The organism is Alistipes sp. An54, assembly GCF_002159375.1.
Lineage (GTDB): Bacteria > Bacteroidota > Bacteroidia > Bacteroidales > Rikenellaceae > Alistipes > Alistipes megaguti.
In genome coordinates this window covers 55,520-170,862 of sequence record NZ_NFIA01000002.1, presented here as the reverse complement: position 1 = coordinate 170,862, position 115,343 = coordinate 55,520, and the positions used below count along the sequence as shown (strand labels likewise).

General features: G+C 59.4%; 97 protein-coding genes, 1 tRNA gene, 1 pseudogene and 1 CRISPR repeat array (2 of these 100 running past the window's edge). Of the genes and pseudogenes, 46 read left to right on the top strand and 53 right to left on the bottom strand.

The window, feature by feature from the left end; genetic code table 11:
- Window positions 1-693, bottom strand: partial view of a chromosomal replication initiator protein DnaA gene (dnaA, locus tag B5G09_RS03095; protein WP_087403992.1) — the 5' end (the start) only. 720 nt of this gene lie to the left of the window's left edge; the window shows 693 of its 1,413 coding nt (coding positions 1-693); it begins with the start codon at window positions 691-693; its stop codon lies off the left edge, out of view.
- A 227-nt stretch (window positions 694-920) separates the two neighbouring features.
- Between dnaA and B5G09_RS03090 the strand changes: the two genes are divergently transcribed.
- Window positions 921-2,663, top strand: coding sequence for a phospho-sugar mutase (locus tag B5G09_RS03090; protein ID WP_087309240.1), 1,743 nt, complete (start codon window positions 921-923; stop codon window positions 2,661-2,663).
- Between the two features lie 353 nt (window positions 2,664-3,016).
- Here the strand turns inward: B5G09_RS03090 and B5G09_RS03085 are convergent, their stop codons facing one another.
- The 7 genes from B5G09_RS03085 to dapB all read right to left on the bottom strand — a co-directional run bounded on the left by B5G09_RS03085 (window position 3,017) and on the right by dapB (window position 10,974).
- Window positions 3,017-3,346 carry a nucleotide pyrophosphohydrolase gene (locus tag B5G09_RS03085; RefSeq protein WP_087309241.1) on the bottom strand — a complete coding sequence of 110 codons (330 nt, stop codon included), beginning with the start codon at window positions 3,344-3,346 and terminating at the stop codon, window positions 3,017-3,019.
- A 72-nt stretch (window positions 3,347-3,418) separates the two neighbouring features.
- On the bottom strand, window positions 3,419-4,066 hold the full coding sequence (locus B5G09_RS03080; protein ID WP_087309242.1) for a class I SAM-dependent methyltransferase: 648 nt from the start codon (window positions 4,064-4,066) through the stop codon (window positions 3,419-3,421).
- 2 nt (window positions 4,067-4,068) lie between these two features.
- Window positions 4,069-5,283 (bottom strand): pitrilysin family protein, encoded by a 1,215-nt coding sequence (locus B5G09_RS03075; protein ID WP_087404090.1) that lies wholly within the window; start codon window positions 5,281-5,283, stop codon window positions 4,069-4,071.
- A 75-nt stretch (window positions 5,284-5,358) separates the two neighbouring features.
- Window positions 5,359-8,148, bottom strand: coding sequence for an excinuclease ABC subunit UvrA (gene uvrA, locus B5G09_RS03070; RefSeq protein WP_087403991.1), 2,790 nt, complete (start codon window positions 8,146-8,148; stop codon window positions 5,359-5,361).
- Between the two features lie 86 nt (window positions 8,149-8,234).
- On the bottom strand, window positions 8,235-8,840 hold the full coding sequence (locus B5G09_RS03065) for a YigZ family protein (protein ID WP_087403990.1): 606 nt from the start codon (window positions 8,838-8,840) through the stop codon (window positions 8,235-8,237).
- A gap of 3 nt (window positions 8,841-8,843) precedes the next feature.
- Window positions 8,844-10,196 (bottom strand): signal peptidase I, encoded by a 1,353-nt coding sequence (gene lepB, locus B5G09_RS03060; RefSeq protein ID WP_087309246.1) that lies wholly within the window; start codon window positions 10,194-10,196, stop codon window positions 8,844-8,846.
- Between the two features lie 19 nt (window positions 10,197-10,215).
- On the bottom strand, window positions 10,216-10,974 hold the full coding sequence (gene dapB, locus B5G09_RS03055; RefSeq protein ID WP_087403989.1) for a 4-hydroxy-tetrahydrodipicolinate reductase: 759 nt from the start codon (window positions 10,972-10,974) through the stop codon (window positions 10,216-10,218).
- Window positions 10,975-11,163: 189 nt separating this feature from the next.
- On the opposite strand from dapB, the gene truA reads away from it, so the two are divergent.
- A complete protein-coding gene (truA, locus tag B5G09_RS03045) occupies window positions 11,164-11,931 on the top strand; it encodes a tRNA pseudouridine(38-40) synthase TruA (protein WP_087403987.1) in 768 nt (255 codons plus the stop codon).
- A gap of 223 nt (window positions 11,932-12,154) precedes the next feature.
- Here the strand turns inward: truA and lpdA are convergent, their stop codons facing one another.
- The gene (lpdA, locus tag B5G09_RS03040) at window positions 12,155-13,531 is read right to left on the bottom strand and encodes a dihydrolipoyl dehydrogenase (RefSeq protein WP_087403986.1); all 1,377 of its coding nucleotides are present in this window, start codon (window positions 13,529-13,531) and stop codon (window positions 12,155-12,157) included.
- 36 nt (window positions 13,532-13,567) lie between these two features.
- A complete protein-coding gene (locus B5G09_RS03035; protein WP_087403985.1) occupies window positions 13,568-15,265 on the bottom strand; it encodes a C69 family dipeptidase in 1,698 nt (565 codons plus the stop codon).
- Between the two features lie 259 nt (window positions 15,266-15,524).
- Here B5G09_RS03035 and B5G09_RS03030 point away from each other — a divergent pair, with 259 nt between their 5' ends.
- The 3 genes from B5G09_RS03030 to proC all read left to right on the top strand — a co-directional run bounded on the left by B5G09_RS03030 (window position 15,525) and on the right by proC (window position 18,561).
- A complete protein-coding gene (locus tag B5G09_RS03030) occupies window positions 15,525-16,751 on the top strand; it encodes a WD40-like domain containing protein (protein ID WP_162608234.1) in 1,227 nt (408 codons plus the stop codon).
- Window positions 16,752-16,996: 245 nt separating this feature from the next.
- Window positions 16,997-17,665: a YggS family pyridoxal phosphate-dependent enzyme gene (locus B5G09_RS03025; protein WP_087403983.1), complete on the top strand. Its 669-nt coding sequence runs from the start codon at window positions 16,997-16,999 to the stop codon at window positions 17,663-17,665.
- A 119-nt stretch (window positions 17,666-17,784) separates the two neighbouring features.
- Window positions 17,785-18,561, top strand: a complete 777-nt coding sequence (gene proC, locus B5G09_RS03020) for a pyrroline-5-carboxylate reductase (RefSeq protein WP_087403982.1) — start codon at window positions 17,785-17,787, stop codon at window positions 18,559-18,561.
- A 568-nt stretch (window positions 18,562-19,129) separates the two neighbouring features.
- Here proC and B5G09_RS03015 read toward each other — a convergent pair.
- The 6 genes from B5G09_RS03015 to B5G09_RS02990 form a co-directional block, all read right to left on the bottom strand.
- A complete protein-coding gene (locus B5G09_RS03015) occupies window positions 19,130-20,335 on the bottom strand; it encodes a peptidoglycan DD-metalloendopeptidase family protein (RefSeq protein WP_087404089.1) in 1,206 nt (401 codons plus the stop codon).
- 196 nt (window positions 20,336-20,531) lie between these two features.
- Window positions 20,532-21,104, bottom strand: a complete 573-nt coding sequence (locus B5G09_RS03010; protein WP_087403981.1) for a DUF3109 family protein — start codon at window positions 21,102-21,104, stop codon at window positions 20,532-20,534.
- A complete protein-coding gene (locus tag B5G09_RS03005) occupies window positions 21,101-22,084 on the bottom strand; it encodes a D-alanine--D-alanine ligase (protein WP_087403980.1) in 984 nt (327 codons plus the stop codon). Before B5G09_RS03005 ends, B5G09_RS03010 begins: the two co-directional genes overlap by 4 nt.
- A gap of 2 nt (window positions 22,085-22,086) precedes the next feature.
- Window positions 22,087-22,899 (bottom strand): nicotinate (nicotinamide) nucleotide adenylyltransferase, encoded by an 813-nt coding sequence (gene nadD, locus B5G09_RS03000; RefSeq protein ID WP_087403979.1) that lies wholly within the window; start codon window positions 22,897-22,899, stop codon window positions 22,087-22,089.
- Window positions 22,900-22,901: 2 nt separating this feature from the next.
- A complete protein-coding gene (gene gmk, locus B5G09_RS02995) occupies window positions 22,902-23,465 on the bottom strand; it encodes a guanylate kinase (protein ID WP_087403978.1) in 564 nt (187 codons plus the stop codon).
- A 123-nt stretch (window positions 23,466-23,588) separates the two neighbouring features.
- Entirely contained in the window at window positions 23,589-24,461 is an 873-nt protein-coding gene (locus tag B5G09_RS02990) for a YicC/YloC family endoribonuclease (protein ID WP_087309316.1), read from the bottom strand.
- Between the two features lie 194 nt (window positions 24,462-24,655).
- Here B5G09_RS02990 and serC point away from each other — a divergent pair, with 194 nt between their 5' ends.
- From serC to B5G09_RS02955, 8 genes are all read left to right on the top strand, one after another.
- Window positions 24,656-25,729, top strand: a complete 1,074-nt coding sequence (serC, locus tag B5G09_RS02985) for a 3-phosphoserine/phosphohydroxythreonine transaminase (RefSeq protein ID WP_087403977.1) — start codon at window positions 24,656-24,658, stop codon at window positions 25,727-25,729.
- A gap of 111 nt (window positions 25,730-25,840) precedes the next feature.
- Complete coding sequence (locus B5G09_RS02980) at window positions 25,841-26,764, top strand: 3-phosphoglycerate dehydrogenase (protein ID WP_087404088.1); 924 nt, start codon at window positions 25,841-25,843, stop codon at window positions 26,762-26,764.
- Between the two features lie 105 nt (window positions 26,765-26,869).
- The gene (locus tag B5G09_RS02975; protein ID WP_087403976.1) at window positions 26,870-28,126 is read left to right on the top strand and encodes a DUF1015 domain-containing protein; all 1,257 of its coding nucleotides are present in this window, start codon (window positions 26,870-26,872) and stop codon (window positions 28,124-28,126) included.
- Between the two features lie 96 nt (window positions 28,127-28,222).
- Window positions 28,223-28,375: a DUF805 domain-containing protein gene (locus B5G09_RS13825; RefSeq protein WP_143256464.1), complete on the top strand. Its 153-nt coding sequence runs from the start codon at window positions 28,223-28,225 to the stop codon at window positions 28,373-28,375.
- 158 nt (window positions 28,376-28,533) lie between these two features.
- The gene (locus B5G09_RS02970) at window positions 28,534-28,761 is read left to right on the top strand and encodes a 4Fe-4S binding protein (RefSeq protein WP_087309260.1); all 228 of its coding nucleotides are present in this window, start codon (window positions 28,534-28,536) and stop codon (window positions 28,759-28,761) included.
- A gap of 3 nt (window positions 28,762-28,764) precedes the next feature.
- Window positions 28,765-29,859 carry a 3-methyl-2-oxobutanoate dehydrogenase subunit VorB gene (locus B5G09_RS02965; RefSeq protein WP_087309261.1) on the top strand — a complete coding sequence of 365 codons (1,095 nt, stop codon included), beginning with the start codon at window positions 28,765-28,767 and terminating at the stop codon, window positions 29,857-29,859.
- 5 nt (window positions 29,860-29,864) lie between these two features.
- Window positions 29,865-30,635 carry a thiamine pyrophosphate-dependent enzyme gene (locus B5G09_RS02960; protein ID WP_087309262.1) on the top strand — a complete coding sequence of 257 codons (771 nt, stop codon included), beginning with the start codon at window positions 29,865-29,867 and terminating at the stop codon, window positions 30,633-30,635.
- Between the two features lie 3 nt (window positions 30,636-30,638).
- Entirely contained in the window at window positions 30,639-31,184 is a 546-nt protein-coding gene (locus tag B5G09_RS02955) for a 2-oxoacid:acceptor oxidoreductase family protein (RefSeq protein WP_087309263.1), read from the top strand.
- Window positions 31,185-31,292: 108 nt separating this feature from the next.
- On the opposite strand, the gene B5G09_RS02950 is transcribed toward B5G09_RS02955, so the two are convergent.
- The 5 genes from B5G09_RS02950 to B5G09_RS02930 all read right to left on the bottom strand — a co-directional run bounded on the left by B5G09_RS02950 (window position 31,293) and on the right by B5G09_RS02930 (window position 36,866).
- Complete coding sequence (locus B5G09_RS02950; RefSeq protein ID WP_087309264.1) at window positions 31,293-31,985, bottom strand: PEGA domain-containing protein; 693 nt, start codon at window positions 31,983-31,985, stop codon at window positions 31,293-31,295.
- A gap of 346 nt (window positions 31,986-32,331) precedes the next feature.
- Window positions 32,332-33,309 carry a methionyl-tRNA formyltransferase gene (gene fmt / locus B5G09_RS02945; RefSeq protein ID WP_087403975.1) on the bottom strand — a complete coding sequence of 326 codons (978 nt, stop codon included), beginning with the start codon at window positions 33,307-33,309 and terminating at the stop codon, window positions 32,332-32,334.
- Between the two features lie 3 nt (window positions 33,310-33,312).
- Window positions 33,313-34,536: a bifunctional 3,4-dihydroxy-2-butanone-4-phosphate synthase/GTP cyclohydrolase II gene (locus tag B5G09_RS02940; RefSeq protein WP_087309266.1), complete on the bottom strand. Its 1,224-nt coding sequence runs from the start codon at window positions 34,534-34,536 to the stop codon at window positions 33,313-33,315.
- Window positions 34,529-36,037, bottom strand: coding sequence for an LptF/LptG family permease (locus tag B5G09_RS02935; RefSeq protein ID WP_087403974.1), 1,509 nt, complete (start codon window positions 36,035-36,037; stop codon window positions 34,529-34,531). Before B5G09_RS02935 ends, B5G09_RS02940 begins: the two co-directional genes overlap by 8 nt.
- Complete coding sequence (locus tag B5G09_RS02930; RefSeq protein ID WP_087309268.1) at window positions 36,021-36,866, bottom strand: metal ABC transporter permease; 846 nt, start codon at window positions 36,864-36,866, stop codon at window positions 36,021-36,023. Before B5G09_RS02930 ends, B5G09_RS02935 begins: the two co-directional genes overlap by 17 nt.
- Window positions 36,867-36,963: 97 nt before the next feature.
- Between B5G09_RS02930 and mtaB the strand changes: the two genes are divergently transcribed.
- The 7 genes from mtaB to B5G09_RS02895 all read left to right on the top strand — a co-directional run bounded on the left by mtaB (window position 36,964) and on the right by B5G09_RS02895 (window position 44,586).
- Window positions 36,964-38,274 (top strand): tRNA (N(6)-L-threonylcarbamoyladenosine(37)-C(2))-methylthiotransferase MtaB, encoded by a 1,311-nt coding sequence (gene mtaB / locus B5G09_RS02925; RefSeq protein ID WP_087309269.1) that lies wholly within the window; start codon window positions 36,964-36,966, stop codon window positions 38,272-38,274.
- A 92-nt stretch (window positions 38,275-38,366) separates the two neighbouring features.
- On the top strand, window positions 38,367-39,179 hold the full coding sequence (locus tag B5G09_RS02920) for a hypothetical protein (protein ID WP_087403973.1): 813 nt from the start codon (window positions 38,367-38,369) through the stop codon (window positions 39,177-39,179).
- Between the two features lie 6 nt (window positions 39,180-39,185).
- Window positions 39,186-40,631, top strand: a complete 1,446-nt coding sequence (locus B5G09_RS02915) for a TrkH family potassium uptake protein (protein ID WP_241147549.1) — start codon at window positions 39,186-39,188, stop codon at window positions 40,629-40,631.
- Window positions 40,632-40,639: 8 nt separating this feature from the next.
- Entirely contained in the window at window positions 40,640-42,187 is a 1,548-nt protein-coding gene (locus B5G09_RS02910; protein WP_087404087.1) for an SPOR domain-containing protein, read from the top strand.
- Window positions 42,188-42,233: 46 nt separating this feature from the next.
- Window positions 42,234-42,704 carry an NfeD family protein gene (locus B5G09_RS02905; protein ID WP_087403972.1) on the top strand — a complete coding sequence of 157 codons (471 nt, stop codon included), beginning with the start codon at window positions 42,234-42,236 and terminating at the stop codon, window positions 42,702-42,704.
- Window positions 42,705-42,716: 12 nt separating this feature from the next.
- The gene (gene floA / locus B5G09_RS02900) at window positions 42,717-43,688 is read left to right on the top strand and encodes a flotillin-like protein FloA (protein WP_087403971.1); all 972 of its coding nucleotides are present in this window, start codon (window positions 42,717-42,719) and stop codon (window positions 43,686-43,688) included.
- A gap of 76 nt (window positions 43,689-43,764) precedes the next feature.
- Window positions 43,765-44,586 (top strand): alpha/beta hydrolase family protein, encoded by an 822-nt coding sequence (locus B5G09_RS02895; RefSeq protein WP_206384404.1) that lies wholly within the window; start codon window positions 43,765-43,767, stop codon window positions 44,584-44,586.
- Between the two features lie 76 nt (window positions 44,587-44,662).
- Here the strand turns inward: B5G09_RS02895 and B5G09_RS02890 are convergent, their stop codons facing one another.
- Window positions 44,663-45,448, bottom strand: a complete 786-nt coding sequence (locus B5G09_RS02890; RefSeq protein ID WP_087403970.1) for a CDGSH iron-sulfur domain-containing protein — start codon at window positions 45,446-45,448, stop codon at window positions 44,663-44,665.
- Between the two features lie 148 nt (window positions 45,449-45,596).
- Here B5G09_RS02890 and B5G09_RS02885 point away from each other — a divergent pair, with 148 nt between their 5' ends.
- Together B5G09_RS02885 and B5G09_RS02880 are read left to right on the top strand one after the other, a co-directional pair.
- Window positions 45,597-47,021, top strand: coding sequence for a hypothetical protein (locus B5G09_RS02885; RefSeq protein WP_087404084.1), 1,425 nt, complete (start codon window positions 45,597-45,599; stop codon window positions 47,019-47,021).
- A gap of 199 nt (window positions 47,022-47,220) precedes the next feature.
- Window positions 47,221-48,423 carry an MFS transporter gene (locus B5G09_RS02880; protein WP_087403969.1) on the top strand — a complete coding sequence of 401 codons (1,203 nt, stop codon included), beginning with the start codon at window positions 47,221-47,223 and terminating at the stop codon, window positions 48,421-48,423.
- Window positions 48,424-48,543: 120 nt separating this feature from the next.
- On the opposite strand, the gene B5G09_RS02875 is transcribed toward B5G09_RS02880, so the two are convergent.
- The 7 genes from B5G09_RS02875 to B5G09_RS02845 all read right to left on the bottom strand — a co-directional run bounded on the left by B5G09_RS02875 (window position 48,544) and on the right by B5G09_RS02845 (window position 58,858).
- Window positions 48,544-49,752 (bottom strand): homoserine dehydrogenase, encoded by a 1,209-nt coding sequence (locus tag B5G09_RS02875; RefSeq protein WP_087403968.1) that lies wholly within the window; start codon window positions 49,750-49,752, stop codon window positions 48,544-48,546.
- Between the two features lie 40 nt (window positions 49,753-49,792).
- The gene (metX, locus tag B5G09_RS02870) at window positions 49,793-50,809 is read right to left on the bottom strand and encodes a homoserine O-acetyltransferase (protein WP_087403967.1); all 1,017 of its coding nucleotides are present in this window, start codon (window positions 50,807-50,809) and stop codon (window positions 49,793-49,795) included.
- A gap of 22 nt (window positions 50,810-50,831) precedes the next feature.
- Window positions 50,832-52,118, bottom strand: a complete 1,287-nt coding sequence (locus B5G09_RS02865) for an aminotransferase class I/II-fold pyridoxal phosphate-dependent enzyme (protein ID WP_087403966.1) — start codon at window positions 52,116-52,118, stop codon at window positions 50,832-50,834.
- Between the two features lie 342 nt (window positions 52,119-52,460).
- On the bottom strand, window positions 52,461-53,042 hold the full coding sequence (locus B5G09_RS02860; protein WP_087309279.1) for a TetR/AcrR family transcriptional regulator: 582 nt from the start codon (window positions 53,040-53,042) through the stop codon (window positions 52,461-52,463).
- Window positions 53,042-54,415, bottom strand: coding sequence for a TolC family protein (locus B5G09_RS02855; protein WP_087403965.1), 1,374 nt, complete (start codon window positions 54,413-54,415; stop codon window positions 53,042-53,044). The genes B5G09_RS02860 and B5G09_RS02855 overlap by 1 nt, the downstream gene beginning before the upstream one ends.
- A 3-nt stretch (window positions 54,416-54,418) precedes the next feature.
- Entirely contained in the window at window positions 54,419-57,604 is a 3,186-nt protein-coding gene (locus B5G09_RS02850; protein WP_087403964.1) for an efflux RND transporter permease subunit, read from the bottom strand.
- A 3-nt stretch (window positions 57,605-57,607) separates the two neighbouring features.
- Complete coding sequence (locus tag B5G09_RS02845) at window positions 57,608-58,858, bottom strand: efflux RND transporter periplasmic adaptor subunit (RefSeq protein ID WP_087403963.1); 1,251 nt, start codon at window positions 58,856-58,858, stop codon at window positions 57,608-57,610.
- Between the two features lie 163 nt (window positions 58,859-59,021).
- On the opposite strand from B5G09_RS02845, the gene B5G09_RS02840 reads away from it, so the two are divergent.
- From B5G09_RS02840 to B5G09_RS02810, 7 genes are all read left to right on the top strand, one after another.
- The gene (locus B5G09_RS02840; protein WP_087309283.1) at window positions 59,022-59,876 is read left to right on the top strand and encodes a helix-turn-helix domain-containing protein; all 855 of its coding nucleotides are present in this window, start codon (window positions 59,022-59,024) and stop codon (window positions 59,874-59,876) included.
- A 275-nt stretch (window positions 59,877-60,151) separates the two neighbouring features.
- Window positions 60,152-61,156 (top strand): 2-hydroxyacid dehydrogenase, encoded by a 1,005-nt coding sequence (locus tag B5G09_RS02835; RefSeq protein ID WP_087403962.1) that lies wholly within the window; start codon window positions 60,152-60,154, stop codon window positions 61,154-61,156.
- A 233-nt stretch (window positions 61,157-61,389) separates the two neighbouring features.
- Window positions 61,390-62,661, top strand: coding sequence for a carboxymuconolactone decarboxylase family protein (locus B5G09_RS02830; protein WP_087404083.1), 1,272 nt, complete (start codon window positions 61,390-61,392; stop codon window positions 62,659-62,661).
- Window positions 62,662-62,762: 101 nt separating this feature from the next.
- Window positions 62,763-64,430 (top strand): 4Fe-4S binding protein, encoded by a 1,668-nt coding sequence (locus tag B5G09_RS02825; RefSeq protein WP_087403961.1) that lies wholly within the window; start codon window positions 62,763-62,765, stop codon window positions 64,428-64,430.
- A gap of 12 nt (window positions 64,431-64,442) precedes the next feature.
- Window positions 64,443-65,822: an aldo/keto reductase gene (locus B5G09_RS02820; RefSeq protein ID WP_087403960.1), complete on the top strand. Its 1,380-nt coding sequence runs from the start codon at window positions 64,443-64,445 to the stop codon at window positions 65,820-65,822.
- Between the two features lie 163 nt (window positions 65,823-65,985).
- Window positions 65,986-67,338, top strand: a complete 1,353-nt coding sequence (locus B5G09_RS02815) for an MATE family efflux transporter (protein ID WP_087403959.1) — start codon at window positions 65,986-65,988, stop codon at window positions 67,336-67,338.
- Window positions 67,339-67,434: 96 nt separating this feature from the next.
- Window positions 67,435-68,016, top strand: coding sequence for a Crp/Fnr family transcriptional regulator (locus tag B5G09_RS02810; protein WP_087403958.1), 582 nt, complete (start codon window positions 67,435-67,437; stop codon window positions 68,014-68,016).
- Between the two features lie 206 nt (window positions 68,017-68,222).
- Here B5G09_RS02810 and B5G09_RS02805 read toward each other — a convergent pair whose 3' ends face one another.
- The 9 genes from B5G09_RS02805 to B5G09_RS02760 form a co-directional block, all read right to left on the bottom strand.
- Window positions 68,223-69,680: an efflux transporter outer membrane subunit gene (locus tag B5G09_RS02805; protein WP_087403957.1), complete on the bottom strand. Its 1,458-nt coding sequence runs from the start codon at window positions 69,678-69,680 to the stop codon at window positions 68,223-68,225.
- Window positions 69,677-72,775: a multidrug efflux RND transporter permease subunit gene (locus B5G09_RS02800; protein ID WP_087403956.1), complete on the bottom strand. Its 3,099-nt coding sequence runs from the start codon at window positions 72,773-72,775 to the stop codon at window positions 69,677-69,679. The genes B5G09_RS02805 and B5G09_RS02800 overlap by 4 nt, the downstream gene beginning before the upstream one ends.
- 7 nt (window positions 72,776-72,782) lie before the next feature.
- On the bottom strand, window positions 72,783-74,048 hold the full coding sequence (locus B5G09_RS02795) for an efflux RND transporter periplasmic adaptor subunit (protein WP_087403955.1): 1,266 nt from the start codon (window positions 74,046-74,048) through the stop codon (window positions 72,783-72,785).
- A 256-nt stretch (window positions 74,049-74,304) separates the two neighbouring features.
- The gene (locus B5G09_RS14280) at window positions 74,305-75,282 is read right to left on the bottom strand and encodes a response regulator transcription factor (protein ID WP_241147548.1); all 978 of its coding nucleotides are present in this window, start codon (window positions 75,280-75,282) and stop codon (window positions 74,305-74,307) included.
- Complete coding sequence (locus tag B5G09_RS02780; RefSeq protein ID WP_087309292.1) at window positions 75,279-76,328, bottom strand: histidine kinase; 1,050 nt, start codon at window positions 76,326-76,328, stop codon at window positions 75,279-75,281. The genes B5G09_RS14280 and B5G09_RS02780 overlap by 4 nt, the downstream gene beginning before the upstream one ends.
- 281 nt (window positions 76,329-76,609) lie before the next feature.
- Window positions 76,610-77,830, bottom strand: a complete 1,221-nt coding sequence (locus B5G09_RS02775; protein WP_087309293.1) for an ABC transporter permease — start codon at window positions 77,828-77,830, stop codon at window positions 76,610-76,612.
- Window positions 77,831-77,836: 6 nt separating this feature from the next.
- On the bottom strand, window positions 77,837-78,622 hold the full coding sequence (locus B5G09_RS02770) for an ABC transporter ATP-binding protein (RefSeq protein WP_275531977.1): 786 nt from the start codon (window positions 78,620-78,622) through the stop codon (window positions 77,837-77,839).
- A gap of 15 nt (window positions 78,623-78,637) precedes the next feature.
- Window positions 78,638-79,825, bottom strand: coding sequence for an efflux RND transporter periplasmic adaptor subunit (locus B5G09_RS02765; RefSeq protein WP_087403954.1), 1,188 nt, complete (start codon window positions 79,823-79,825; stop codon window positions 78,638-78,640).
- 16 nt (window positions 79,826-79,841) lie between these two features.
- Window positions 79,842-81,296, bottom strand: a complete 1,455-nt coding sequence (locus B5G09_RS02760; RefSeq protein WP_241147547.1) for a TolC family protein — start codon at window positions 81,294-81,296, stop codon at window positions 79,842-79,844.
- A 332-nt stretch (window positions 81,297-81,628) separates the two neighbouring features.
- On the opposite strand from B5G09_RS02760, the gene B5G09_RS02755 reads away from it, so the two are divergent.
- Together B5G09_RS02755 and B5G09_RS02750 are read left to right on the top strand one after the other, a co-directional pair.
- Window positions 81,629-81,704: transfer RNA gene (locus B5G09_RS02755), tRNA-Gly, on the top strand.
- Window positions 81,669-82,127 (top strand): phage integrase SAM-like domain-containing protein, encoded by a 459-nt coding sequence (locus tag B5G09_RS02750; RefSeq protein WP_241147546.1) that lies wholly within the window; start codon window positions 81,669-81,671, stop codon window positions 82,125-82,127. The genes B5G09_RS02755 and B5G09_RS02750 overlap by 36 nt, the downstream gene beginning before the upstream one ends.
- A gap of 8 nt (window positions 82,128-82,135) precedes the next feature.
- On the opposite strand, the gene B5G09_RS02745 is transcribed toward B5G09_RS02750, so the two are convergent.
- From B5G09_RS02745 to B5G09_RS02720, 6 genes are all read right to left on the bottom strand, one after another.
- Window positions 82,136-83,773, bottom strand: a complete 1,638-nt coding sequence (locus tag B5G09_RS02745) for a DUF1735 domain-containing protein (protein ID WP_087403953.1) — start codon at window positions 83,771-83,773, stop codon at window positions 82,136-82,138.
- 2 nt (window positions 83,774-83,775) lie between these two features.
- Window positions 83,776-85,140 carry a DUF1735 and LamG domain-containing protein gene (locus B5G09_RS02740; protein WP_087403952.1) on the bottom strand — a complete coding sequence of 455 codons (1,365 nt, stop codon included), beginning with the start codon at window positions 85,138-85,140 and terminating at the stop codon, window positions 83,776-83,778.
- Between the two features lie 6 nt (window positions 85,141-85,146).
- Complete coding sequence (locus B5G09_RS02735; protein ID WP_087403951.1) at window positions 85,147-86,079, bottom strand: glycoside hydrolase family 18; 933 nt, start codon at window positions 86,077-86,079, stop codon at window positions 85,147-85,149.
- A gap of 7 nt (window positions 86,080-86,086) precedes the next feature.
- On the bottom strand, window positions 86,087-87,691 hold the full coding sequence (locus tag B5G09_RS02730; protein ID WP_087403950.1) for a RagB/SusD family nutrient uptake outer membrane protein: 1,605 nt from the start codon (window positions 87,689-87,691) through the stop codon (window positions 86,087-86,089).
- 14 nt (window positions 87,692-87,705) lie between these two features.
- Complete coding sequence (locus B5G09_RS02725; protein ID WP_241147560.1) at window positions 87,706-90,909, bottom strand: TonB-dependent receptor; 3,204 nt, start codon at window positions 90,907-90,909, stop codon at window positions 87,706-87,708.
- A gap of 334 nt (window positions 90,910-91,243) precedes the next feature.
- A complete protein-coding gene (locus tag B5G09_RS02720) occupies window positions 91,244-91,957 on the bottom strand; it encodes a FecR family protein (protein WP_162608233.1) in 714 nt (237 codons plus the stop codon).
- A 492-nt stretch (window positions 91,958-92,449) separates the two neighbouring features.
- On the opposite strand from B5G09_RS02720, the gene B5G09_RS02715 reads away from it, so the two are divergent.
- The gene (locus B5G09_RS02715) at window positions 92,450-93,019 is read left to right on the top strand and encodes an RNA polymerase sigma-70 factor (protein WP_241147545.1); all 570 of its coding nucleotides are present in this window, start codon (window positions 92,450-92,452) and stop codon (window positions 93,017-93,019) included.
- A 593-nt stretch (window positions 93,020-93,612) separates the two neighbouring features.
- On the opposite strand, the gene mobB is transcribed toward B5G09_RS02715, so the two are convergent.
- Both mobB and B5G09_RS02705 read right to left on the bottom strand, forming a co-directional pair.
- Window positions 93,613-94,848: a conjugal transfer protein MobB gene (gene mobB, locus B5G09_RS02710; RefSeq protein ID WP_087403946.1), complete on the bottom strand. Its 1,236-nt coding sequence runs from the start codon at window positions 94,846-94,848 to the stop codon at window positions 93,613-93,615.
- A complete protein-coding gene (locus B5G09_RS02705) occupies window positions 94,833-95,243 on the bottom strand; it encodes a mobilization protein (RefSeq protein ID WP_087404081.1) in 411 nt (136 codons plus the stop codon). The genes mobB and B5G09_RS02705 overlap by 16 nt, the downstream gene beginning before the upstream one ends.
- Before the next feature lie 312 nt (window positions 95,244-95,555).
- Here B5G09_RS02705 and B5G09_RS14535 point away from each other — a divergent pair, with 312 nt between their 5' ends.
- Window positions 95,556-95,954, top strand: a complete 399-nt coding sequence (locus B5G09_RS14535) for an AAA family ATPase (protein ID WP_343285472.1) — start codon at window positions 95,556-95,558, stop codon at window positions 95,952-95,954.
- Between the two features lie 443 nt (window positions 95,955-96,397).
- Window positions 96,398-97,350: direct repeats of the CRISPR family, unit length 36 nt; unit sequence GTTGTATCTTATTGAAATTCTACATCAAACCACAAC.
- A 130-nt stretch (window positions 97,351-97,480) separates the two neighbouring features.
- Here the strand turns inward: B5G09_RS14535 and cas2 are convergent.
- From cas2 to cas9, 3 genes are read right to left on the bottom strand one after another with little or no spacing between them, the layout of a single operon-like run.
- Window positions 97,481-97,819 carry a CRISPR-associated endonuclease Cas2 gene (cas2, locus tag B5G09_RS02695; RefSeq protein WP_087403945.1) on the bottom strand — a complete coding sequence of 113 codons (339 nt, stop codon included), beginning with the start codon at window positions 97,817-97,819 and terminating at the stop codon, window positions 97,481-97,483.
- A 4-nt stretch (window positions 97,820-97,823) separates the two neighbouring features.
- On the bottom strand, window positions 97,824-98,711 hold the full coding sequence (cas1, locus tag B5G09_RS02690) for a type II CRISPR-associated endonuclease Cas1 (RefSeq protein WP_087403944.1): 888 nt from the start codon (window positions 98,709-98,711) through the stop codon (window positions 97,824-97,826).
- Window positions 98,705-102,382, bottom strand: a complete 3,678-nt coding sequence (cas9, locus tag B5G09_RS02685; protein ID WP_087403943.1) for a type II CRISPR RNA-guided endonuclease Cas9 — start codon at window positions 102,380-102,382, stop codon at window positions 98,705-98,707. The genes cas1 and cas9 overlap by 7 nt, the downstream gene beginning before the upstream one ends.
- Before the next feature lie 431 nt (window positions 102,383-102,813).
- Here cas9 and B5G09_RS14475 point away from each other — a divergent pair, with 431 nt between their 5' ends.
- The 3 genes from B5G09_RS14475 to B5G09_RS02675 are packed head-to-tail and all read left to right on the top strand — an operon-like array spanning window position 102,814 to window position 103,416.
- Window positions 102,814-102,936, top strand: a complete 123-nt coding sequence (locus tag B5G09_RS14475) for a hypothetical protein (RefSeq protein WP_262481258.1) — start codon at window positions 102,814-102,816, stop codon at window positions 102,934-102,936.
- Window positions 102,887-103,102 (top strand): helix-turn-helix domain-containing protein, encoded by a 216-nt coding sequence (locus B5G09_RS02680; RefSeq protein WP_241147544.1) that lies wholly within the window; start codon window positions 102,887-102,889, stop codon window positions 103,100-103,102. Before B5G09_RS14475 ends, B5G09_RS02680 begins: the two co-directional genes overlap by 50 nt.
- 2 nt (window positions 103,103-103,104) lie before the next feature.
- Window positions 103,105-103,416 (top strand): DNA-binding protein, encoded by a 312-nt coding sequence (locus B5G09_RS02675; RefSeq protein WP_087403942.1) that lies wholly within the window; start codon window positions 103,105-103,107, stop codon window positions 103,414-103,416.
- A 127-nt stretch (window positions 103,417-103,543) separates the two neighbouring features.
- On the opposite strand, the gene B5G09_RS02670 is transcribed toward B5G09_RS02675, so the two are convergent.
- Window positions 103,544-104,449 (bottom strand): helix-turn-helix transcriptional regulator, encoded by a 906-nt coding sequence (locus B5G09_RS02670; RefSeq protein WP_087403941.1) that lies wholly within the window; start codon window positions 104,447-104,449, stop codon window positions 103,544-103,546.
- 173 nt (window positions 104,450-104,622) lie between these two features.
- Here B5G09_RS02670 and B5G09_RS02665 point away from each other — a divergent pair, with 173 nt between their 5' ends.
- The 5 genes from B5G09_RS02665 to B5G09_RS13810 all read left to right on the top strand — a co-directional run bounded on the left by B5G09_RS02665 (window position 104,623) and on the right by B5G09_RS13810 (window position 108,876).
- Window positions 104,623-105,681, top strand: coding sequence for an alpha/beta hydrolase (locus B5G09_RS02665; protein ID WP_143256462.1), 1,059 nt, complete (start codon window positions 104,623-104,625; stop codon window positions 105,679-105,681).
- Window positions 105,678-106,310 (top strand): flavodoxin, encoded by a 633-nt coding sequence (locus B5G09_RS02660; protein WP_241147543.1) that lies wholly within the window; start codon window positions 105,678-105,680, stop codon window positions 106,308-106,310. Before B5G09_RS02665 ends, B5G09_RS02660 begins: the two co-directional genes overlap by 4 nt.
- A gap of 4 nt (window positions 106,311-106,314) precedes the next feature.
- Complete coding sequence (locus B5G09_RS02655; protein ID WP_087403939.1) at window positions 106,315-107,130, top strand: SDR family oxidoreductase; 816 nt, start codon at window positions 106,315-106,317, stop codon at window positions 107,128-107,130.
- Between the two features lie 772 nt (window positions 107,131-107,902).
- Complete coding sequence (locus tag B5G09_RS02650; RefSeq protein ID WP_239403345.1) at window positions 107,903-108,454, top strand: GNAT family N-acetyltransferase; 552 nt, start codon at window positions 107,903-107,905, stop codon at window positions 108,452-108,454.
- Window positions 108,455-108,492: 38 nt separating this feature from the next.
- Window positions 108,493-108,876 (top strand): hypothetical protein, encoded by a 384-nt coding sequence (locus tag B5G09_RS13810; protein WP_143256461.1) that lies wholly within the window; start codon window positions 108,493-108,495, stop codon window positions 108,874-108,876.
- A gap of 145 nt (window positions 108,877-109,021) precedes the next feature.
- Here the strand turns inward: B5G09_RS13810 and B5G09_RS02645 are convergent, their stop codons facing one another.
- Complete coding sequence (locus B5G09_RS02645; protein WP_087403938.1) at window positions 109,022-109,792, bottom strand: CPBP family intramembrane glutamic endopeptidase; 771 nt, start codon at window positions 109,790-109,792, stop codon at window positions 109,022-109,024.
- Window positions 109,793-109,852: 60 nt separating this feature from the next.
- Between B5G09_RS02645 and B5G09_RS13805 the strand changes: the two are divergent.
- A pseudogene (locus B5G09_RS13805) lies at window positions 109,853-109,984 on the top strand (site-specific integrase); the annotation flags it as partial.
- 70 nt (window positions 109,985-110,054) lie between these two features.
- On the opposite strand, the gene B5G09_RS14045 reads toward B5G09_RS13805, so the two are convergent.
- Both B5G09_RS14045 and B5G09_RS02640 read right to left on the bottom strand, forming a co-directional pair.
- Complete coding sequence (locus B5G09_RS14045) at window positions 110,055-110,207, bottom strand: hypothetical protein (protein WP_162608232.1); 153 nt, start codon at window positions 110,205-110,207, stop codon at window positions 110,055-110,057.
- A gap of 115 nt (window positions 110,208-110,322) precedes the next feature.
- Window positions 110,323-111,612 (bottom strand): beta-mannosidase, encoded by a 1,290-nt coding sequence (locus B5G09_RS02640; RefSeq protein WP_343285471.1) that lies wholly within the window; start codon window positions 111,610-111,612, stop codon window positions 110,323-110,325.
- A gap of 281 nt (window positions 111,613-111,893) precedes the next feature.
- Between B5G09_RS02640 and B5G09_RS02635 the strand changes: the two genes are divergently transcribed.
- The 4 genes from B5G09_RS02635 to cysD form a co-directional block, all read left to right on the top strand.
- Window positions 111,894-112,409 carry a sigma factor-like helix-turn-helix DNA-binding protein gene (locus B5G09_RS02635; RefSeq protein ID WP_143256460.1) on the top strand — a complete coding sequence of 172 codons (516 nt, stop codon included), beginning with the start codon at window positions 111,894-111,896 and terminating at the stop codon, window positions 112,407-112,409.
- 535 nt (window positions 112,410-112,944) lie between these two features.
- Window positions 112,945-114,501, top strand: coding sequence for an SLC13 family permease (locus B5G09_RS02630; RefSeq protein WP_241147542.1), 1,557 nt, complete (start codon window positions 112,945-112,947; stop codon window positions 114,499-114,501).
- A gap of 11 nt (window positions 114,502-114,512) precedes the next feature.
- Window positions 114,513-115,127 carry an adenylyl-sulfate kinase gene (cysC, locus tag B5G09_RS02625; protein ID WP_087312172.1) on the top strand — a complete coding sequence of 205 codons (615 nt, stop codon included), beginning with the start codon at window positions 114,513-114,515 and terminating at the stop codon, window positions 115,125-115,127.
- A 1-nt stretch (window position 115,128) separates the two neighbouring features.
- Window positions 115,129-115,343 carry the 5' portion of a sulfate adenylyltransferase subunit CysD gene (gene cysD / locus B5G09_RS02620; protein ID WP_087312170.1) on the top strand. Its footprint extends 694 nt past the window's final position, so only the first 215 of its 909 coding nucleotides appear in the window; its start codon is at window positions 115,129-115,131; its stop codon lies off the right edge, out of view.

Genomic DNA, 115,343 nt, shown 5'->3' with positions numbered 1-115,343 from the left:
GATCATCTGGTAGAAGTGGATGAAATCGGGGATTTCACCATTCTTGTAGGCGGTCTGGAACTGGGCCTGGAACTTGTTCATCGAGACGTAGAGGACCTGCAGTTCGGGATGACGTTCGCGCACCTCGTGGCCGATGGACTGGACGATATGGGTTTTCCCGAGCCCCGAATCACCATATATATATAGGGGATTGAAGGGGTTGTTTCCGGGGTTGACGGCGACGGACATGCCGGCCGAGCGGGCCAGGCGGTTGCACTCGCCCTCGATGAAGGTGGCGAACGTCAGGTTGGGGTTCAGCTGGGGATCGATAACGATCTTCTTGAGCCCGGGAATGACGAACGGATTTTTTATATTTGCGGTGTTCGTCTGCGTATTGAACTGGGCGATGGCCGTTGTGTCGGCATCGGCGGCTACGGGGACAGACTGCGAGGCGGCGCGGGGCACGGCATAGTGGAGCCGGGTCTGCTGGCCGTAGAGCTGCGAGATGATGGGCCGCAGGAAGGGGATGTAGTTCTTCTCGATCTGGCGGACGTAGCTCTCGTTGGGCACCCTCAGACGCAGCGTCGTGCCGTCGAATTCGAGTGGCACGATGGGCTGGAACCACTTGCGAAACTCCTCTTCGGAGGTCTGGGCCTTGATTCGGTCCAGGCAGTGTTGCCACGTATCGCTGTATGTCTGCGAATTGTTAAACATGTCCAAGGGTTGCACTATTTTTGACACGACAAAGTTGTGAATAATTTTGTAAAAAGATTCTCGAAATTGGGTTGCAAATCTCCTTTTTTTATATATAGAAAAACAACGGTTTCCGGAGATCGAAATTTAACTTGTTGATATTGAATTATCGAATTTTATTTGTTATATTTGCATATAAAATTTTTGGGACAGCCAAGATCAAATTTATAAATAAAACCAATAAAACTATGGCAAACGAACTGGAACAGTTGGTTCTGAAAAAAGCGCAGTCGTGGCTTGACGGACACTACGACGACGAGACGAAGAAGCAGGTCAAGTATTTGATGGACAATAATATGAATGAGCTCATCGAGAGCTTCTACAAGGACCTGGAATTCGGAACGGGCGGTCTGCGCGGCATCATGGGCGTGGGCACGAACCGCATGAACGTCTATACGGTGGGTACCGCCACGCAGGGGCTTTCGAACTACCTGAAGAAGAACTTCGCGGGCGAGCGGATCCGCGTGGCCGTGGCTCACGACAGCCGCAACAACTCCCGTCTTTTCGCCGAGCGCGTGGCCGATATCTTCGCCTCGAACGGCTTTGATGTTTACCTCTTCGACGCCCTGCGTCCGACCCCCGAACTGAGTTTCGCCATCCGCGAGTTGAAGTGCCATTCGGGCGTGGTCATCACGGCCTCACACAACCCCAAGGAGTACAACGGCTACAAGGCCTACTGGACCGACGGTGCGCAGGTCACCCCGCCGCACGACAAGAACATCATCGCCGAGGTGGAGAAGATCACTGACATCGATATGGTCCTCATGGGCAAGAACCCCGAGAACATCCATATCCTCGACGAGAAGTTCGACGAGATCTACCTGAATCGCATCCACGAGTTGTCGCTTTCGCCCGAGAGTATCCGGAAGTACCACGACATGAAGATCGTCTACTCGCCGATGCACGGCGCGGGCGTGCGGCTGGTTCCGGCGTCGCTCAAGAAGTTCGGCTTCACGAACGTGATCATGGTCAAGGAGCAGGCCGTTATCGACGGCAACTTCCCGACCGTTGAGTCGCCGAACCCCGAGGAGCGCAAGACGATGTCGATGGCCATCGAACTGGCTGCCAAGGAAGGGGCTGATCTGGTACTGGCCACGGACCCCGATTCGGACCGTATCGGCGTGGCGCTGCGCAACAAGAAGGGCGAGTACGTGCTGCTGAACGGCAACCAGACGCTGGTTCTGCTGATGAGCTACCAGCTGACGCGCTGGGCCGAGCGTGGCGAACTGAACGGCAACCAGTATGTCGTCAAGACGATCGTGACGTCGCAGATGGCCAACGCCGTGGCCGAGCACTTCGGCGTGAAGTGCTACGACTGCCTCACGGGCTTCAAGTACATCGCCAAGATCATCCGCGAGAACGAAGGCAAGGCGAAGTACATCGGCGGCGGCGAGGAGTCGTTCGGCTACCTGGGCGGCGACTACGTGCGAGACAAGGATGCCGTATCGGCCTGCTCGCTGGCGGCCGAGGCCGCAGCCTGGGCCATGGATACGATGGGGCTGACGCTCTACGAGTGGCTGCAGGAGCTCTACGTGAAGTACGGCTTCTACCGTGAGGGGCTTGTCTCGGTGGTCCGCAAGGGCAAGGAGGGGGCCGAAGAGATCCAGCAGATGATGGTGAACTTCCGTTCGAACCCGCCGAAGACGATTCTGGGCTCGCCGGTGGTGAAGATCAACGATTTCCAGACGCTGGAGACGACCGACGTGAAGACGGGCGTGAAGACGCCGATCGAGCAGGATCGCAGCAACGTGCTGCAGTGGTTCACCGAGGACGGCACGAAGGTCTCGGTACGCCCGTCGGGTACGGAGCCGAAGATCAAGTTCTACTTCGGTGTGAAGGCTCCGCTGGCATCGGTTGCCGACTACGACAAGGTGCTTTCCGAGCTGGATGCCAGGATCGAGGGCATCAAGAAGGATCTCCATCTGGAGTAATCCGCGAGGGGGCAAGGCAGGCAAGGGAGGCCGGGGCAGACAGGGGCAGGTCTGGCACCGTGTTTCGCTCTCCCTCCGAACGTGAAATACAATCCGAAACCCCGGACATCGCGGGGCGGAGAAAAGAGAGGGGCTTTCCGTGAGGAAAGCCCCTCTCTTTTCTCTGCTGCCGGTCCTGTGTCGCCGGACCCAATCCGGACAAGCGGCAGTCGGCTCATCTTGCACCTGCACGACCCGGTACCAGCTGCCGGTCCTGCCGCCGGACTCGATCCGGGCAAGCGGCATTCGACCCATCTCGCACCTGTACGCCCTGGTACCAGCACGCCCCGGCCCGGGTCTTTGCCGCCCCTCGCCTACTGCTTTTGGAGTTTTTCGTTGTGGAGGTGACGTTCGCTGTCGCGTGCGGTTTTCTTGGCGAAGTTGGCCTCGACGGCGGCCGTAAGGTCTACACCCGTCTGGTTGGCCAGACAGACCAGCACCCACAGCACGTCGGCCATCTCGTCGGCCAGATTGGCCTTCTCGCCCGCCTTGAACGATTGGTCGCCGTAGGTGCGGGCCATGACGCGGGCCAACTCCCCCACCTCCTCCGTGAGGCAGGCCATGTTCGTGAGTTCCGAAAAGTAGCGAACGCCGTATTGTTTGATCCAGGCGTCGACCCGTTCCTGCAGTTCCTTGATTTCCATAACCGTATATCGCTTTTTTGTGTTTGTTCAGAAAGCTCCGGCAATACCGGAGAGACCAATGAGACCCGGCGGTCAGTTGACCCGGATGAGATTCAGCCCGTCACGCAGCGGGACGATGACATTCTCCACGCGGGGATCCTCGACCACCAAGCGGTTGAACTCCATGAGGGCCTGCGTGTGGCGGTCGCCGTGGGCGACGGGTTCGACGACCTTCCCCGACCAGAGGATGTTGTCGGCAATGAGGACCGAACCGCTGTGCACCAGCTTCGGGGAGCCGTTGTCGCCCATCAGCATGCGGTAGTAGTCGGGATATTCGCGCTTGTCGCCGTCGATGAAGACCAGATCGTAGACCTCGCCCAGCCGGGGAGCCACGTCGAGGGCCGATCCGATGTGGAAACGGATCTTGCGGCCGTGGGGCGAGCGGTCGAACCACGATTGGGTGAACTCTTCGAGTTCGTCGTCGACCTCGATGGTGTCCAACCGGGCTTCGTCGTCCAGACCTGCGGCCATCGAGAGGGCCGAATAGCCCGTGAAGGTGCCGATTTCGAGCACCCGCCGCGGACGGATCATCCGCACGAGCATCTCCAGCAGCCGGCCCTGAATGTGGCCCGACAGCATGCGGGGGGCCACGGCCCGCAGATTGGTTTCACGGTCCAGTTCGTGCAGCAACTCCTCCTCGGGAGCCGAATGTTCGTGTACGTATCGTTCGAGAGCCTCCATAATTATCTGTATATGAGCCGCGACATCTTTGAGAAGAGCTCCTCGGCCACCTCGGTCAACTGCGAGGCCGTCAGGGCCCGGATCTTGGCGTAGACCTGCTCCATGGTGTCGACCTCGTCGTGGCAGAGCAGGCTTTTGCCGGCGCTGAGCATGTAGCTTTCGTTGCTTTCGCTCGAGATGGCCAGCTGGGCGATGAACTGCTTCTTGGCCATCGAGAGCTGACGGGGCGAGAGGGGCGTGGTGCGCAGCTTGTGCAACTGCTCCTCGATGAGTTCGATGCACTGCGGGGCATTGGCGTGCTCCGAACTGAAGTAGATAGCCACGATCCCCGTGTCGCCGTAGGGGGTGTAGGAGGCCTCGATGTTGTACGACAACCCGTGGCGTTCGCGGATGACCATGTTGAGCAGCGAGTTGGCGCTCGGTCCGCCGAGGATGTTGACCAGCAGGGCCAGGGGCAGTCGTCGCTCGTCGGCGATGTCGTAGGCGCGGCAGCCGATGATGCAGTGGGTCTGGTGGGTGTGGCGTGCGATGCTCTTCTCGAAAGGGGTACAGGGGGCTGGGGCTACCCTTTCGCCGCGGCACAGGGTCGATGCCTCGCCGCCGAAGTAACGTGCCGCGACGGCCTCGGCCACCCGGGGCGAGAAGTTGCCGATCGACGAGAAGACCATGCGGTCGGTGGTATGCATGCGCCGCGTGAAGGCGCGGATCGCCTCTCCGTCGTAGCGGGCCAGGGCGACCTTGCGGCCCAGGATGTTGTGACCGAGCTGCGAACCCTCGAACAGCAGATCCTCGAAGGTGTCGTAGATCAGGTCGGCGGGCGAATCCTTGTAGGTGTTGATTTCGTCGACGATCACCTCCTTTTCGCGCTCCATCTCGCGGTCGGGGAAGGTCGAGTGGAAGGCGATGTCGGCGATCAGTTCGGCGGCCTTGGCGAAGTCGCCGCGGAGCGTCGTGGCGTGGATTGTCGTATCCTCCTTGGTGGTGAAGGCGTTCAGCTCGCCGCCGAGGTTTTCGAGGCGGCAGTTGACCTGCCAGGCGCGGCGGCGTTCGGTTCCCTTGAAGAAGGCGTGTTCGGTGAAGTGGGCCAGCCCGTACTCCGAGGGGAGTTCGTCGCGGCTTCCGGCGCCGATGACCAGCGCGCAGTGGGCCACCGATCCGTGGACCTGGCGGTGGATGCCGCGGATTCCGTTGGGCAGCGTGTAGGTATGGAATTCCATCATGAAAGTTCGCTATGCGTGTCATTGCGACGCGCGGCCGGGGTGGGGACTACCCTGCTCCTCCCGGTCCGGGCGTCAGTGTTCGATGTGGCGGCGGAGGAACTCGCCGGTGTGGCTTCCGGGGCAGTGGATCAGCTCGCGGGGCGTCCCCTCGAAGACGACGCGCCCGCCCGCCTCGCCAGCCTCGGGCCCCAGGTCGACGACCCAGTCGGCACACTTGATGATGTCCATGTTGTGTTCGACGATGACGATCGTGTGTCCGCGTTCGATCAGGGCGTTGAACGCCGCCAGCAGCTTCGAGATGTCGTGGAAGTGCAGGCCGGTGGTGGGTTCGTCGAAGATGAACATGACGCCGCCCTGCGCGGCATCCTTGGTCAGGAACGAAGCCAGCTTGACGCGCTGGCTCTCGCCGCCCGAGAGGGTCGACGACGACTGCCCGAGCTTGATGTAGCCCAGCCCGACATCCTGCAGCGGCTGCAGCCGCTCGACGATCCGCCGGCAGGTGGCGTTGCGCAGATCCTCGCCGAAGAAGGCGATGGCTTCGTCGACGGTCATTTCGAGCACGTCGTAGATCGACTTGTCGCGGTACTTGACCTCGAGGATTTCGTCGCGGAAACGCTTTCCGCCGCAGGCCTCGCAGACCAGCTCGACGTCGGCCATGAACTGCATCGAGACCTTGATGACCCCTTCGCCCTGACACTCCTCGCAGCGGCCTCCGGCGACATTGAACGAGAATGCCGCCGGTCCGAGGCCGTTGTGTTGGGCATAGGGCTGGTCGGCGAACAGCTTGCGGATCTCGTCGTAGGCCTTGATGTAGGTGACGGGATTCGAGCGCGAGGATTTGCCGATGGGGTTCTGGTCGACCATCTCGATCGACTTGAGGAGCCGCACGTCGCCCTCCAGCCCGTCGAAGTCGCCGGGTTTCAGCCCCGTGTCGTAGAGCATGCGCCGCAGCGCCGGGTAGAGAATCCCCTTGGCCAGCGACGACTTGCCCGAGCCGCTGACTCCGGTGATGCAGGTCATCACGCCGAGCGGGATGCGCACGTCGATGTTTTTGAGGTTGTTTTCGCGGGCGCCGCGGATGGTGATCCACTGGCTCCAGCCGCGGACGCTCTCCGGGACGGGGATCTGACGGCGTCCCGTGAGGTAGTCGGCCGTCAGGCTGCGGTCGCACTTCAGCAGGTCGGACAGCGTGCCGTTGAAGACCACCTGCCCGCCGTTGTAACCGGCCCCGGGGCCGATGTCGACGATCCAGTCGGCGGCGCGGATCACCTCCTCCTCGTGTTCGACGACGATCACCGTGTTGCCCAGATCGCGCAGCTGCTTCAGCACGCCGATCAGGCGGTTCGTGTCGCGGGGGTGCAGACCGATCGAGGGTTCGTCGAGGATGTACATCGAGCCGGTGAGGTTGCTGCCGAGCGACGTGGAGAGGTTGATGCGCTGGCTCTCGCCGCCCGAGAGGGTCGACGACAGCCGGTCGAGGGTCAGATAGCCGAGTCCCACGTCCGAGAGGTACTGCAGGCGGTTGCGGAGCTCGACCAGAATGCGCGCGGCGGTCTTCGTGTCGTGTTCGTCGAGCTGCAGCGCGGCGAAGAAGCCGATCAGTTCGTCGACGGGCATGCGCACCAGATCGGCGATCGTTCGGCCGCCGACCTTGACGTAGAGGGCCTCCTTGCGCAGGCGCGAACCGCCGCACTCGGGACAGACGGTCTTGCCCGTGTAGCGGGCCTTCATCACGCGGAACTGAATCTTCCTCCGCTCGGAGTCAATGTACTGGAAGAATTCGTCCAGGCCGTGGAAATACTGGTTTCCGCGCCACAGCAGCCGCTTTTGGGCGGGGGTCAGCTCGTGGAACGGCGTATGGATCGGGAAGTTGAATTTCGAAGCGTTGTCGATGAGCTGCTGTTTCCAGCGGCGCATCGTCTCGCCGCGCCAGCAGGCGATGGCATCCTCGTAGATGGTTTTGCTCTTGTCGGGGATGACCAGATCCTCGTCGATGCCGATCACCTTGCCGTAACCCTCGCAGCGGGGGCAGGCCCCCAGCGGGTTGTTGAAGCTGAAGAGGTGCTCGGTCGGGGGTTCGAACTCGATGCCGTCGGCCTCGAATCGCGACGAAAAGCTCTTCAGCCCCTCGTCGGTGATCGTCTCGCAGACCCCGTCGCCGTAGGAGAAGGCCCTTGCCACGGAGTCGCGCACACGGGTCGGGGTCTCCTCGTCGTTGTGCACACGCAGCCGGTCAACGATCAGATGGATTGACTCGGGCTTCGTGTCGGGGCCGATTTCGGGCAGCAGCTCCTCGATGAGTTTCGTTTCGCCCTCCACGTAGACGCGCATGAAGCCGTCCGAAAGCAGCAGCGTGAGCTTCTCGATGATCCCCTGCCCCTTCGTCAGCACCAGCGGAGCGGCGATGATGACCCGCTCTCCGTCGTGGGCCAGAAGGTATTCGGCCACGTCGTCCGTCGAGTAGCAGCGCACCTCCTGCCCCGAGACGGGCGAGAAGGTGTGGCCCGCGCGGGCGAACAACAGTTTCAGATAGTCGTAGATCTCGGTCGTCGTGCCGACGGTCGAGCGGGGGTTGCGCGTATTGACCTTCTGCTCGATGGCGATGGCCGGGGCAATCCCCTCAATGATGTCGACATCCGGCTTGTTGATCTTTCCGAGGAACTGCCGGGCATAGGCCGAGAGGCTCTCCACGTAGCGGCGCTGCCCTTCGGCAAAGATCGTGTCGAAGGCCAGGGTCGATTTTCCGGATCCCGACAGACCGGTGATGACGACCAGTTTTTCGTGCGGGATCTCGAGCGAGATGTTGCGCAGGTTGTGGACCCGCGCCCCCTTGATATATATGCAGTTTTCGTGTTTTTCCATATCGGTTCGGCCCAATGCAGCGGCCGTTTCAGCAATCTGTTTTCTGTGTGTTGTTTCATCCGGCGATGCTCCGGCCTCCGCCGTTTTCACGCCCGGTCGCGGAGTGATCCGCCGGCCTTGCGAAGCCGCTCTTCGAGACGGTCGGCCAGAGTTTCGCGGATCATGAGCCGCATGGTGCAGAGGTTGTCGAATTCCTGCGCTTCGATGCGGGGCTGCAGCTCCTTGACCACGCGCATGATGTCGTTCATCGCCACATAGGGAAAATCGACCGTCACCGTGCGGTCCACCGTCCGTTCGACGATCCGGGCGGCCTCGATGGCTGCGGCGGCCGACTCCCGGTAGGCGGCAATCAACCCCGGCACGCCGAGTTTCGTGCCGCCGAAGTAGCGAACCACAACGATCAGACAGTCCGTCAGGTCGTTCGACAGCAGCTGCCCGAGGATCGGTTTCCCGGCCGTCCCCGAGGGTTCGCCGTCGTCGTTGGCGCGGAACGCCTCGCCCCGGGGACCCAGACGCCAGGCGTAACAGTGGTGCGTGGCGTCGAAGAAGCGTTTGCGCAGCGCGTCGAGGTGGTGTCGGATCTCCTCCTCCGAGCGGACGGGGAAGATCCACGACAGGAACTTGCTGCTCCGTTCGCGGCAGGCGGCCTCGGCCTCCCGGGCCACGGTGCGGTAGAGATCGTCGGCCTCCATTGCCTATCGCACTTTCCGGAAGAGGCGCTCCCAGCGGATGTTCGACGGGAACTTTCGGTTGGCGTCGAGCGACAGCCAGACGAACGAGGCCTTGCCGACGATGTGGTCCTCGGGGACGAATCCCCAGAAGCGCGAGTCGGCCGAATTGTGGCGGTTGTCGCCCATCATCCAGTAGTAATCCATGGCGAAGGTGTACTGCGAGGCGGGGGCTCCGTCGATGCGGATCACGCTGTCGCGCACTTCGAGCTCATGCCCTTCGTAGGCCTCGATGATGCGGCGGTACAAGGGCAGGTTTTCGGTCGTAAGCTCGACCGTGGCGCCCTTCTTCGGGATCCAGATCGGACCGTAGTTGTCCTGGCTCCAGCGGGCGTCGTCCCACTGCGGGAAGACGTCGGTCGAGGGCGAGTAGATGTATTTGCGTATGGAGATGACGTTGCTCGAGGCCTCGATCTTGCGGGCGGCCTCGTCGGTCAGCGACATGTAGTAGGCCGCACCGTTTCCGCTGTACTCCGTGATGCCGAGGTTGTCCAGTGCATACTGCGTGAAGGGGGCGTTGGTCTGTACGATGTAGGAGCTTTGCAGTCCGGGTATGGGCTCCTGGGCCGTGCCGTTGACATAGACCTGTCCGTCGCGGATCACGAGCGAATCGCCGGGCAGCGCCACGCAGCGCTTGATGTAGTTTTCGCGCTTGTCCACCGGGCGGCTGATGACCGTGTACTTTTCGTTGAGGCGTTTGCGTCCCTCCTCCTTGCCGAACGACTCCTCGAATCCGCGCAGCACGTCGTAGTAGGTCACCGACTGGTTTTCGAGCAGCACGGTGTCGCCGGCCGGGAAGTTGAAGACCACCACGTCGTTGCGGCGGATGGGCTTGAGACCCTTCAGGCGGTGATAGGGCCATTTGATGGCCTCGGAAAAGGACTTTTTGGTCTGCGAGAAGGGCATCGTGTGGTGGACGAACGGGAACGACAGCGGCGTGTTGGGCATCTGGGGTCCGTAGGAGACCTTGCTCACGTAGAGGTAGTCGCCCACCAGGAGTGACTTCTCCATCGACGAGGTGGGGATCACATACATCTGGAAGATGAAGATGTGCACGAGCGAAGCGACGACCGTGGCGAAGATGATGGCGTTGACCCACTCGTAGACAGTCTTGTAGACCTTGTTTTTCTGACACAACTCCGCATTGCGGTGCCAGACGTAGCGGTAGAAGAGCTTCGAGATGTAGAGGTCGTAGATGATCGGCAGTCCGAGGAGCAGCCAGAGGTTTCCGGTCCAGACGACGAACCAGAGGGTATAAAGCAGGGCCGAAAAGGTGAATCCGACCCACTTGTTACCGAAAAAAGCCTTGATTTTTTGCATCTTGTAGCGATTGTTTCAACTATTTCAACAGGTCGTCCATGCCGTAGACGCCCCGCTTTCCGCAGAGGAATTCGGCGGCGACGACCGCACCCTGGGCCAGCGTGCGGCGGTTCTTGATTTCGTGGCGCAGTTCGAGACGATCGTCCTCCGACTCGTAGGTCACGGTGTGGATGCCCGGGACCATACCCTCGCGTACCGAACGGATCTCGATGCAGTCGGCCGGCGTATCTTTGCTGTGCTCGACGCGGTTCGTTGCGTGTTCGATGCCGGGGGCGTAGTTCACCCAGCCGGATTTGCCCGGGAGGTTCTCGATGATCCCCTCGGCCAGCGTGATGGCCGTACCGCTCGGGGCATCCTTCTTCTGGGTGTGGTGCACCTCCTCGATGCGGACGCTGTACCCGCCTCCGACACGCCCCACAAGAGCGGCCAGCTGGCGGTTGAGGCGGAACATCAGATTCACGCCCAGGCAGTAGTTCGAGGCGTAGAACATCGCTCCGCCGCGTTCGCGGCAGAGATCCTGCAATTCGGCCAGACGGTCGGTCCAGCCCGTGGTGCCGCTCACGACGGCCACGCCGCACTCCAGACAGGTGCGGATATTGTCGTAGGCCGTGGCCGGGGTGGTGAACTCCAGCGCCACGTCGACCCCTGCGAGGTGTGCGGCATCCAGTTCACCGACGTTCGCCTGATCGACGATCAGCCGGACCTCGTGTCCCCGTTCGCGGAGGATTCGTTCGATTTCGCGGCCCATCTTGCCGTATCCGATGATTGCAGCCTTCATAGTGTCTCGTTCGAAAAATTCGGTTCCGACAAAGATACGAATAAATTTGCAAACTGAACGTCGCGGGCGGTGTTTATCGTATGCCGCGGGGCGGGATCTTTTTCCGGCAGGGCGCTTTGCGTCAAAAACGCCGCCGGAGGTTTGTCGTGGTCCGCGACTTTCGCTATCTTTGTCGGAAAAATACCTCCCATGCGTTATTTCATCGAACTCCGCTATCTGGGGGCCGCCTACTGCGGGTGGCAGCGGCAACCCGACCAGCCGTCGGTGCAGCAGACCCTCGAACGGGCCCTGACGACGCTGCTGCGCGAACCGGTTGAGGTGACCGGGGCGGGCCGCACCGATACGGGGGTCAATGCCTCTTATTATGTGGCGCATTTCGACCTCGGCCGGCCGATCGACCATCCCGAACAGGTGGTCTACAAGGCGAATTTCCTGCTTCCGGGCGACATTTCGGTCTGGAGCCTTACGCCCGTGGTCGACGATGCCCACGCCCGCTTCCACGCCCGCGAGCGCGAGTACCGCTACTATATCGAACCGCACAAAAACCCCTTCACGCGCCACCTGACGTGGCAGTACTACGTGCCGCTGGACCTCGAGCGGATGAACCGTGCGGCGGCCCTGCTGCTCGAGTTCGAGGATTTCACCTCGTTTGCCAAGCTCAATTCGAACAACAAGACCAATATCTGCCACGTGCGACAGGCCCGCTGGACGGTCGACGAACGGGGTGTGCTGTGCTTCACGATCCGCGCGGACCGCTTCCTGCGCAACATGGTACGGTCGATCGTCGGGACGCTGGTCGACGTGGGCCGGGGGCGTTATACGCCGGAGGATTTTCGTGCGATTGTTGCCAGCCGCGACCTTTCGCGGTCGAGTGCCGGGGCTCCGGCGCAGGGGCTCTTCCTGAGCGACGTGCGCTACCCTGCCGAGATCTTCACCGGCTTAAGAAGCCGGTTTTAGGGGCGCCGGTCCAAGAGACCGGTTTTAAGGGCGGCCGGGCCTTACCGGGTTTCAGAAGCCAATAACCGCTCCCGCCCCTCCGGATTTCAGCACCAAACGGCTGTTCCCGAACCTCCGAATTCCAATAGCCCTCGCCCACCCCCACAAATACACAGGAGCCACCCCGACAAAGGGTGGCTCCCGTATTTATATATAGGGACAAGCGGTTTCCCGCCGGCCTTCGTCAGAGATGAATGGCAGCTCCGAGGGCCGCTTCGGCCGCCTCCATCACCCCTTCGTTCATCGTCGGATGGGCGTGGATCGTACGGGCGATCTCATGGGCCGTGGCGCCCAGACGGCGGGCCAGGGTCGGTTCGGCCAGCATCTCCGTTACGGAGGCGCCGACCAGATGGGCTCCCAGCAGGTGATCCTCCTCGTCGAAGATCAGCTTCACGAATCCGTCGCGATCCCCCGCGGCCGTAGCCTTGCCCGAGGCCGTGAAGGGAAAGCGGCCGATCTTGACTGCCAGACCGCGTTCGACGGCCTGCTGCTCGGTCATGCCGACCGACGCCACCTCGGGCTGCGTGAAGACGCACGACGGGATGGTCGAGTAGTCGACCGGTTCGGGTGCAAGGCCGCAGATGGCCTCCACGCAGCAGATGCCTTCGGCCGAGGCCACATGGGCCAGCGCCGGTCCCGGCACGATGTCGCCGATGGCGTAGATGCCCGGGACGTTGGTCCGGTAGAAGGGGTCAACCTTGATTTTGCCGCGCTCGACCTCGACCCCCAGCTCCTCGAGGCCGATCCCCTCGATGTTCGGCTGAATGCCCACGGCCGACAGCACGACATCGGCCGAGAGGGTCTCGGCACCCTTCCTGCCCTCGATCTCCACGTCGCAACGCCCCTCGGCGTTGACGCTCACCCGCTTGACGGTCGTCCCGACGAGCACTGCGGCGCGCATCTTGCGGAAGGCGCGCTCCATGGCCTTCGAAACCTCCTCGTCCTCGAGGGGCATCATCCGCGGAAGATACTCGATGACCGTTACCTTGACGCCCAGCGCGGCGTAGAACCAGGCCAGCTCGCTGCCGATGGCTCCCGAACCGACGACGATCATCGTCTCGGGCAGCCGGGTCATGGCCAGCGCCTGCCGCGAGGTGATCACCCGCTCGCCGTCGACGGGCATGAAGGGCATCTCGCGCGGACGGGCGCCGGTGGCCAGGATGATGTGGTCGGCCTCATACTCCGTGCCGTCGACGTCGACCCGGCCCGGTGCCGTGAGGCGGCCGAAGCCCGCAATCAGGTCGATGCTGTTCTTCTTGAGCAGGAACTGTACGCCGCGCGACATGGTTTCGGCCACGGTGCGTGAGCGGGCGACGATCTTTTCGAGATTCGGGCGGACCGTGCCGTCGACCTCGAGTCCGTATTGTTCGGCGTGGCTGCAGCAGCCGAAGACCTGGGCGCTTTTCAGCAGCGCCTTGGTGGGGATGCAGCCCCAGTTGAGGCAGACGCCGCCCACATCGGCCCGCTCCACGAGGGCCACCTTGCGGCCCAGTTGCGCGGCCCGGATGGCGGCCACATATCCGCCGGGGCCGCTGCCGACGATCAGAATGTCGTATTTCATCTTTGTTCGTTTAAGGTTCAAGGTCGATTTCGGAGGCTATTTGCGGACGCGCAGCACCTCGCCGTTATCGGCGGCCACGGCCCGTTTCCACTTTTCGTTGTAGCCCGGGAACTGGATCCGGTCGGGAATCTGACGGCCGTTTCCGTTGTCGACGAAGTGGGCCGCCGAGCCGTCGCCGTCGAGGAACGACAGCACGTCGCCGTGTTCGCTCTTGACGTTGCCGTCCATGTACTTGACCAGCAGATAGCCGTTCAGCCGCTGCCAGCGGTCGAACAATTCCCGGGCCGTTATGACGCTCACCTCGGTGAGGTAGTTGCGGCGGGCCTCCGCCGACATCTTGCCGATGCGGGCCGGCAGGTTCTCCATCTCCTCGAGGCGGGTATTTTCCCACTGGTCGGTGACCTTGCGGATATCGGCCGAGATCATGTCGTAGCGCATGTAGGCGAAGTTCGTGGTGCGGTTGAAGAGCCAGAAGGCCGACGTGGGCGAATATTCGAGCATCGAACCGTTGCCCTCGCGGAAGCACTCGGGCACCTCCTGCGCCGAGCAGAAGATCGGCGTCAGACACGACGTGGCGGCATCGTCGACCCCGAACCACAGAATGCCCGTATCGGCCGGACGGTCCGCACGGGCCTGGCCGACGAACCAGAAACCGGTCTGCTGCGTGGCCGTGGCGCGCTCGTTGAGATACTCCACGCCGTCGACTTCGAACGTCATCGGACGCCAGCGGTAGGGGCAGTTGTGGCCGCCGGCACCGAGGTCCTTCGTCATGTCCATCGGGGTTCCTTCGTAGTGGTCGCGCATGCAGTCGAAGAGCTGTTTGGGTGAGACCTTGTGTGCGGGTTTCACCCACAGCGGCAGCCGCTTCTGGAGGTTGTAGCCCATGGCGTAGTCCTGGTATTCGTCCATGCCCTCGGCCACCGTGCGGAAGAAGGCCCACACGCGGGCGTCACAGCTGCGTACGGTGCTGAAATCGGCCGGGCAGTAGGCGTCGGCGAAGCTGAACTCCTCGTCCGTGCCGTCGAAGTAGCCCATTTCGCGGGCGAACTCCACCACGTCGGGGGCATAGAGGCAGTTTTCGGGGTCATCCTTCGGGAAGGTGGTGATGCGGGCCTGGTTGGCGTGTCCCGAGACGTAGCCGTCGGGGATGCGGCGGGCCACCCAGACGATGCCGCGGCGGGCGTTGCCCCCCTTGCCGTCGTCCTTGTAGCCCTTGCCGATGAGCTCCATGATCCAGGCTTCGTTCGGATCGGCGATCGAGAACGACTCGCCGCTCGAGGCGTAGCCCCAGGTATTGGCCAGTTCGGCAATCACGCCGATGGCTTCGCGGGCCGTACGGGCGCGCTGCAGGGCGATGTAGATCAGCGAACCGTAGTCGATGCGGCCCGTGGTGTCGACGAGCTCTTCGCGGCCGCCGTAGGTCGTTTCGCCGATGATGAGCGAGTGTTCGTTCATGTTGCCCACGGTGGACCACGTCTGGCGGATCTGCGGGATGTCGCACAGATAGCGGCCCGTATCCCATTCATAGACGGGCAGCATGGCGCCTTTTGCGTGTTTGCCGCCGGGGGTGTGGTAGAGGGCGCCGTAGAGGGCGTGCGAATCGGCCGCATAGGTCACCATGACCGAACCGTCGGTCGAGGCGCCCCGCGTGACGATGAAGTTGGTGCAGGCCGACACCGCGCCGTAGGTGGCCACGGCGGCGAAGGCTGCAAGCATCAATCGGAATTTTTTCATGTTTTTTCGGGTTTAGCTCGGTAAAGATAGTGAAAGTCGGGCGCCGGGGCAAATCAAAACACACTTTTCGATGTGTCGGTCTTCGCGTGGCGCCGGGTGGTCAAAGATAGAAAAAAGCGGCGAAAACCTTGCACAACCCGGCTCAAAATCCGATCTTTGTGATCGTGTCATGCCGTCCGGCAGGCCGATGAAGTCCTGCCCGGCGTGTGTAAATCCCTGAAAATCCCTGAAAAAGAAGATGCGGAAAATTGCGGTATTTTTGTTGCCGATCCTGCTTGCAGGGTGCGGCCTGAAGGTGGAGCATCCGGCCGAAGAGCTGGTGACGGAGGTCGAGATGCCCGCGGGCGAACGCTTCACCCCGGGTGACGAGGTGACGGTCCGAGCCGTCGGCTTCGAGGCCGCGGACGAGATCTGGTTCGATATTGCCTGGACCGATGGCATGGAGGATTTTGCCCCGAACGGTACGGCCCGGGGCCTCCGGGGAACGGTGACCGGCCGCACCGACACGTCGATCAGCTTCCTCGTTCCGGGGCACTACCCTCCTGCAACGGTCTCCGTGCTGCTCTCCCGCAACGGGGTCTTCCAGACGCTGGGGACGATTCGCACCGACGACGGCGTCCGTCACGAAATCTCGCTCCATACCCTTTCGGAGACCCCCGGCGGCGGAACCATCGTGGCCCGTTATCCGATGTACGGATCGGCCGACCTGCGCGAAGAGGTCCTCACGACCGATCTGACGCTGGAGTGCGTCGTCGGCCGCTTCGGCCCGGGCACGGCCTGCGGCATAGCCGACGGACAACTCGTCGAATTGGATCTGGTGACCCGTCAGACGGAGATTCAGGGCGAAGGATGCCTGCTCACGGGGGCGGTCTCCGAATCGACCGTAGCCGGGCTCTTCGTCCGCGACGACAGGCTCTGCCTCTCCGGCGGTTCCCTCCCCCGCGCATGGCAGCTGCCTGAAGGGGTCACCGCCGACCGCATCGTCCGCCAGCCCTTTGCCTTTGCATTCAACGCCCTGCTGCTTGCCGTGCGCAACGACGACGGTACGCTCTCGCCGCTCGTCCTGCCGTTGTCGGGTACGCGGGCGCTGCTCGGCCCGGCCGTCGAATCGCGGACGCTGCTCCCCTACTGGATGATGAAGCCCGCTACAGACAATCCCTCGCAATGGGAGCGCGTGGGCGGCTATGCCGTGCTGCATGACGATCTCACCTGGTTCCAGCCGCTCGATCCGACGACCCTCGAATTGGCGCCGACCCTCGGGGAGGCCGACCTTCTGGTCGATGGACGGGTGTTGTCGATGACCCAGTGCATGCTTCCGGCCGAAGCGGGCGATGCCGATCCGCAACCTGCGGTCCGGATCGGCGTGCTGACCGACACCGACGGTCGGCACGAGGTCTGGGTCTACGATCCGCAACGGGCCTCGGGATCGCTCGTGCTGGGGGATGTCGACCTCTTTGCCGTCCGCGGGATCTTCTTCGCGCGTTAACGCCGGTCCGAACTCCCTTGCTGATGCGGCAGGAACGTGCCCTCCGATGCTTCCGATGCTGTCGTACGGAGATCTTGCCGCTGTCGTACGCGGTGTCTTCCGACTCTTTGCGGCAAAGCAGCCCTCGCACCCCAAAGTGGCGGGAGGTTGGACGGTGACTGAAAGTCCGAGGCGCGCTTTTTTTCGGCCGAGACGATCCTTCCTGCCGGATTTTTGCCTAATTTTACGTCGAAAATCACACTACCATGTCGGAAATCGCAACCCATCTGGCACATATCCGCGAAACCCTCCCGGCGGGGGTGACGCTCGTTGCCGTATCGAAAACCCACCCTGCGGAGATGATCCGCGAGGCCTACGAAGCCGGTCAGCGCATCTTCGGCGAAAGCCGCCCCCAGGAACTGCGCGAGAAGTACGAGACGCTGCCCCGGGATATCGAGTGGCACATGATCGGCCACCTGCAGACCAACAAGATCAAATACATCGCGCCGTTCGTGGCGATGATTCAGTCGGTGGACAGCGCACGGCTGGTTGAGGCCATCCAGAAGGAGGCGGCCAAGTGCGGCCGCGTGATCGACATCCTGCTCGAGATCCACGTCGCCGCCGAGGAGACCAAGACGGGCTGGGATCCGGCCGAACTGCACGACTACCTCGCCACGAACCCCTTTGCCGCGCTGCCCAACCTGCGCGTGCGCGGCGTGATGGGCATCGCCACCAACACCGACGACGAGGCGGTCATCCGCCGCGATTTCGACGCGCTGCGCCACTGCTTCGAGGAGCTGCGTCCGCGCTTCGGCGAGGCGTTCGACACCCTCTCGATGGGCATGTCGCACGACTACCGGCTGGCCGTTGCGTGCGGTTCGACGATGGTGCGTGTCGGCTCGTCGATCTTCGGCGAGCGCGACTACTCGAAATGATTCGTTTCAGAACCGTCCCCCAAGTGGAAAGCGGCCCGTATCGGCTGCTCGGAATCGGCGCCGAGCCGGTGTCACCGCCGTCGCCCGCCTCTCGAACAACGTAATTTAATTATATGCATATGAAGATCGGATTTATCGGATTCGGAAACATGGCCCAGGCACTGGCCCGCGGACTGGTGCGCGGCGGAGCCGTCGAGGCCGCCTGCATCGGGGCCTGCGCCCGCGATCGGGCCAAACTGCAACGCAATACGGAGCTTCAGGGCTTCCGGGCCTTCGACACGGCGGCCGAGGTGGCGGAGTTCGCCGACGTGGTCATCATCGCCGTGAAACCCTATCAGGTCGAGGGGGTTGTTACGCCGATTCGTGAGACGTTGAAGCGGAAGATCGTCGTTTCGGTGGCTGCCGGGGTGACGTTCGACGACTATGAGCAGATGCTCACCCCCGGTACGGCCCATCTGAGCACGTGTCCCAATACGCCGGTGGCCGTCTGCGAGGGGATCGTCGTCTTCGAACGCCGCCACTCGCTCTCGCCCGAACAGCTGGCTTCGCTCGAGGAGCTCTTCTCGCACGTCGGGCTGGTGCTGTCGGTCGAGACCTCGCTGCTGGGGGTGGCCGGGACGATCTGCGGCTGCAGTCCGGCCTTCGTGGCGATGTTCATCGAGGCCTTGGCCGATGCGGCGCTCAAGTACGGTATTCCGCGTGCCGATGCCTACCGGATGGTGAGCCAGATGATCGTCGGCACGGGCAAGCTGCAACTTGAGACGGGACAGCATCCCGGCGTAATGAAGGATGCCGTCTGCTCGCCGGGCGGTACGACGATCGTGGGTGTAGGGGAACTCGAACGCGAGGGCTTCCGCGGATCGGTCATCGCGGCCATCGACGCCATTCTGGGCTGACCGGCCCTCCTTCCGGCTACGGCACCGACCCGCGGCGCAACCGGAAAAGAGAGAGGAACCTTCTCCCCTCCCCGCCTTTTAGGCAGGTTTTCGGGACGATATCCCGTTATCAGGCCTCCGGAACTTGTCTCCGCTTCCATCGTTTCAGACCGGGAGCGTCCGATTGCTGCTGAACCCCGGTAAGGCCCGGCCGCCTCTAAAACCGGTCTCTTAGACCGGTACCTTTTGGTGTCAAAAGGTACCACTAAAACCATCCGCAAGTCGCTTTCGCGGGAATCGGACAAAGGCCAAGCTGGGCGGGTGCAGAAAGATCGAGCCTATTCAGCCTCCCGCTCCTGGCGCTCGTCCTTTGCCCGATTCTTTTTCCGCTGCAAGCGAAGTGCGGAAATTGCTTTTCTTCGAACGTACGGGCGTCCATTTGCTAAAGAACCCCGGTAAGGCCCGGCCGCCTCTAAAACCCACCTCTTAGGTGGGCCGCCCATAGAACCGGCTTCTTAGACCGGGAGCGTCCGATTGCTGCTGAAACCCGGTAAGGCACGGCCGTCTCTAAAACCGGTCTTTTAGACCGTTAGCGGACGCGAAGCGTGCGGCCAATGCGCAGGATGGTGGTCGACTTGATGCCGTTCAGACGGCAGATGTTCGACACCGTGGTACCGTAGCGGCGGGCTATGGCACCGAGCGTATCGCCCGAACGGATCTTGTGATAACGCATGGCGGCCTTTTCGGCAGCCTCCTTCTTGTCCTGCTCCTCGTTGGCGATCTCGTCGTCGAAATCCTGCCCGGCGTTGGAATTGATGTTGAAGAAGGACTTCTTCAGCAGGAACGTTTCGCGGCAGAGCATGCCGTTCTTGAAGTCGATCAGCCGTTCGGGGTCGAAGGCCTGTCCGTAGTAGCGGGTCTCGAAGTGGAGGTGCGGACCGGTCGAACGGCCCGTCGAACCGCCTTTGCCGATGACGTGGCCCGCCTCGACCCAGTCGCCGGGTTGGACCAGACGCTCCGAGAGGTGGCCGTAATAGGTCTCCAGTCCGTTGTCATGGCGGATGATGACCAGATTGCCGTAGCCGCGCACATATTGCGAGATGCGCACCCGTCCGCAGAAGGTCGCATAGACCGGTTCGCCCATCTTGAGCGGCAGATCGACACCCTGGTGGCGGCGTCCGCGGCGCGGTCCGTACTTGCCGCGGGGATTCACCGCACCCTTGTAGGGATAGTGGTAGCTCTTCGTCGAGTCGATCAGGTCGATGACCACCGACTGCGGCAGCGAAGCGATGCTGACATCCTTGTAGGGAAAGAGCGAGACCGTGTCCCAATACTTTTCGAAGATCGTGCTGTCCTTGGCCACGGCACGGTTGCGGACGTATTTCCAGGTGTTGTTGCCGTAGAGGATGACGTAGAGGGCGTCGTTTCCGGAGTTGAGCGTGTCGAGGACAGTCAGTCCGTTGGTGTCGAACGTCGATTCGATCTCCTTGCGGCGCAGGCGCAGCTGCAGGTTGGCCACCGAGTCGGCCGCCGACTGCTGGGGATCGACCTGGGCGGTCGGAGACGATGCCGTACGGGCCGCACGGGCCTCGAGCTGCGCCTGCATGTTGTCGAGCAGCGTCTGCAGCGAGTCGATGGCGACGCTCTGCACGTCGGAGACGTGGCGCAGCGAGTCGGCTTCGGCCATCGCTTCGACGGTCTGTTCGAGGAGTTTGACCCGTGAGGGACGGGGGGATCGGGCGTCGGCCGTTGCGGCCAGCGAGAGGGCTGCCAGCGGCAGCAGGTATTGTTTCATCTTCTTCATACGTTGCGTTTTCGGTTGGACCGCTCCGGATGGGCACAGCGGCCGTTCACTTTTCGATTGCCGGGATTCTTCCGCCCGACTTTTCAAGGGGTTTTTTCCCCGGGGACTCTCTTCGGGGAGCGCTTTGCTCTTCCCGATTGGCCACTCCCCCGGCATTTATTTTTCTTCCCCCCCCCTCCGGATTCTGTCAGCCCCGTTTGATCAACTCTTCGGCGGCCTCGAGCTGGTGGTAGAACTCCTCGCCGAAGCGGCGGATGATCGGTTCGCGCAGCGCCTTGTAGACCGGGATTCCCAGTTTGGCGCCGCACTTGCGGGCCGGGGCACAGACTGACCAGCGGTGGTAGTTCAGGCCGAGTGTGCCGTTTGAGAAGCGCATGACGCGGATTGGATAGAGGTGGCACGAGATCGGTTTGCGGAACGCGGTCTTGCCCTCCATCCAGGCCTTCTCGATGGCGCACAGCGTCACGCCGTTCTCCTGACAGGCGTAGGCGCACTGGGCGTCGTTGACGAGCGGCGTGGTCCGATCGCCCTCTTCGTCGAGGACCATGAAGCCCTGCCGTTCGACGGCCTCCACCCCTTCGCCCGTCATGTAGGGACGGTAGTTCGGGTATTCGCGGCGGAGGATCTCCTCTTCGTCCTCCTCCAGCGGGGCTCCGGCGTTGCCTTCGACGCAGCAGATCCCCTTGCACTGCGCCAGATCGCACGCAAAGCATTCGCGCAGCAGATCGACGCTCACGATCTTGTCATCAATCTCGATCATTTGCGGCACGTATCGGCGATAATCAGATCATACAGTTCACCGAGCGACATGCCCATCTGTCGGGCCTGCTTCGGGACGATGCTTCCGGCGCTCATGCCCGGAATCGAGTTCAGCTCGATGAAGTAGGGCTTGCCTTCGGGGGTGACGATGAAATCGACCCGCACGATGCCCGAGCAGCGGCATGCGCGGTAGGCTTCGCGCGTCATGCGGTTCAGTTCGGCACGCACCTCATCCGGGATCGGTGCTGGGGTGATCTCCTCGGAGCGTCCGGCCGTGTATTTGGCCTCGTAGTCGAAGAAGTCGTTCTTGGGAACGATCTCCGTGATGGGGAAGATATACTCCTTTTCACGGGTGACGAGGATGCCGCACCCCATCTCACGGCCCGTGATGCACTCCTCGATGAGAATCTCGCCGCCCTGGGCGAAGGCGGCCTCGATGGCGGCGGGAAGCTCCGCGGCCGTGTGGACCTTCGTCACGCCGAACGACGAACCGTTGGCATTGGGCTTCACGAAGAGCGGGAGTCCCAGATCGGCGACAATGGCCTCGGCATCCCACGCCTCGCCGTGGCGCAGGAAGTGTTCGCGGGCCAGGTTGACGCGTCCGGCCAGCGTGCGCTTGGTGGTGATCTTGTCGAAGGTGACGACCGTCGAGACCATCGAGCACGACGAATAGGGAATACCCATCATGTCGAGATAGCCCTGCAGACGGCCGTCCTCGCCCGGGGTGCCGTGGATGAGAATCAGCGCGTAGTCGAAAATCTTGTGTTCGCCGTCGATCGTAATCGAGAAATCGTTCTTGTCGACCTGCCACTGTCGGCCGTCGGGCGTCGTGTGGTGCCAGTCGCGGTGATGGAGGTCGATGACCGTGATATCGTATTTCGTGTGATCGAGCGCCGCTTCGATCTGTGCGGCACTTTGCAGGGCGATCTCCCGCTCGGGAGAGTCGCCGCCCGCCAGGAGGGCGATCTTCAGTCGTGTCATTTTCAGGGGTTGTAGATGTCTTTGTATCGGAATTCGAAAATCTCCTGCACCATCTGGGCAAACTGCCGGGCCTCGACGTGGTTGGCGTCGATGCGCAGCACGGCGTTGAAGTCGTTCAGCGCCGGGCCCCACTCGCTCAGGCGGTAATGGAGCTTGCCGCGTTCGAGCAGCAGTTCGATGTCGTCGGGGTGTGCGGCGAGTTGTGTGGTGAGGACCGCGATGCGGGTTGCGGGGCTCCAGAGCCCCTTCTTGCGGATGTATTCGAGGACCTTCGGGGCGAGCATCGCCGAGACATCCTCGCCGCGCGTGATACGGTCGCGGATCCCGGTCGAGGCGATGTCGAGCAGCGGAGCTTCGTCGAGCAGCGTGATGCGTCCCTCGAAGCCCGAGACGCTCTCGCCGCCGCGCCGCGGATAGACGTAGACCGGATATTCGAGGATTCGGTCGTACTCCTTCCAGCCGTCGAGGCGGGCGATCTGGTCGCTGCCCATCAGGATCGAGAACTCCATCTCCGCACCGCAGTTCTCCTGCAGATAGCGCAGCGTGTCGATCGTATAGGAGGGTTTCGGCAGCAGCATCTCCACTACCGAAGGTTTGATCCGTTCGGGATATTTCGATGCGGCGCAGGCGATCTCGGCCATCTCGAAGCGGTCGAGTTCGGGGGCCAGCGCCTCTTCCTGCTTGTAGGGGCTCTGGGGCGAGACGATCAGCGCCACCTCGTCGCACAGTCCGCGGTCCAGCACATACTCCGCCAGGGCGATGTGGCCCTTGTGGATCGGGTTGAATGACCCGAAATAGAGCATTTCGCGTTTCATGGCTATCGGGCAAAGAATTCGTCGAGAATGGCGCACGCTCCGGCCACGGCCTCGTCCAGACGGTCGTTGACCACCACATGGTCGAACTCCGGGGCCTTTGTCAGTTCGAACTCGGCCTTGGCCACACGGCGTTCGATGGCCTCGGGGGCATCCGTGCCGCGTGCGACGAGCCGCCGGCGCAGCTCCTCGACCGAGGGGGCCTTGATGAAGATCGAGCAGGCATCCCGACCGAAGATCCGCTTGAGGTTGATGCCGCCCAGGACGTCGACGTCGAAGACGATCACGTGACCCTTCTCCCAGATGCGCTCCACTTCGCTGCGCAGCGTGCCGTAGCAGGTGCCCTTGTAGACCTCCTGCCACTCGACGAAGCGCCCCTCGCTGACGGCCCGTGCGAACTCCTCGGGCGAGAGGAAGTAGTAGTCCACGCCGTTGCGCTCCTCACCGCGCGGGGCGCGGCTCGTGGCCGAGATCGAGAATTCGAGCTGCGGATAGCGGCGGAGCAGCTCCCGGACGATGGTTGTCTTGCCTGAGCCGCTCGGGGCCGAAAATATGATGACTTTTCCCATTTTGGTAACTCTTGTCGGTTAGGACGGGTATCTGATCCGGAGGGCGGATCGGCGGGATGCGCGGCCGGCCGTTGCCGCCGCCCGGGTTCCCGTCTCTTCCCCCCCCCCTCTGCTGCGGACTCCCTACAGAATGTTGAGCACCTGCTCCTTGATCTTTTCCAGTTCGTCCTTCATCTTGACGACGAGGATCTGGATGTTCGTCTCGTTGGCCTTCGAGCCCATGGTGTTGATCTCGCGGCCCATCTCCTGGGCGATGAATCCCAGTTTGCGGCCCACGGCCTCCTCCGAGGCGGCCACCTCGCGGAAATAGCGGCAGTGGTTGGTCAGACGCACCTTCTCCTCGGTGATGTCGAGCTTCTCGAGGTAGAAGATCATCTCCTGTTCGAGGCGGTTGCGGTCGACCTCGACGGGGAGTTTCGAGAGGTTGTCCAGAATGCGCGTCCGGATGGTCTCCGTACGGGCCTGTTCGAAGGGGATGACCTCGTTCTTGTACTGTTCGATCAGATCGACGCGGCGCAGCAGGTCGGCGATGAGCGTGGCCCCCTCCTGCGAGCGGAAGGCGTCGAGCCGCGCGGCGGCCTCTTCGACGGCCTTGAGCAGCACGGCGTGCTCCTCGTCGGAGATCGTCTCGGCCTCCGTCGAAACCACCTCGGGCAGCCGCATGAGTGTCTGCATCGCCGCGGCATCCCACCCTGCCGTGCTGCAGTCCAGTCCGGCACCGGCGGCCGCCTCGCGCAGCTGTCGGGCATAGGCGGCGAAGACTTCGCGGTTGATGCGGGCCGAGGTTTCGACACTCTGGCTCTCGATCGAGACGAAAAGGTCGATCTTTCCGCGCTGGAGCCGCTGCTGGATCAGATTGCGGATTTCGTATTCCGACTGCCGATAGAGGGCCGGGAGCCTCAGGGCGAGGTCCAACTGCTTGGAATTCAGCGAGCGGATCTCGACGGTGATCTTCTTATTCTGGATTTCGGCCTCGGCTTTTCCGAAGCCGGTCATGGATTTGATCATAGGTCAGCCTTGCTTGATTCAGGCAACAAAAGTAGTAAAAACAAATCAAAAAGGCGACGAATCGTCCGGCGGAATGAAATTTATTTGGCGATCTTTGGTTTTTATAAATTATTTTTATTTATATTTGTGTTAGAAAATTAACAGACCGAAATTCGAATAACCAAATCTCATAACAATTTATTATGAAAAAGCACAATTTCAATGCGGGACCGTCCATTCTTGCGGACGAAGTGATCGAAAAAGCAGCCAAGGCCGTACTCGATTTCAACGGATCGGGACTTTCGATTCTTTCGATTTCGCACCGCACGAAGGACTTCGACGCCGTGATGGCCGAGGCCGACGCGCTTTTCCGTGAACTGCTCCACATTCCGGACAACTACAAGATCATCTATCTGGGCGGAGGTGCGAGCACCTATTTTTATGAGATTCCCGCCAACTTCCTGGGCAAAAAGGCCGGCTACGTCAATACGGGCGTCTGGTCGAAGAAGGCCATCAAGGAGGCCAAACGCTACGGCGAAGTGGAGGTCGTAGCTTCGTCCGAGGACCGCAACTTCACCTATATTCCCAAGGGATTCACCATTCCCGAGGATCTGGACTACCTGCACATCACCTCGAACAATACGATCTACGGTACGGAGTACCACGAGGATCTGACCTCGCCCGTGCCCCTGATCGCCGACATGTCGTCCGACATTCTGTCGCGTCCGGTCGACGTGACGAAATACGCCATGATCTACGGCGGTGCGCAGAAGAACCTGGCTCCGGCCGGCGTGGCCTTCGGCATCATCCGCGAGGACATGCTCGACCGCATCGTGCGCGACCTGCCGACGATGATGTCCTACCGCACGCACGTCGAGAACAACTCGATGTTCAACACGCCTCCCGTCTTCCCGATCTACGTGCTGATGGAGACGCTGCGCTGGCTGAAGTCGATCGGAGGCGTTCCCGAAATCTACCGCCGCAACCGGGAGAAGGCCGCCCTGCTCTACGACGAGATCGACCGCAACCCGTTGTTCCGCGGTACGGTCGAGAAGGAGGACCGCTCGCTGATGAATATCTGCTTCGTCATGCAGGAGGGCTACGAGGATCTGGCTCCCGAATTCCTCGAGTTCACCAAGAGCCGCGACATTGTCGGCATCAAGGGTCACCGTCTGGTGGGCGGCTTCCGTGCCTCGTGCTACAACGCCCTGCCGATCGAGAGCGTCCGCGTGCTGGTGGAGTGCATGCAGGAGTTTGCCGCAAAACACGCCAAATAGCCGACGCCGATGCCTCTTGTCACACGCGTCCCGACCGGATACGACACCCTCACGGGCGAAGTGAAGGCCTGGGATTATCAGGAAATGTTGAACAACGAAATTTTGAAACCCATGAAGATACTGGTAGCTACGGAGAAGCCTTTTGCCAAGAAGGCGGTCGACGGCATCCGCGAGATCGTCGAAATGGCCGGTTATGAACTGGCGCTCCTCGAAAAATACACGGACAAGGCACAGTTGCTGGAGGCCGTGGCCACGGCCGATGCGCTGATCGTGCGCAGCGACAAGGTCACCGCCGAGGTGATCGCCGCCGCTCCCCGTCTGCAGATTGTCGTGCGGGCCGGCGCGGGCTACGACAACGTCGATCTGGCCGCCGCCACCGCACGCGGCATCGTGGTGATGAACACCCCGGGGCAGAATTCGAACGCCGTGGCTGAACTGGCCATCGCCATGATGATCTACATGGCCCGCAACCGCTTTACGCCCGGTACGGGCTCGGAGATCCAGGGCAAGACGCTCGGCATCCATGCCTACGGCCATGTCGGCCGGCTGGTGGGTCGAAAAGGCAAGGCGCTGGGAATGAACGTCGTAGCCTACGATCCGTTCCTGACCGATCCGGAGGTCTTCGCGGCCGACGGCGTCGAGCAGGTGGCTTCGGTCGAGGAGCTCTACAAGCGGGCCGACTACCTCTCGCTGCACATCCCCGCCACGGAGCAGACCAAGGGCTCGATCGGCTATGAGCTGCTGATGTCGATGCCCAAGGGGGCCACGCTGGTCAATACGGCCCGCAAGGAGGTGATCAACGAGGCCGGGCTGATGCAGGCGCTGACCGAACGCGAAGATCTGAAGTACATCACCGACATCGCCGCCGGCAACCAGGCCGAGCTGGACGAGAAGTTCGGCAAACGGGTCTTCGCCACGGCGAAGAAGATGGGTGCCGAGACGGCCGAGGCCAACATCAATGCCGGACTGGCCGCCGCAAACCAGATTGTCGATTTTCTGAAGAACGGCAACCGGAGGTTCCAGGTCAACAAATGACCGGGCCGCGCGGAACGTTGAGAAAGGCGGGTGCGACGTGTACGGACCCGCCTTTCTTACCTTGAACGATGAACAACCTGAAACAATAACCGACAAAGAGAGACTATGGTACGTATCAAACCGTTCCGGGCGGTCCGACCGCCCAAGGAGCATGCTGCCGAGGTGGCGTCGCGTCCGTACGACGTGCTGAATTCGGCCGAAGCGAAGGCCGAAGCGACGGAACGCTCGCTGCTTCATATCATCAAACCCGAGATCGATTTCGAACCCATTGCCGACGAGCATTCACAGGAGGTCTACGACAAGGCCGTGGAGAATTTCCGCGCCTGGCAGAAGAAGGGATGGCTGCAGCAGGATCCCGAGGAGTACTATTATATCTATGCGCAGACGATGGAGGGCCGCACGCAGTACGGACTGGCCATGTGCTGCCATTTCGAGGACTACCTTTCGGGCGCCATCAAGAAGCATGAGCTGACGCGCCCCGACAAGGAGGAGGACCGCATGATCCACGTGCGCAACCAGCAGGCCAACATCGAGCCGGTCTTCTTCGCCTACCCCGACAATGCGGAGATCGACGCCATCGTTGCGGACGTGGTTGCGCACAATGCCCCGGAGTACGACTTTACGGCGGCCGACGGTTTCGGCCACAAGCTGTGGGTGATCCGCGACCGCAAGACCAACGACCGCATCACGGAGATCTTTGCCGGGATTCCGGCGCTCTACGTGGCTGACGGCCACCACCGTACGGCTGCCGCCGCCCGCGTGGGCGCCGAGTGCCGCGCGAAGAATCCCAACCATACGGGCACGGAGGAGTACTGCTACTTCCTGGCCGTGACGTTCCCGGCCAGCCAGCTGCGGATCATCGACTACAACCGCGTGGTGAAGGATCTCAACGGTCTGACTCCCGCGGAGCTCATCGAGCGGCTCAAGGAGTCGTTCGAGGTCGAGGACAAGGGGACGGAGGAGTACCGCCCGACGGGGCTGCACAACTTCTCGATGTACCTCGAGGGGCACTGGTGGAGCCTGACGGCCAAGCCGGGCACGTACGACGACAACGACCCGATCGGGGTGCTGGATGTGACCGTACTGTCGAATCTGGTGCTGGACCGGATCCTCGGGATCAAGGATCTGCGCACCTCGAAGCGGATCGACTTCGTGGGCGGTATCCGGGGGCTGGGCGAGCTGAAGCGCCGGGTCGACAGCGGCGAGATGAAGGTGGCCTTTGCGCTCTACCCCGTCTCGATGCAGCAGCTGATCAACATCGCCGACACGGGCAACATCATGCCGCCGAAGACAACGTGGTTCGAGCCGAAACTGCGTTCGGGCATGGTGATCCACTCGTTCGCCGAGGAGAAGGCCAAATAGCAGCCGGCGGATCGGTTGTCCGGTCCGTAGTCGAGAGAAAAGGGGTGATACGGTTGAGGCCGGATCTCCCCTTTTTTTGCTCATGACCTTACGGACGTGGCAGCCGCAACGACGGGATTCCTCGTCGTGTTTATCGGCGGCTCGCTGGTCTTTGTGGTCTGGGCCATTTTCTTCCTGATGTGGTTTTGCTCGGCGGGAACTCCCGGCGAAAACCCCTATGGCCCCGATCCCAAACAGACGGAGGGCTGATGCGAAAAACACGATTCCGGCTCGGATCCCCGCCCACCGGCTGGGAGGATGCTGAAAGCACAATTATATTACGAATCGGCAAGAATTTATAACGAAAATAAAAGTGAGCACGGAAAATTTCGTATATTTGTAAGCAACTTAACAATACTATCGATGTTATGGCAAAGATCAAAGGAACTATCGTCGTTGACAGAGAGCGCTGTAAGGGGTGCGGAGTTTGCGCCTCGGTGTGCCCGTGCAATGTTCTTGCCCTGTCGGCGGAGGTGAACAGTAAAGGCTACCAGGTGGCCTGGATGGCGAATCCCGATGCGTGCACGGGCTGCGCTTCGTGTGCGGTGATTTGCCCTGACAGCGTCATCACGGTTTATCGTCAAAAATTCGAATAAGCGATGGCAGAGAAGGAAGTAAAACTGATGAAAGGCAACGAAGTGATCGCCTATGCGGCGATTCGCTACGGTTGCGACGGATATTTCGGCTATCCGATCACCCCGCAGTCCGAGGTGATGGAGACCCTCATGGAGCTCAAACCGTGGGAGACAACCGGTATGGTGGTGCTCCAGGCCGAATCGGAAGTCTCGTCAATCAATATGGTATATGGTGGCGCCGCCACGGGCAAACGGGTCATGACTTCGTCGTCGAGCCCCGGTATCAGCCTCATGTCCGAGGGGCTGAGCTACCTGGCCGGTGCGGAGCTGCCCTGCCTGGTGATCAACTGCCAGCGCGGCGGCCCGGGTCTGGGTACGATCCAGCCTTCGCAGGGCGACTATTTCCAGGCTGTCAAGGGTGGCGGCCACGGTGACTACCACCTGATCGTCTTCGCCCCGAACTCCGTGCAGGAGATGCACGACCACGTGGCCGAAGCTTTCGATCTGGCCTTCAAGTACCGCAACCCGGCCATGATCCTGGCCGACGGCGCCATCGGTCAGATGATGGAGAAGGTGGTGCTGGCTCCGCAGCGTCCGCGTCGTACGGACGAGGAGATCAAGGCCGAGTGCCGTTCGTGGGCAACCTACGGCAAACCGGCCGACCGTCCGCGCAACATCGCCACGTCGCTCGAACTGCAGTCGGAGAAGATGGAGATCATCAACAAGCGGCTGCAGGAGAAGTACAAGGCGCTGGAGGAGAACGAGGTGCGCTACGAAGCCATCGAGTGCGACGATGCGGAATACGTCATCGTGGCTTTCGGATCGTCGGCCCGCATTTGCTCGGCGACGGTCGAGATGGCCCGTGCCGAGGGGCTGAAGGTGGGTCTGCTGCGCCCGATCACGCTCTACCCCTTCCCGACCAAACAGCTCGCCGAACTGGCCGCACGTGGCGTGAAGGGCTTTCTGTCGGCCGAACTCAATGCCGGACAGATGGTCGAGGACGTGCGTCTGGCGGTCAACGGCAAGGCTCCCGTGGAGCACTACGGACGTCAGGGCGGCATGATGTTCACCCCCGATGAGGTGCTTCAGGCCCTGAAGGAAAAACTGATTAAAAAGTAGAAACGATGGCAGAGGTTGAAATCAAACAGGAGAATCTGGTTTACGCAAAACCGAAACTCATCACCGATAATGTCATGCACTATTGCCCGGGCTGCAGCCACGGCACGGTGCACAAACTCGTCGCCGAGGTGATCGACGAAATGGGCCTCGCAGACCGTACGGTGGGCATTTCGCCCGTAGGCTGCTCGGTCTTCGCCTACAATTACATTGATATCGACTGGATCGAGGCCGCCCACGGACGTGCACTGGCCATCGCTTCGGCCGTGAAGCGCCTGTGGCCGAACAACATGGTCTTCACCTATCAGGGCGACGGCGACTTGTCGGCCATCGGTACGGCGGAGTCGATCCATGCGGCGGCGCGCGGCGAGAATGTCGTGGCCATCTACATCAACAATGCCATCTACGGCATGACGGGCGGCCAGATGGCGCCGACGACGCTGCTGGGCATGAAGACCTCGACGACCCCCTATGGACGTGATCCCCGTCTGAACGGCTATCCGTACAAGATTGCCGAGATGATGGCCCACCTGGACGGTGCGACCTACATCACGCGTCAGAGCGTCCACACGGCGGCCAACGTGCGCAAGTGCAAGCGTGCGATCCGCAAGGCGTTCGAGAATGCGATGGCCGGGAACGGCTTCTCGCTGGTGGAGGTCGTGGCGACCTGCAACAGCGGCTGGAAACTCTCGCCCGTGGCCTCGAACCGCTGGCTGGAGGAGAACATGCTGCCCTACTATCCGCTGGGCGATATCAAGGATGTAAAAAAGGAGGAGTAGACAATGAAAGAGACATTGATCATAGCAGGATTCGGAGGACAGGGAGTCCTCTCGATGGGCAAGATTCTGGCCTATTCGGGCGTGATGCAGGACTATGAGGTTACGTGGATGCCCTCCTACGGTCCGGAGATGCGCGGCGGAACGGCCAACGTGACGGTGATTCTTTCCGACCGGAAGATCTCCTCGCCGATTGCGCACGAGTACGATACGGCGATCATTCTGAACCAGCAGTCGATGGAGAAGTTCGAACCGCTGGTCAAGCCGGGCGGTGTGCTGATCTACGATACGAACGGGATTTCGCGCCATCCGGTCCGCACGGACATTTCGGTCTATTCGATCGATGCCACGGCCGAGTGTGCGAAGATGGGTCAGGCGAAGTTGTTCAATACGATGATTCTGGGCGGCTATCTGAAGGTTCGTCCGATCGTCGAGATGGAGAACGTGATGATCGGTCTGAAGAAGTCGCTACCGGAGCGGGCATGGAAGATGCTTCCGCAGAACGAGGAGGCAATCCGCCACGGCGGCGAGATCATTCATAAGATCCGGTAATCCGGTAAACGTCAAATTGAAAATACCCGAACCGATTATAATCGGTTCGGGTATTTTTTGTAAAGAGAGGGAACGAAACGGAGATCGTTCCGGCATTCGCGGGGGATTTTATTCCTCGTCTTTGGGAACCAGCATGAAGAAACTGCTTATTTCCTGTTGATCAAGAGCCTGGCGGACATTGAACCGTTTTACCTGAGCCTCGTACCCCGATTTCATTACTTTGATTTCAATTTGTACGTTTCGGGCATTCTCGTAGGTAAGTCCCAGAATGTTGAAGGCGCGGGTCTCCTCATAAGGAGTCGTCATCAGATAAGTTTCATTTGTATTCTTTACCTCTGCCGGGACGCTTGAGAGCACACGATAGAATACTCTGGCCCCTTGGGGATCGGAATCGATTGCCCATCGGATGATGGTTTGTTCGAGAGAGGTCTGTCCCGGCGTATCACGGCTGACTCTTTCTTTGGCTGCTCCCTCGGGGATGGTAGGGTCCTGCGTATAGGGGGTCGGAGTGAGTCGGCAGGACAATTCTGAGGGGTAGGCCTTTTTGCCGTCGAACTGCTTTTGCTTGACAACGAGCAGCTTCCCGTCCTCATATCCTTTTTTCTTGAAAGTGACGGTAAATGATTTTCCGCCCGGAGTTTTGATCATGGTTGGCGTCTTCTGGTTGGTCGGCATTCCGTTGATGAAGACTTCGGCATTGGCCGGTTCCGAGTTGATAACGATTCGTTTTTGGGCGGAAGTGGACTCTGTGGCAAGAAGAAGTCCGAGGAGAGACAGTGAGGTAAGAAGAAGATTTTTCATGTTCTTTCAAGTTAAGCCGTGTCCCTGCGGCAGTTGTTGGGTCAGAAGTGAAGATATAAAAAACGTGGGACAAAACTTTTATCTGCTTTTCGAGGTTCTGGAATACCTGTGCTGCCAAATAAAGAGTAAAGCCCACGTAGAAACGTGAGCGTTTACGCCTTACTCCTGGCAGCTTGTGAAATTTTCCAGATTTCGAAAAGCAAGAGATAAAGCTAACGCTTTTTATATGTATGTACCGGCGCTTTTCGTGCGGGGACGGTACGGGATTTTTCAAAGAAAAGGGACGATTGTTTTATTTAACCATAGGCATAAACATTTTGTTTTCGACAAATATATTCATTTTTTGTCATTTCTCAAATTTGTACTGCTGTACGTCGCGCCAGCCGAGGAGCAGGTCGTGCACCGAAAGGCGCTTCTTGCCGGCGATCTGCAGCTCCCCGAGGCGGATCCAGCCGTCGGCACACGCCACGCGGATGAAGTTCCGCCCGTCGCTTTCGACCGTGCCGCAGGCGATTCCCGCATGGTCTGCCGCCTCGAACTTCGCCGCGAAGATCTTGGCCGTCAGCGCCTCTTCGCCCGAACCCTCGCGGTACATCGCCGTCCAGGCGGCCGGATAGGGCGACAAGCCGCGGATGAAGTCGACGATGCGCTTGCCGGGCTGCGTCCAGTCGATGCGGCAATCCTCCTTGAAGATCTTCGGCGCCGGATGCAACGTCGATTCGTCGATCCCCTCCTGCTCGATCGGTTGGATGTCACCGGCCGCGATGCGTTCGACGGTCTCCAGCACCAGACCGGTTCCGATCTGCATCAGCCGGTCGTACATCGTGCCGATGGTATCCTCTTCGCCGATCGGCACGCGGATCTGCCCGATGATGGCCCCCTTGTCGATCTCGTGGTTCAAGAGGAAGGTCGTGACGCCGGTTTCGCGCTCGCCGTTGATGATGGCCCAGTTGATCGGGGCTGCACCGCGGTATTGCGGCAGCAGCGAGGCGTGGAGATTGAAGGTTCCCAGCCGGGGCATGGCCCAGACCACCTCGGGCAGCATGCGGAAGGCGATGACGATCCCCAGATCGGGCTTCCAGGCCTGCAGGGCCTCGATGAACTCCGGATCGCGCAGCTTGACGGGCTGCAGTACGGGAAGTCCCAACTCACGGGCGGCGATCTTTACGTCGCTTTCGTGCAGCCGCTGACCGCGGCCGGCGGGTTTGTCGGGCGTCGTGACGACCCCCACGACGTGGTAGCCACCGGCGACCAGTGCCCGCAGCGAGGGTACGGCAAACTCGGGCGTACCCATGAAGACGATGCGCAACTCCTTGCCACTCATATACTACTCCTTTTTCAGCCCCAGCGTATGGTGCATGCGCTCCTGCTTGGTTTCGAGATAGTGTTCGTTGTAGGGGTTCGGGGCGATGACGATCGGGACGATCTCGTCGATGCAGAGTCCGTAGCCCTCCAGCCCGGCGCGTTTGAGCGGATTGTTGGTCATCAGCCGCATGTGGCGGATGCCCAGTTCGCGGATGATGCTGGCACCGACGCCGTAGTCGCGCTCATCGGCCTTGAAGCCGAGCTTGAGGTTGGCGTCGACCGTATCGAATCCCTCGTCCTGGAGTTTGTAGGCGTGGATCTTGTTGCAGAGTCCGATGCCGCGTCCCTCCTGGTTGAGGTAGATGACGGCACCCTTGCCCTCCTTCTCGATCATCTGCATGGCGCGGTGCAACTGCTCGCCGCAGTCGCAGCGGTACGATCCGAAGATGTCGCCCGTGGCGCACGACGAGTGGACGCGCACCAGCACGGGTTCGTCCTCCGTCCATTCACCCTTGGTCAGGGCGACGTGTTCCAGTCCGTTGGATTTCTGGCGGAAGGGCGTGATTTTGAAATCGCCCCATTCGGTAGGCAGCGGTACGGTAACCCCCTTTTCGATGATCGACTCCTGCTTCAACCGGTAGGCGATCAGCGAGGCGATCGAGATGATCTTCAGTCCGAACTTTCGGGCCTTCTCCTGCAACTGGGGCATGCGGGCCATCGTGCCGTCCTCGTTCATGATCTCGATCAGCGCACCGGCGGGCTGCAGCCCGGCCAGACGGGCCAGGTCGACCGCCGCCTCGGTGTGGCCCGGACGGCGCAGGACGCCCTTTTCACGGGCGCGCAGCGGGTTGATGTGTCCCGGGCGTCCCAGGTCGGTGGGTTTGGTCGAGGGGTCGGCCAGCGCACGGATCGTGGCGGCGCGGTCGTGGATCGAAACCCCCGTGGTGCAGTCGTGGCCCAGCAGGTCGACCGTCACGGTGAAGGGCGTTCCCAGCAGCGAGGTGTTGTTCTCCTCCATCATGTTGAGGCCCAGCTCCTCGCAGCGCTTCTCGGAGAGCGGGGCGCAGAGGACGCCGCGACCCTCCTTGAGCATGAAGTTGACGATTTCGGGGGTGATTTTCTCCGCGGCGATGATGAAGTCACCCTCGTTTTCGCGGTCCTCGTCATCGACAACGATGACGATTTTGCCGTTGCGGAAGTCCTCGATGACCTCCTCCACACTGTTCAGTATCGTCTCTTTAGCCATTGCGTTTATTGCGTTTTTTGATTTTTATCCGATTTTTCCATTTTCCGAATCTCGGTCCCAGCCAACCCTCCACGCGATCCTTCATGGCCTTGATCTTGCCGGCATACCAGTCGGTGTCGAGCAGTGCGGAGTCATTCGTGGCCTTGTAGGTGAGGTAGACGGCGATGGGTGTGAGGATGAACGTGGAGATCCACATGCCGTAGATGGCATCCCACGTACCCTCCTTGGCCATCTTCTCGCCCGTGAGGCTGATGACGTAGTAGATCACGAAGAAGATCACCGACACGACCACCGGAAGTCCCAGACCGCCGCGTCGGATGATGGCTCCGAGCGGTGCGCCGATCAGGAAGAAGATCAGGATCGACACCGGGAGCGAGATTTTGCGGTGCCACTCGATTTTCGAGCGGTACAACTGGTTGAGGGCCTCCTTGGCCGTCGATTCGTCGAAGGCGAACATGTTGCGGGAGTTCTTGGCCAGCGTGCGGGCCTGGTCCCAGACCTTCTCCTTCTCGCGGGTCGGGAGCCCGGGCAGAGAATCCGTGGCCAGCAGGTCGCGGAAATAGCTCTTGTCGATCTTCAGGCTGTCGGCTACGGGCAGCACCGTATTGTCGCGCACGAAGATCTGCTCCTTGAGCAGCGGTTCGTAGGAGGTTGTCGTGGCGTCGTTGACGCGGATTTCGAGCGAATCGATGTCGTGCTGCAGTTCGTGGATGTTCTTGGTCTGGGCGTTGGAGAACATGTCGGCGTCGGAGCGTCCCATGGCGAAGCCGTCCATCGGGATGACCTGCTTCTGCAAGTCGAACGTATGGTGGCGCAGGACGCTCTTGGTGAACCACTGGCTGTTGCGGGTCTGCTCGTAGGTCTGGCCGTGGAAGAGCGTCACGAGCAGGTACTTCTTGTCGTCCGACAGGCGGATGTAGCCCGAATCGGCGACGATGGTGTTCATGTTTCCGTTCGAGGCGCGGTTGTCGTAGATCAGCACGTCGGTCAGCAGATGGGTCTCGGGGTCCTGGTGTCCGACGCGGATCGACATGTTGTCGATGCCGTTGAAGAAGAGTCCGTCCTGGAATTCGAGGCTCTGCTTCTGCTGGCGGATGTCGTAGATGATGCTGAACATCTTCTTGTTGGAGTACGGCACCAGGTTGTTCGAGATGAAGAAGCTGCCCACGGCGACGATTCCCACGACGATGATCAGCGGCTGGGTGATCCGGACGAGCGACATGCCGGCCGACTTCATGGCCAGCAGTTCGTAGTTTTCGCCCAGGTTTCCCATGGTCATGATGGCGGCCAGCAGCATCGAGAGGGGCAGCCCCATGGGGATCATGTTGGCCATGGCGTAGGACATCAGTTCGATGATGATTCCGGCGCTGAGGCCCTTTCCGACCAACTCGTCGATGTATCGCCACACGAAGTTCATCATCAGCACGAACATGACGATGAAGAACGTGAGGACCATGGGGCCCAGATAGGCTTTCAGGACGAGTTTATGAATGGTCTTCATGCGCGTGAAGCGGTTTTTTCTGCGACAAAGATACGAGTTTTACCGAAACGAGTGCCACGGTGAGCACAAATATTATGGCGGCGCCGGGCGGGACCTCGAGGTGGTAGCTGAGAATCAGGCCGGCGACGTTCCCGGCGACGGCGACGATCGGGGCCGTGAGGGCGATCGTCCGGTACGAGCGGGCCAGGGTGTTGACGATCACCACGGGCATCGTGAGCAGCGAGATGAGCAGGACGATTCCCATGATGCGGATCGAGAGGACGATGGCCGTGGCCACCAGGGCGGCCATGACGTAGGAGATCACACGGGTGGGGATGTTGCGCGAGCGGGCGAAGTCGCGGTCGAAGGCGACGTACATCACGGGGCGCAGCCACAGCAGGGCCCCGATCAGGATCAGGGCCGTGAGCAGGGCCAGGGCCCGGACGTCGGTATCGGTGACGGTGATGATGCTGCCGAAGAGGTAGGCGGCCAGGTCGCCCGACGTGTATCCGGGACGCAGGCTCATGAACAGGGCGCCGACGGCCATGCCGATGGACCAGATGATGCCGATGGCGGAGTCTTCGCGGATGCGGCCGCGCGAGCCGGCCCACTCGATGCCCAGGGCCGAGAGTACGGCGAAGATCCAGGCGCCGACGATGGGGTTCGTGCCGGCCCAGAAGGCGATGCCCAGACCGCCGAACGAGGCATGGGTGATGCCTCCGGCCAGGAAGACCATGCGGCGGCAGACGACGTATGTACCGATCAGTCCGCACGTTATGCCCGAGAGGATGCAGGCCGCGAGTGCGTTCGAGAGGTAGCCGTATTGGAAGACGTCGCTGAAAAACTCCATTTTTGGTTTATATAGCGTGCAAATTTACGCTTTTTTATCGGAAAAGCCTCCTTCTTTCGGAGGGATTTCGTAATTTCGTGCCGTAAAAAAGGAATTCATGCAACCTCGAAGAGTCAATTTTCATACGTTGGGCTGCAAGCTCAACTTTTCGGAGACATCGACCCTGGCGCGGGAGTTCGAGCAGGGGGGCTTCGTGCGTGTGGCGCCGACGGCCGAGGCGGACATCTGCGTGATCAACAGCTGTTCGGTGACCGAGCATGCCGACAAGAAGTGCCGCAATCTGATCCGCAAGCTCCACCGCCGCAACCCCGATGCGATCATCGCCGTAACGGGGTGCTACGCCCAGTTGAAACCGCAGGAAATCGCCGATATAGAAGGTGTTGATATCGTGTTGAGCAACAATGATAAGGGGGATTTATATAAACGGGTGGTTGAACTGTCGGGCAAGGGCCGTGCACAGGTCTACAGCTGCGATACCGATTCGCTGACGTCGTTCTTTGCGGCCTTCTCGAGCGGCGATCGCACGCGGGCCTTCCTCAAGGTGCAGGACGGCTGCGACTACTGCTGCTCCTACTGTACGATCCACTACGCCCGCGGCGCGAGCCGCAACATGCCCATCGCCGATCTGGTCGAGGAGGCGCGGCGGATTGCCGCCGGCGGTCAGCGCGAGATCGTCCTCACGGGGGTCAATACGGGTGATTTCGGCCGTACGACGGGCGAACGCTTCATCGACCTGCTGCGGGCGCTGGTTGAGGTCGAGGGGATCGACCGTTTCCGCATCTCCTCGATCGAGCCCAACCTGCTGACCGATGAGATCATCGACTTCTGCGCTCACAATCCCAAGATGATGCACCACTTCCACATTCCGCTGCAGAGCGGTTCGGACCGCATTCTGGGGCTGATGCGCCGCCGCTACACCTCGGCACGCTTTGCCGACCGCATCGCCTCGGTGCGGCGCGTGATGCCCGACGCCTTCATCGGCATCGACGTCATCGTCGGCTTTCCCGGCGAGACGGAGGCCGATTTCCGCACGACGTACGACTTCCTGGCCGATCTGAAGCCCGCCTTTCTGCACATCTTCCCCTTCTCGGAGCGTCCCGGCACGCCGGCCGTCGATCTGCCCGGCAAGGTGCAGCCGTCGGTGGCCACGCGCCGTGTGGCCGAACTCGAGGAGCTCTGCAACCGGCTCCACGGCGAATTCTGCGCCCGGGCCGTCGGTACCGAGGACGAGGTGCTCTTCGAAAGCACGCGCCGCGGCGGCATGATGTTCGGCTTCACGGGCAACTACCGCCGCGTGAAGGCCCCCTACGACCGTTCGCGCGTCAATACGATCTGCCGCGTGGCCCTCGGCGAGATGGATGCCGCGCACGATCTCGAAGGACGGATTCTCGACCCCGCAGAGGCGTAGATGGCGGGCCCGGGGCAAAAATCTCCCGTGAGATTGGCTTTTGCGCCCGACTTTTCGTATCTTTGCCGGAAAGTTAAGATCCTGTTAAAGTTATGACCGGTTTGCGTAAACGGGTGACGGTTGGTTTTCTGAGCATCGTCTGCCTGCTGTTTTTTTCCGGGATGGTCTCGTTGCTCGAACTGGGCCATCTGAGCCGCGATACGGGCGAAATCCTCAAGGCCAATGCCCGCAACATCGAGCTGGCCAAGGAGATGCTCGATGCCGCCCACGAACAGAACATGGCCCTGATCCGCCTGTCGGTCTTCGGCGACCGGTCGCGCGACAGCGTCTGCCGCGCCTGCATGGACCGGCTGGAGAATACGCTGCTCGTGGCCCAGAACGAAGCCCTCGACAAGACGTTCCTCGATTCGCTGGCCTTCGCCACCACCGAGATGCGTATCGTCACGGACAACTACCTGGCCTTCGGCGATTTGCGACAGAGGGACTCCCTGGCGGCCGTACATAGCCCGGCTTCCGCCGCAAACCGCCCCGATTCGCTGGGTATCAAGTGGTACAACGAGGAGTACGAGGCCCTCTACGGCCGGCTGACCGATGCCATCAAGAACTACATGACCTCGACGCAGAGCTCGCTGGCGCCGCGTGCCGAGCAGATGAAGAAGAATGCCTACCGGGCCGTGACTCCGGTGCTGATCTCCGTGGCGGTGATGATCGCCATCGTGCTGATGCTCTTCTATTTCATGTTGCTCTACTGCGTCACGCCCATCGAACGCATGAACAGGAGTCTGGGCGACTGGCTCTCATTCCGCATCCCGTTCAACGTCAAGGGCGACCTGAAGGACGAGGTCCTCGAACTCAAGGAGCGCATCGAAACGCTCATCAACCAGTCGAAACAACCCAAAGCCTGATCCGCGATGCGTGTCGAAGTGGTACTGCGATATATCGGTGTCGTGATGCTGTTCATCGCGATGTTCATGCTGCTCTCGGCGGGAATCTCCTATGTGAGCGGCGTGGACTCGGCCTTCTATCCCCTGCTGCTCTCCTCGCTGCTGACGGCCCTGCTGGGGGCCTTCCCGCTGATCTTTGTCGGCCCCTGCACGCAGATCACCAACAAGGAGGGGTTCTGCATCGTCGTCGGAGCCTGGCTGGTGGCCTGCGTGGTGTCGATGTTCCCCTACCTGATCTGGGGCGGGGAGTTCACGTTGGTCAACGCCTGGTTCGAGAGTGTTTCGGGGTTGACGACCACCGGCTCGACCGTTCTGAACGACGTCGAGGCACTGCCCCGCGGACTGCAGTTCTGGCGCTTCTCGACCACGTGGATCGGCGGTATGGGCGTGGTGATGTTCGCCCTGGTCGTCCTCCCCTCGATGGGCCGCAGCAAGATGATGCTCTCCAACGTGGAGCTCTCGTCGATGGCCCGCGACAACTACCGCTACCGTTCGCAGATCATCCTCCAGATCCTGCTGGTGGTCTACGTCGGGCTGACCGTCGTGTCGACCGTGCTGCTCAAGATGGCCGGGATGAACTGGTTCGACGCCCTGTGCCACGCCATGTCGGCCTGCGCCACGAGCGGCTTCTCGACCAAGAATGCCAGCGTCGCCTACTTCAACAGTCCGGCCATCGATACGATTCTGATCTTTACGATGGCTGCGGCCGGTATCCATTTCGGGCTGATCTACGCCACGGTCACCGGGAAACGCAACAACATCTTCCGCTCGGAGGTCACGCGCTGGTATCTCGGGATGCTGTTCGTCGGGGGGCTGCTCATCGCCATCAGCCTCTATGCAGCGGATGTCTACCCCACGCTCTCGGCCTCGTTCCGCCACGGCATGTTCCAGTTCGTCTCGGTGGTCTCCACCTCGGGGTTTGCCACGGCCGATTCGAACACCTGGACGCCGTTTGCGGTCATCATCCTGATCTTCGGGTCGATCGTCTGCGCCTGTGCGGGCTCCACGGCCGGCGGCATCAAGGTCAACCGCATGGTCCTGGCCGGAAAGATGATGAGCGCGCGCCTGAAACTCCAGCAGCATCCCAACGCCGTGATCCGCATCCGGCTGGACGGCGTCATTCAGGACAACGAGGTGCTGCACTCCGTGATGATCTACATCGTGGCCTATCTGATGTTTTTGCTGTTGGGGACGGTTGTGGGGGCCTTGTTCGGCATCGACCTGACGACCAGTTTCACCGGGTCGGTCGCTTCGATGGGCAACGTGGGACCGGGATTCGGCGAGGTCGGGTCGATGGACAACTGGTCGGCGCTGCCCTCGGCCTTCAAGGTTTCGAATACGCTGCTGATGCTGCTGGGGCGTCTGGAGATTTTCGGTCTTATACAGATCTTTTTGATTAAATGGTGGAGATGATCCGAAGTATGTTTCGCAAGACTTTTACCTATATGTTTGCGGCGCTGCTGCTCTCATCGGGGGTACTGCTGGCACAGCAGCCCGCCGTCGAGGCCCGCATTGCCGGTCTGGAGAACAATGCCGAGTACATGTCGCTGCTGGGCGAGGATGCCCGGTTGCAGCAGCGCGAGGATTCGATCGTGAATGCCGTGGCGCAATTGAGGCGTCAGCTGCGCGAGGATCCGGCACGCCGCCAGGAGTATTCGCAGCAGATCCTGCAGCTCGAAAGCCGGATCTTCGAGATCCGCAATGCGAAGGGCCGGCTGATCGACCGCATCAATACGATCGAACAGGAGTGGGTGCTGGCCAATCTGAATGGCGGTGTGCCGTCGGCGAACACCGCCGCGGAGAATCCGGCCGTGACGGTGCCCGATTCGCTGAAGGTGCGCAATCTGGTTGACAACCTCTACTTCCGCGAACATCTGGCCGAGGCCGATTACACGGCGCTGCGCCGCTCCCAGCAGCTCGAACCTCGCGCCCGGGAGTATGTCGACCGTTTCATGGCCAACTACGCCACGCTCCGCGATCTGGCCGAAACCTACGCCGCGGTGCAGACCGAACAGGAGGCCATGGAGATCTACGGACGGCTGAGGACCCTGCAGGGGGTGAACCGCGTCTTGTCGGATTCGCTCTCCGAGGTGTGGAACTACATCTTCGACAACAAGAACTACGCCTACGGTTATCTGCTCGATGAACTGGGCCAGGAGGAGATCCTCTCGCGCGAGGAGAAGGCTCTTTCGCGGGCGGCCCGCCGGCTCTCGGAGCTGAGCGATTCGACCGAATCGACGGCCGTGACGGACTATCTGCTGCGCAAACGGGTGTTGACCGACTACGAGACGGCAGTGGCCGGTGTCCTGTCGCTCGATGCGGCCCGGGATTCGCTGCGGGGGGTGGCCTCCGTGCTGGCGCAGGCGGACGAACGGCTGCCGCGCATCGCCGTGGCCGAACGCTACTTCCTGGACTACGACAGCGTGGCCTTCTCGTCGACGCCCAAATACACGTACAAGAACCCGATCCCCGAGTGCAAGGTCTACGCCAACGGCACGATCTACCGCATCCTGCTCGGAACGTTCAATACGAAGCGCGCCGCCGCGACCTTCCGCGGGGCCTATCCGCTGTTCTATCTGATCAACGACGACGGCAAGTGGTGCTACTATACGGGCGGTTTCGCCACGCTGGAGGAGGCGCAGGCGGCCCAGAAGGTGTTGAAGGAGCACGGTTTCGTGCGTCCGGAGATCGTGGTCTGGACCGACGGCGCGGAGCGGAACCTCTCGCGCGACCCCGAGGCGCAGAACCTCGCCTACCGGGTCGAGATCACCGGAACGGAGGCCCTCTCGGATGCCGTCAAGCAGGCCATCGCCGAGACGGCCGCCGGGCACGAACTCTCGCGCGTGGGTCAGCAGCTGTTCGTCGTCGGCGGGTTCAACGACCGCGCCGTGGCCGATCGTCTGGCCGATGCCGTCCGTCAGTTGGACCCCGCACTCGAAATTAAAGTGGTCGAGATGCCCAATCCGTGAGAATTTTTTGCTATCTTTAACTCCATAAAATCCCTCGAAGCGCTTTATGGAACTCTTCTACATCATTCTGCTCGTCTTCTTTGGCCTGCTATTCCTGCTGGCCGAACTGGTGCTGCTGCCCGGAGTCTCGATCGGCGCCATCCTGTCGCTGGTCTGCTACGGAAGCTCGATCTATCTGGCATTCAGGGATTACGGTACGACGGGCGGCGTGGTGGTCATCGCGGTTGTTCTGCTGTTGTCGCTTCTGGTGGTCGTCGTATCGCTGCGCGCCCGGACGTGGCAGCGCTTCTCGCTGCGGCAGGAGATCCGCTCGTCGAGCATGCCCGTGCTGCCGGCCGACGAATTGCAGGTCGGTGACCGCGGGCGCACCCTCTCGCGCCTCTCGCCGATGGGCAAGGTCGAGATCGGCGGCCGCACCTACGAGGCCAAATCCACCGGAGCCTACGTCGATCCGCAGCGCGAGGTCGAGGTCGTGGGCTTCGAGAATTTCAGCGTCATTGTCAAACCCCTCCCATAAAACACGTAACGTATGAATCTTCAGCTTGGACTGATCGCCTTGATCGTCGTCGTGAGCCTCTTTGCCATCTGGCTCATCTTCTATTTTATTCCCGTGGGACTGTGGTTCTCGGCACTGGTGTCGGGCGTGCGGATCAGTCTGCTGCAACTGGTGCTGATGCGCTGGCGCAAGGTACCCCCTTCGATCATCGTCTCGTCGATGATCGAGAGCACGAAGGCCGGTCTGGCGCTCAACCCCAACGAGCTGGAGGCCCACTATCTGGCCGGCGGCAATGTCACGAACGTCGTCCATGCACTGGTCTCGGCCCAGAAGGCCAACATCCTGCTCGACTTCAAGATGGCCACGGCCATCGATCTGGCGGGACGCGACGTCTTCGAGGCGGTGCAGATGTCGGTCAATCCGAAGGTGATCAACACGCCGCCGGTGGCCGCCGTGGCCAAGGACGGCATTCAGCTCATCGCCAAGGCCCGCGTCACGGTGCGTGCGAACATCAAACAGCTGGTCGGCGGTGCCGGTGAGGAGACCGTGCTGGCGCGTGTGGGCGAAGGCATTGTCTCGTCGATCGGTTCGGCCGCCACGCACAAGATTGTCCTCGAAAATCCCGATTCGATCTCGCGCGTGGTGCTCGAGAAGGGGCTCGATGCCGGTACGGCCTTCGAAATCCTCTCGATCGACATCGCCGACATCGACGTGGGCAAGAATATCGGCGCCCAGCTGCAGATGGACCAGGCCCAGGCCGACAAGAACATCGCCCAGGCCAAGGCCGAGGAGCGGCGTGCCATGGCCGTGGCTCTGGAGCAGGAGAACCGTGCCAAGGCCCAGGAGGCCCGTGCGAAGGTGATTCTGGCCGAAGCCGAGGTGCCGCTGGCCATGGCCGAGGCGTTTCGCAACGGAAACCTCGGAATCATGGACTATTACCGCATGAAGAACATGATGGCCGATACGCAGATGCGTGAGACCATCGCCCGGCCGGAGAAGAAATAGACGGCTTTGTTGACGGAATGGTATCGGGGCGCTGCGGCGCCCCTTTTTTGAATTCGGAACCCGAACAGCAAACACAATGATGAAGCGAATTCTTTTTCTGGCGGCAGCCCTTCTGATCGGGGTGGCCGCCGAGGCTGCGCGGATTGATACCGTGGCGGTCTTCAGCACCAAAATGCAACGTGAAATTCCGACCGTGGTGGTCCTTCCCGATGCGGCCGGCGAGGGGCATCGCCTCCCGACGCTCTATCTGCTGCACGGTTACGGCGGATCGCACCTCTCGTGGCTCGGAATCACCGACCTGCCGCGTCTGGCCGACGGTTTCGGTATGATTCTGGTCTGCCCCGACGGCGAAAACAGCTGGTACTGGGACAGTCCGCTCGATCCCCGCTCGCAGTTCGAGACCTTCGTCGCGCAGGAGCTGGTCGACTGGATGGATGCCCGCTATCCGACCTTGCCCGTGCGTGAAAAACGGGCCATCACGGGATTGAGCATGGGTGGCCACGGCGCATGGTGGATTGCACTGCACCATCGGGACCGGTTCGGTGCGGCGGGTTCCACCTCGGGAGGTGTGGATATCCGCCCCTTCCCCGATTCGTGGGAGATGAAGCGGCAGCTGGGCGAAGAGAAGAAGTTCCCCGAACGCTGGCGCGACCACACGGTGATCGAACAGGTCGACAGCCTGAAAAACGGCGATCTGGCCCTGATCTTCGATTGCGGGTACGAGGATTTCTTCTATGAGGTGAATCTGAATCTGCACAAGAAGCTCCTCGATCTGGGCATCGGTCACGACTTTCAGGTGCGGCCCGGGGCGCACAATGCGGCCTATTGGGCCATTTCGCTCCCCTCGCAGATGCTCTTCTTCTACCGTTACTTCGATCCCCGGGCGCTGAAAAAGTGATCCCCGGAACGGATCCCGGGGAGCACTGAAATCCGGACGGCCCCGCTTTCGGCCGTCAAGGTGCGCTGCATACGGGCTACGGAACGGGAACGGCCTCCCGTTCGGTGAGCGGTTCGGACGCCTCCTCCGGTGCCGCATCGAGGTGATCCTGCCACTTGATGGAGGCGTGGGTGCCGTCGCAGTAGGGCTTGTTGGCCGACTGGCCGCAGCGGCACAGCACCATGCGGTTGCGGATCTCGTAGGTTTGCCCCGTCTGGCGGCGCAGTGGAATGCCGCCCCGCACCCACAGCCCGCCGCTGGAGCCGATGGCCGGATCCTCGATCAGCCCCAGACTCGGTTCGAAACGAAACTCGTAGGGACGTCCCGAATCGCGGTCCCAGGCCATCAATCGTCCGCCGGGACACATCGAGGCGGCCCGGATAGCCAGGCGGCGCGAGGTCGGATCGCCGGACCGTTCGGTCAGCGCCCAGGCATCTCCCGAGGCGTGGCAGAAGCGCGCGAAGACACAGTATTGCGCATTGTCGCTCATGGCGAGGGTCTCGCCGCGGATCTCCTCCGAATGGGCCAGCAGCGGTTCGTCGCGGGCCGTGAGTGTCGGGTCCCAGCGGGCTGACGTATGGCTTCCGTCGCAATAGGGCTTGTGCTTCGAGGCTCCGCAGCGGCACAGGGCCGTGGGTTCCGAAGCGGTCGGAAAATGACGCCCCGGCAGAAAGTACCAGCTTTCGTATTCGGCATTGAGCATGATGAACTGCGTGGCCAGCGGCGGTCGGCCGTAGACCAGATAGGGGCCCTTCTCGCTCACGGTGATCGAGTAACAGTCGTCGGCCTGACGGCTTCCGGTTTCAATTTTCGGTGTCGACATATACTATATGCTTTTGGAATTCGTTAGTCCTTCGGCGGCAATAATTGTTCCGGATGCAAAAATCGCCGCTGTCGTGTGGAATTTGTCCCGCTTTTTGGTATCTTTGCAACGGTTTTTGGAATTGAAATTCAGTAAATACACGATGAATATGAAAAGATTCGCCGGGTGGTGTTGTGTGCTGGCCGCCGCCCTCTTCATCTCGTGCGGCAAGGACGATGTGACCGGGTCGCTTGCGTTCGACGAACCCGCCATCTTCTTCTCCGAGGGGGATACCGAGCCCGTGACGGTCCACTTTACGGCCTCGAACCTCGATACCTTCTCCATCTCGAGCAAACCGACCGGGTGGGACAATGTCGTCGTCAACAGCGCGGCCATGACCGTTACGGTTACTCCGCCGTCGACCTTCGACGAGGAGGATGTCAAAACCGGTACGGTGACGCTGAGCGGTTCGGGCCGCGACGGTGCCGCCGGCAGCGCTTCGATCTTCGTCGGGGTGGTTGCCCGGCAGGATCTCTCGGCGCAGCGGGCCAACAGCTACATCGTCTCCCAGAAGGAGACGAACTACCTGCTTGACGTCATGCACCGTCCCGACGACGCTTCGCTGGCAACGGTCTCGGTGGGCGTGGTGTGGCAGAGCGCTTCGAGTCTGATCCAGTATGTGACGCTCGACAACGGCAAGGCCTCGTTCTACGTCGGTGCCGACAGCAATGACGAAACGACGATCAAGTCGGGCAATGCCGTGATCGGTGCCTATGATGCCTCCGGAGCGCTGCTCTGGAGCTGGCACATCTGGGTGACCGCGTACGATCCCTCGGCGGCAGCCGGCCAGCGGCTTTTCAACGGGTACACGATGATGGACCGCAACCTCGGAGCGCTGGCTTCGGGCAATGAATCGACGGACGATATCCGCTCTTCGTACGGACTCTATTACCAGTGGGGCCGCAAGGATCCCTTCATCGGTCCGTCGACCTACAACTTTGCCAGCGGTACGGCCGCCACGATGTATAACGGCAGCAATGTAAGCCTTTCGGCGACTCCGGTGGAGACGAGTTCCTCGAACGGAACGGTGGATTACGCACGGCTTAATCCGCAGCTCTTCCTGAAGGGGGTCGAGGCGTCGGAGTACGACTGGCTGTGGAGCCACGACGCCGCGCTGTGGACGGCTCCCGGCACGGCCAAGAGCCTCTATGATCCCTGTCCGGCCGGCTGGCGCGTAGCTCCGGCGGCTGCCTTTGCGGGACTGACGCCCGAGGCCGCCTCGCTGGAGTGGGCCAATACGAAATACAGCGTGATGCTGGCCAAAGACGGCGTTTCGTCGCTCTTCATGGGGGCCGGACAGCGCACCTATCGCGACGGCAAGTTCCAGAACTTCTATTTCACGGATGCCGATCCGAAGAGTACGCGTGCCGACGAGGCCCAGCCCTGGATCGGCCTCTACTGGACGGCCGATGCGTCGACGGCGGAGAATCTCTCCGCAGCCGTCTATTTCCACTACGGCAGTGCGGAGGCCGTTGAGGCCCCCTACGCCCTGCGGCGTGCCGGTGGACTCCCGGTCCGCTGCGTGAAGGAGTAGTTTCGGCCGCAGAGGGGCTCGCAGGTGCGGATACCCCGGCAGCCAGACCCTCAATAGAGCCGGTTCCCGTTTGAGGGGACCGGCCTCTTTTTTTCCGACGCAGAGGCGGAGGAGCGGTTGTGCAATCGGTCAGGGGAATTCCGGCGTCGACCCGGAATTTCGGTACGACACTTGCAAGGATTCTCGAAAATCTTTGCACATGGAAATCAAAACAGGGAAAGGGTCCATTCCGCTCGTCGTGCTGCTGGCCATCTGGTCCGTGTCGGCCATCGCTTCGCTGCCCGGACTGGCCATCTCGCCCATTTTGGGCGATCTGAACAAGGTATTCCCGAAAGTGACCGATCTGGAGATCCAGATGCTGACGTCGTTGCCGTCGCTGCTGATCATCCCCTTCGTGCTGCTGTCGGGCAAACTCTCCGAAGGTCGCGACAAACAGCGGATTCTCGCCGTCGGACTGTCGATCTTCTTTCTGAGCGGCGTGGCCTGCCTCTTCCTGCGCAGCATCGTCAGTCTGATTGTCGCCAGCTGCATCCTCGGCATCGGCGCCGGGATGGTCATCCCCCTTTCCACGGGGCTTGGCGTCGAGTACTTCACGGGCGACCGGCGTGTGCGGCAGCTGGGTTACAGCTCGGCGATCAACAACCTGACGCTCGTCGTAGCCACCGTGGTGACGGGTTATCTGGCCAATGTCGACTGGCACCTCCCCTTTCTGGTCTATACGCTGCCGGGGCTCTCGCTGGTCCTGTCGTTCTTTCTGCGGCGCCGTCCTCCCGAGCCCGAACCCGCCCGGAGCATCCAGCTGCGCAACAAACGCATCGATTGGCGGAAACTTGTCGGCCTGATGCTCTTCTACTTCTTCATCACCTATGCCGTGCTGGCCATCGTCTACTACGCATCGTTCCTGATCGACGATTACCGCATCCGCAGCTCCTTCTCCGGGGTGCTGATCGCATTGTTCTTTCTGGCCATCATGCTGCCGGGACTCTTTGTCGACCGCATCATCCGGCGGCTCCGATCGTGGGTCAATTTCGTCGCGCTGCTCTCGGTGGCTGCCGGACTGCTGTGTCTGGGGCTCTTCCGCAGCGAAGCGATGCTCGTCGTCGGGGCGCTGCTGGCCGGTTACGGCTACGGCATCATGCAGCCCGTCATCTATGACAAGGCCGCTACGATCGCTCCGCCGCGATCGGCTACGCTGGCCCTCTCGTGCGTCATGGCGATGAACTACCTGGCGGTGATGATCTGCCCCTTCGTCGTGGATCTCTTCCGCGATCTCTTCCACACGCACGGCGAACGGTTCCCCTTCCTGTTCAATGCCGTGCTGGTGGCGGTCATGGCCGCCGTGACGTGGATGCGCCGTGCGGACTTTACCCTCGGATTGGGCGAGGAGTACTACCGCGACTGATGCTCCCGGGGGTGGCGACCCGAAAAAGAGAGATCCGGGATGCCAATTTTCTGCCTCTGTTCTCTCTGTTCTCTCTGCTCTCTCTTTCTCTCTGCTCTTCCTGCCCCCCCCCTCTCTTGATCAGTCGCGGTTGAGGAAGAAGATCGGAATGTTGGCCAGGAAGACATCCTTGCCCGAGAGCTGCGGGCGTTTGGCGATCAATTCGCTCAGCAGGATGTCGCCGATGACGTAGTTGCTCTCCTCGCTGATGAACTGCTCGTGGATCTTCGTGAAGCGGAGGATCTGCCGGACGTCGGTTTCGCGGTAGCGGGCGTAGATCTTCAGCTGGATGTCGGTCGTGTATTCGGGCTTCTCGATGTAGTTCATCTTCTTGTACTCGTAGCGGTAGTTGTGCTGCCGGGCCATGATGTCGCTCAGGATCGACGAGGCTGTCGGAAGGCTTCCGGCCCCCTTGCCGAACATGAACTGGCGGTCGTAGCACTCGCCGCGGATCACCACGCCGTTGTACTCGTCGTCGACGCTGTAGATGTACTTCGACGGGGTGACGAACTCCGGCATGACGAACATCGTGAAGTGCTCGTCGCTCACCTTGACGACCTGTGCCACCAGTTTGATCTTGACGTTCTTTTCGCGGGCGTAGCGGATATCCGAGTCGTGGATCGTCGAGATGCCGTAGGTGAAGATCCGCTCCGGGGCGACGTACGTTCCCAGGGCGTGGACCGTGATGATGACCAGTTTGAAGAGCGAGTCGTAGCCCTCGATGTCGAACGACGGGTCACTCTCGGCAAACCCCAGCGCCTGGGCCTGAGCCAGCGCATGGGCGTAGGAGTCGCGGTGGTCGAAGACCCGCGAGAGGATGTAGTTCGACGAACCGTTCAGAATGCCCTTCACCTCGAGCAGCAGGTCGTTGTCGTAATACTCCTCGAGGTTGCGGATTACGGGGATCGAACCGCACGACGAGGCATCGTAGAGCAGCGCCACGCCGCGCGTCTTCTGAATCTCGATCAGTTCCGGAAGGTGGTGGGCCAGCATCGTCTTGCTGCCCGAAACGACCGGAATGCCGCGCAGCATGGCCCGTTTGACAATCCGGTAGGCCGCCTCGGCATCGTTGATCACCTCGACGACCAGATTCACGTTCTGGTTGTCCAGAATGTCGTCCACCGACGAGGTGAAGAGCTCCGGATCGACTTCGATCTTGCGGGGTTTCTGCGGGTCGCGCACGCAGATCTTCACGATCTCGGCGTGGGCGTTCTTCGATTTGCGCACCACTTCGTAGATGCCCTGTCCGACGACGCCGAATCCGAACAGTCCGATTTTGATTTTCGTCATAGCCGTATTTGTTTTTTGTTTGTTGATCAGAGAGGTTGTATCACGGCTCCGCCTCGAAGGGGCGCAGCAGCGCGTTGAGTTGTTCGTATTCGACCAGAAAGCCGTCGTGACCGAACGGCGAGTCGATCTCTCCGTAACGGCTTCCGGGGATCCGGCGTTGCAGGCGCCGCATCTCGGCCGGGGTGAAGATGATGTCGGTCGTGATCCCGACGATGAGCGTCCGGGCCCGGATCCGCCCGAGGGCCGCCTCTACCCCGCCCCGTGCGTATCCGACGTCGTGCGTGTCGAAGGCATCGAGGATCACGTGGTACGAATAGGCGTTGTAGCGCCGGCAGAGCTTCTCGCCCTGGTATTGCTGATAGGTACAGGCGCGGTGGCTTTCGGGCGACTCCTCGCGGTCCTGCTGCGTGAGGTTGTAGCCTTCGGGGCCGCGGTAGCTCAGCAGTCCCAGGGCCCGGGCCGTGGCCAGCCCCTTCATGCCGGCATCGGGGCGCTCCTGGCCGTAGGTTGCGTCGGCCTCGAGGGCCATGCGCTGCGTCTCGTTGATGGCGATGTTCCAGGGCGAGGCCTTGGCATCGGTGGCGATCAGCACCAGCCGCTCGATCCGTTCCGGCTCCCCGACGGCCCACTCCACGGCCTGGAATCCCCCGACCGAACTCCCCACCAGCAGTGCAATCCGTCCGATGCCGAGTGCGTCGGCCAGCAGGCGGTGGGCCCGCACCATGTCGCGGATCGTGACGTGCGGAAAGCTGCCGTACCAGGGACGGCCCGTCGCCGGATTCACGTGCAGCGGCCCGGTCGTGCCGTAGTGCGAGCCGAGGATGTTGGCACAGACCACAAAGTAACGGTCCGGGTCGAGAAAACGCCCCTGCTCCACCGTGTGAGGCCACCAGTCGGCCACCTCCGAATTGGCCGTCAGCGCATGGCAGACCCATGCGACGTTGTCGCGTGCGGCATTCAGCCGGCCGTAGGTGTGGTAGGCGATGCGCAGTTCGGGCAGCACAGCGCCCGATTCGAGTCGGAAGGGCCCGGGGGCCCGATAGATCGTCGGTTCCATCGTGAGGCGTTTCGGCGTGCGGTTATTCGACGTGGGTGAAGGCCTGCTCGAAGTCCTCGATCAGATCCTCGACATTTTCGAGTCCGACCGAGATGCGCAGCATCGTCGGCGTGACGCCGGCGGCCGCCAGATCGGCCTCGCTCAACTGCTTGTGGGTCGTTGAGGCGGGATGGGTCACTACGGTGATCGAGTCGCCGATCATCGTCATGTTGGCTGCCAGGCGGAGCGACTCGACGAAGCGCACGGTGCTCTCCAGCGTTCCCTGCAGCTCGATGGTGAAGACCGCCGACGACCCGAACCGGTAGTATTTGCGGGCGTTGTCGTGGCTCGGATGGGTGTCGAAACCCACGTAGCTGACCGTGCGCACCTTCGGGTGGAGGCGGCAGAATTCGGCCAGCCGGCGCGTCGATTCGACCTCCTGACGCACGCGCAGCGAGAGGGTCTCCAGACCGATCAGCATCAGGTACGAATCGAACGGCGAGGGGCAGCACCCCATGTCGCGCAAGCCGTCGACGCGGCACTTGACGATGAAGGCCGCCGCACCGAACGCCTCGTGGAGATTCAGCCCGTGGTAGCCTTCCGAAGGTCCGTCAATCTGCGGGAACTTGCCGTTGGCCCAGTTGTAGTTGCCGCCGTCGACGATCACGCCGCCCATCGACGTCCCGTGGCCGTTGATCCACTTCGTGGCCGAGTCGACGACGATGTTGGCCCCCCACTCGAAGGGGTTGCATAGGTAGCCCGCCGCGCCGAACGTATTGTCGACCACCAGCGGCACGTCGCGCCGCCGCGCCAGTTTGCCCAGCGCCTCCAGATCCGGCACGGCACAGGTCGGATTGCCCATGCTCTCGACGTAGAGGGCCTTCGTGCGATCGTCGATCAGCGCCTCGAACGACGCGGGATCCTCGCTCGGAGCGATGCGGCAGTCGATGCCCAGCCGGCGCAGCGTGATGCGGAACTGGTTGTAGGTGCCGCCGTAGAGGAACGGCGAGGTGACGATGTTGTCGCCCTCGCCGGCCAGCGAGAGCACCGTGACCAGAATGGCCGACATGCCCGACGAGACGGCCAGCGCCCCGACGGCTCCGTACAGGGCGGCGATGCGCTCCTCGAAGGCTGCCGTCGTGGGGTTCTGCAGCCGGGTGTAGATATTCCCGGCTTCGCTCAGTTCGAAGAGCCGCGCCGCATGGTCGCAGCTACGGAAACGGTAGGCTGCCGTGGGCCAGATGGCTATTCCGCGCGAACCGGTCGGTTCGTCGGGGTTGAGTCCGGCATGGATCTGCCGGGTCTCGAATCGGTACTTTCGCGTATCCATTTCAATTGACGTTTGATATAGCGGTTTTACAAAAAAATCCGACTTTCTTCAAAGCCGGATCATATCGTTTCTGCACACGAAAAGGTTACACCCGGCTTGCTCGGCTGCACATGCACATGACCATCATCGTCGTCGAGGAGGTGTCGACGACTTTCTGCGTATATACGCGATATGTGGTTTGTGCCTTCATGCCGCTTTCCGGATCGTGTTGTTGGTGCAAATATAGAAAAAGATTTTAATAAATGCAACCCGACACAAGAAAAGCCCCGCATTTTTCGTGCGGGGCTTTTCGCGGGTTTCCGTGGCCGGGCTTTCGGCCGGCCCGGGCCGGGTATGGGATTTTCACGCCCGGCGGTCGATCAGCTCGATTCCCTGACGGGTAGCTGCACCGCGCAGTATCGTGCGGCAGAAGAGGCTCAACTCTTCACGCGAGGTGCCGTTCAGCCGCAGGTCGAGCAGCGAGCCCATCAACTGTTCGGTAAAGGCCGCAGCGTCGATCTCGGGCAGCAGCAACTCCTGTTTGCGACAGGAGTCGAGCAGCAGTGAGAGCTCCTTGTGCCAGAATTCGCGGTGTTCGTCGTAGTGCTCGGCGAAGACCACCTTGCGGCGCAGGTCCGACAGAAAGCTGTGATCCACCTTGTAGAGGTTCTCGATGTACTGGTTCATCAACCGGAGGGCCTTCTGCAGGGGATTTCCTCCCCGGCGTTTGCGACAGGCAACGATCTGCTGCTGCTGTTCGTTGCGCATGGCGTCCAGACAGGCGCCGATCAGATCGTTCTTGTCGGTGAACATTTCGTAGAGCGTGCGTTTCGAGATGCCCAGCGTCTGTGCAATCTCATCGACCCGCACGGCACGGATGCCGTTGCGGGAGATGAACTCCTGCGTCGTGCGGATGATCTCTTCCTTGGTCGCTCCCCGTTTCATTACTTTTCCTCCTGGCTTGTAAGGTCACGTCCGCCGCCGAGAGCCTGATAGAGGCTCACGATGCCCTGGATCTCGTCGAACTGATCGGTGATCTGCGACAGCTGGGCCGAGAGCAGCGACTGTTGGGCGGTCAATACCTCGAGGTAGGTCGTCGTGCCGTGCTGCATGAGCAGTTCGGTAGCCTCGACGGCACGCTCGAGCGCCTCGATCTGGGCGATGCGCAGATCGGTCTTGGCGCGGGCCGACTGGCACTGCACCAGTGCGTTGTTGACCTCGGCTCCGGCATTGAGCAGCGCCTGCTGGAATGCCAGACGCGACTCCTCCTGCTGGGCTTTGGCGATCTTCACCTGGGCGCGGTTGGCGTTGGCGTTGAAGATCGGCTGCAGCAGCGATGCGGCGGCCGTCCAGATCAGCTTGCCCGGATCGACAATGATGCCGTTGTTGTTCGTCCAGCCGAGCGTACCGCTCAGCGTGATCGACGGATAGAGCGCCGACCGTGCACTGGCCGTAGCGTAGTAGGACTGCATGAGCGAGTATTCGGCCTGACGGATGTCGGGACGGTTCGAGAGCATCTGCAGGGGCACGCCCACGGCCAGCGTGGCGGGCATCTGCTGTGCCTCCAGAAGACCGCGCTCGATCGGATGCGGGGCCTCGCCCAGCAGCGAGCAGAGGCTGTTTTCGGTCTGCGTGCGCTGGTAGGCCAGATCGTGCAGCGACGCCTCGATCGAGAGCGTGTTGGCCTCGTACTGGGCCACGCCGGCCTCGTTGGTCAGACCCGCATCCTTCATGGCGCGCATCATCTCGACGCTCTGACGCCATTTGGCGGCCGTCTCTTCGGTCACCGTGTACTGGCTGTCGAGCATCAGCAGCGTGTAGTAGAGGTTGGCCACGCTGGCGATGAGCTGCGTCTTGACGGCCTGCTCATACTCCTGGCTCTGCAGGTAGAGTGCCTTGGCCTTGCGTTTGGCGTTGGTCAGACCGTTGAAGATGTCGATCTGCCAGCTGGCCGTCACGGGAATCGTGTAGGTTTTCGTCGGCGTGGCGCCGTCGAAGCTGCTCAGCGAACCCTGGGGGGCGAAGTTGAACGACGGCAGGTAGGCCAGCCGCGCCGATTTGAGCGTGGCTTCGGCCTCCTTGACGCGCCATCCGGCCGATTGCAGGTCGGTGTTGTTCTCCAGAGCCCGCGTGATGAGCGTCTGCAGCTGCGGATCGGTGAACATCTCCTGCCAGTTGATGTCGCCCAGCGTGGTCGAGTCGTTGGTCTCGGCCGTGCCGTACAGTCCGTCGGTCATCACCTCGGGACGGGTGTAGGGCTTGTAGATGCCGCAGCCGGTCATGGCCGCTGCAGCCAGTATGATGATGGCTTTTCTCATGGTTTACTCCTCCTCTTTCTCGTTTTTAACCTCTTCTACTTCGGCGCGTACGGCCCACTGCGGATCGGGATCCAGTTCGAGGGGTTTGATCTTCTCCTGAAGCGTCTCGAAGACGATGAACAGCGACGGCACGAGGAACAGCAGGGCCAGCGTTCCGACGATCATACCTCCGACGACACCCGAACCCAGCGTCGAGTTGCCGTTGGCACCTACGCCGTGCGACAGTACCAGCGGGATCATACCGAAGACGCAGGTCAGCACGGTCATCAGGATAGGACGCAGACGGACCTTGGCGGCCGAGACGGCGGCCTGCGTGAGGCTCATGCCCGCACGGCGGCGGTCGGCGGCGTACTCCGTGATCAGGATGGCGGTCTTCGACAACAGACCGATCAGCATGATGATACCCGTCTGGAGGTAGATGTTGTTTTCGAGTCCCATGATCTTGGCCAGCAGGAACGAACCCATCAGTCCGCACGGTACGGCCAGAATGACGGCGAACGGCAGCAGGAAGCTCTCGTACAGGGCGCTCAGGAGCAGGTAGATCAGCAGGATGCAGATACAGAAGATGATGATCGTGTTGCTGCCCGTCTGGGCCTCCTCACGCGTGATGCCGTCGAACTCGTAGCCGTAGCCTCGGGGCAGTACCTGGGCGGCAACCTCCTGGATGGCCTTGATGGCGTCACCCGACGAGTAACCGTCGGCGGCCATACCGTTCACGGCGATCGAGTTGTACATGTTGAAGCGGTTGAGCACCTCCGAACTGTAGACACGCGTCAGGTTGACGAACTGACTCAGCGGAGCCATCTCGCCGCTTTCGGTACGGACGAAGACGTTGTTCAGCGATTCGGTGTCGAGCCGGTATTTCGGGTCGGCCTGGATCGTCACGTAGTACATCTTCGAGAATCGGTTGATGTTCGAGACGTACTGTCCTCCGTAGTATCCCGAGAGGGTCGAGAGGATGGTCGAGGGCGATACGCCGGCGCGTTTGGCCTTGGCGGCGTCGATGTCGACCATGTACTGCGGGAAGTTGATGTTGAAGGTCGAGTAGGCACGGGCGATTTCGGGGCGCTGGTTCAGCGCGGCGATGAACTGCAGGTAGATGTTGTAGAAATCGGTCAGATCACCGCCCGTCTTGTCTTGAAGGTTCATCGAGAAACCGGTCGACGTACCGTAACCCGAGATCATGGGCGGAGCCACGGCGAAGAGCTGGGCATCCTTGATGTCGGCCGTGCGGGCGTAGATCTGGTTGATGACCGCATTGACGGCATCCTCCTTATCGGGACGCTCGTCCCAGTCCTTCAGCTTGATGATACACATACCGTACGACGTACCCTGACCGGCGATCATGCCGTAACCGGCCGTCTGCATGAAGTCCTTGATCTGCGGGATGCTCCGGACGCGTCCGGCGATCTCCTCCATGACCTTGTTGGTTTCGGAGAGGGTCGAACCCGGGGCGGTGGTGACGTTGACCATGATGGTACCCTGGTCCTCGTCGGGCACCAGACCCGTCTTGGTGGAGTCCATCAGCACGATCAGTGCCACCAAGGCCAGGCCGAGCGTCGACCACATGAGCCACTTGTGCTTGATGAAGAGCATCACGCCGTGCTTGTACTTGGCCACCAGGGCGCCGAAGGCGGTGTTGAAGGCCTTGCGGAAGCGGGCTGCGAAGTTGTCGCGCATCTCGCCGTTCTCATCCATATAGGGTCTCAGGATCAGGGCGCAGAGGGCCGGCGAGAGGGTCAGGGCGTTGACGGCCGACAGACCCACGGACACGGCCATCGTGATACCGAACTGCGTGTAGAAGACACCCGACGTACCGCCCATCATCGCCACGGGGATGAACACGGCCATGAAGACGAGCGTCGAGGTAACGATGGCCGACGTGATACCCGACATGGCGTCGATCGTGGCCATGTAGGAGGACTTGTATCCGGCGTCGAAGCGCGCCTGAACGGCCTCGACGACGATGATGGCATCATCGACCACCGTACCGATCGCAAGTACCAGGGCGAAGAGCGTCAGCAGGTTGATCGAGAATCCGGCCACCGACAGGAAGGCGAACGTACCGACCAGGGCCACGATGATCGAGACCGTCGGGATGAGCGTCGAACGGATATCCTGCAGGAAGACGTATACGACGAGGATTACGAGCAGAATGGCCTCGAAGAGGGTCTTGACCACCTCCTTCATCGAGGCGTAGAGGAAGTCGTTGACGCTCTGCAGGTGGGCGATGGCGATGCCTTTGGGCAACTCCTGCGAGATTTCGTCGAGCAGCGCGTTGACGTCGTTGACGACCTGAGTGGCGTTCGAGCCGGCGGTCTGGAAGACCATGGCGCTGACGCCCGGGTGTCCGTTCGTGTAGCCCTTGAAGGCGTAGGATTCACGGCCGAGTTCGATGTCGGCGATATCCTTCAGACGCAGGACGTTGCCGTCGGCATCCGAGCGGATGACCACCTGCCCGAACTCTTCGGGGGTCTGCATACGTCCGCGATACTTCATCGTATACTGGAACGTATTGTCGGAGTTCTCACCCAGCGTACCGGTAGCCGATTCGATGTTCTGCTCGGCCAGTGCCGCCGTTACGTCCGACGGGATGAGCTTGTACTGGGCCATGACGTCGGGCTTGAGCCAGACACGCATCGAGTAGTCGGCGCCCAGCGTGAAGGCTTCGCCGACGCCCTGGACACGCAGGATTCGGGGCTCGATATTGATCTTCAGGTAGTTCGACAGGAACGTTTCGTCGTAGCTGTCGTCGGGGCTGTAGAGCGAGAAGATCTTCACCATGGAGGTCTGACGCTTCATGGTGGTCACACCGATCTGCGTTACCTCGGAAGGCAGCTGTCCGGTGGCGGTCGATACCTTGTTCTGTACGTTCACGGCCGCCATGTCGGGGTCGGTTCCCTGGCGGAAGTAGATCGAGATCGAGGCGCTTCCGGCTGCGGCGCTCGAGGTGATGTAGGTCATGTTCTCGACGCCGTTGATGGCCTCCTCGAGGGGCACGACCACCGATTTCTGAATGGTCTCGGCACTGGCTCCCGGATAGGAGGCACGTACCATGACCGTCGGGGGCGCGATGTCGGGGTATTGCTCGATAGGCAGTGTTGCAAGGCCGATGATGCCCGCAATCACGATGACAATGGAGATGACCGACGCCAGTACGGGTCGTTCAATGAAATGTCTGAGTGTCATGGGTTATTCCTCCTTTTCGGTTTGAGTCTGGGCCGAAGCGGCCTTCTGCTCGGTCTGGTTATCGGCGGCGGCAGCCTGCTCCTGGTTCTCTGCGTTCTCTGCGGCGGCAGGAGCTGCGGCAGCCTCTTCGGCGGGAGCAGCCTGAGCGGCGGCCTCGCCCTTCGGACGGATCGGCGTGCCCTCACGCATCAGGCCGACACCCTCGGTGACGATCACATCGCCCGGGACCAGTCCCGACGTGACGATATATTCCTGCCCGTTGGAGATCTTCTCGACGCTGAGCGGGGTCGACGTGGCCTTGCCGTCTACGACCTTGTAGGCGAATACCTTGTCCTGAATCTCGAACGTGGCGGCCTGCGGCACGACGATGCAGTTCTTGAACGAGTTGGTCAGCACGACGTTGCCCGAACCTCCGCTGTGGAGCAGTCCGTCGGGGTTGGGGAATGCGGCGCGCAGCGAAACGCTGCCCGTCGAGGTGTCGATCACACCGCTGATCGACTCCACGCGGCCCTTCTTGTCATACATCGAGCCGTCGTTGAGCTGCAGCTCGACATCGGGCATGTTCTTCAGCGTCTGGGCGATCGAGCCGTAGCGGCGCGTGAGGTTGAGCAGCTGGTTTTCGGTCATCGAGAAGTAGACATACATGGTCGAGTTGTCCGAGACGGTGGTCAGCGGCTGGGGCATCGAGGCGCTCACCAGGGCACCCACCCGGTAGGGAAGCGTGCCGACGACGCCGTTCGACGGAGCCTTGACAACCGTATAGGAGAGGTTGTTGGCCGCGTTTACGCGCTGAGCTTCGGCCTGAGCCAGCTGGGCCTTGGCCGTGAGCAGGTTGTTCTCGGCGGTCGAGAGGTCGAACTGCGAGACAACGTTGCGGGCGAAAAGTTCTTTTTTGCTGTCATAGGTAAGTTGGGCCGTGGCCACGCTGGCTTCGGCGGCTGCGACATTGGCCTCGGCGGTCTGCAGGGCGGCCTTGTAGGGGACCTGGTCGATGATGAAGAGGGTCTGCCCCTTCGAGACGTTCTGACCTTCGGTGACGCAGAGCTGCCAGATGGTTCCCGAAACCTGCGGATAGATGTCGATGTCCTGGCGACCGCGGATCGTTGCCGAGTAGTTGGTCGGGATTTCGCGGTCGGTCTGGGCGATGGTCATCACGGCATACTCGCCGGGACCCATGGCCGTCGGAGCCTGTCCACATGCAACGGCAGCCAGGCAAGATGCCCAAACGGCCGCTTTCACGAATGTTTGCTTCATAACTTTCCTTTGCTTTATTGTACTAAAAAACTTTTTCAGGTGCAAAAGTATCTTAAAAACGGTGCCGATGTGCCTTATATTGCGAACAGTGTTGGCACTTTTCGGAACAATAATAGAGAAATTAACTCTTTTTTCACTATTTTTGTTCGAAAAAAGAATTCACATGACCTCAATCAACCCGTTAATCACCTCTGCGGAGGAGCAGTTCATTGTCGGCGAGTCCGATTTTTCCTACTTCGAGCAGAATGCCCACCGCCTCGAGGGGTGTGCCATTCTCTTCTGTCGGGAGGGACATGCGGAGGTGATGGTCGATCAGTGTCAGGGGCGGCTGCAATGCAATTCGACGGTGTTGCTGCTGCCGGGGAGCTATCTGCTTTTTCTGGATCGGACGGAGAATTTTCGTGCCTCGTACTGCACATTTTCGCGGGATCTTTTTCTGGAGGCGGCCTTCCGCCTGGATCCGGGATTTTTCGAGATCGTGCATCGCAATCCCTTCTCGTCGACTCCCCCGCAACGGATTGTCGACGGAACCAATATCTGGTTTCAGATGATGGCCTTCAACTACCGCGACCGGCAGAACATCTACCGCAATACGATTGTCAAGAACCGGCTGCAGAACGTCCTGCTGGAGATCTACGACAAGATGCAGCGTTTTGCTTCGAAGCAGATGCCGGCCGGAGAGTCGACGACACGTCAGACAGAGCTGTTTCAGCGCTTTGCAGCCCTTGTTCACGAATATTGCTCGCAGGAGCGCGAGGTGTCCTTCTATGCCGACCGGCTCTGCATCTCGGCGCGTTATCTGTCGACGATCGTGCGCAGCGTGGCCCATACGTCGGCCAAGGAGTTCATCGACCGCTCGGTGATGCTTGAGATCCGGATGATGCTCCGCTCGACGGATCTTTCGGTGCAGGAGATCGCCTACCGGTTGAAATTCCCCGATCAGTCCTATCTGGGCCGCTTCTTCAAGAAGCACGCCGGGGAGTCCCCCACCGAATACCGCAACGCACGACGGGGATAATCGCATCCTGCTGTGGCGGTTTTTTTGGTCTTCAAGGGGCGGCTTTGGACCCGAATTTGCCGCATTCCCGGTGGAGTCGCCTGATATATATAGGTGACTGGATACAATCGGCGGCGGAACGGACGATTTCTGGAAACCGACATAATGAAAACTTCGATTTTTCGTTTTCAGAACGACGCGATGCCTCGGATGTCGCATCCTGCGTTTGCGGGTGAGACGGATGCGGGGCGGCGTCGATTCGGGACACGGAAAATTCCGGCTAATATTCGAATGCTATGAAAGTCATGCTTTTCGGGACGCAACCTTACGACAAGGAGTCCTTCGAGCGGATCCGTCCGAATTTCGGCTTCGAGGTCTGCTACCATCGCAGCCATCTGAATGCCAACAACGTAGCGTTGGCCAAGGGGGCGGATGTTGTCTGTATCTTCGTCAACGATACGGCCGATGCCGAGACGATCGGCGCCCTCTCGGAGATGGGCGTGCGGCTCATAGCCCTGCGCTGTGCGGGTTTCAACAACGTGGATCTGAAGGCGGCGGCCCGTTACGGGATTCCGGTGGTACGGGTTCCGGCCTATTCGCCGCACGCCGTGGCGGAACACGCCGTGGCACTGATGCTGGCGCTCAACCGCAAGATCCACCGTGCCTACTGGCGCACGCGCGACGGGAACTTCTCGCTGCACGGTCTGATGGGCTTCGACATGTACGGCAAGACGGCCGGCATCATCGGTACGGGCAAGATTGCCCGGGAACTGATCCGCATTCTGAAGGGCTTCGGCATGGAGATTCTGGCCTATGACCTCTACCCCGACGAGGCTTATGCCGCCCGTGAAGGGATCACCTACGTCGGGCTTGAGGAGCTTTACAGCCGTTCGGACATCATCTCGCTCCACTGCCCGCTGACCGACCAGACGCGTTACATGATCGGCGACGTGGCCATTTCGCACATGAAGCCGGGGGTGGTGCTCATCAATACGGGCCGCGGGCAGCTGATCCATACCGAGGCGCTGATCGACGGACTGAAGGAGAAACGCATCGGTGCGGCCGGTCTGGATGTCTACGAAGAGGAGGCGGCCTACTTCTACGAGGATACCTCGGACCGCATTATGGACGACGACGTGCTGGCGCGCCTCCTGTCGTTCAACAACGTGATTGTCACCTCGCATCAGGGATTCTTCACCCGGGAGGCGTTGGACAACATCGCGCGCATTACGATGTTGAACATCAGTGAATTCGAGGCTCGCAAGCCCTTGACGAACGAGGTGCGTATCGACGCCGAGTGACCCGTCCCGCGATCGGGAGCACGACGGACGAGGAGGAGCGGATCCGGCACGGGGTCGCTCCTCCTGCCGTCTGCGGACCGGTGCGGGCGGACGCGACGGCCGAGGGTGTGCGGGGCCGGCAGCCGTGCTGCCGGGAGAATGCGTAAAACGGGTAGGCGGATCCGTAATCCGGGTATGGTTCGGAGGGCGGAAAGATGCTACTTTTGTACCGTAAAACCTTCATCCCGAATCTTATGAACGGAATCTGGAACCTTTTATGGACCGCCCTGCTGTTGGTAGCGGGCGGATGTGTACAAACGTTACAAGCACAGCATATGGAAAAACCTCAGAAAGTCAGCCCGTTTCCCGTGGGTGACAAATTACCGGAACAGTTTTCGAAGTATTTTATCGGTCAGGCCTGGCTGGCACCGCTGACCCGTGAATCGGCGCTTCACGTGCCGGTTTCGAACGTGACCTTCTCGCCCGGATGCCGCAACAACTGGCACAGCCATACCGGCGGTCAGCTGCTGATTGCCGTCGGCGGGCGGGGCTATTATCAGGCCCGGGGCGAGGCAGCCCGGGAGTTGCTGCCGGGTGATATCGTCGAGATCGCACCTGATGTCGAACACTGGCACGGAGCGGCTCCCGACAGCTGGTTCTCGCATCTGGCTGTCGAGTGCAATCCGCAGACCAACGTCAATACGTGGCTCGAACCCGTCGACGACGCGCAGTATGCGGCCGCCACAACCGCTGCAGCCGCCGCTCCGGTCCTCAGCGAGGATGCCCGGCAGCTGCTGGAGCAGTTGTTCCCGGGTGAAACGCCCATTTTGGGCGGTGAAGATCCCGAACTGGCGGAAATTTTTGCTAATTTTGCACTCGGCGAAGTTCCCTCCCACAGCGATCTCGATCTGCGGACGCGCCTGCTCTGTACGCTGGCCTCGGCCGTGGCGCTGGAGAGCCGGACGCTCTTCCGGACGACCCTTGAGGCGGCTCTTCATACGGGCATAACCCCCGTCGAGGTGAAGGAGGTGCTCTACCATGCGGTCCCCTACGCCGGAATGGCGCGTGTGGCCGATCTGCTGGAGCTGACCAACGACATGCTGCGGGCCCGGGGCGTGAAGCTGCCGCTTGCGCCGCAGGGGACGACTTCGCGCGAGGACCGTTTCGAAAAGGGTCTGGCTGTGCAGCGGTCGATCTTCGGTGCCGCGAACATCGACGCCATGCGTGCCGCGGCTCCCGGGGAGGAGCGTCACATCCAGGATTTCCTCTCGGCCAACTGCTTTGGCGACTACATGACCCGCGGCGGGCTGGACGAGCCGATGCGCGAACTGGTGACCTTTTCGATCCTCATCTCGCTCGGCGGCTGCGAACCCCAGGTCAAGGGGCATATCGCCGGCAACGTGCAGGTGGGCAACGACAAGCGCAAACTGCTGGCCGTGGTGACGCAGCTGCTGCCGTGGATCGGTTATCCGCGGACGCTCAACGCCATCGGTTGCCTGAACGAGGTGCTGCCCGGGAAGAAGTAGGCTTCTGCGGAAGGAGGGGGAGCGGAATGCGGTGAATGATCGACGAATGAGCGTGTGCATCCGTCGGAATGAGATAGTGAGATAGAACAAACTGAATACCCATGCTGCGAAAAATCCGGATCGCATTGGCGACCCTCTTCTTCGTTCTGATCACGCTGTTGTTCCTCGACTTTACGGGGAGCATCCATGCGTGGTTCGGTTGGATGGCCCGGATCCAGTTTCTGCCCGCCGTGCTGGCGTTGAACGTCGGGGTGGTGCTCTTTCTGGTGGTGCTGACGCTCCTCTTCGGGCGCATCTACTGTTCGGTGATCTGCCCGCTGGGCGTCCTGCAGGACCTCGTCTCGTGGTTCTCCGGACGGCGGCGCAGGCACCGCAACCGTTTTGTCTACCGGCCGGCCCGGACGTGGCTGCGCTGGACGGTGCTTGTGCTCTTCATCGGGGTGATGGCCGCCGGTCTGGGAAGCATCGGCGCACTGATCGCCCCCTACAGCGCCTACGGACGCATGGTCCAGAGCCTCGTGGCTCCGTTCTACGGTTGGGGCAACAACCTGCTGGCCTGGGCGGCCGAGCGTCTGGACAGCTACGCCTTCTATTCGGTCGATGTCTGGCTGAAGAGCCTCCCGACGCTGCTCGTTGCCGGGGTGACCTTCGTGGTGATCTTCGTGCTGGCGTGGCGTGGCGGACGCACATGGTGCAATACGGTCTGCCCGGTGGGCACGGTGCTGGGCGAGTTGTCGCGCTTCTCGCTCTTCAAGCCGCGCTTCGACGTGTCGAAGTGCAACGGTTGCAAGCTCTGCGCCCGCAACTGCAAGGCTTCGTGCATTGATCCGGCGGCTCACACGATCGACTACAGCCGCTGTGTGGCCTGCATGGACTGTCTGGAGCACTGCCGCCAGGGGGCCATCTCCTATACGTGGCGGCACTCGGCACCGAAACCGGCCGCCGGAACCGACGCAAAGGGACCGGACCGGAAGAAGAGTCTCTCGCGGTCGACGGCCGCTTCTGTCCAGGTTGTCTCCCCCGCTGCAGTTACGACCGATAGCCCTGTTTCGGCCACGGTTATCTCCCCCGCTGTCTTTGCAGCCTCTGCTGCCTCGGTGAATGCCCCGGCCTCCCCGGCTTCGGAGAGTTCCGCCGGGGGGAAGGTTTCGCGCCGCGGATTCCTCGGCGTGGTGGGACTGCTGGTGGGTTCGGCCATTCAGGCCCAGGAGAAGAAGGTCGACGGAGGACTGGCCTTTATCGAGAAGAAACGCGCCCCGGAGCGGTCGACGCCGCTCGTGCCGCCCGGAGCCCGGAGCCTGCGGGATTTCCTCGCCCACTGCACGGCCTGCCAGCTCTGTGTGACGGTCTGCCCGAATCAGGTGCTGCGACCGTCGGGCGATCTGATGCGGCTGATGAAGCCCGAGATGTCGTACGAACGCGATTACTGCCGTCCCGAGTGCACGAAGTGCGCGGAGGTCTGCCCGACGGGTGCCATCCGCCTGACGGATCTGGCCGAGAAGTCCTCGATCCAGATCGGCCACTCGGTGTGGATTCCCGAAAACTGCGTGGTGCGGACCGACGGCGTCTCGTGCAGCAACTGCGCCCGCCACTGCCCGGTCGGGGCGATCCACATGGTGCCGAGCGATCCGAATGACCCCCATTCGCTGCACATTCCGACCATCGACGAGGCCCGTTGCATCGGCTGCGGGGCGTGTGAAAACCTCTGCCCGGCCCGACCCTTCAGCGCCATAGTCGTCGAGGGGCATCAACAACACAAAACGCTCTAAACGGTGAAAGAGATGGAGAAGAACAAGATAGACCGCCGCGAATTTCTGAAGACGCTGGGACTTGGTGCGGCCGCCACGACGGCTGCCCTTTACGGATGTGCGCCGAAGAGCGGCAGCGGCACCTCCGCCCCGCAGGGCGAGGTCCCGACCGACCGGATGACCTGTCGCACCAGTTCGTCGACGGGCGACCGGGTCTCGCTGCTGGGTTACGGATGCATGCGCTGGCCGCTGCTCGAGACTCCGGCCGCCGACGGCAACCCGATCGATCAGGAGACGGTCAACACGCTGGTCGACTACGCGCTGGCCCACGGGGTCAACTATTTCGATACGGCGCCCGTCTACCTGCAGGGATTTTCCGAACGTTCGACGGGCATTGCTCTCAAGCGTCATCCGCGCGAGAGTTATTTCGTGGCTACGAAGATGTCGAACTTTTCGAATCCCACGCGCGAAAACTCGCTGGCCATGTACCGGCAGTCGTTCAGCGAGCTGCAGGTCGACTATCTGGACTACTACCTGCTGCACTCGCTGGGCGGCAAGGGAATCGAGACCTTCCGGCAGCGCTTCATCGACAACGGCGTGCTGAAGTTCCTGCAGGGCGAGCGTGCCGCGGGACGCATCCGCAATCTGGGTTGGTCGTTCCACGGTTCGAAGGAGCTGTTCGAACACATGATGGCGATGCACGACAGCGGCGAAGCCCATTGGGACTTTGTCCAGATCCAGATGAACTATGTCGACTGGCGCCACGCCTCGGGTCGCAACCTCAATGCCGACTACCTCTACGGCGAACTGGAGAAGCGCAACATTCCGGTCGTCATCATGGAGCCGCTGCTCGGCGGGCGTCTTTCGCGGTTGACCGACCACCTGGTCGCCCGTCTCAAGGAGCAGCGTCCGACGCAGAGTGCCGCATCGTGGGCCTTCCGCTTTGCGGGCTCCTATCCGAAGGTGCTTACGGTGCTGAGCGGCATGACCTACATGGAGCATCTGCAGGACAATATCCGCACCTATTCGCCGCTCGAGGAGCTGACCGAGGCCGAATATGCGCTGCTCGAGGAGACGGCCCGCGATCTGCTCCGGTATCCGATGGTTCCCTGCACCGACTGCCAGTACTGCATGCCCTGCCCCTACGGGCTGAATATCCCGGCCATCTTCGCCCATTATAACAAGTGTATCAACGAGGGCAACGTGCCCAAGAGCGCGCAGGATCCCGATTACCGACGGGCCCGGCGGGCCTTTCTGATCGGTTACGACCGTTCGGTGCCGCGGCTGCGTCAGGCCAGCCACTGCATCGGCTGCCGGCAGTGCGTGTCACACTGTCCGCAGACGATCGACATCCCGCAGCAGCTGCACCGCATCGACCATTTTGTCGAGCAGCTCCGGCAGAACAAGCTCTGATTCCCGGAGTCTCTGTTCGTCCGGGCGCAATTCCCGATCCCCAATCCCGACCGAGAGGATCTCGGCCGGGATTTTTGGGGTCCGTCGTCGGGCCGATTTTTTATCCTATGTTAATTTTTCCGCAGGCGGAAGCCCCTATCTTTGTGATCCGAAAACGGAACCTATGAAAGACAGTATCGATTTCGCACGGATGGACATCCCGCAGTTGTTCCGGCGTCTGCTGATCCCGACGGTGCTGGGGATGGTCTTCTCGGTCGCCTTCGTCATCACGGACGGCATCTTCGTCGGCCACGGCATCGGCAGCGACGCTCTGGCGGCGGTCAACATCACCTCGCCGCTCTTCCTCATCAGCACGGGGGTCGGTCTGATGTTCGGTGTCGGGGCGTCGGTCGTGGCGTCGATCCACCTTTCGCACGGCAAGCTCCGCACGGCCCGTATCAACATCACGCAGGCCGTCGTCGTCTCGACGCTGCTGTTGGCCCTCTACAGCCTCGTGATTTCGCTCTTTATGCCCGAGGTGGCGCGGTTGCTGGGCAGTTCCGAGCGGCTGCTGCCGCTGGCTGTCGAGTACATGCGCTGGTTTGTGCCGTTCCTGCCCTTCAGCGCGCTGCTGAGCTCCGGGATGTTCTTCATCCGTCTGGACGGCTCGCCCAACTATGCCATGTTTTGCAACGTCGTGCCGGCCGTCATCAACATCGTGCTGGACTACGTCTTCATCTTCGTCTGCGGCTGGGGCATGCTGGGGGCGGCACTGGCCACGAGTCTGGGGTATGTCGTCGGGGCGGTGATGATTGTCGTCTACCTGAGCCGGCGCCGCTGCCGGGTTCGCTTCTGCCGCGTGAAGACAAGCCGCAAAAGCCTGCGCCTGACGCGTCGCAACGTCGGCTACATGTGTCGGCTGGGGCTGTCGAGCTTCCTCTGCGAGGCGGCCATCGCCACGATGATGTTCTCGGGCAACTACGTCTTCATCCGCTATCTGGGCGAGGACGGTGTGGCGGCCTTCAGCATCGCCTGCTACTTCTTCCCGATCATCTTCATGGTCAACAACGCCATCGGACAGTCGGCCCAGCCCATCCTGAGCTATAACTTCGGCGCCGGGAATCCCGACCGGGTCCGCAGGGCCTTCCACCTGGCGCTGGCTACGGCCGTCGGGTTCGGAGCGTGTGTCTTTCTTGCAACGGCGCTGGCCAGCCGCTGGATCGCGGCGATGTTCATCTCGCCGGAATATCCCGCCTACAGAATAGCCGTCGAGGGGCTTCCGCTCTTTGCCGCCGGATTTGTCTTCTTTGCCGTCAACATCGTCTCGATCATCTATTTCCAGAGTGTCGAGCGACCGCGTCCGGCTATGGCCCTCACGCTGTTGCGCGGCTTCGTCTTTCAGATGGGATGCTTTTTCGGGCTGCCGCATGTGGCCGGTATCCCGGGCATCTGGCTGGCCGTACCGCTCTCCGAGGTGCTCACCTTCTGTGTGGTCGTGGCCATCTACGCACGCCGTCCGAAACATCGGGCCGCATAGAAGTGTCACTTCGCATGCGGTTTTGTCGAGCCAGCGGCTTGTCTTCGCGCCGCAGTTTTCCTATCTTTGCGGTATGAATCGTAACGGCAAGGCGCAATGACACCCTTTCTCGAAAAATTCAGCCGGAAATATCGCCTTCCGATCCCGGCCTGCGAAGCGCTACTCGGCCGCATGGAGCGCCGCGAGTTTCGCAAGGGCGAGTGCATTGTGCGTCAGGGCGAGCGCAACGGCGATTTCTACCTGGTGAGCCGCGGCGTCTGGCTCGGCCACTATCTGCACGAAGGGAACGACATTGCGCTGTGGTTTGCCGGGGAGGGCGAGGCGATCTTCTCGACGCGCAGTTATGTCGACGACCGTCCCTCGTCGATCACTATCGAGGCGATGTGCGATGCCGAACTCTATGCCCTTCCGCGTCGGGAGCTGGAACTGTTTTTCGGCGAGTCGGTCGAGGCGGCCAATTTCGGACGGCGCCTGTTCGAGGTGCAGTTTCTCGATCTGGAGAACTGGCTGCTGGCCGCCGGCGGTGCCCCGCGGGCCGAAGAGCGTTACAGGGCTCTGATGGAGGAGAATCCCGAACTGCTGCGCGTCGTGCCGCTCAAACACATCGCCTCCTATCTCTGGATCACGCCCCAGTCGCTGAGCCGCATCCGCGCCCGGCTCCATCGCAGGAAGCCGTAGCCGGATGGATGCCGGCGTCGCTTCGGATCCCTTCACACAGGCATACGAAAAGACCTCCGACCCACAAGTCGGAGGTTTTTTCGTGTTTTCGTGGGGGCTGATTTCCGTAGGGGGCTGATTCGCATCGGTTCGCAGGGATCTTTGCGGCATCGGAGCGGTGTCGGGCAGCTGCGGCTTATCCCCTCCTGCTCCACCCTCCCGGAGATCTATTCCCTTCCGGAGGTTTCCGTGGCGGTTGCAGCGTCATCCGCGGCGGCCGCAGCCTGCTCTCGGAAGGCCGTGCGGTCGACATTCCAACCGCCGCCCAGCGCCTTGTAGAGCTCGACCAGCGCCAGGTGTTCGTTGCGCACGGCGTTGCTCTCCTCGATCTGCGCGTCGAAGAACTTCCGCTGGGCGTCCAGCACGTCGATGTAGCGGATCACCCCGTTGATATACTGCAGCTTGGCCAGTACGACATACTGCCGGGCCGCCTCGCGCAGGTTGTACTTCAACTCGGCCGTGCGGCGCATGTTGCGGTAGGCCACCACGGCGTCGTTCACCTCCTGAAAAACCTCCAGTACCTTCTGTTCATAGCCCAGCCGCGCCTGGTCGTAGGCCGCCAGCGCTGCGCGGTACTTCGCCCGCTTGGTGCCGAAGGCAAAGAGCGGCGCCGTGAGATTGGCGGCCATGTAGGTGAAGGGCGATTCGAGCAGCCCCTTGAAGTGGCCGTTCTCCACACCGCCCGTCAGCGTGAAGGTCAGCCGCGGGAAGCGGTCGGCATAGGCAATGCCCACGCCCGCCATCGCCGCGCGCAGTTGCTGCTCGGACTGCCGCACGTCGGGCCGCCGCTGCAGCAGCGTCGACGAGAGTCCGATGGGCAGCGCTTCGGGCATCACGACATTCAGATCCAGTTTGGCCCGTTCGACCCGGTCGGGGAATCCTCCGGCCAGTACCGAGATCTGGTTCTCCTTCTGGGCGATCTGCAGCTCGAGGTTCGGAATCAGCGCCGAGGCGCTCGCCAGCTCGACCTTCGCCTGCTGGTAGTTCGTCTCGGAGGTCAGACCCCCTTCGAAACGCAGCCGCGCCTGTTCGACACTCTCCTCGCGGGTCTCCACCGTACGGTGGACGATCTGCAACTCGTTGTCCAGCGCCACCAGCTCGAAGTAGGCCGTGGCCACCTCGGCCACCAGCGCCATCTGCAGCGCCCGGGCCCCCTCGACCGAGGCCAGATACTCGGCCGCACCCTTGCGTTTGGCCCACCGCAGGCTCCCCCACAGGTCGGCCTCCCAGCTCAGACGCGCCTTGATGCCGATTTCGGGATCGTTCGAGAACTTCGTGTCGGCATAGTCGTTCGTCTCGCGGTTGGCATAGGCCATCCCGTCGACCGACGGCAGACGCGCGGCCTTGCTCACGCGGTAGAGCTCCTCGAGCTGGCGCACGCGGGCGTCGGCCGACTGCAGGCTGCGGTTGTGTTCGAGCGTGCGTTCGATCAGCCGGCAGAGCGTCGGGTCGGAGTAGATCTCCCACCAGTTGCGGTCGCTGATCGAGAGTGAATCCCGCTCTCCGGCGACGATCTCTTCGGGAACCTCCAGATCGGGCGACTTGCACTTCTTCTGCACCGAACAGCCGGCGGCCGTCGTCAGCAGCCATCCGCACAGGAGGATATATAAGGTAGTTCGTTTCATCGTTTCGACCATTTTTCTTTCACTTTGTAAACCCAGACGAAGAACAACGGCACGAAGACGATGCCGACCGTGATGGCCACCAGCATGCCGAAGAAGACGCCCGTACCGATTCCCTGGCGGCTGGCCGACCCCGGACCGCTGGCGAACACGAGCGGCAGCATGCCCAGAATGAAGGCCAGCGAGGTCATGACGATGGGCCGGAAACGCAGGTGCGCGGCCTGGATGACGGCCGACAACGTGTCGCGACCCTTCTCGACCTCCTCCTTGGCGAATTCGACGATCAGGATGGCGTTCTTGGCCACCAGACCCACCAGCATCACCAGACCGATCTGGAAGTAGATGTTGTTCTCCAGTCCGCAGGCCCAGTTTCCGAGGTAGGCGCCGATGCCGGCGATGGGCAGCGAGAGGATCACCGCCACGGGGATCAGCCAGCTCTCGTACTGCGCCGCCAGGAAGAGGAAGACGAAGAGGAAGGCCAGCCCCAGTACGTAGCCCGTCTGCCCGCTGACGTGCTTTTCCTGATACGAGAGGCCGCTCCACTCGATGCCGATCGTCGTGGGCAGATGACGCCGGGCGATCTGTTCGAGGATGGCCATCGCCTGTCCCGAACTGTAGCCCTGGGCCGCTTCGCCCGAGATGGTGGCCGAGTTGAACATGTTGAAGCGGCGGATCGTACCCGGTCCCGTGGTGTAGGAGGTCGTGCCGAGGGCCGTGATCGGGATCATGGCCTTGTCGGCACCCCGCACGAAGAACAGTCCGAGGTTCTCACGCTGGGCGCGGTACGGGGCCTCGGCCTGGATGTAGACGCGGTAGATGCGGTTGAACATGTTGAAGTCGTTGACGTAGACCGACCCGGTGAAGGTCTTCACCGTCGAGAAGATGTCGGCCATCGGAACGCCCAGCATCTGGGCCTTGTCGCGGTCGACGTCGAAGTAGAGCTGCGGAATGTCGTTCTGCATCGACGACGAGAGCCCGGTGAGCTCCTTGCGCTGCGAGGCGTAGTGCAGCAACGTGTCGACGGCCCGCTGCAGGTCGTTGTACGAGGCGTCGCCGCGGGCTTCGAGCACCATCTCGAAACCGCCCGAGGCGCCCAGTCCCGGGATGACGGGCGGCGTCGAGAGGTAGGCCTTGCTCTCCGGATAGCGCTCCAGCTCCTTCCGCACGTCACTCATCACCTCGCGGATATCCGAACTCTTGCGCTCCTCCCACGGCTTGAGGATCACGGTCAGCTGGCTGCGCGACTGGTTCGTCCCCACGCGCGGGCTCGAACCCGTGACGTTGAGCACGTACTCCACGTCGGGCAGCGACATCAGGTATGCCATGGCCCGGTCGGTGACCTTGCGCGTGCGTTCGAGCGTAGCCCCCTCGGGGAGCTCCAGTTCGACGGTGAAGTAGCCCTGGTCCTCCTGGGGCATGAAGCTCTGCGGCACGACCTTGTTCAGCAGCCACAGCGCCACGAGTGTCAGCCCGAAGAGGGCGAGCATCCGCTTCGAGTGGCGCACGCCGCCGCGGATCATCTTCTCGTAGAACTTGTTGCCGCGAGCCAGCCAGAGGTTGATGCGGCGGAACAGGCGGTTTTTCTTCTTGCCCGAATCGGGCCGCAGGATCAGGGCGCAGAGGGCCGGCGAGAGGGTCAGGGCCACGAACGTCGAGATCAGCACCGAAACGGCGATCGTGATGGTGAACTGCCGGTACAACTGTCCGGTGATGCCCGACAGGAAGCTCACCGGCACGAATACGGCGCACAGAACGAGCGACGTGGCGATGATGGCGCTGCCCAGCCCATTCATGGCCTTTTTGGTGGCCTCGTAGGGCGACAGCCCCTCCTCGTCCATCGTGCGTTCGACGGCCTCGACCACCACGATGGCATCGTCGACGACGATACCGATGGCCAGGATCAGACCCAGCAGCGTCATCATGTTGAGCGAGAAGCCGAAGACGAGCATCACGCCGAACGTACCGATCAGCGAGATCGGTACGGCGATCGTCGGGATCAGCGTGGCCCGCCAGTTCTGCAGCGAGAGGAAGACTACGAGGATCACCAGCAGCAGCGCCTCGATGAGCGTATGGTAGACCTCCTTGATCGACTGCGAGATGTAATCCGTCATGTCGAAGGGGATCTCATAGGAGATACCCTCGGGGAAGTTGCGGCTGATCTCCTCCATGGTCTGCTTGACGCGCTGGGCTACCTCCATGGCGTTTGCGCCCGGCAGCATGTTGACGTTCATCACGGCGGCATTTCCGCCGTTGATCCCGCTCTCGGTGTTGTACGAAGCGGCTTCGAGCGAGACGCGGGCCACGTCGCGCAGGCGGATGAGCGAGCCGTCGGGGTTGGCGCGGATGACGATCTCCTCGAACTGCCCGACGGACGAGAGACGTCCCTGGGCGATGATCGGCGTGGTGACGTCGAGATCCGTGATGGGCTGCTGGCCCAGCACACCGGCGGCCGATTCGCGGTTCTGGTCCTTGAGGGCCTTCTGCAGGTCCTGGACCGTGAGTCCGAGGTTGGCCAGACGGTCGGGCTGCACCCAGATCTGCATGGCGTAGTAGCGGCTGCCGACGTTCGAGACGCTGCCGACACCCGGCACGCGCCGCAACATGTCCAGCACGTTCAGCGTGGCGTAGTTCGAGAGGTAGATTTCGTCGAATTTCGGGTCGTTCGACAGCAGCGTGACGGTCATCAGGCGGCTCGAGGCCTGTTTCTCGACCGAGATGCCGTTCTGCACGACCTCGGCCGGCAGACGCGCCTCGGCCTGCTTGACGCGGTTCTGGATCTCGACGGCGGCCAGGTCGGCATCGGTGTCGATGTCGAAGGTCACCGTGGCGGTGAAACTTCCCGAGTTGGAGTTCGTCGACTCCATGTAGAGCATGCCGGGCGTACCGTTCAGCTCCTGTTCGATCGGGGTGGCGACGGCCTGCGTGACGGTCTGGGCGCTGGCGCCCGGGTACGACGCCGAGATCTTGACCACCGGCGGCACGATGTGCGGATACTGGTCGACGGGCAGCAGCACCAGTCCCAGCAGACCCACGATGACGATGACGATCGAGATGACGGTCGAGAATATCGGCCGGTCAATGAAGAAATCGGATTTCATGTGCGGATCAGTTTTCGGGATTCGACACTTCGTCCTTGGCCGTCTCCCTGACCGGAGCGACGGGTTCGACCTTGTCGCCGTGGGTGAGTTTGTGGAATCCCTCGGTGACGATCTTCTCGCCCGGCACCACGCCGCGTTCGACGATCACGCGGTTGCCCAGTTCGGGCCCCAGTTCGACCATGCGGCGTTCGGCCACGCTGTCGGGGCGCACCACGAAGATATAGGCGCCGCCCTTCTCGATGACCACCGACTTGGTGGGGATTACCATGGCGTCCTCCCGCACGTCCAGCAGCAACCGCACCTTGGTGAACTGTCCCGGGAGCAGGATCCGGTCGGGGTTGGCCATTTCGGCACGCACCGAGAAGGTTCCGGTTTCGGGATCGACCTGCGGATCGGCGAAGTCGACCAGTCCGGGCAGCGGATAGGGCGTGTTGTCGGGGAGTGTGATGGTGACGTAGGGGTTCCACTTGCGGGTGGTATCCTTCTGACCGATATTGACGTTGCGGGCCTTGCTTCTCAGGTAGTCGAGGCCCGTCATGCTGAAGTCGACGCGTACGGTGTCGCTCTTGACGACCGTTGCCAGCAGCGACTTGCCGTTCGGGCTGACGAGCGTACCGATGTCGACGCTGCGTTCGGAGATGTAGCCCGAGATGGGCGAACTGACCGTGGTGTAGCTCAGGGCGGTTTCGGCCTGCGTGAGGTCGGCCTCGCTCATGGCCACGGCGGCCGTGGCGCTCTCGTACGAGGCGACGGCATTGTCCAGGTCGAGCTGGCTGGCGGCATTCTGCTCGTAGAGGGGCTGGATGCGCTGCAGGTCGCGTTCGGCCTTCTGGGCCATGGCCTTGTCCTTGTTCAGCTGGGCCCGGGCCTTGTTGACGCGGGCTTCGTAGACCTTGGGGTCGATGATGAAGAGCGGTTGTCCGCGGCGGACGTAGGTGCCCTCCTCGAAGAGCATCTTCTCGAGGAAGCCCTCGACGCGGGCACGGATTTCGACGAACTGCTGGGCGCGGATGCGTCCGACGTATTCGCCGTAGATTTCGATGTCGTCCGTCCGGACGGGCTCCACCTCGACGACGGGCAGAACGGGCTTGGGCGGTTCGGGGCGGAAGATCCACCAAACACCTCCGGCAATCAGGATGACGCCGAGGCCCAGAATTCCCCACGTCCGCTTGGAGAAGCGGCGGATGCGTCCGCCGGCTTGTTTGCCGAGTTGGAGCGTGCGGCGTCCGGCTTGGGTCGCCTGCTTTACGATTTTCTCGCGTGATAGTTCCATGTTCAATAAAGTTCCGGATGTTTGCCTGGTTTCCGGGAGCCTGCAAAGGTACGAACTTTTTCCATAGGAAACGGATTTTTCGGCCAAATATGATGTTTTGGAAGAACTTTTTCCGCTTTTGGCTCTTTTTGTCGTAAAGTTCGGACCGCAGAGGACGGGCCGGGGCATGACCCGGAGCGGGATATTGCCGGCCGGCGAGGAGGTGCGGCCGGCCATCAGGGGTGCGGACGATCGGCGGGAGGGTGTTACGGCAGCCCTACTCCTTGCCGGGAATGCCTCCCGGAAGCAGTGCGTGGCGGGCGAGAAAATCGTAGAACGGCTGTCGGTAGTTCTCCGAGATGGGGATCCGCTCCCGGTCGAAGAGAATCCGGTTGCGTTCGATCGTGTGGATCTTCGACGGCTGGACGATATACGAGCGGTGGACCCGGATGAAACGGTCGGCCGGAAGCTGCTCCTCGAGGCTCTTCAGACTCAGCAGCGAGACGACCGGATGGGCTTCGCCCTCGACGTGGATCTTCACGTAATCCTTCAGCCCTTCGATATAGAGGATTCTTTCGAGCGGAATCTGCTGCAGGCGATACTCCGTCTTGACGAAGAGGCTCTGCCGGAGATCGTCGCCGAACCTTCCGGCAGGTCCGGTCCCCTGTGTGGCTCTTTGACCGGATCCCTGTGCACCCTCTTGTCCGCCCCCTTGTACGGCAGGCGACTCCCCCGCTGCTCCCGCTGCTCCCGCTGCTCCGGCCGGTGCCGCGGTTCCGACGCTTTGCGACGCGTTGCCGCCGGATTCCGTTTCTGCCGCCGCCGAAAGGCCGGATGCCCCGGCCGGGCTCTCCGCTCCGGAATGCAGGGACTGTTCGGCGCGGCGTTTCAGATCGAACCACGCGAGCGCCTTGTTTGCCGCCGTCAGGAAGTCGTTATAGCTGATCGGCTTGAGCAGATAATCCATCGCCTGGACCCGGAACCCCTCGACGGCATACTGCGGAAAGGCCGTCGTGAAGATGACGCGCGTCTGCGCGGGCAGCATGCGCGAGAGCTCCATGCCGCTCAGACCGGGCATCTGGATGTCACAGAAGAGCAGGTCGACCGGCTGCCGGCGCAGGGCCGTGAAGGCCGCCGTGCCGCTCCCGCAGGAGCCGACGAGCTCCAGAAACGGGGTCTTCCGTACGTAACTCTCCATCAGTTCGACGGCCAGCGGCTCGTCGTCGATGACCATGCAGCGCAGTTTCCAGTTCATGATTCCGACAGATTGAGGCACAGCAGTGCCGTGTAGGCGTCGCCCGAACGTCCGTACTCGAAGGTGTATCGTCCCGCATAGAGCATCTCCAGCCGTCGGGAAAGATTTTTCAGTCCGATTCCCGAGCCGCTGCGGTCCGAGGCGCCCGATTTGGGAAAGTAGCTGTTCTTGATGCGGCAGATCAGCTGGTCGCCGATTTCGTGGATGTCGATTGAGATGTAGGAGGGGCGGTCGTTGTCGACGCCGTGCTTGAAGGCGTTCTCCACCAGCGAAATGAACAGCAGCGGTACCACGGGACGCTCGGACGGCGCGTCGGGCAGCGCAAGGAAGAGCTTCACGTGACGCGGCAGACGGATGCGCATCAACTCGATGTAGTCGCGCAGGAAGTTGATCTCCGCCGCCACGGGAACCGTCGGATGACTGCTGTCGTAGAGCACGTAGCGCAGCAGACGGCTCAGATCGTGGACGGCCTGCTGGGCGCGGTCGGTGTCGAGCTGGATGAGCGAGTAGATGTTGTTGAGCGTGTTGAAGAGGAAGTGGGGATTCAACTGGCTCTTGAGGTTCTGGAGCTCGGCCTGCGTATGGCTGTGTTCGAGCTCCTTGCGGGCTGCTTCGGCACGGTACCATCCGCTGGTCATGCGGATGGCCACGCCAACCCCCACCACCAGCAGGTAGAGGGTCAGGTTGCCCGCGAAGAAGCGTACCGTATGCTGCCAGGGGCGTGCCATCGGCGGATGATGCATGTCGGGCGGCAGTACGTAGCGGAAGAGCAGGTGGACCAGGATCATCACCACGGCGATGAACAGCAGGTTGTAGCCCGTAAAGCGGCCGAAGCGGCGTGTGGTCAGATAGCGGTCGATCAGCAGGAAATAGTTCGTGTAGAAGACCGCCATGAACGAGATCGGGACGAGCAGGAACCGTACGTATTGCGGTCCGTTCATCAGCGGCCGGTTGGGACCGGTCAGGAAGAGCGGCATACAGAAGATCACGGCCCAAACCGTGATATGGACCAGCCACCCGGTGAATTTCGATTGCGATGCGGTCATGGAACAAAGGTAATAAAAATTTCGGTCTGGCAGCGCCCGATTGCTGGTTCGGAAACCTCTCGGAGTCTCCTTCGCCCCTAAGGCCGGCTTCCTAAGCCGGGACCCGTCTAAGAGACGGGTTCTAGAGGCGAAAGGGCGTTGTCCGGTCTCTATAGGTCGTCTTCGCTTCCACCCATTCTACATAGTCTTTGGAACCGGCTTATTGAGCTGTCGGGAGCGTGGAATCGGTTCGGAACCCTCTCGGCGTATACGCAGCCCCTAAGACCGGCTTCTTAAGCCGGTTATTCGTAGCGGATGGCTTCGATCGGGTCGAGCATGGCGGCCTTCTGGGCCGGATACCACCCGAAGAAGACTCCCGTGAGGGTGCAGACCGCGAACGAGAGGAAGACACTCCACGGCTGGATGTAGATCGGGAAGGCGGCGATCAGATTCACCGCAATGGCGGCTCCGACGCCCACGATTACGCCGATCAGTCCGCCCGTAACGCTGATCAGAATCGATTCGATGAGGAATTGCGCCAGAATGTCTATCCCCTTGGCGCCGATCGACATGCGGAGGCCTATTTCACGTGTTCGTTCCGTTACCGAGACGTACATGATGTTCATGATGCCGATGCCGCCGACCAGGAGCGAGATGCCCGCCACGGCCGCCAGCAGAACGGTCATCATGTCGGTCGTCGAGGTGAGCATTGAGGCCATCTCCTGCTGCGAACGGATCGAGAAGTCGTCCTCGTCCGAGGGTTTCAGCCGGTGGTTTTCACGCAGGATCTCCGTGATTTCGTCGATGGCCTGGTCGGTGTAGGCCTCGGTCAGCGCCGAGCAGACGATCTCCTGCAGGTGGGTGATGGCCAGAATACGTTTCTGGACGGTTGTGTAGGGGGCGATGATCAGGTCGTCCTGATCCATGCCCATGCTGTTGTAGCCCTTGCTCTCCAGGACACCGACGATCCGGAACGGGATGGTCCCGAAGCGGATGACCTTGCCCACGGGATTCTCCCCGTTGGGGAAGAGTTCGTCGACCACGGTCTTCCCGACCAGGCAGACCTTCGCGGCGGTCTTGATGTCCTGCTCCGAGAAGGTGTCGCCGTCATCGACGCGGTAGCGGCGGATCTCCAGGTAGTCGAGATTCACGCCGTAGACCGTCGTCGGGGTGTTGTTCGATCCGTAGACGGCCTGTCCCGCGCTGTTGACCGACGGCGAGACGTAGGTCACGTAGCGCGTCTTGGTCTGGATGTCCTCCAGATCCTCCAACTTGAGCGACTCCATGTCGTCGGCGCTCAGCTGCACGCCGCCTCGGCGGTCGCCGCCCGGGTGGATCATGATCATGTTCGACCCCATTTCGCTGATCTCGGCCTGGATGCTGCGTTTCGAACCCTGGCCGATGGCCAGCATCGTGATCACGGACGCTACGCCGATGATGATGCCCAGCATCGTCAGAAATCCGCGCAGCTTGTTGTTGCTCAGTGCCTTGACGGCTATTTTGAAAAGATTCGCGAAGTTCATGGTCTGCTAATAATCCTCCTGTTTCGGCAGCCGGGCCAGCGCCTCGGCCGCACTCAAGATGTGTTCGTTGCGGGTGTCGCCGGTGATATGGCCGTCACGCAGTGTGATGTTGCGGCTGCTGTATTGCGCAATCTCGGGGTTGTGTGTCACGAAGATGATCGTGCGCCCCTCGGCGTGGAGCTGCTGGAAGAGTACCAGCACCTCGAAACTCGTCCGTGTATCGAGGTTTCCGGTGGCTTCGTCCGCCAGGATCACCGCCGGGTTGTTGACCAGCGCCCGCGCGATGGCCACACGCTGCATCTGTCCGCCCGACATCTGGTTGCTCTTGTGCAGGAGCCGGTCGCCCAGCCCCACGGCCTCCAGCGCCGCGATGGCCCGTCGCCGCCGTTCGTCGGCCTTGCACTGCGGATTGTACATCAGCGGCAGTTCGACGTTCTCGATGGCCGTCGTCTTCGGCAGCAGGTTGTAGTTCTGGAAGACGAAGCCGATCTTGCGGTTGCGCAGCGTCGCCCGCTGGTTCTTGTCCATCGTGCGCACCGACACCCCGTCGAGGTAGTATTCGCCCGAGGTCGGCGTGTCGAGGCATCCCAGCGTATTGAGCAGCGTCGACTTGCCCGATCCCGAGGTGCCCATGATCGTCACGAACTCCCCCTCGCGGATCGTGAACGACACGCCGCGCAGGGCGTGGACCGTCTCGTCGCCCACCTGGAAATTGCGCCGGATCTGCTCCAGCCGGATCACCTCCCGCTTCTCATTCCCGTCCATGGCATTCTCCGTTTTATCCTCGTTCATCTGCGGTTGTGACCCCTATTTCTTCTTTTTGTCCGATCCCGGAGGCGACGGCATGAAGGGACTGCGTTCCGTCGTGGGGGCCTGTGGCTGCTGGGTGACCGCCGTCAGCTCCACGGCTACCGTATCGCCGTCGGTGAGTCCTCCGGTGATCTCCGTCAGATCGCCGCTCGCGGCTCCCGTCGTGACCAGGCACGGCTGCAACTCCCGGCCGCGCATCACCCACACCTCGCGTTTGCCCGGGGCCGAGGTTGCGCTTCCTCCGACGGTCACGCCCACTTCGCCCAGCAATTCCGCATCGGGCACGAAGCGCAGCGCCTTGGTCGGCACGGCCAGCGCCTGCTCCTTCTCGAGCGTATAGATCGTCACGTTGGCCGTCAGCCCCGGTTTGAGCTTCAGGTCGGGGTTGTAGGCCGTGATGACCACCTCGTAGGTGACGACGCTCGATTCGGTCGTCGCCTCGAGCCGCACCTGCTCGACCGTTCCGCTGAACATGTCGTCGGGATAGGCGTCGACGGTGAACTCCACGCGCTGGCCGTCGGCCACCTGCCCGATATCGGCCTCGTCGACATCGGCGATGACCTGCATCTGCGTCAGGTCGTTGGCGATGGTGAAGAGTGTCGGGGTCTCGAAGCCTGCCGCGACGGTCTGTCCCTCCTCGACGGCCCGGCTGATCACCACGCCGTCGATCGGTGAGGTGATGGTCGCGTAGCCCAGGTTGCGCTCGACCTTCACCATGGCCGCCTTGGCCTGGTCGTAGGCCGCCCGCGACTTCTCGTAGAGGTACGAGGCGTCGTCGTACTCCTGGTCGCTCACCAGCGCCTTCTCGTGCAGGGCCTTCGTCCGGGCGTAGTTCTTCGTCTGATAGTCGTACTCGGCCTTGCAGTTGGCCAGTTCGGCCTGTGCCGACTCCAGCTCGGCCTGCAGCGTCACCTTGTCCATCTCGGCGATCAGCTGGCCGGCCTTCACCACGTCGTTGTAGTCGACGTAGAGGCGGTCGATGATGCCCGAGACCTGTGTGCCGACCTCCACCTCGGTGACCGGTTCGACGGTGCCGGTGGCCGTCACCGAATTGCGGATCGTAATGCGGCTCGTCGGCGTGGTTTCCAGCGTGATACCCTCCCCTTTCGAAGGTCGCAGCACCAGCCACAGCACAATGGCTGCGATGACGACCGCCGCCGCAATCAGGATTCTTTTCCGTTTCATCTTATGTTGCTTGTTTTCAGTTGATCGTACGGGTGCCGAGCCCCTGGTAGATGTTCAGCAGCTCGATGTTCAGCAGCGCCATGTACTTGGCCTGCAGCACCTCCTGACGTGAGGAGGCCCATTCGTTCTGTGCCGTGATCAGTTCGACGGTGTTCTTCACGCCGAGGTTGAACTGCTCCTGCGTCAGGTCGAAACTCTCACGGGCATAGCGCTCCTTCTCGGTGGCGGCGCGGTACTGCGACTGGGCCGAAAGGGCGTCCAGGTAGGCCGATTCCACCTCGCGCAGCAGCGTCTTCTGCAGATCCTGCCACGAGAGGCGGCTGTTGGCCTCCTCGAGGCGCGCCTTGTTCACCGCCGTACGGTTGCGGCGGTTCGAGAAGATCGGCACGCTCAGCGTCAGACCGAGATTCTCGTTGAAGCGGTTCCAGATCTGGCTTCCGCTTTCGTATCCGCCGTTGGACATGTGGCCCGTGCCGATGCCGGCGGTAAGTGAAACGGAGGGATAGAACCCGGCCCGGGCCTGCCGAATACCCAGCTCCGCAGATTCGACGGCCAGTTTGCCCCGTTCGATTTCGGGCATGGCCTCCAGTGCCGTTGCATAGATTGCGGCTTTGGCGGGCAGGGACGACAACACCTCACTCTTTTGAATGGCAGGCGCGGCAAGGTTCATCTCCTCCGTTATGTCGAGCTCCAACAGCTGTTTGAGCTGAAGCCGGTAGTTGTCGAGTGTCGAGCAGGCCGTGGTGACCTGATAGAGATCACTCGCATATTGACTTTCGAGTTGTGCCAGATCGACCCGACTGATCGATCCCGCTTTCCAGAGCTCCTCGGCTCGGTCGCGCTGGGCGCGGGAGACTTCGGCCGTATTGCGGGCCACTTCGACCGCCTCGGCGGCATAGAGAGCCTGCAGATAGGCCTGCACGATGGCGATGCGGATGTCGTTCTCGGATTCGGCCACCGTGAGGGCGTCGATGCGGTTCTGCAGTTTCTGCTGGCGGACCGCCGTGCGGAGTTTGCCCCCTTCGTAGAGTGTCAGACCGGCATTCACCCCATAGGTTCCCGTATAGGTGTTGCGGTCGGAGACGTTCGTCGAGGGATAGTTCGTGAAACCCTGGGTCGTGGAGGCTGTCAGCGACGGCAGCATGGCGGCTTTGGCCTCTTCGGTGTCTTCGAGCCCCGAGAGGTAGTTGTTGCGGCTCTGTCGGAGCTGGATGTTGTTCTCCAGGGCGTAACGCAGACATTCGTTCAGGGTCCAGGTCTTCGTCGCCGAGAGCGTGTCGGAGGCCGGTATCGTTGCTGTAGGTTCACCGGTTGTGGCAACGGTGTTGCCGGCATGTTCCGTCGGACGTTCCGCCGTTCCGGAGATACTGTCGGTCATCACGACTACGGGGCTGTCGGAGCCCTCACCGGGCGCTGCGGCGGCTATTCCGACTGCCAGCATGAAGCAATATGTCAACACGATTCGTTTCATTCAACTTTTGCCTTTCGGGTTTTGCCTTTCGGGGCTTGTCTCTTGTTCGGTCACAAAACTACATCTCGCGTTGCAGGCGCACAATTAAATTGGACGAAGCGGTGGATTTTGTCGACGAAATGTCTTGTGTGGTCGTTTAACCAATCTCTCGGAGCATCTTTTGCCGGGGGGGGACTTCGTCCGGCATGAAAATAAGGTCTGCAACTACCGTGTTCGCAGGGCATGATCTGGACTGAATTGTAAAAAAAATGCAGAATAAGGATGAAAAATTTGGAGATTGACATTTTTTCGCTACCTTTGCACTCGCAATCCGCCAGAGAGCGGTCATGCATGCGGAAATAGCTCAGTTGGTAGAGCGCAACCTTGCCAAGGTTGAGGTCGCGGGTCCGAGTCCCGTTTTCCGCTCCAGAGGGGAGCTCCATCCTTGCCGCCTATGACCGCCTGATCCAGGAGAACAGGACGCCGACCTACTTTGCCGTCAAACAGTTGCTGGGCTCGGCCTCTTCGAGTCGGATGCTGTTGGCAGAGTTCGGCAAATACTGCGAAAAACGGCAGCAGGAGGTAGGCACCCGGATCACACAGTTCACGACCAACAAATACCACCGCCTGCTGCGCTACATGACCGAATATATTCGGCAGGTGTACGGCAAGGAGGACCTTCCGCTGGAGACGATTGACTACGCCTACGTCGATGGATTGAACACCTACATGCATACGGCCTACAACTGCCACAACAACGGAGCGGTCAATCTGCTCTGCTGCCTGAAGAACTTCATCCTCTATGCTATCCGGAACGAGTGGATTGAGAAGATTGTGATATTTGTGATGTAAGTCCGTTATTACCAGTCTTTCGTATAGTCGCCATAATACAAAGCTGGAACATTGGGGTCAAATACATTTCCATTCGGGTTATGAGAAATATATACGCCATACATGTATGTACCGTCCATCCCGTCGGGTTCAAAGACCGTTAATGCCATACCAATTATAGCGCCCCATTGTCCTTCGTATTCACCCTGAATGTTCGTAATAAGGTCGCCGAACATAAGCATATTGTTGGCGCTCCAGCCCAACATCCGCCATACCCAAAGATTCAGCGTACCGATTGCCTCCGTATTGAATGAGCTGGATACGGAATAAAAGGGTACGGCGAACGCTCCGTATTGCGACTGCTCCAGTCCGGCAATCGGTTTCCTCGGATGATTGTTCACGGGGAATACCATACCGTTCATTTCGCCTTCGTCCTGGTCTATCACTCCCCACGGGTCGAGAATCTGCACATCCTCGTTTTCGCTCATGTATCCCGACCATGCGTAATCGAGGTATTTCCCGACCTCGATGCCTCCGGTCGCCTCGGTGTCCCAGAAATATTCGGTGGGCTCCTCGTAGTCCGCCAGCGTCAGTAGCTTGTCGGGCATCGCTTCGCGCATGGCCTTGATGAGTTTGGGATAAGAGGTCGTATTCATAGCCGGCATACCTTCGACCTGTCCGTAACCTGCATTCCGGTCGAACAGGTTTACGCCGTCCAGTTCGTACAAATCCAGACAAGCCTTGACCTGTGCCACGAAGTCTGCAATCTGTGTATCGGTCAAGTTGCAGAAGCCCAAACCCGTATTTCCCCCTTCAATCGAAAGGCAGACCTTGCGGCCCTTGTCCTGCAAGGGTCGGATATGCAGATCGGCATGTTCCAGCACATAGCGGATATCGGAATTCAGAATCAACTGCGCCCGGCCCGTAGCTTCGTCGTATCCGATTTGTACGGTGCGCAGATTGACGATATTTCCATACGTCTTCTGCCACACGGTAGGCATATCCGGAGACATCAGGTCTTCTTTCGAAATAACCCATACATCGGCCAACAACGGCGAATAGTCGGACGTATTGACATAGAATACCGTCGTGTTTTCGGTATCCAGCTCGTAATCGCCGACTTCGAGCCCCCGAACCTTGACAGCGTAGAAAAGCGTGCCGCCGTTCTCGGACGGTGCGACCTCTTCCGACGAAATGCTGATAGGCGCCAGATAATTCCCGGCAGTCAGTCCGTCGGCTTTGAACGTCACCTTGATTTTCTCGGACGTCTTGTTCCCCGCCGGAATCGAAAACTGTCCGTTATCGGCGATTTCCACATTGGTGGCGGGCATCGTCAGGAATTCCGTACCGTATGTAGAGTTGTATTCCGCGACTTTCGATTCGTCCGATACCGCTTTGACCGTTACCGCTTTCTCGGCAGGGCGGGTTAGTTGGCAGTAAATCGGGTCGAAGGTCGTTCCTGTGCCTTCCGTCAAACGAACGACAGCACGCTCCACCGATGAATACTGACTGCGAATCAATACGTTCGTATTCTCCAGCAACTCGTCGTCGGGCAAGTTGCCGCGCATGGTTTCCACGGGGTCGGCCTCGCAGGCCGCAAGGCCCGCGATGACCGCCGCGGAAAGAAGCGTCACTACTCCATTTTTAATATTTATCAGTCGTCTCATATTTATTCCTCCGTTTCATTAATTTTCGGAATTTCGATACCGTCGGGCCAAACGATGTCGGTCTCGGCCACGCCGTCATTACCGTACATCGAGTAGTCCTTGACGGTATTCCCGGCGCCCTCGTTGAATTTCCAGTAACCCAACAGGGTCGGATCTGTCTCGGGATTGGCAATTTCATACATGTTCTCCCAGATCTGCTGCTGCGTGCGGGCCACGGACCAAACACGCGCCTCGGCAATCTTGCCGTTCAGCGGACGGTAATCGTCGTAGGAACGGCCAATGAAGAACTGGTAGGCATCGCCGAAACCGCCGTACTTCTTCTCGTTGTCCGGAGTCGGATTCTTCAGATAGAAATCATAGAGCGCACGCATGGCCAGGTTGATGCGCGTATCCTCGCTCATTGAGGTAAGGCCCATTTCGGTACCCTCGCTCTGCAACTCGCCGTTGACATAGACGCAAACACGACGGGTTGCCTGGTCGTAAGTGCAGGCCACATGGTACCATTGTCCGGCCGAAAGATTTTTCGTGGCATTTCGCTCGGGGAACTTGCCGAATTTCGAACCGGCACCCGAACCGTCGAACTGCAACTGTTGGCGCTCAAAATTCGTGTCGCCGATACGAAGCAGGAGGTACTGCTCGACACCCATCACCGAAGAGATATTGACGGCATTGGTGTTCCCGTCGGAGGTGACGGTCGAAGTGGCAAACTGGTCAATGTAGATCAGCGCCTCATAGGTCACGGCCGTCAAGCCGTTCCACGCGCTGCTGTTCGCACCGTATTTGTCGAGCGTCGGGAAGTTGATCCAGTTGCCCGCGCCGAGCTGCGCCGCGACGGTGATGTTCGACGAACGTTTCACCACGTAATAGACCGTCGAGGAGGTCGCCAGCGTCGGGACCGACGACTGCGTGATCGTCACCGGCACAAGGTAGGTTTCGTCCAGCGGCAGAGCCCCGGTCTGCCCGGCACCCTCACCCAGCAGGTTCTGCAGATGGAGCGTGAGCGTCTCGGAGGTCGTCTTGCCCGCGGCAATCGTCGCGGTTTCGGCCGAGAGCGCATAATACTTCGCATCGAGCATCGGCCACGACGTGCCGTAGCGGGCATTGTAGCGCTCAACCAGCGACGGATCGACCGTCACGGAGAGCATCACGTCCTGATCCGACGGATAGGCCAGCGTCGCCGCGAAGGTCCGGTCGAAGACATCGAGCGTATTCTTGATTGTTGCCGCCTGCACCTCGGAGGTCTTCGCCACGTCGAGGTAGACTACGTTGCCGAACTTGTGGTCGTCGGCCGAGTAGTCGGTGCAGGCCGTCTGGACTGCAACCATTCCGATGCAGGCCAGCAACAGCATATTTTTCCGTGTTTTCATGGTTCACTATTTGGAAGGGTTCAACAGTTGGATGGCATCGCTCAGCAGCGGGTAGTTGCGCTCGACATCGTAGTAGTCGTTGTCGATATCGTATGCGGCCAGTCCGCACAGGGGGCCGAGCGATACCACACGTTCGGCCATCTCCGTAATGGCTACGTGCTCCACGCCCTCCTCATCGTTGAGCGGAGCACTGGCGGCTGCCGCGAGGAGCAGCTTCTCCGCAGGGACGGCAGCATATCCGGTGGCGTTTTCCACCTGTAGTTTCAACTCGGTGGCATTGGTCGTCGTTTCCGTATCGAGCACGAAATAATCCACTTTCGCCCGATCCGCGTCCGCAACGAACAGCGGATTTCCTTCGAAGACGAGAACCTGACCGTCGGTTTTCGCCGCCGACAACTTCGATACGATGAGGGCTGCGGCTTCAGCACGTGCCGGAACGGAGGCGTTGGGAATACCCGTGAACGAATAACCGTCCAATCCGTTGGCGGCGACAGCGGCGATGACCTGTTCGAGATAGGCCCCGAGTTTCGTCGCGTCCGACAACTCCTCGGAACGACCGGCATAATCCACCTGATAAAGAACTTTTATCCCTTTTTCCCGCATGACGGACATATCTTCTGCATCATACTTCGAAAAATTGTCGGCATTGGTGAGCGATACGAAGTCGAGCGAGTCCGGAAGACAACGCATGAAATCTTTCTCACTGGTCGCCGGTTCGGGTGAATTGTGCAGGCGGGCATAAATCAGAAAATGCTCGCTTTGTTTGTATTCCCTCAGTGCCGCCGTATATTTGGCCCACAAAGCGGGATTCTGTCCCTGGGGACGTTCGACATTCTGGCCGATCGGCTCCGCATCCGTCCAGTCGCTGCACGACATGAGGCCGGCAGAGAACGTCAACAGACAGCAACCGAGTAATCCGATGATATTTATACGTTTCATATTTGTTTTATTCATTTAAGTTGCGACGATCCCACCAAACCCGGGTGCCCATGTTGTCACCCGAACCTTCGGAGGCTTCCGAATCGAGTTTCGAAACGGCATCCTGCAAATTGACGGGATTCTCCGTGTACTCTTCCACCGGATACGGCAGCCTGCGTGCTCCCTTTTCCGAATCCACGGCTCCGCCGCTGTTGTTCACCACCACGGGAAGCAGACGCGGATAACCCGTTCTGCGGTGTTCCGTCCACGCTTCCGTTCCCAACGGGAAAATAGCTATCCATTTCTGCGTGATGATGCGTTCGAGGTTCCGCTCTTTCACATCTTCGCCCGCGCCCGTTTCCCACGCAATCGTAATCGTACTTTGAGGAGTGCCGACGGAGTGCTGGTTCAGAGGGTCTTTATAGGCTGCCGGCCGGCTCGTAGCATCGGCCACGTAGGCATCTGCTCCGGAGGCGCCCCGCTCCTCGAACGAAAGGCGGATAGCCTGCTCGTAGAGCGACTTCGCCGTTTCCGCAGAGCCCCAGCGCAGTTCGTATTCGGCCCGGAGGAACGTCACTTCGGCGGCGTTCATCCACAGATAAGGGTCGGTACTGGTCACCAGCATGTTCGAATACGACGAAACAGCGGTCGATTTGCTCGTGACATTGATGCCGATACGGATACCGGCGTAACCCTGCACCTCCTGACCGTCTTCGACCAGTTTGACCGTCGTGAACATCTTTTCGCGCCGGGGATCGTTATAGCCGTTCATGTAGTTGATGATGTCGGCACCGACGCGATGGTCGCCCCAGTCGTTGTAGATCAATGTCGTGCGGTTGTCCGTCGTGTGCATGGAGGCGTTGTCCGCATTGGCTTCGATCACTCCTTCGGCAATCGCCTCCGCAGCTTTCGACTTAGCCGTAGCCTCGTCTACATACGACAGGCGCATCGCCATGCGGAGTTTGAGCGAATTGGCGAACTTCAGCCATTGAGAGACATTGCCGTAGTACACGGCATCGTACCGGGCGAAGGCATCGGAAGGAAGCGTCAGGTTGTCCTTGAAGGCGGCGATTACCTCGTCCAGCTCCGCGAACATCTGCGTATAGACCTGCTCCTGCGTGTCGTAAGCCACCTCGAGCGATTCGGTCTTGTTGGCCATGATCTGCGTGTAGGGAATCGGGCCGTAGGAATCCGTCACGCGATGCATGATGGCTATGCGGAATAACTTGGCCAGGGCCTGCGCCACGGCGTCGTCCGTACCGTTGACAATCGCACGATATGCCGGATAGGTATCGGAAATCATATCCACGAAGGGAACTTTCCGCCAGTCGGCCGAAGGATTGTAATTTTCGAACGTCGCTTGCCATGTATCCACCGTTTTGCCGTTGTAGCCGGCATACGGACAGCCGACGATACTTTCGACAAACTGGAAACGGTGCTCTTCCGTCGGAACGACGAGCCCCTGCAAGGTTTTGATATTCGTTCCTACCTTGTAATTGTTCGCCTGCAGCTGGTCATCGGTCACTTCGTTGGGATTGCGATTTATATCCTCGAAATCCCCCGTACAGGCAGCCAGGCCGAGCAGCATTCCCGAAAGCAGCAACAGCTGCATCTTGTTGTTCATCTTTTTCATGGTCTTGCTGTTCTTTAGAATTGGAATTTCACGTTAAAGCCCAGATTGCGCATCGAAGGCATCATAAAATAGTCGATACCCTGATAGTTCAGACCTGTCGAGGCCACGGCTTCAGGGTCGAAAGGCGCCTTGCAGTAAATCATCCACAGGTTGCGGCCCACGAACGAGACGGTCATACGCATCTTGTCGCGGAACCACTTCGTCGGAAGCGTATATCCCAAAGACAGCTCCTGCAAACGGACGTTCGTCGCAGAATAGGTGTAATATTGCGGCAGACCGGACTGGGAACCGATGACCTGATACCACTTTTGCGCATCAATCATGTCCCGGCCGTTAATCAGCACGCCTCCGGCATCGCGGGCTGCGGCCGAAGCCTCCGAAACACCGTAAAGGTCCATGTTCGCCTGCGTAGCGGAGTAACAGATGCCGCCGATGCGGGCCGTAAGCAGGACGCCGAGGTTGATTCCCTTGTAATTGAAATCGTTGCGCCAGGCAAGATTGTACTTCGGGAATACGGAACCGAGGTAAATGTCGTCCAGATAGTCGTCCTTGACGGCTACGTTTCCGTTCTTGTCCACCTCGATATAGCCGTCTTCGTTATACACGAGGTCGGAATTGGTGTAAAGGTCGCCCAAAGTCCCGCCGGGCTTAAGAATGTATTTGGCCTTGCCGAGACCTTTGATTTCCAGACGTTCTTTCGTGATGTACTCGCCGGTTTCAGGATGTTTGTAGTTATGGACGAGTTCTACGATTTCGTTCTTATTCCATGAGAAGGTGAAATTCGACGACCAGCCGAAGTCGCGCCATTGGTTCTGATAACCGAGCGATGCCTCGACTCCCGTATTGCGTACGTGTCCCGTCTGGAGGTAAATCGTCGAGTAACCCGACGATACGGAAATCTGCGGGTCGAAGGTCTGGTTGTAGGTATCGGCCCAATACCACGATGCGCTCAGGCTGATGTGTTTCCAGAAACGGGCGTCCACACCGAGCTCATACGTGCGGGTACGCTCCGGATAGAGGTCGCCGATGGGATAATGCGTTTTGGCTGCCCAGACCTTGTTCGTAGCATCGTACTCATAGGTCGGGACGGTCAGATGACGCGGAAACGGCATGCCGACGGAAGCTATGGAGCCGCGAATTTTCAGGTAATCGACAGCGCGTCCCATATCCCAGAGCGACGAAGGAACCCACGACAGGCCGACCGACGGATAGAAGAACGACGACTGCGGCGAGTTGGCAAGCTGCGAGGCCCAGTCGTTACGTCCCGTAACGGTCAGATAGAGCATCTGTTTCCAGCCCACTTCGACCGATGCGAAGATGGATTGCGTCTGTTCCTGCCATCCCGATTTTTCGGCGCGTTTTTTCGCATCGTCCAAGTCGAAGACATTGAACACGTTCGGCAGTCCGTTCTCCTGAATCGGGCCCCGGTAGCTCAGCATGTCGGTTTTGATATTGTTGATGGAAGCACCGACGTTGGCCTGCAGCGACCAGTCGTCGCCGAACGTCTTGTTGATATTGACCATCACATCGGCATAGGTCTGCGTATCGTATTCGCGCTGCTCGGTGTAGTGGCCGTTCTTGCCGCCATCCGTAATCGTGGTGTTCGACGAGGCGTAGAGCTTCTGCGTGTAGAGCGAATTGGCATTGTCAATCCTGACGCGCCCGGCCACATTCAGCCACGGAAGAATGTCGTACGAAGCCGAAAAGGAGAGCAGGTAGCGTTTCTTGTCCGTATTACGCAGGTTGCGGTAGGCAATCCAGTAGGGGTTCTGCATGCGCAGGTCACCACCCTCGAGGTCTGAAGACCAGAACTGTTCCATCAGTTTCGAGGCCGGATTGTAGCGCTCGAAGATTCGGTAGGCATCGAAATCCGTTCCCCGCGGGAAGAGGTAGGCCGGGACCAGCGGGTTCGAATAGACACCCTGGTTGGTCATGTTCTGGTCCTGCTGGTAGATGTAGCTCGCCGAGGCGTCCAACCGCAGCTTGTCCTTCAGAAAATAGGTCGTGTTGCGGAACGTGAAGTTGTAACGGTCGTACTCGTTGTTCGGAATGATACCGTCCGAATTGACCGCTGCGGCCGAAAAGTAGGTCTGGTTCTTGTCCGTGCCGCCCGAGAGCGTGAAGGCGTTCGTATAGACATGGCCCGTCTCGAAGAAATCATTGGGCGTATAACCGGTTTGCGCAGCCGGGGTAAGCCGTTGTCCCCAGCTGTAGACGGCGGAACCCGCGCTCGAACCGTTCAGCCCCGTGCCGTAGCGGTTCTGGAACTCCGGCAGCACGAAGGGATTCAGAAACTCCGTATTGCTCGAGAGCGTCACCTTCAGGGCGCCGGCCTGTCCCTTTTTCGTCGTAATCATCACGGCACCATTCGCCGCATTCGAACCGTACAGAGCCGCGGCCGCAGCGCCCGTCAGCACCGAGATCGACTCGATGTCCTCCGGGTTCAGATCGGCGATGGACTCCGTGGCACCCTTCGAATCGAACTCCGTGCCGCCTCCGCCGCCGAAGTTGTACATCGGAATACCGTCGATGACGTACAGCGCGTTCGACGACTGCGAGATGGACTTGTTACCGCGCAGCACCACCTTCGTGGCACCGCCCACACCCGACGACGAGGCGTTGATCGTCACACCGGCCACCTTGCCCGCCAGCGAATTCATGAAGTTGGCGTCCTTTACGGTGGTAATCTCCTCGGCTCCGACCTGCTGAACATTGTACGAAAGGGCCTTCTCTTCGCGTTTGATGCCCAGGGCCGTCACCACGACCGATTCAATTTCCGAGGCCGATTCGCGAAGCGTCACCGCGAACGAAGTCCGCGAGCCGACCGGAATCGTGGCCGTTTCGTAGCCCAGGTAACTCACCTCGAGAGTCTGCGAGGCCGCCGGGGCGGGCACCTCCAGCATGAAGCGACCCTCGGCGTCGGTCGAGACACCCAGCGTTGTGCCACGCACAATCACCGAGGCACCGATAATCGGTTGCCCGGAGGCATCGGTCACGCGACCGGAGACCGGCACCGGCCGTGTCGCTGCAGCCTGTTGTTTATAAATGAAGATGCTGCGTCCATCGATATCGTAACCGATGTCGAACGGAGTGAACAGTTGATCCAGAACTTTGGTGATTAATTCATTCGAGACATTGATACTCACCTTACGGCTCTCCAGATCTTCCACATCCCGATTGATGAAAAGATACCGTGTTTGCGCCTTGATCTTGTCCATCGCCTGCTCCAGGGTCGCATTTTGCAGATTCAGCGTGATACGGGCAGTCTGGGCCTTGGCCGTAAATAGGGCACAGCTCAGGCAAACAAGTAAGGCAAGTCGAAACAGTCTTCCGTTTTTTTGGGCGAATCCTGTTTTTTCCATACTTTTGTAGAATTAAGGATAATAGGTTACTGAGTTTTAAGTTGACTATTATCTGCGGTCTGCGGATTCCTCCAAATCTGCAGACCTTTTTCGTTGGATAACAGTCTGGGAGTTTTTTGATTTATTTTCTCATAGGCATTTCTTTTTAAAGGCACAATCTGGATAAATCGTTGCCAAATTCACAATCACATTATCTAATCACAATCACATTCGACTTTTCATCACGCGTATAGGTAAACCCGGTGGATACGAGCTGGACCACGTGCAGAGCATAATCCACCCCATCCGAAATACGTACCTCTCCGCTCATCACGTTAATCTGCGGCATGGTTTCCCGCTCGATCTCAATCCGGACATCGAATGCACGCTCGAAGATGGCCATCAACTCATCGAACGGCATCTTCTTGAGATGAATCAGCCCTTCCGTCCAGCACAAATCGTCGAAATCAGAGACACGCTCCTTGTAAAGCCGGCCATGCTCCAGGACAACGCGGTCGTTCGGCTGCAGGATGATGGATTCGGCCGGATCCTTGCGGCTGGTCACCTTGACCCGCCCCTCGACCAGCGTGGTCGAGAACAGTCCGTTCCCGGAATCGGCCAGCACGTTGAATTTCGTACCCAGCACCTGGATCTCCGTTGCGAAGGTCTCCACGATGAACGGGTGCGCCGGATCGTGCGTCACCTCGAACAAAGCCTCACCCGAGAGTTTGACCCGTCGTGATTTGCTGGAAAAGACTACCGGATATTCAAGGGTCGTTCCGGCATTGAGCTGGACATGGGTTCCATCCGCCAGGGTCACCTGCATCCGCTGCCCGGCCGGTACGGATACAGACATCTCACGCGCTGTCAGCGAGTGATGGTAGACAACCTTTCCCAGGTAGGCGGCTCCGACTGCCACGATCACTGCAGCCGCCGTACGAACCGCATATCGTGCAATCCGGAGAAGGGTGCGACGGGGATTCGGACTTGCAGTGTCCGAAGCTGGAGCCGGTGCATAAAGGGCCAGCCCCGCGAAAAGAAGGTGTGCTTTCCGGAATTCCGCCCGGTTTTCCGGAGAGGCTTCCACCCAGGAGAGGATGCGTTCTTCCTCCTCCTGAGAGGTTTCGCCCCGAAAATATCTGAATAAAAGTTCCTGTTCCATGTACAATCAATCGTAATAAGATGAATTTTATCTGCTGTTCTATTATATAGTCGAGTGACGGGAACAATCCTTACCACCATTTTCCGGCGTTGTCTGCAAATAAATATTTTTATTAAATTCAATAAATATTTACAGAACTTAAACTTTTGAACGACAATGCATTATATAATTAACATGAGAAGCTATATTTTTTCTCGAAAAAATCTTAACTTTGAGATTTGAAAATCAACTTCCCGGACAAGAATGATTCAGCGAATGGAGATGCATGAGTTCGACAGGTTGTATGGAGAGTACAAGCCCCGCTTCATACTCATAGCCTGCTCCTATCTTCGGGACCGCTCCGCCGCTGAAGACCTGGTCACGGACTGTTTCATGCACTTCTGGGAAAAGCGGGAAGAGATTGTTCCCGTGACCGAAAATATTCCCGCCTACATCCTCGGCATGGTCCGGCATAAATGCATTGATGCCCTGCGTACGCGGCAGCAGCATCTGATGACACAACAGCAGATCTATCAACTCGAGATGCGCAGCATCCGGGAGAATCTGGCCGCTCTTGAGGAGTGTGATTTGGCCAAGATTCTCTTCCGCAGCGAGGTCGAGGAGATTTTTCATCGGCGATTGGCCGAAATGCCGGAACTCTCGGCCCAGATATTCATCGCAAATCGGTTCGAGAATCAGACCTATCAGGAGATTGCTCAACGCTATGGCATCTCGGTTCGGAAGGTTACCCGTGAGATTCAACGCTGCCTGAAACTCCTGAGAGAGGATCTCGGCGATTATCTTCCCATAGCCGTTCTGTTATTTCCCCATTTCCTTGACAAATAAAAAGGGACGGCCGAAATGTGATTATGATTTAGCAACGAATTTATCGTAAACTAATTCCGCAAGCCGTCCCTTATGTTTTCTTGACAAGAAATTCTATTCAGTGCATCTGAAGGAAATATTCTTGTCTGCTCGTTCTTTATTGCTCGAAGTTTATTGCAATATGCATATAAACAAATACAATTTCAGATTAAAAGAAATTCACCTCTCGATTACTTCCTACGATACAAATTTAGGCAAAACATTTGAATACACGTGAAATCACGTGTATAAAAAACATAAGCGGCCTCTTTCCTTTATAACAAAATGGATACAAAGGGTACAAAATAAAATACAAAGATCAGGTCTTTCAGAGGCTCCTAATCGAACGTATGCAGCAATTACGTGCGGAATATGGCTATTCTCAAGAAGATGTGATTGAGTATACGCATTTGGACATATCCCGATATGAATCGGGGACGTCTATGCCAAGCACGCTATCCATCCTTAAACTCTGCAAGTTATATCATATCAGCATATCGGACTTCTTTGCGCCGATAAACTATCCTTCCAAAAAAGAAAAGGATGTTTGTATTCATCAAACATCCTTTTCTTTTTTATAATCGCCTGATACGCGGCCTTCTTTTCCGTTTGGAGACTTGTTGTTGTTCTTCGAAGGCTTGCACATCAGCCAATTCCAGAATCGCGTCCAACGGATGGATAGACGGCCCCGGCCGGAATGATTCTTTTGAGGAAGGCCTCTCCTGCTCCGAGGATTCCCAAGAGACTTCCCTACCCCTCTCTTCGGTATGGAACTGCTGTTCAAAGGCATTGGCAGAGAAACTCCGGCCCAACAGAGAGCCGTTGGCTACGATTCCCTGCTCATGGTCGATAAAGGTCACACCATAGATTCGTCCCGCAGCATTGAGGCGAAATACCGCATCGACACCCGTGTCGTACAGCCGCTCGCAAAACTCCGCCCGGGTTGAACACCGCGCCATTTCATCCGCAATCTTTCCCCGCAACCCGTCCAGTGCTCCGGGCTCCTTCAAAGCCGTTTTCGATCGCTCGTAATAGCGTTGCAGGGCCTCATAACCTACATCCTTCCCGATCCGGTTCGACTTGAACGGCGTCCCGATGCCATAGCCGTCATCGGTCAGCGCCCCGTAAATCATTCCGGCATAATCGCGGCCGTCGATAGTTCCGGTTCGCTCCTCGGCCGAGACATTGAAGGCTTCCAGCAGCGTCCGCCACTCCCCAAAAGAGGCGCAGCGGTAATGCCGCAGGCACGACCTTACGGTGGAGGAGACCTGCTGCTTGACATCACCCTTCGGATAATCGACCTTGCGCAATTCCTCCCGGTCTTGCAGTTCCTGGCCTTTGATGCTCGGGTGTAGCCCGTATTTTCGCTCAAGGTCCCGCAGGATCGACATCGAACGATCATACTCGTGCGAGTCGGAGATCTTCCGGCCCGTCGAATCAACTCGTAATGATACAACGTGCAAGTGTTCGCGTGCAATATCTCCGTGTTTGAAGACGATATAGGGCTGCTCTCCGTAGCCCATCCGCTCCATATACTCACGGGCGATCTCGCCCAGTTGCTCATCGGTCAGACGGTCCTCGGGCGAGGGGTTCAGCGAGACATGGAAGACCGTGTTGGTCGTTCGCCGGTTGGCCTGCAGGAAGGGTTCGAAGCTGGCCATGCACCGTTCGTGACTCATGCGGCCTGCGCTATCGAACGGATCAAGCATCCGATTCCAGAAGAGCACCTCGGTCTGTCCCCGGTTGGCCTTCTCCTCATTGTAGCGAATGGCTCCGCCGACGGTTGCTCCCGTCCTTATATTCGCAACCATCCTTCGGCCTGTTTGGTAAGATTAAGAATCTCTATACTCAACGCTTTCAGTTCGCGGGTATGCTGTTCCAACGAGGCGATCTGGCGGGGAATCGAGACATTGGAGAAGTGGCTGTTGATGGCCCGGACCACCTGATTGTAGTTGTTCCCGACGCGCTGAAACTGGAAGTAAAGATCGTTGAGACGTGTCAGAAATTCTACCTTTGAAGGGTCACGGCGGATGACTTCGAAACGCTCGGCAAAGAGTCGTTTGACAATAAACCGACTGTAGTTGTGTTCCAATCCGGCGGCAGCAAGCATCTGCCGGAAGCGGATCTCCTGCTCCTCGTTGAGCCGGAACGAGTATTTGTAACTCGGGGTTGGGGATTGTGTGTTGCATTTTCGCTGACGGGTCATTCGATAGAAGATTTGGGGTTCGACTTGGGAGAACACCGCCCGCCTCGCAGAGCGAGCGTCTTTGTATGTCGAAATCATTTTCGGCATACAAAGACACAGCTCGCTCCCGTCAAGCGACGGGTACAGTTTCGGCATCCGCAGAGGACAATTTCTCTCCCGAAAAAGCAGCTCCGAAACGAAAAATCACGGGCGGATTCTCCGCTGCAATATTACGAGGATCTTCAGGGATTAAAAAGCGCGGTTGTCGGCCATGCTAGGCCTCCGGAGGACATTGGGAACCAATCTTCCAAAACCGCATTACCTTGCGGGCAGATGGATTCAAACCAACACATGATCGCATGGATATTCGATGGAGAAGAGATTTCTCCAAATAAATATTTCCGGATTTACAGATTTCCGGAATTCTGGATATATCCATTCAAAAGGAGATTCATGCACATTCATGGATATAGAGTTGAAAATCCAACACGACAAATCATCAACCACTCAAATCTTCAAACGATGAAAATTTCCGATCAACAAACATCCGGTTCCTGGAACATCTCCATCTGCAAACAGAAGGGAGGTGTCGGCAAGTCGGCTCTTACGACGCTTCTCGCCAGCTATCTGGACGACATCTGCAAACTCAAGGTACTGGTCATCGACTGCGATTATCCCCTAATCGTACCCAAGAATCGGATATCAAATTTATTGGATCTTATCTTGAGATGAGAAACATATAACGTATCTTTGCTTTGTAGCAAGGGAAAGTATTGGAACGTAAAATTACTCCAACAGACCAGTGACCCGACAACAAAGAATCAGCTACAACACATTGATATTATATAGAGGCAAATAATTTTAGGTTCGAGTCCCGTTTTTTCGCTCTTAATAAACGAGTGATAATCAATAAATTATCGCTCGTTTTTCTTTTGCGGGTGCGAAATGAAACTCTTCGTAATGCCTTTTTTGCGCCGTTTCCCGAAGAATGTTTTACCATTTGTTTAACCATGTTTTACGGCGGTAAAATACCGCTCGCGCTTGTCTGCATAATGTCGCAACATTATGAGTGTCAGCATTAATGCCATTTGCAGAAAAGACCGCACCAATCAAAACCGTACCACGAACATCTACCTGCGTTTTACCATTCATCGCCGCCGCCGCTATGTAAGCACGGGAATCAATATCCCCGCCCTACATCAAACCACAACGAGAGCGGCGCAAACCATCGCATAGATAAGGTTGTATCTTATTGAAATTCTACATCAAACCACAACTACGCTCTTTTGCCATTTGACACAGAGCTGTTGTATCTTATTGAAATTCTACATCAAACCACAACTCGTTACTGATTACGTTTGCTGCTGTTAGGGTTGTATCTTATTGAAATTCTACATCAAACCACAACGGTAAATGGATTTTCTTTCGCTGGTCGAAAGTTGTATCTTATTGAAATTCTACATCAAACCACAACTAACATTTTGGTTTTGGTTATGGCACAAAGTTGTATCTTATTGAAATTCTACATCAAACCACAACCGATCGGAGACTGGGAAATGATGTCCGACTGTTGTATCTTATTGAAATTCTACATCAAACCACAACTGTTAACACACGTTTTGATCTTCCCCGCCGTTGTATCTTATTGAAATTCTACATCAAACCACAACTATGGCCGGCATCGACGAGGAGGTGCTCGTGTTGTATCTTATTGAAATTCTACATCAAACCACAACCTCAAGGACGAGTCCCTATTATCGGCAGAGTTGTATCTTATTGAAATTCTACATCAAACCACAACTACCACCTTCAAAGCCCTCGTCTATGCCGAGTTGTATCTTATTGAAATTCTACATCAAACCACAACTCCTTCTAATGGCGGTGATATTACTAATCGTTGTATCTTATTGAAATTCTACATCAAACCACAACCGTTCCAACCATAGGTTTTCCCGTTCTCGGTTGTATCTTATTGAAATTCTACATCAAACCACAACACGCTCAAAAACGTTATTTACGCGTCCCAGTTGTATCTTATTGAAATTCTACATCAAACCACAACTGGATTTTGATTCGCGCTACACGTCGTAACGTTGTATCTTATTGAAATTCTACATCAAACCACAACGTCGGGTTCATTATCTGTTGAAATTTAGTGTTCTACAGCGTTTCTTGAGCTGAAAAACCGATTGAGAAAACGCCACCGAAGTGAGTTTGATGTGTTTTTTTGTATTTCAAAGAACGAAAATACTGTTTTTTTAGAAAAATTCCAACTGCTGTGGCATATCCGGTTTCGTTCGTTCGCTTTTGCCCCAGAAGTTGAGAATGTCTCCATATTGTTTGTCTGTCACAGACAGAATACTCGTAAATCCAGCCGGAGGCATCGACCGTCGCACTCGATTGATGTGAACCTGCATGTTCTCTTTCGAGGCACAATGCCTGACGTACACCGAATATTGCATCATCGTGAAGCCGTCTTTTTCCAATGCCTTGCGGAATTGTGCCGCATGGCGCCGTTCGGTTTTGGTATTGGTCGGCAGATCGAAAAAGACGAACAACCACATGATCCGATAGGCATTCAATCGCGTTTCTGACATGACCCTATTCCAACAAGGGATATGATACTTTTTTCTGTATACCAGCGAAACATTTGGCAAGGGAAGAACTGGTAAAGGTTAAACCTACTTCAAGCGGTCGTACAATCTTGTCGAAACGCGTATCTACAAACAGAATCCGCAGCAATTCGCCTTTCACCTCTCGGGTTAACTGCATAAGACCGTTTGTATGAAGGCGGTAAACGATTTCGTCAACATACGGCCGATAGGGCTCCATCAGATCGTCGGCCAACGGAAAGGCATTGTAACGGTTCCGGTGGAAGATACCCAGAGCCAGGAAGAGTCCCGATCCCATGATCGCACGGGCAACGGCAGCTCGCAGGATCGTATAGCCGTAATTGAGCAGATTGTTGGGCGGAGAACCTTCGCGGGAGCGATAAAATTCGCTGCCGAACAGCTCTGTCCAATAGATTTTGGCTGCTATCCCTTCTCGATTATCCGCATCGGCGCTCTTGACATTCATGTAGTAGGGTTTCAGTTTGTCTCCGTCGCGTTCGAGTTTCCGCAACAAAGCTGCCTGATTTCGGATCTTGGCTTCGACGATCTGTTTCCAAAGCCCTTTTTTCAGCGGTTCGCTTGCCTCGATCTGCGCATGGTAACTTTCTCCTTGCGTGCGATTGGAATCCAGATTCATCAACATGGCGTTCGGCATGCGGTTCTCCCCGCACAGGATTACCGCCACGTTGTTATCCGACAAGGCATTCAACAGCGGAAGTGTGATCGAGATTTGTTGATCCTCCAGCACCACGAAACCAATATCCTCGATCGGGATACTTTTCCGTTGGTCGGGAGCTTCGCGCGTGTGGATGATCATCTGGCCGTTGCGCAGACTCAGACAGTAGGGTGTCGAGAAAAACAAGGTTCGTTTCAGCATGGGGTACCGTGTTTGAATTTTATTTCACCCGTAACGGTCAGTTCAAAGTCATACCCTTCGACATACGCGTTGAGTTGTGTATGCAACAAGGAGATGACGGGCCTATACTCCTCATTTGTTTTCCATACACCACTTTTGGCCTTCAATTCGCCTGCTGGCCGAGCCTCCTGATGGTGTCTCAGGGAGAGTGTTCCATATTTGTATTTTTGTTGCAGTGTTAATGTGCTCATTCCCGTCACCTTATAGAACCGTTTTGTCAGCTCCTCGGGTGTGCAATCGTAAAGTTCTGCCGGCGAATTTTCATAAAACAGGACCATGGTTCCCGTTTTCAAGATGCATTTCAGCGGAAACCCGTTTGCATCGGCCAACGGTACCAGATCGGGGCGTGCCTCCCGGTCGGCGCTGGCTTTGAAGTATTGGGCTGCTTCGAAATTGCTGACGAGTTCAAAGGTACGTTTCGTCTTGCCCTTTTTATCGTGGCCTTCGTAGATGGCCATATAGTAGTTTCCGTCGTTCGCGACATGATAATCCTGCTTGTACTCCTTGTCGGAGAGATCGCGTTGTTTTTTCAATGCAATCGGTTGGGTGACGCTGGGCGTGAAGATGCGCACCTTGCGGATGGGAATCCCCTTTTCACGGTTCATCCAGATCGTGTACTCGTCTGAATTTATCGCCGTCTTGAATCCGACTTCATCGATTGCCTCCCGTACGCGATCCCGGACTGCATCGTCGACAATCTTGTCGATGTCGCCGGGTTGCAGCTGTCCGAGCGCTTTGCGCACGACATACCGAATCTCGCCTTCCCGTTCGATGGCTCCGTAGAAGGTCTCCTGATGCAGCCGGCAGCGGGCCGTATCACCCTGCTGATAGATCGGCTTTCCGTCGGCATTCAGCTTGATCCGACCGCGAATCCGCAGCTTCTTGCGTGTCTGTTTGGCCATGTTGTTGGGCGTATGGTGGGCCACAAACAGTTCGTCGGCTACCGCCTTGACATCCTCGGTAAAGGTCGGCCACGGCTTCTCATAGCGGGGTTTGCCGCTTTCTCCGTAACGGAATTGCTCCTCATCGGCCATATACTGCGCCCATCGGTCGTACTCCCGGCGGCCGATGCAGGCGATCGTGATGGCGTCGATGCAGTGGTGGACATGGTTCACGCGCTCCTTGCGGGCATACTCTTCCTGCAGACCCCACATTTTGCGGAACGCAGCGGTCGTGGAGCCCTTGACCGTATAGATCCGGTCAAAAACCGTCTTCAGATAGAGACGCGCATATTTCCCGATGATACCGATGTCGATCCCCTGTCGATTACTGAAACCTTCGGGAACTTCGGTCATGGTGAACCGTTCGTATTTCCCGCGCCAGTAGTCGAATTGCATTTGCAAATAGTGGCGACGTTGGATGGCCTCGTCGCGAGCGTCTTTTGTCGCGGCGCTTTTGCTTTTACGTACCTGAGCCGCGATCTGCTTCCGGAGGGTCTCTACCTTCTCTCTCCAACCGAACGATTCGATCCGCTCCATGATCTCGGCATGATTGGAGAGTTCGGTCGGCAGTTTCGCCCGCTTGGTATCCCGATTGAAGCGGTTCTCGCAGAGCGTCTTGTTCATCTGCGAATCGTCGCCGCCGCGAGCCCGCGGAAGCGTGTGTTCGATGTCGAAGCCCGGATTGGCTCCGATGAAGTCCGAGATGCGGATTTGCCGCCCGGTATAGGGACAGACATGCTGCTGCTCCTCCCACAGCCGGTATTTCAATACCTCATCCTCCGAAGGCGTTATTTCGCGGCCGGTTTCAGCGGTGTACTGAAGGCGAATCTCCTCGGCAAATTTCCGATTCTCGGCCTCCCGTTCACGTTGGTACTGCTCGATGGCTTTGCGGCGGTTGGCATCATTGAGTCCGCGGGCAAATTCGATGCGGATTTTCGTATCGCGGTCAATTTTTTCCTCGCGCAACAGTGTATTTACCAGGTCGCGCAGCCGGAACAGCGCCCGCATGGCCATCGGGTTGCGGATGGCCGATGTGCGTGGAGAGCCGAGTTGCATGATTCCTTCGGCATTGGGCTTAGCATCCGGATAGGTTTCGATTTTTGAAGGGTGGTACAGCCGGTTCAAACGGGACATATCGAGCCCGTGATCGCTGAAGTAGTCGGCGATGCGACGCTCCTTCGAATCGAATTTATCGTACGGATTCCGCTTGTAGTCGAGCAGCAGCGAGGCGATATCCCGCTCGATTGCGCGTCGCCGTGTCTCGTCCGCATAGATCTCCTTCGGCAGTGCGGCCTGCAAATTGGCCAGAAAGACCGCCTCGTCGTACCGATAACCGCAACGCAGATAGACCAGTATCTTGCGGATGGCATTCAGGCTCAGGGCGGCATACTCCTGCGGAAGCCGGATAGCCGCGAAGGCTTTGGCCTGCTCGGTCGTAAGTTGCAGGTTCTTGCATGCCCATTCGCGAAGACGCTCCTCGTCGTTGAACGAGAAAAGGGCATGCCAGATATCGTTTAGCACTTGCTCTTCCGTTTTTCCCTCGCCAAGCAGATAGAGGCTGCGGGCCTCACGAAGCCAGTCGTCGCCAAAGATGTCCATAAGTGACGCCGTGACAGGACATCCCGACACGGTGGCCGTGCGGGTAAAATTGAAGCGGTAAGGAGCCTCCGTGCGATCCTCCTTGCAGGCGTATTGCCCCTTGCCGGCAATTTTGCGGGCAATCTCTTCGAAATCAAAATAGGGCTTGCTCCGCCGGAAGAAAAGCGGACGAATTGCCTCGACCTCTTCGGTTGTTAATGGACGTGGCGCGTTGTCGCCTGGTCCCGTCACCCGGATGTTGTTGATAAACGACAACATCCGGAACTCTTCGAATCGAAGGTGAGAAACGGGGCACCGACTCTTCGTCGGTTCGAAGGTGCATCGGCCGACCGACCCCTTCTGCGATTTGAGATCGCGTTGGAAGAAGATAGCATGGTGCAGGGCTTCGCGCCATTCATCGGGTAGTCGCTGGCGGTCGCAGATGGCATTGAATTCGGCCAGGTAGTGCTCGTTGCGTGATGTGTATTTGCCGCGGATCCGCTCCTTACGCTGGTATAATTCGTAGAAGTATTCTCCGAGATACCGGCATCCGGCTGCCTCCATCTCGGCCGACAGATTCTTGATGCTCTCCTTGACCGTTCCGTCTTCCTTTTCGTCTCCCGCTTCCTTTCGGTTGCTAAGGAAACCACGTCGCTGCGCTAAGTGATAGAGCGCCCGGCCCAGCAGCCAACGCTGCGTACGCACTCCGAGGTCGAGCCGCTCACTCAATGCCACATAACGGTCGTGGTAAGGGTTGCGATCTTCGTTGTCGTCGGTCCGCTGCCAGCGAAGAAACTCCTCATCGAGCGGATATTGCTTTTTCTGACGCCATGTGGAGAGTTGCCCGTCGGTTAAAGGAGGGCAAAGGTCGTAACGAATGAGAACCTTGAGCAGTTCGATTTTACGCAGGCGTCGCCGGAAATAGTGGCGACGTAACGTTCGGGCATTCGTTCGATCCTGAACGGCGGGTTTTTCGTTGTTCTTTTCTCGGGCGACGCCCTCCTGAAAGATTTCCACCCCTTTGTCCAGCAGAGCATACCCCTGTTCAGATTCGTCTACAAGTGCCCATCCCAGTGAGTTGGTGCCAAGATCAAGACCCAATACTTTTGCCATATAAGAAGTCGTTTCTTGTAAAATTAAATAAAAAGTTGCAGATCTCCATCTTTTTTGCTATATTTGTGATGTAAGAATTCTACATCTTACCACAATAAGGCTATATGCCGAAGGTTTTCAACCTACCGTCTCCGCGTATTCCGTGGAGACTTTTTTATTTATATCAGTGCCTAAAATTCGATTGTTCTTTTCTAGTTTGTCCACCCTCTCGACGCCAACCACTGCCACATTACTTTGCGAGCGAAACTTTTGAGGGACTGCGCGCGTTATCCGAGTGCAAACTTGCAGGAATAAAGATTCATAAACCGGGAAAAGATGAAACGCCGTGCCTTTCGGATCCGGGAACGCTGAATGTTCGGCGTCCCCATCCACACAGAGTGCAACCCACTGAGAAGGGTTGTCGGAATGTCGAACCAAACAGAAAGAAGACCATGGAAAAGATCGTATGTATCGGGGAGCAGAGTTGGCAGCGGCTCCTCGAACGGGTGGAACACCTCTCCGCCCTTGCTCAACGTCTGGAACGCCGTTTGTCGCCACCGCAGGACGACGGGTGATTGGACAGCGAGGAGGTGTGCCCGGGCACTGGACATCACCAAACGCACGCTGCAGAGTTACCGGGACCGGGGCGCGATCCCCTGCTCGCGTCTGGGCGGTAAATTCTACTACCGACGCCGGGACCTGGCCGCCTGGCTCTCCCGCAAAACCTTTCAAACGCGATAGCCATGCCGCTGGACTATCTCAACGAAGCGAGCGGCGAGATACGACGCTTGTTCGCCCGGCTGGACGTCGTGGAACGCACGCTGCGGAAGGCCTTCGAGGAGCGACGCCCGATGATCGGCGAGGAGCGCTACCTGACCGGCGAGGAGGTCTGCACACGCCTGCACCTCTTACCGCGCACCTTGCAGACGCTGCGGGACCGGCGGCAGATCCCCTTTACGGTACTTGGCAACCGCCTGTTGCTCTATCCCGAATCGGGGATCCGGGCGGTCCTTGACCGCAACCTTCGACCGGCTGCCGACGAGTTTCCGCTTTGATGGAGGCCGGACCGAAACTGCCGAGTCGGACTCATCCCGTATCGAATCAACGAACGGAAATCGTTTCACCCTTTTATGCTGCGGCAAGGCGGACCTTGTCGCAGCATTTTTTTGAGATGCGGGCCGCTTATGCCTCGGACTGATTCCGGTACTCGTTCGGCGTCATGCCCGTGGCTCGCTTGAAGACCCGCGTGAAGTGCTGCGGATATTGGAATCCCAGTCCGTAGGCGACTTCGCTGATGCTGTGTGACGGCATCAGAAGCCGTTCCCGGGCCAGACTGATGATCTTGTGCTGGATGTATTCCCGGGCCGTTTTGCCGGTTTCGCGCTTGATGAGGTCACTGAAGTAGTTGGGCGACAGGCACAGCTCGCCGGCACAGTATTTCACCGTCGGCAGCCCCTTGCGCAGGGCATTGTCCGCCGTGAAGTAGGCGTTGAGCAACGACTCGAAACGGGTCAGAATGTCGCGGTTGGCCTGTTGTCGGGTGATGAACTGCCGCTCGTAGAAGCGCAGGCAATAGTCCAGCAGCAGTTCGATCTGGGTGACCAGCAGCCGCCGGCTCATGCGGTCGACATCGTGGCCGAGCTCCTCGCGGATAGCCGTCAGGCAGTTGATGAAGGTCGTGCGCTCGCGCTCGGAAAGGTGTAGCGCCTCGTTGACCTCGTAGGAGAAGAAGGTGTACTCGCCGATATGGCGCCCGAGGTGGGTGGCGCGGATCAGGTCGGGGTGGAAGCAGAGCGCATAGCCTCGGGGTTGGAACTCCTCGCCCGTGTCCTCGATGCCGATGACCTGTCCGGGGGCGAGGCAGACGACCGAACCCTTCTGATAATCGTAGCGCTGGCGGCCGTAGATCAGGTCGCAATTCTTCTCGTCCTTGAGGAATACCACGTAGAAGCTGAACGTATGCCGCATGTGGCGCATGGGACGGGCCTTCGCAAGGTCGATCACGCTCACCAGCGGATGCAGCGTCTCCACGCCGAGCAGGTCGTTGTATTCGGTGATGGTCTCGATATTCAACAGCGTCTTCTCCATAGGGACGGATTTACAGGTTTCGTCTCACAAAGTTAGCAAATCCGGCCGAGTTTTCACCCTCGCTACGGCAGGATCGGTGGATATGTGAAGCCTTTCCGTGTTTTGTATAATCCCGCGACGACGTGCGCGGCGTAATTTTGCCGTTGGAATCCAACCAACAGTTATTCACAGACATGAAACAGACGAAAAAACAAATTTTGATCGCGGCTCTCCTGCTTGCGGCTGTCGGGAGTGTCGGAGCCCGAACGCAACACGACAACCTTCCCGGTGTGCCGCAGACAGAGGCCTGGACCGTGACGCCCGTCGATATGACGAGCGGCGTTCTGGTCCGCAAGGTGTCGTTCCTGCGCAGCAACCAGATCGTGCTGGTCGGCAATCTCTTTCTGCCTGCAGGGTTTGACCCCAAAAAGCGCTATCCGGCTATTCTGAGCATTCACCCCGCCGGCAGCGTCAAGGAGCAGTCGGCCGGATTGTATGCCTTCCGGCTGGCCGAAAACGGTTTTGTGACACTGGCCTTCGATGCCGCCTATGCCGGGGAGAGCGGCGGTACGCCACACTATTCCGAGGCCCCGTACGAGCGGGTCGAGGATATTCGCTATGCCGTCGATTATCTGGTGACGCTGCCTTTCGTGGATGAGCACCGCATCGGAGCCCTCGGCCTGTGTGCCGGCGGCGGATATGTCATCGCTACGGCGCCGACCGAACGCCGCATCCGGGCCGTGGCCGGAGTGAGTGCCGCGGATATTGGCGCTGCCAATCGCGAGGGGTGGCTGCGCGGACGCACGGTTGAGGAGCAGATCGCTCTGTTGGAGGAGGTCTCCGAACAGCGGACCCGTGAAGCGCGGGGCGCAGAGTTGATGAAGGTCTATATGTGTCCCGAACCGACCGCGGAGACCGCACCCTCGTTCCGCGAGGGGTATGACTACTACCGCACGGCACGTGCCTGGCATCCGCGGGCCGACAACCGCTATCTGCGCCGCAGTCAGGCGACGAAGATGGCCTTCTCGGCCATCGAAAACAGTTACTTGCTGACACAGCCCGTGCTGCTGATCGTCGGCGACCGGGCCGATTCCGAGTGGCAGACCGAGCGTCTCTATCAGGCGCTGCCCGGGCCGGATAAGGAGATCTATACAATCCCGGGCTATTCGCACATCGATCTTTACGATCGTCCCGGTGCCGTTGACCCGGCCATCGAGAAACTGACGGCCTTTTTCAAACGCACCTTGCCATGAGACCCTCCATGAAGCGAATCGGAGCGACGCTGACCGCTCTGCTGCTGGCCGTATCGCTGCCGGCATTCACACACGCACAGAACACATTGGTAAAAGAGAGATACATGAATACGAAAAAAATCTTGGTGGCCTTCTTCTCGCGCGCCGGGGAGAATTACGCCGTGGGCCACATCGAGCAGGGGAACACCCACATCGTGGCGGAGATGATCGCCTCCGCGACCGGCGGAACCCTCTTCCGCATCGAGCCGGCAACACCTTATCCCGACGATTATCGGGCCTGCACGGAGATCGCCCAGCGGGAAAAGCGGTCAAAGGCCCGTCCGGTACTCGTCGGAGATATTGCGGCGGAAGAGTTTGATGTCATTTTCCTCGGGTATCCCAACTGGTGGGGCGATCTGCCGATGTGCGTCTACACGTTTCTGGAGCAGCACGACTGGCAGGGCAAGGTTGTCATTCCCTTCTGCACGCACGAAGGGAGCGGACTCTCCGATACGGTGAACCGGCTGCGGGAGGCTTGTCGGGGCGCTTCGGTGCTGAACGGGCTGGCCGTGCGGGGCTCCGCGGCGCAGAACGAGCGGGAGAAGGCCCGGAAGCAGGTGCTGGAGTGGTTGAAGCAGTTGAAATATTGAGGATATGAAACAAGTGATGATACTGACCGGTGCCGGACAGATCGGTATGGCAATCGCCCGCCGCATGGGCGCCGGCATGAAGATCGTCATCGGCGACAAGAGCCCGCAGCACGCCGCATCGATTGCCGAAACGATGAATCGGGCCGGATTCGATGCCGTCCCGGTCGAGATGGATCTCTCCTCGCGGGATTCGATCCTCGCGTTGATCGACACGGCCCGGAACTGCGGTGAGGTCTCGATGTTGGTCAATGCGGCGGGGGTTTCCCCGAGTCAGGCCTCCGTCGAAACAATCCTTCGGGTCGACCTCTACGGCACGGCGGTGCTGCTGGAGGAGGTCGGACGGGTCATCAGCCGCGGCGGGGTCGGCGTAACCGTCTCCAGCCAGTCGGGACACCGCCTGCCGGCACTCGGCGAAGAGGCCGACCGGCTGCTGGCCACGACTCCGACCGAAGAGCTGCTTGTGCTGGAGATTTTGCAGCCCCGCAACATCCGCGATACGCTGCACGCCTACCAGCTGGCCAAGCGCTGCAATGTCAAGCGCGTGATGGCCGAGGCGGTCAAATGGGGCCGGCGAGGCGCCCGCATCAACTCCATCTCGCCGGGCATCATCGTCACACCGCTGGCGCTGGACGAGTTCAACGGTCCGCGCGGCGACTTCTACAAGGAGATGTTTGCCCGATGTCCGGCTGGCCGCCCCGGTACGGCCGACGAGGTGGCCAACGTCGCGGAGTTGTTGATGGGGCCCCGGGGTTCGTTCATCACCGGGAGTGACTTTCTGGTCGATGGTGGCGCTACGGCCTCCTATTTCTACGGAGCATAATCCCGACACGGGTTCCCTCCCATCAAACCGGACTTTCTGCGGAAGGCCCGGTTGTTTTTGTCTGAAGCGCAGGGCCATTTCCGGTATCAACTGTGTGGACCGAATCTAAAAGAGCCCCTGCGGTGCCCTTTGCTTTGAGTGTGCAATTACCAGCAAGATCGCGCAATCGCGCCCCGTGGTGAAACAAACCTGCGATGGGTGTCGTTATCCTCACAACGACGCAAAAAACACCGACCATGACAACGCCATTCATCCCTTCCTCGGCTCCCCACTGAAGAGCCGACCACCTCCCATCGGTTGCCCGCCGTCTCCGGTTGGACGACAGCATGCCCCGATCCGTTCGGGCCAAAAGCTGCACGCTCCCCATTCTTGCCGCGACATGAACCTCATGCCGTTTGCCGGTACGGGAGCGCCTTCGTGCTGACGACCTTGCGACCCCGGGATTCCGCACCGTTCGACTTCTGGCGTCGAATGTGCTGCCGATTCCCGGGTCCGAAAACCGAAGGGAGCGAGGTTGTGTTCTCGTGGCACAAAAACCCCGCATCGGGTTTTTGGCTGCCACTTCGAACCACCTCGCCCTGCGGGGCAGCCCCGCCCGGTCTGCTCCCGAGGGTCGCACACCGAACCATCCGCCGCTCGCCGGGCCACGACGCTTTATCACCCCGAAGAAGAAATCACGCAGCTCGAGCCGGTAATGAAATTTTGTCGGATGACTGTGTGCGCCAACTGGAATTAAAAGCCTATCTTTATAGGGCAATAACCCGACGAGCGTATGAAAGAGAAATCCGAGAATTATTGCCGCTTTTCTATGGACAAGAATGCTTGCCAAAAGATTGGGCCGCCAAGTCCTCAATATAAACTGAGGAAACTCACGGAGGAGGATATTCCCGACCTGCAAATCTTGTTTCGGGAGACCGTTCTTCATGTAAATGCGCGAGACTACACCCGCGAAGAGGTGGAGGACTGGGCTTCGTGTGGGGATAGCGTAGAGCATATGAAAGATCTTTTGGCTCGCAATGACTACGTAGCTGCGCTGAACGAACGGGACGAGATTATCGGCTTCTCGTCGATGAATGCCGAAGGCTATCTGCACTCGCTGTTTGTGCACAAGGATTATCAGCGGGTCGGCGTCGGGAGTCTGCTGCTGTCGGTCGTGGAAAAGAGAGCTCGGGAATACGGAGTCGCGGAAATCACCTCCGAGGTGAGCCTGACGGCTCGTCCTTTCTTCGAGAAGAGAGGGTACGAAGTAGTGAAGGTTCAGAAACGCCGGGCAAATCGGTTGGAACTGACCAATTTTGTGATGCGAAAGCATTTCAAAGACTGACACAGCCATCCCTTTCCACCCGTCCGCAAAGATCCGACTTGCCAGTATCGGCTGCAAGGCTGTACGGAGCGTCCCACGGGGACGGTCTTGCATCCGTCGCCGCCAAGTCCGGGCTGGTCGCTATCGGGTGGAAAGAGGCGAAATGGAGAGAATCGTATAATGTAATCAGTCCTAAAGAATCTGCATCAGTTACATTATTATATCGTGAATTTTCACTATTTTTATCGAAAGCATTGGGATGCAAACGAGTGCATGATGACCGCATCACAGGAGTGACCTTCGAAGAAAATGCTTCACATAATGCGCTGATTGTGAACGAGGAATATGCTTGGGTCGGAAATCCGTTTTCCGCTCCAGAGGGGGCCAGAAAGAAACCCAGAAAGAAAGCAAAAGGCAGCAAGTATTTCAGGCCTTCATCGTGACCTTTTTTGCTCGGACCGAAAACAGGTCACGATTTAGCTCTATTTCGCTGATGTGCATCATATTACTCTGCAATATTCCAGTGCTGAAAACCAAATTCTTGTATTGCTATGCGTAATATGGTGCAATATACAGAAATGAAGAAAGTCACAATCCCCAAATGGGATAATCAAAGACTTTCTTACCGCTCTTCTTATGATAATAAATTGTGATACTAATAGCCAATATAATGCTGATAATTCGGGCAATATTGGAAATCAAGCCACCCGCCGCGACCTCTGTGCCCTCTATCATGAAAATATGCCATGCTCCGTTCATCAGTATGTGCAATCCGACGGGAATCCATATATTGAAATTCCATTCAACGTACATCCAACTGAAATAAAGTGCACCGATAAAGGTTACACCGAAAGCAGCGAGCGCCGAAAGAACATCGTGACCTTGATAGAGATGCACCGAACCAAAATAAAGAGCTGGTAATATGACAGCCCAGAAGAAGCCTGTTTTTGCATATCGGAAAAGCAAACCGAACATAAAGGCCCGAAACACCAACTCCTCCTTGAATCCGGTAAGGATCGCTCGGTCATAAATCACGGAGAACGTCAACTTTGTATTGAGGTCTCCGAACAAAGGAAATATAAGATAAAGTGGTAGTACGCATAGGAGTGCGATCCCGAATCCTTTGAGAATATTGCTGCTCAACCCGAGAAACGGGAATAGTTCTTTTGGTTTAATTACGACGATCGTCAAAATCAAAGCAGCAAGAGTAAGAAATAAAGCCTTTATCGACAGCCCGGGGATAGAATTGCTCGGTATATCGAAAAGTGTTGTTACAAAGCCTATGTTTCTCCAGAAGAAGATTATAATAATGCTCGCAATGATAGAATACAGTATTCTTGCTGTTTTCGAATGCATCATATATTATTTCAATAATCCTGTGTTAGAGTCGCAAAATTAGAAAATATTTCTTAGCATTCGGGGATGCCGATCGATATCATCGCCAAGATTCTGGGTCATACGAATACGAACATGACGCGGCGCTATGCGAAGATCTCCGAGGCGAACATCAGCCGCGAGATACAAAAAATCGGGAAAATCCTAACGGTCTGATACCGGTAAACGACCGGGAGGAAAGGAATCTGTCCAGTTCCTTGCGGCCGGTCGTTTATGGAAGAACTGTTTACTTCTGGCTTAACTCAACCAGCGTGCCCCGCAGCGTATCAAGGAAGTGGGTCAGGCGGTTCTTGCGGTTCTTGCGGTTCAGAACAGCCCAGCGGCAGTTGTCCGGATATTGAGCATTCGGCCTGATGATCGAGAGCGTCTTGTCTCGCATATCGAGAATCTGGTTGAGCGGACACTCCCCCCCCCCTGTTTTTCAATGCAGAATCCAACGGGATACCGATTGAAAAATAACGAGATTATCTATCATCTCTGAACAACCAGGCGTGCTATTCGAGCAGTTGGTTGGTGCGGCGGATCAGTCCGACGGTCGAGTCGTCGTTGAAGACCGAGTACAAACCCTGCTGTTCCTGGGCCGGATCACCGCAGTAGTCGTCGCCGCGCTCCCAGTAGAGGTGTTCGGGCCGGGCCTCGCCGCCCCATGCCCAGAAATTGGCTCCGGCCAATACCCCGCCGCCACGTTTCGACTCGACGAGCCGGTCGAGGATCTCCGTGTAGTAGGCGTCGCGCAGGGTGGTCGGCGTGTTCCTTGCAAACTGGAAGCTGTCGCGCGGGAATCCGAACTCCTCGATGATGACCGGCTTGTTCAGCCGCCGGCCGATCTCCAGATGCATGTCGATGTATTTTCGGGTCATCTCTTTGGCGTTTTCCAACCCTTCGGCCAGCGCGTTGCGATCGACCCAGCGCCAGTTGCTGGGCCAGATGTGGAGGTTGACGTAGGCGATTTCGGGGATGGCATGGATCCGTTCGGTGAGTTCCAGGTTGCTTTCGCAGCCGTAGAAGCCCTCCGAGCCGGTCGAGATCATGTGGTTGGGGTCGAGCGAACGGATCAGCCGGGCCGTTTGGGCGATCCACTCGGCGAAGGCTTCGTGGTTGGCGGTTCCGAAGGGTCGCGGTTCGTTGCAGATCTGCCAGGAGAAGATGGCGGGATCCTCGGTGTATTTCAGACCGGTGTAACGGTTCGTGCGGCCGACGATGAAGCGCACGTGGTTTTCGAAGAGTTCGCGGGCCCGCATGTTGGGGATAAACCGCGAGACGTAGTCCGTATAGGTTTCGTAACCGTCGACGCAGGGAATGGGGGCCTTTCCTTCGCCGCTCCAGGCCAGATATTGGGAGTAACCGCCCGACCACTCCCACGAGTTGTTCAGATAGAGTACGGCCTGCATGCCGCGCTGTCCGAGTTGGGCGAGCAGATAGTCGAGTCCGTCGAGCAGACGGTCGTCGTATTGCCCGGGGGCATACTGGAGAATGGGTTCGATTTTGGCGGTGACGCCCGCATCGCCTTCGGCCCCGACGAGCACGCGCAGGTTTGTGATGCCGCAGGCGGCCAGCGAGTCGAGTTCGCGTGCGAGCCGTGGGCGGTTGCCGCCTTCGCCCGTCGAGGCGAGGATCGGGGCGTACCAGAGGTTCGCACCCAGGAAGTAGCAGGGTTTGCCGTTGATGAGGATCCGGCCGTTTTCGGCACGGGCGAAGGGGTTGTTTTCCGGAGCGGAGCCGCAGCCGAAGTTGAGGCTTGCGGCGAGACACATCCAGAGACCGGGGAGGAGAAGGTGTTTCACGGGTTCAGACTGTTTTGCTCGGATAAAGGTACGCATTTTCAGTCGAACGTTGAGGCCGGACGGGGCAAAATGTCATAAAAAACACGTCATGGGCCGAAATCCAGTGATACACCCGTACAGCGGATCTCCTGTCATGCCGATGTCACGACCCGGTTGCGAAGCGGTAACGTGTTCCGATGCGGAGGGGTGCCGCAGGCGCTCATCCGCGGGAAGGCCGGCACGATCCGCTCGGACGGGGAGCCTCTTCGTCGCCGTGCCGGTGGAAAAAACGCTCTTGAAATTTGCCAACCCCGAATGTGCTGCGGCAGACGGCCGATGATCCGAAGAGTCTGTTGATGGCCGAGGTCATGCATATTGTCGAAGGAGAACTTCTACGCATGTCGCCTCTGCGGCGGCGGGTCTTCATCGTCTATCGTTACGAGGAGATGTCCTACCGGGAGATTGCAGCGATCTGTTCGCTCACGGAGAGTCGGGTGGATTACGAGATTTGCGCCGCCAAGAAGATGCTTCGCGTGACCTTGAAGGATTACCTGCCGCTGGACTGCCGGGAGATCAATCCGCAACTGGTGTTGAATGCCTGGTATTCGATCTTCGAATATTACAAAGAGGATCCGCAGCGCAAGTTGGGTATTAAGGTTTGCGTGTCGGTGGAGACTGCACCGAAATCCCGTGCCGGATTATGTAACCTGACGGAGGAGACCGGCGAGCTGTTGATGTCGGCGAATCCCTGCAGCAGGAAGAAGATCAGCGCCGCGAGCGGGACGGGGAGCAGGAGTTTTTTCTTCCGTTCGCGGTGATGGATAAAATTCAGGAGCTGTTTTTGCGGGAGCGGGGTGAAAAATGGGGGTTATGAACGGTTTGTTTGGTTGGGCCGATGCTCCCCGACGCTTTTTTTTTCTGTTTGAAAACGTTCGAATATTGTTCAAAAAGCGTATAACCGCCAACCCTGCCGGTTGTGCGTGAAACCTTCATCCGGGAGGAATGTCCCGAGATCGGGCATTTGTCCCGGTCCGGATTCGTGACTGGCAACCGATACGCGGGCACGAGGATCAACCTTACGATCCGAACTGCCGGCCGGTTGATTTGTTGGGCTGTGCATCGTTCTGTTTATTAGTGTGTTGTGTTGTTGCGCGGCTTTTCGGCCGATACGCCGTCAAACGTGCTGCCATGAACGGCACGTCCCGGATTCCGGATCGGTCGTCGGAAAAATCCGTTGGTCCGACCGCCCCCGCAAGCACCCGGATCGGCCGGTTCAGGCCCGCCTTTGACGGCTGAATAGGGGCGGACGGGAGGTTTGGCAACCTGCGGATAAAATGGTAACTTTGGAGAATTATGGACGCAAATATCGAAATATGGATCGTCCTTGCGGGGCTTTGCCTGATGATGGGGATGCTGATCGCCGACTGGTTGCGACCGGGCTTCGTGCTGTTTTCCGGCGTGGTGCTCTTCATGTGCACGGGCATTCTCACGCCGCACGAAGCCCTCGCGGGATTCGGCAACGAGGGGATGATCACCGTTGCGCTGCTGTTTCTGGTCAGCGAAGGGGTCCGGCGCAGCGATGCACTGGGGCATCTGGTCAAGTGGCTGCTGCCCGTACGGCGTGACATGACCGTGCGCAAGGGCTACCTGCGCATTCTGCCGACGATTGTCGCCGTGTCGGCCTTTCTGAACAATACGCCCGTGGTGGTGGTCTTCATTCCGATCATCAAGCAGTGGGCCCGCAGAACGGGACTTGCCGTGCGCAAGTTTCTCATTCCGCTGTCGTATGCGGCCATTTTGGGCGGCATGTGCACGCTCATCGGCACGTCGACCAACCTGGTGGTCCACGGCATGATGCTCGATGAGGGGTTTGCGGGGTTTTCGATGTTCGAGCTGGGCAAGGTGGGAGGCTGTATTGCCGTTGTGGGCCTTCTTTATATGATTCTGCTGGGCAACCGGCGTCTTCCGGACGATTCGACGCTCGAGGAGCAGCCCCGGGCGGAGGAGTCGGGACGTGAGGTGGAGGCGGTGCTCGGGCCCCGCTTCCCGGGGATCAACCGCACCTTCGCCGAATTTGATTTCCGCAGCCATTACGGGGCCGGGATCCGCTCCGTGCGACGGGGCGGTGAGGAGCTGCCGCCCGAATCGGTCATCTTCCGGGCGGGAGACACGCTGGTGCTCGAGACCGACGGAACGTTCATCGACCGCTGGGGCGATTCGCGGGTCTTCCTGATGCTGAGCAACGGCTCGGAACACCGCCCGGCCTGTCCGCGGTGGAAGAAGTGGCTGGCGCTTGCGCTGCTTGTGGTGATGATCGCCGGGGCCACCTTCGGCAGCATGCCCTTCATGGCGGATCTCGTACCGGGCATGCGGCTTGACATGTTCTTCTGGGTCTGCGTGGTGGCGGTGCTGATGGCCTGCTTCGGGATCTTCCCGGCCAAGAAATACACGAAATTCATCTCGTGGGACATTCTGGTGACGATCGCCTCGGCGCTGGCTATCAGTCGGGCGATGGTCAACTCGGGGCTGGCCGACTGGATCGCCTCGGGGTTGTCGCAGCTGTCGTCTGCGGCATCGCCGTGGGTCGTGCTGGCCGTGCTCTACATCACGACCAATCTCATCACCGAATTCATCACCAACAATGCGGCGGCAGCCTTTGCCTTTCCCGTGGCGCTGTCGGCGTCCGCCCACCTCGGGGTGGATCCGATGCCCTTTTTCGTGGCAATCTGCATTGCGGCCTCGTGCAGCTTCTCCTCGCCGATCGGCTACCAGACGAACATGATCGTGCAGGGAATCGGCAACTACCGCTTCCGCGATTTCGTGCGTATCGGTCTGCCGTTGAATCTCATAGCCTTTGTGGTCTCGATGGTCCTGATCCCGCTGTTCTGGCCCTTCGAACCGCTGATCTGAAACCGAAGAACATGGAAAACATTCATCCGATATTCGACCGTATGGAGTCCCGCGCGGAGAAGGAGCGACAGCTCGGCCACCGCGGTGCGGTCGTCTGGTTTACGGGGCTCTCGGGCTCGGGGAAGAGTACCCTGGCCATCGCCCTTGAACGGGCCCTCTCGGCCCGGGGCATCCTGTGCCGGATCCTCGACGGCGACAACGTCCGCTGCGGCATCAACGCCGGACTGGGTTTCTCGGAGGCCGACCGCCGCGAGAACATCCGCCGCGTGGCCGAAGTGTGCCGGCTCTTCGTCGATACGGGCGTTGTGGTGCTGGCCTGCTTCGTGAGCCCGACGCGGGAGCTGCGGCAGATGGCCGCCGGGATTGTCGGCGAGCGGGACTTTCTGGAGGTCTACGTCTCGACGCCTCTTGCCGAGTGCGAGCGGCGCGACGTGAAGGGGCTCTACGCCAAGGCCCGACGGGGTGAGATCCGCGACTTTACGGGCATCTCGGCGCCGTTCGAGGAGCCCGACGCTCCGGCGCTGCGGCTCGATACGTCGGGACGGTCGGTCGACGAGTGTGTCGACCGGCTTCTGGAGCGGCTGCTGCCGGCAATTGAACTGAAAAAGGACACAGAACAACAATAAGATGAAAGAGTATCAGCTGAGCCATCTGAAGACGCTCGAAGCCGAAGCCATACACATCATCCGGGAGGTGGCGGCCGAATTCCGCAATCCGGTGATGCTCTACTCCATCGGCAAGGATTCGTCGGTGATGGTGCGTCTGGCCGAGAAGGCCTTCTATCCGGGCAAGGTTCCCTTCCCGTTGATGCACATTGATTCGAAATGGAAATTCCGCGAGAT

Excerpts from the sequence above, each read along its gene's own strand:
- floA (WP_087403971.1), top strand. The coding sequence starts at position 42,717 with ATGAATCTTCAGCTTGGACTGATCGCCTTGATCGTCGTCGTGAGCCTC.
- B5G09_RS02880 (WP_087403969.1), top strand. The coding sequence starts at position 47,221 with ATGGAAATCAAAACAGGGAAAGGGTCCATTCCGCTCGTCGTGCTGCTG.
- lepB (WP_087309246.1), bottom strand. The coding sequence starts at position 10,196 with ATGCAAAAAATCAAGGCTTTTTTCGGTAACAAGTGGGTCGGATTCACC.
- B5G09_RS02950 (WP_087309264.1), bottom strand. The coding sequence starts at position 31,985 with ATGAAAAATCTTCTTCTTACCTCACTGTCTCTCCTCGGACTTCTTCTT.
- B5G09_RS02835 (WP_087403962.1), top strand. The coding sequence starts at position 60,152 with ATGAAAGTCATGCTTTTCGGGACGCAACCTTACGACAAGGAGTCCTTC.
- B5G09_RS14475 (WP_262481258.1), top strand. The coding sequence starts at position 102,814 with ATGGAAAAGATCGTATGTATCGGGGAGCAGAGTTGGCAGCGGCTCCTC.
- B5G09_RS02860 (WP_087309279.1), bottom strand. The coding sequence starts at position 53,042 with ATGAAACGGGGAGCGACCAAGGAAGAGATCATCCGCACGACGCAGGAG.
- B5G09_RS02795 (WP_087403955.1), bottom strand. The coding sequence starts at position 74,048 with ATGGAACTATCACGCGAGAAAATCGTAAAGCAGGCGACCCAAGCCGGA.
- B5G09_RS02920 (WP_087403973.1), top strand. The coding sequence starts at position 38,367 with ATGACCGGTTTGCGTAAACGGGTGACGGTTGGTTTTCTGAGCATCGTC.
- B5G09_RS02725 (WP_241147560.1), bottom strand. The coding sequence starts at position 90,909 with ATGGACAAGATCAAGGCGCAAACACGGTATCTTTTCATCAATCGGGAT.
- B5G09_RS02930 (WP_087309268.1), bottom strand. The coding sequence starts at position 36,866 with ATGGAGTTTTTCAGCGACGTCTTCCAATACGGCTACCTCTCGAACGCA.
- B5G09_RS02940 (WP_087309266.1), bottom strand. The coding sequence starts at position 34,536 with ATGGCTAAAGAGACGATACTGAACAGTGTGGAGGAGGTCATCGAGGAC.
- B5G09_RS02905 (WP_087403972.1), top strand. The coding sequence starts at position 42,234 with ATGGAACTCTTCTACATCATTCTGCTCGTCTTCTTTGGCCTGCTATTC.
- B5G09_RS02975 (WP_087403976.1), top strand. The coding sequence starts at position 26,870 with ATGGTACGTATCAAACCGTTCCGGGCGGTCCGACCGCCCAAGGAGCAT.
- B5G09_RS02825 (WP_087403961.1), top strand. The coding sequence starts at position 62,763 with ATGCTGCGAAAAATCCGGATCGCATTGGCGACCCTCTTCTTCGTTCTG.
- B5G09_RS02730 (WP_087403950.1), bottom strand. The coding sequence starts at position 87,691 with ATGAAAAAGATGAACAACAAGATGCAGCTGTTGCTGCTTTCGGGAATG.
- B5G09_RS02830 (WP_087404083.1), top strand. The coding sequence starts at position 61,390 with ATGAACGGAATCTGGAACCTTTTATGGACCGCCCTGCTGTTGGTAGCG.
- B5G09_RS02740 (WP_087403952.1), bottom strand. The coding sequence starts at position 85,140 with ATGAAAACACGGAAAAATATGCTGTTGCTGGCCTGCATCGGAATGGTT.
- cas2 (WP_087403945.1), bottom strand. The coding sequence starts at position 97,819 with ATGTCAGAAACGCGATTGAATGCCTATCGGATCATGTGGTTGTTCGTC.
- B5G09_RS02980 (WP_087404088.1), top strand. The coding sequence starts at position 25,841 with ATGAAGATACTGGTAGCTACGGAGAAGCCTTTTGCCAAGAAGGCGGTC.
- B5G09_RS02840 (WP_087309283.1), top strand. The coding sequence starts at position 59,022 with ATGACCTCAATCAACCCGTTAATCACCTCTGCGGAGGAGCAGTTCATT.
- B5G09_RS02760 (WP_241147547.1), bottom strand. The coding sequence starts at position 81,296 with ATGAAACGAATCGTGTTGACATATTGCTTCATGCTGGCAGTCGGAATA.
- gmk (WP_087403978.1), bottom strand. The coding sequence starts at position 23,465 with ATGGGAAAAGTCATCATATTTTCGGCCCCGAGCGGCTCAGGCAAGACA.
- fmt (WP_087403975.1), bottom strand. The coding sequence starts at position 33,309 with ATGAGTGGCAAGGAGTTGCGCATCGTCTTCATGGGTACGCCCGAGTTT.
- B5G09_RS02775 (WP_087309293.1), bottom strand. The coding sequence starts at position 77,830 with ATGAACTTCGCGAATCTTTTCAAAATAGCCGTCAAGGCACTGAGCAAC.
- B5G09_RS03015 (WP_087404089.1), bottom strand. The coding sequence starts at position 20,335 with ATGAAACAATACCTGCTGCCGCTGGCAGCCCTCTCGCTGGCCGCAACG.
- B5G09_RS02890 (WP_087403970.1), bottom strand. The coding sequence starts at position 45,448 with ATGTCGACACCGAAAATTGAAACCGGAAGCCGTCAGGCCGACGACTGT.
- B5G09_RS02960 (WP_087309262.1), top strand. The coding sequence starts at position 29,865 with ATGGCAGAGGTTGAAATCAAACAGGAGAATCTGGTTTACGCAAAACCG.
- B5G09_RS03005 (WP_087403980.1), bottom strand. The coding sequence starts at position 22,084 with ATGACACGACTGAAGATCGCCCTCCTGGCGGGCGGCGACTCTCCCGAG.
- B5G09_RS02955 (WP_087309263.1), top strand. The coding sequence starts at position 30,639 with ATGAAAGAGACATTGATCATAGCAGGATTCGGAGGACAGGGAGTCCTC.
- B5G09_RS02875 (WP_087403968.1), bottom strand. The coding sequence starts at position 49,752 with ATGACGAAAATCAAAATCGGACTGTTCGGATTCGGCGTCGTCGGACAG.
- B5G09_RS02965 (WP_087309261.1), top strand. The coding sequence starts at position 28,765 with ATGGCAGAGAAGGAAGTAAAACTGATGAAAGGCAACGAAGTGATCGCC.
- B5G09_RS02745 (WP_087403953.1), bottom strand. The coding sequence starts at position 83,773 with ATGAGACGACTGATAAATATTAAAAATGGAGTAGTGACGCTTCTTTCC.
- metX (WP_087403967.1), bottom strand. The coding sequence starts at position 50,809 with ATGGAACCGACGATCTATCGGGCCCCCGGGCCCTTCCGACTCGAATCG.
- B5G09_RS02915 (WP_241147549.1), top strand. The coding sequence starts at position 39,186 with ATGCGTGTCGAAGTGGTACTGCGATATATCGGTGTCGTGATGCTGTTC.
- truA (WP_087403987.1), top strand. The coding sequence starts at position 11,164 with ATGCGTTATTTCATCGAACTCCGCTATCTGGGGGCCGCCTACTGCGGG.
- uvrA (WP_087403991.1), bottom strand. The coding sequence starts at position 8,148 with ATGGAAAAACACGAAAACTGCATATATATCAAGGGGGCGCGGGTCCAC.
- B5G09_RS02865 (WP_087403966.1), bottom strand. The coding sequence starts at position 52,118 with ATGGATACGCGAAAGTACCGATTCGAGACCCGGCAGATCCATGCCGGA.
- B5G09_RS02630 (WP_241147542.1), top strand. The coding sequence starts at position 112,945 with ATGGACGCAAATATCGAAATATGGATCGTCCTTGCGGGGCTTTGCCTG.
- B5G09_RS02805 (WP_087403957.1), bottom strand. The coding sequence starts at position 69,680 with ATGAAACGAACTACCTTATATATCCTCCTGTGCGGATGGCTGCTGACG.
- B5G09_RS02910 (WP_087404087.1), top strand. The coding sequence starts at position 40,640 with ATGTTTCGCAAGACTTTTACCTATATGTTTGCGGCGCTGCTGCTCTCA.
- B5G09_RS02655 (WP_087403939.1), top strand. The coding sequence starts at position 106,315 with ATGAAACAAGTGATGATACTGACCGGTGCCGGACAGATCGGTATGGCA.
- cysC (WP_087312172.1), top strand. The coding sequence starts at position 114,513 with ATGGAAAACATTCATCCGATATTCGACCGTATGGAGTCCCGCGCGGAG.
- B5G09_RS02810 (WP_087403958.1), top strand. The coding sequence starts at position 67,435 with ATGACACCCTTTCTCGAAAAATTCAGCCGGAAATATCGCCTTCCGATC.
- B5G09_RS02820 (WP_087403960.1), top strand. The coding sequence starts at position 64,443 with ATGGAGAAGAACAAGATAGACCGCCGCGAATTTCTGAAGACGCTGGGA.
- B5G09_RS02970 (WP_087309260.1), top strand. The coding sequence starts at position 28,534 with ATGGCAAAGATCAAAGGAACTATCGTCGTTGACAGAGAGCGCTGTAAG.
- B5G09_RS02845 (WP_087403963.1), bottom strand. The coding sequence starts at position 58,858 with ATGAAGCAAACATTCGTGAAAGCGGCCGTTTGGGCATCTTGCCTGGCT.
- B5G09_RS02850 (WP_087403964.1), bottom strand. The coding sequence starts at position 57,604 with ATGACACTCAGACATTTCATTGAACGACCCGTACTGGCGTCGGTCATC.
- B5G09_RS03080 (WP_087309242.1), bottom strand. The coding sequence starts at position 4,066 with ATGGAGGCTCTCGAACGATACGTACACGAACATTCGGCTCCCGAGGAG.
- B5G09_RS02855 (WP_087403965.1), bottom strand. The coding sequence starts at position 54,415 with ATGAGAAAAGCCATCATCATACTGGCTGCAGCGGCCATGACCGGCTGC.
- B5G09_RS03090 (WP_087309240.1), top strand. The coding sequence starts at position 921 with ATGGCAAACGAACTGGAACAGTTGGTTCTGAAAAAAGCGCAGTCGTGG.
- B5G09_RS02990 (WP_087309316.1), bottom strand. The coding sequence starts at position 24,461 with ATGACCGGCTTCGGAAAAGCCGAGGCCGAAATCCAGAATAAGAAGATC.
- B5G09_RS02675 (WP_087403942.1), top strand. The coding sequence starts at position 103,105 with ATGCCGCTGGACTATCTCAACGAAGCGAGCGGCGAGATACGACGCTTG.
- mobB (WP_087403946.1), bottom strand. The coding sequence starts at position 94,848 with ATGGTTGCGAATATAAGGACGGGAGCAACCGTCGGCGGAGCCATTCGC.
- B5G09_RS02780 (WP_087309292.1), bottom strand. The coding sequence starts at position 76,328 with ATGACCGCATCGCAATCGAAATTCACCGGGTGGCTGGTCCATATCACG.
- B5G09_RS02705 (WP_087404081.1), bottom strand. The coding sequence starts at position 95,243 with ATGACCCGTCAGCGAAAATGCAACACACAATCCCCAACCCCGAGTTAC.
- B5G09_RS02885 (WP_087404084.1), top strand. The coding sequence starts at position 45,597 with ATGAAAAGATTCGCCGGGTGGTGTTGTGTGCTGGCCGCCGCCCTCTTC.
- dapB (WP_087403989.1), bottom strand. The coding sequence starts at position 10,974 with ATGAAGGCTGCAATCATCGGATACGGCAAGATGGGCCGCGAAATCGAA.
- B5G09_RS02815 (WP_087403959.1), top strand. The coding sequence starts at position 65,986 with ATGAAAGACAGTATCGATTTCGCACGGATGGACATCCCGCAGTTGTTC.
- mtaB (WP_087309269.1), top strand. The coding sequence starts at position 36,964 with ATGCAACCTCGAAGAGTCAATTTTCATACGTTGGGCTGCAAGCTCAAC.
- B5G09_RS03065 (WP_087403990.1), bottom strand. The coding sequence starts at position 8,840 with ATGGAGGCCGACGATCTCTACCGCACCGTGGCCCGGGAGGCCGAGGCC.
- B5G09_RS02670 (WP_087403941.1), bottom strand. The coding sequence starts at position 104,449 with ATGGAGAAGACGCTGTTGAATATCGAGACCATCACCGAATACAACGAC.
- B5G09_RS02935 (WP_087403974.1), bottom strand. The coding sequence starts at position 36,037 with ATGAAGACCATTCATAAACTCGTCCTGAAAGCCTATCTGGGCCCCATG.
- B5G09_RS03025 (WP_087403983.1), top strand. The coding sequence starts at position 16,997 with ATGTCGGAAATCGCAACCCATCTGGCACATATCCGCGAAACCCTCCCG.
- B5G09_RS02895 (WP_206384404.1), top strand. The coding sequence starts at position 43,765 with ATGATGAAGCGAATTCTTTTTCTGGCGGCAGCCCTTCTGATCGGGGTG.
- B5G09_RS14535 (WP_343285472.1), top strand. The coding sequence starts at position 95,556 with ATGGATTCAAACCAACACATGATCGCATGGATATTCGATGGAGAAGAG.
- B5G09_RS02645 (WP_087403938.1), bottom strand. The coding sequence starts at position 109,792 with ATGATGCATTCGAAAACAGCAAGAATACTGTATTCTATCATTGCGAGC.
- B5G09_RS03035 (WP_087403985.1), bottom strand. The coding sequence starts at position 15,265 with ATGAAAAAATTCCGATTGATGCTTGCAGCCTTCGCCGCCGTGGCCACC.
- B5G09_RS02770 (WP_275531977.1), bottom strand. The coding sequence starts at position 78,622 with ATGAACGAGGATAAAACGGAGAATGCCATGGACGGGAATGAGAAGCGG.
- B5G09_RS03085 (WP_087309241.1), bottom strand. The coding sequence starts at position 3,346 with ATGGAAATCAAGGAACTGCAGGAACGGGTCGACGCCTGGATCAAACAA.
- B5G09_RS02715 (WP_241147545.1), top strand. The coding sequence starts at position 92,450 with ATGGAGATGCATGAGTTCGACAGGTTGTATGGAGAGTACAAGCCCCGC.
- B5G09_RS02665 (WP_143256462.1), top strand. The coding sequence starts at position 104,623 with ATGAAACAGACGAAAAAACAAATTTTGATCGCGGCTCTCCTGCTTGCG.
- B5G09_RS02800 (WP_087403956.1), bottom strand. The coding sequence starts at position 72,775 with ATGAAATCCGATTTCTTCATTGACCGGCCGATATTCTCGACCGTCATC.
- serC (WP_087403977.1), top strand. The coding sequence starts at position 24,656 with ATGAAAAAGCACAATTTCAATGCGGGACCGTCCATTCTTGCGGACGAA.
- B5G09_RS02660 (WP_241147543.1), top strand. The coding sequence starts at position 105,678 with ATGAGACCCTCCATGAAGCGAATCGGAGCGACGCTGACCGCTCTGCTG.
- cas1 (WP_087403944.1), bottom strand. The coding sequence starts at position 98,711 with ATGCTGAAACGAACCTTGTTTTTCTCGACACCCTACTGTCTGAGTCTG.
- lpdA (WP_087403986.1), bottom strand. The coding sequence starts at position 13,531 with ATGAAATACGACATTCTGATCGTCGGCAGCGGCCCCGGCGGATATGTG.
- B5G09_RS02650 (WP_239403345.1), top strand. The coding sequence starts at position 107,903 with ATGAAAGAGAAATCCGAGAATTATTGCCGCTTTTCTATGGACAAGAAT.
- B5G09_RS03075 (WP_087404090.1), bottom strand. The coding sequence starts at position 5,283 with ATGGAATTCCATACCTACACGCTGCCCAACGGAATCCGCGGCATCCAC.
- B5G09_RS03010 (WP_087403981.1), bottom strand. The coding sequence starts at position 21,104 with ATGATCGAGATTGATGACAAGATCGTGAGCGTCGATCTGCTGCGCGAA.
- B5G09_RS14045 (WP_162608232.1), bottom strand. The coding sequence starts at position 110,207 with ATGCGAGACAAGACGCTCTCGATCATCAGGCCGAATGCTCAATATCCG.
- B5G09_RS14280 (WP_241147548.1), bottom strand. The coding sequence starts at position 75,282 with ATGAACTGGAAACTGCGCTGCATGGTCATCGACGACGAGCCGCTGGCC.
- B5G09_RS02765 (WP_087403954.1), bottom strand. The coding sequence starts at position 79,825 with ATGAAACGGAAAAGAATCCTGATTGCGGCGGCGGTCGTCATCGCAGCC.
- cas9 (WP_087403943.1), bottom strand. The coding sequence starts at position 102,382 with ATGGCAAAAGTATTGGGTCTTGATCTTGGCACCAACTCACTGGGATGG.
- nadD (WP_087403979.1), bottom strand. The coding sequence starts at position 22,899 with ATGAAACGCGAAATGCTCTATTTCGGGTCATTCAACCCGATCCACAAG.
- B5G09_RS02735 (WP_087403951.1), bottom strand. The coding sequence starts at position 86,079 with ATGAAACGTATAAATATCATCGGATTACTCGGTTGCTGTCTGTTGACG.
- proC (WP_087403982.1), top strand. The coding sequence starts at position 17,785 with ATGAAGATCGGATTTATCGGATTCGGAAACATGGCCCAGGCACTGGCC.